General features: G+C 68.4%; 98 protein-coding genes, 1 pseudogene and 1 other annotated feature (1 of these 100 running past the window's edge). Of the genes and pseudogenes, 47 read left to right on the top strand and 52 right to left on the bottom strand.

Annotated elements, in window-relative coordinates:
• Together BLO63_RS05520 and BLO63_RS05515 are read right to left on the bottom strand one after the other, a co-directional pair.
• On the bottom strand, window positions 1–237 hold the start of the coding sequence (locus BLO63_RS05520) for a manganese/iron ABC transporter ATP-binding protein (RefSeq protein WP_091437521.1). Its footprint begins 651 nt before the window's first position; 237 of the gene's 888 nt are visible here — the first part of the coding sequence; the start codon lies at window positions 235–237; its stop codon lies off the left edge, out of view.
• A complete protein-coding gene (locus BLO63_RS05515) occupies window positions 234–1178 on the bottom strand; it encodes a metal ABC transporter substrate-binding protein (protein WP_091437519.1) in 945 nt (314 codons plus the stop codon). The genes BLO63_RS05520 and BLO63_RS05515 overlap by 4 nt, the downstream gene beginning before the upstream one ends.
• 291 nt (window positions 1179–1469) lie before the next feature.
• On the opposite strand from BLO63_RS05515, the gene BLO63_RS05510 reads away from it, so the two are divergent.
• Window positions 1470–2414 (top strand): hypothetical protein, encoded by a 945-nt coding sequence (locus BLO63_RS05510; protein WP_244517654.1) that lies wholly within the window; start codon window positions 1470–1472, stop codon window positions 2412–2414.
• 107 nt (window positions 2415–2521) lie between these two features.
• Window positions 2522–2776: a DUF2188 domain-containing protein gene (locus BLO63_RS05505; protein WP_091437517.1), complete on the top strand. Its 255-nt coding sequence runs from the start codon at window positions 2522–2524 to the stop codon at window positions 2774–2776.
• Window positions 2777–2818: 42 nt separating this feature from the next.
• Here BLO63_RS05505 and BLO63_RS05500 read toward each other — a convergent pair whose 3' ends face one another.
• A complete protein-coding gene (locus tag BLO63_RS05500) occupies window positions 2819–3733 on the bottom strand; it encodes a LysR substrate-binding domain-containing protein (RefSeq protein ID WP_091437515.1) in 915 nt (304 codons plus the stop codon).
• A gap of 113 nt (window positions 3734–3846) precedes the next feature.
• Here BLO63_RS05500 and BLO63_RS05495 point away from each other — a divergent pair, with 113 nt between their 5' ends.
• From BLO63_RS05495 to BLO63_RS05480, 4 genes are read left to right on the top strand one after another with little or no spacing between them, the layout of a single operon-like run.
• Window positions 3847–4806 carry an extracellular solute-binding protein gene (locus BLO63_RS05495; protein WP_091437513.1) on the top strand — a complete coding sequence of 320 codons (960 nt, stop codon included), beginning with the start codon at window positions 3847–3849 and terminating at the stop codon, window positions 4804–4806.
• The gene (locus BLO63_RS05490) at window positions 4803–5903 is read left to right on the top strand and encodes an ABC transporter ATP-binding protein (protein ID WP_091437510.1); all 1101 of its coding nucleotides are present in this window, start codon (window positions 4803–4805) and stop codon (window positions 5901–5903) included. Before BLO63_RS05495 ends, BLO63_RS05490 begins: the two co-directional genes overlap by 4 nt.
• A complete protein-coding gene (locus BLO63_RS05485; protein WP_091437507.1) occupies window positions 5900–8008 on the top strand; it encodes an ABC transporter permease in 2109 nt (702 codons plus the stop codon). The genes BLO63_RS05490 and BLO63_RS05485 overlap by 4 nt, the downstream gene beginning before the upstream one ends.
• Window positions 8005–9243, top strand: coding sequence for an aminotransferase class III-fold pyridoxal phosphate-dependent enzyme (locus tag BLO63_RS05480; RefSeq protein WP_091437506.1), 1239 nt, complete (start codon window positions 8005–8007; stop codon window positions 9241–9243). The genes BLO63_RS05485 and BLO63_RS05480 overlap by 4 nt, the downstream gene beginning before the upstream one ends.
• Before the next feature lie 20 nt (window positions 9244–9263).
• On the opposite strand, the gene BLO63_RS05475 is transcribed toward BLO63_RS05480, so the two are convergent.
• A complete protein-coding gene (locus BLO63_RS05475; RefSeq protein ID WP_091437503.1) occupies window positions 9264–10745 on the bottom strand; it encodes a SulP family inorganic anion transporter in 1482 nt (493 codons plus the stop codon).
• A 64-nt stretch (window positions 10746–10809) separates the two neighbouring features.
• Window positions 10810–10865 (bottom strand) — a sequence feature (sul1 is cis-regulatory element that is thought to sense ions involved in sulfur or methionine metabolism; They are found in Alphaproteobacteria).
• A 168-nt stretch (window positions 10866–11033) separates the two neighbouring features.
• Between BLO63_RS05475 and BLO63_RS05470 the strand changes: the two genes are divergently transcribed.
• Together BLO63_RS05470 and mdoH are read left to right on the top strand one after the other, a co-directional pair.
• A complete protein-coding gene (locus BLO63_RS05470; protein ID WP_205409269.1) occupies window positions 11034–12563 on the top strand; it encodes an OpgD/OpgG family glucan biosynthesis protein in 1530 nt (509 codons plus the stop codon).
• Complete coding sequence (mdoH, locus tag BLO63_RS05465; RefSeq protein ID WP_244517652.1) at window positions 12560–14746, top strand: glucans biosynthesis glucosyltransferase MdoH; 2187 nt, start codon at window positions 12560–12562, stop codon at window positions 14744–14746. The genes BLO63_RS05470 and mdoH overlap by 4 nt, the downstream gene beginning before the upstream one ends.
• 21 nt (window positions 14747–14767) lie before the next feature.
• Here the strand turns inward: mdoH and BLO63_RS21075 are convergent, their stop codons facing one another.
• From BLO63_RS21075 to BLO63_RS05455, 3 genes are all read right to left on the bottom strand, one after another.
• Window positions 14768–14905, bottom strand: a complete 138-nt coding sequence (locus BLO63_RS21075) for a hypothetical protein (RefSeq protein ID WP_162841768.1) — start codon at window positions 14903–14905, stop codon at window positions 14768–14770.
• A 116-nt stretch (window positions 14906–15021) separates the two neighbouring features.
• Window positions 15022–15258 carry a hypothetical protein gene (locus tag BLO63_RS05460; RefSeq protein WP_091438732.1) on the bottom strand — a complete coding sequence of 79 codons (237 nt, stop codon included), beginning with the start codon at window positions 15256–15258 and terminating at the stop codon, window positions 15022–15024.
• 26 nt (window positions 15259–15284) lie between these two features.
• Window positions 15285–16142, bottom strand: coding sequence for a glucose 1-dehydrogenase (locus tag BLO63_RS05455; protein ID WP_091437496.1), 858 nt, complete (start codon window positions 16140–16142; stop codon window positions 15285–15287).
• Window positions 16143–16432: 290 nt separating this feature from the next.
• Between BLO63_RS05455 and BLO63_RS05450 the strand changes: the two genes are divergently transcribed.
• The 5 genes from BLO63_RS05450 to BLO63_RS05430 all read left to right on the top strand — a co-directional run bounded on the left by BLO63_RS05450 (window position 16433) and on the right by BLO63_RS05430 (window position 22662).
• Window positions 16433–17830 (top strand): PQQ-dependent sugar dehydrogenase, encoded by a 1398-nt coding sequence (locus BLO63_RS05450; protein ID WP_091437493.1) that lies wholly within the window; start codon window positions 16433–16435, stop codon window positions 17828–17830.
• Between the two features lie 114 nt (window positions 17831–17944).
• Window positions 17945–18508 carry a type 1 glutamine amidotransferase domain-containing protein gene (locus BLO63_RS05445; RefSeq protein WP_091437490.1) on the top strand — a complete coding sequence of 188 codons (564 nt, stop codon included), beginning with the start codon at window positions 17945–17947 and terminating at the stop codon, window positions 18506–18508.
• A 142-nt stretch (window positions 18509–18650) separates the two neighbouring features.
• The gene (gene ku / locus BLO63_RS05440; protein ID WP_091437487.1) at window positions 18651–19562 is read left to right on the top strand and encodes a non-homologous end joining protein Ku; all 912 of its coding nucleotides are present in this window, start codon (window positions 18651–18653) and stop codon (window positions 19560–19562) included.
• 5 nt (window positions 19563–19567) lie between these two features.
• Entirely contained in the window at window positions 19568–22138 is a 2571-nt protein-coding gene (ligD, locus tag BLO63_RS05435) for a DNA ligase D (protein ID WP_091437485.1), read from the top strand.
• Complete coding sequence (locus tag BLO63_RS05430; RefSeq protein WP_091437483.1) at window positions 22138–22662, top strand: MgtC/SapB family protein; 525 nt, start codon at window positions 22138–22140, stop codon at window positions 22660–22662. The genes ligD and BLO63_RS05430 overlap by 1 nt, the downstream gene beginning before the upstream one ends.
• Before the next feature lie 12 nt (window positions 22663–22674).
• Here the strand turns inward: BLO63_RS05430 and ku (BLO63_RS05425) are convergent, their stop codons facing one another.
• Entirely contained in the window at window positions 22675–23496 is an 822-nt protein-coding gene (gene ku, locus BLO63_RS05425; protein WP_091437480.1) for a non-homologous end joining protein Ku, read from the bottom strand.
• A 139-nt stretch (window positions 23497–23635) separates the two neighbouring features.
• On the opposite strand from ku (BLO63_RS05425), the gene BLO63_RS05420 reads away from it, so the two are divergent.
• From BLO63_RS05420 to BLO63_RS05395, 6 genes are all read left to right on the top strand, one after another.
• Window positions 23636–23950, top strand: a complete 315-nt coding sequence (locus BLO63_RS05420; protein WP_091437477.1) for a hypothetical protein — start codon at window positions 23636–23638, stop codon at window positions 23948–23950.
• A 154-nt stretch (window positions 23951–24104) separates the two neighbouring features.
• Window positions 24105–26237, top strand: coding sequence for a VTT domain-containing protein (locus BLO63_RS05415; protein WP_091437475.1), 2133 nt, complete (start codon window positions 24105–24107; stop codon window positions 26235–26237).
• Window positions 26234–27019 carry an endonuclease/exonuclease/phosphatase family protein gene (locus tag BLO63_RS05410; protein ID WP_244517650.1) on the top strand — a complete coding sequence of 262 codons (786 nt, stop codon included), beginning with the start codon at window positions 26234–26236 and terminating at the stop codon, window positions 27017–27019. Before BLO63_RS05415 ends, BLO63_RS05410 begins: the two co-directional genes overlap by 4 nt.
• Entirely contained in the window at window positions 27016–27465 is a 450-nt protein-coding gene (locus BLO63_RS05405) for a DUF2934 domain-containing protein (RefSeq protein WP_091437472.1), read from the top strand. The genes BLO63_RS05410 and BLO63_RS05405 overlap by 4 nt, the downstream gene beginning before the upstream one ends.
• Before the next feature lie 161 nt (window positions 27466–27626).
• On the top strand, window positions 27627–27812 hold the full coding sequence (locus BLO63_RS05400; protein ID WP_091437469.1) for a hypothetical protein: 186 nt from the start codon (window positions 27627–27629) through the stop codon (window positions 27810–27812).
• Between the two features lie 89 nt (window positions 27813–27901).
• Window positions 27902–29266 carry an APC family permease gene (locus BLO63_RS05395; protein WP_091437466.1) on the top strand — a complete coding sequence of 455 codons (1365 nt, stop codon included), beginning with the start codon at window positions 27902–27904 and terminating at the stop codon, window positions 29264–29266.
• Between the two features lie 25 nt (window positions 29267–29291).
• Here the strand turns inward: BLO63_RS05395 and BLO63_RS05390 are convergent, their stop codons facing one another.
• Window positions 29292–30110 (bottom strand): alpha/beta hydrolase, encoded by an 819-nt coding sequence (locus BLO63_RS05390; protein WP_091437465.1) that lies wholly within the window; start codon window positions 30108–30110, stop codon window positions 29292–29294.
• Window positions 30111–30339: 229 nt separating this feature from the next.
• On the opposite strand from BLO63_RS05390, the gene BLO63_RS05385 reads away from it, so the two are divergent.
• Window positions 30340–31266 (top strand): glutaminase, encoded by a 927-nt coding sequence (locus BLO63_RS05385; RefSeq protein ID WP_091437462.1) that lies wholly within the window; start codon window positions 30340–30342, stop codon window positions 31264–31266.
• Between the two features lie 136 nt (window positions 31267–31402).
• Here BLO63_RS05385 and BLO63_RS05380 read toward each other — a convergent pair whose 3' ends face one another.
• Window positions 31403–31588 carry a DUF2735 domain-containing protein gene (locus tag BLO63_RS05380; protein ID WP_091437459.1) on the bottom strand — a complete coding sequence of 62 codons (186 nt, stop codon included), beginning with the start codon at window positions 31586–31588 and terminating at the stop codon, window positions 31403–31405.
• 443 nt (window positions 31589–32031) lie between these two features.
• Here BLO63_RS05380 and BLO63_RS05375 point away from each other — a divergent pair, with 443 nt between their 5' ends.
• On the top strand, window positions 32032–33066 hold the full coding sequence (locus BLO63_RS05375) for a glutamine synthetase beta-grasp domain-containing protein (RefSeq protein ID WP_091437456.1): 1035 nt from the start codon (window positions 32032–32034) through the stop codon (window positions 33064–33066).
• 276 nt (window positions 33067–33342) lie between these two features.
• On the opposite strand, the gene BLO63_RS05370 is transcribed toward BLO63_RS05375, so the two are convergent.
• The 3 genes from BLO63_RS05370 to BLO63_RS05360 form a co-directional block, all read right to left on the bottom strand.
• Complete coding sequence (locus BLO63_RS05370; protein WP_205409268.1) at window positions 33343–34776, bottom strand: phospholipase D-like domain-containing protein; 1434 nt, start codon at window positions 34774–34776, stop codon at window positions 33343–33345.
• Between the two features lie 128 nt (window positions 34777–34904).
• Window positions 34905–37343, bottom strand: coding sequence for an endopeptidase La (gene lon, locus BLO63_RS05365; protein WP_091437450.1), 2439 nt, complete (start codon window positions 37341–37343; stop codon window positions 34905–34907).
• Window positions 37344–37357: 14 nt separating this feature from the next.
• A complete protein-coding gene (locus tag BLO63_RS05360) occupies window positions 37358–37777 on the bottom strand; it encodes an Hsp20/alpha crystallin family protein (protein ID WP_091437447.1) in 420 nt (139 codons plus the stop codon).
• Between the two features lie 199 nt (window positions 37778–37976).
• Between BLO63_RS05360 and BLO63_RS05355 the strand changes: the two genes are divergently transcribed.
• A complete protein-coding gene (locus BLO63_RS05355; RefSeq protein WP_091437444.1) occupies window positions 37977–38885 on the top strand; it encodes an AEC family transporter in 909 nt (302 codons plus the stop codon).
• 13 nt (window positions 38886–38898) lie between these two features.
• Here BLO63_RS05355 and BLO63_RS05350 read toward each other — a convergent pair whose 3' ends face one another.
• Window positions 38899–40698, bottom strand: a complete 1800-nt coding sequence (locus BLO63_RS05350; protein WP_244517734.1) for a heavy metal translocating P-type ATPase — start codon at window positions 40696–40698, stop codon at window positions 38899–38901.
• Between the two features lie 517 nt (window positions 40699–41215).
• On the opposite strand from BLO63_RS05350, the gene BLO63_RS05345 reads away from it, so the two are divergent.
• Window positions 41216–42172, top strand: coding sequence for a DUF2778 domain-containing protein (locus BLO63_RS05345; RefSeq protein ID WP_244517648.1), 957 nt, complete (start codon window positions 41216–41218; stop codon window positions 42170–42172).
• Between the two features lie 242 nt (window positions 42173–42414).
• Here the strand turns inward: BLO63_RS05345 and hisD are convergent, their stop codons facing one another.
• Entirely contained in the window at window positions 42415–43695 is a 1281-nt protein-coding gene (gene hisD / locus BLO63_RS05340; protein WP_091437440.1) for a histidinol dehydrogenase, read from the bottom strand.
• A 126-nt stretch (window positions 43696–43821) separates the two neighbouring features.
• On the opposite strand from hisD, the gene BLO63_RS05335 reads away from it, so the two are divergent.
• From BLO63_RS05335 to BLO63_RS05315, 5 genes are all read left to right on the top strand, one after another.
• Window positions 43822–44370: a cupin domain-containing protein gene (locus BLO63_RS05335; protein ID WP_018389594.1), complete on the top strand. Its 549-nt coding sequence runs from the start codon at window positions 43822–43824 to the stop codon at window positions 44368–44370.
• A 192-nt stretch (window positions 44371–44562) separates the two neighbouring features.
• Window positions 44563–45561 (top strand): ABC transporter substrate-binding protein, encoded by a 999-nt coding sequence (locus BLO63_RS05330; RefSeq protein ID WP_244517732.1) that lies wholly within the window; start codon window positions 44563–44565, stop codon window positions 45559–45561.
• A gap of 224 nt (window positions 45562–45785) precedes the next feature.
• Window positions 45786–46874 carry an ABC transporter ATP-binding protein gene (locus tag BLO63_RS05325; protein WP_091437435.1) on the top strand — a complete coding sequence of 363 codons (1089 nt, stop codon included), beginning with the start codon at window positions 45786–45788 and terminating at the stop codon, window positions 46872–46874.
• Entirely contained in the window at window positions 46871–48049 is a 1179-nt protein-coding gene (locus BLO63_RS05320; RefSeq protein WP_091437433.1) for an ABC transporter permease, read from the top strand. The genes BLO63_RS05325 and BLO63_RS05320 overlap by 4 nt, the downstream gene beginning before the upstream one ends.
• 1 nt (window position 48050) lies before the next feature.
• A complete protein-coding gene (locus BLO63_RS05315) occupies window positions 48051–48872 on the top strand; it encodes an ABC transporter permease (RefSeq protein ID WP_091437430.1) in 822 nt (273 codons plus the stop codon).
• Window positions 48873–48897: 25 nt separating this feature from the next.
• Here BLO63_RS05315 and BLO63_RS05310 read toward each other — a convergent pair whose 3' ends face one another.
• Entirely contained in the window at window positions 48898–49881 is a 984-nt protein-coding gene (locus BLO63_RS05310) for a LysR family transcriptional regulator (RefSeq protein WP_091437428.1), read from the bottom strand.
• A 181-nt stretch (window positions 49882–50062) separates the two neighbouring features.
• Here BLO63_RS05310 and BLO63_RS05305 point away from each other — a divergent pair, with 181 nt between their 5' ends.
• From BLO63_RS05305 to rpe, 8 genes are all read left to right on the top strand, one after another.
• Window positions 50063–51088, top strand: coding sequence for a class 1 fructose-bisphosphatase (locus BLO63_RS05305; protein WP_091437425.1), 1026 nt, complete (start codon window positions 50063–50065; stop codon window positions 51086–51088).
• Between the two features lie 13 nt (window positions 51089–51101).
• The gene (locus BLO63_RS05300) at window positions 51102–51977 is read left to right on the top strand and encodes a phosphoribulokinase (RefSeq protein ID WP_091437421.1); all 876 of its coding nucleotides are present in this window, start codon (window positions 51102–51104) and stop codon (window positions 51975–51977) included.
• 14 nt (window positions 51978–51991) lie between these two features.
• On the top strand, window positions 51992–54013 hold the full coding sequence (tkt, locus tag BLO63_RS05295; RefSeq protein WP_091437417.1) for a transketolase: 2022 nt from the start codon (window positions 51992–51994) through the stop codon (window positions 54011–54013).
• A gap of 16 nt (window positions 54014–54029) precedes the next feature.
• Window positions 54030–55115, top strand: coding sequence for a class II fructose-bisphosphate aldolase (fba, locus tag BLO63_RS05290; protein WP_091437414.1), 1086 nt, complete (start codon window positions 54030–54032; stop codon window positions 55113–55115).
• 90 nt (window positions 55116–55205) lie between these two features.
• Complete coding sequence (locus tag BLO63_RS05285; RefSeq protein ID WP_091437412.1) at window positions 55206–56675, top strand: form I ribulose bisphosphate carboxylase large subunit; 1470 nt, start codon at window positions 55206–55208, stop codon at window positions 56673–56675.
• A gap of 185 nt (window positions 56676–56860) precedes the next feature.
• Window positions 56861–57280 (top strand): ribulose bisphosphate carboxylase small subunit, encoded by a 420-nt coding sequence (locus BLO63_RS05280; protein WP_091437409.1) that lies wholly within the window; start codon window positions 56861–56863, stop codon window positions 57278–57280.
• A 256-nt stretch (window positions 57281–57536) separates the two neighbouring features.
• Window positions 57537–58481: a CbbX protein gene (gene cbbX, locus BLO63_RS05275; protein ID WP_091438727.1), complete on the top strand. Its 945-nt coding sequence runs from the start codon at window positions 57537–57539 to the stop codon at window positions 58479–58481.
• Window positions 58482–58587: 106 nt separating this feature from the next.
• Window positions 58588–59268, top strand: coding sequence for a ribulose-phosphate 3-epimerase (gene rpe / locus BLO63_RS05270; RefSeq protein ID WP_091437407.1), 681 nt, complete (start codon window positions 58588–58590; stop codon window positions 59266–59268).
• Window positions 59269–59295: 27 nt separating this feature from the next.
• Here the strand turns inward: rpe and BLO63_RS05265 are convergent, their stop codons facing one another.
• Entirely contained in the window at window positions 59296–60219 is a 924-nt protein-coding gene (locus BLO63_RS05265; RefSeq protein WP_091437405.1) for a hypothetical protein, read from the bottom strand.
• 163 nt (window positions 60220–60382) lie between these two features.
• On the bottom strand, window positions 60383–61051 hold the full coding sequence (locus BLO63_RS05260; RefSeq protein ID WP_091437403.1) for a DedA family protein: 669 nt from the start codon (window positions 61049–61051) through the stop codon (window positions 60383–60385).
• A 223-nt stretch (window positions 61052–61274) separates the two neighbouring features.
• Here BLO63_RS05260 and BLO63_RS05255 point away from each other — a divergent pair, with 223 nt between their 5' ends.
• The 3 genes from BLO63_RS05255 (at window position 61275) to BLO63_RS05245 (ending at window position 65916) form a co-directional block, all read left to right on the top strand.
• On the top strand, window positions 61275–63647 hold the full coding sequence (locus BLO63_RS05255) for a mechanosensitive ion channel family protein (protein ID WP_091437400.1): 2373 nt from the start codon (window positions 61275–61277) through the stop codon (window positions 63645–63647).
• 260 nt (window positions 63648–63907) lie between these two features.
• The gene (locus BLO63_RS05250; RefSeq protein WP_091437399.1) at window positions 63908–64888 is read left to right on the top strand and encodes an HlyD family secretion protein; all 981 of its coding nucleotides are present in this window, start codon (window positions 63908–63910) and stop codon (window positions 64886–64888) included.
• Between the two features lie 2 nt (window positions 64889–64890).
• Window positions 64891–65916, top strand: a complete 1026-nt coding sequence (locus BLO63_RS05245) for an FUSC family protein (RefSeq protein ID WP_091437396.1) — start codon at window positions 64891–64893, stop codon at window positions 65914–65916.
• On the opposite strand, the gene BLO63_RS05240 is transcribed toward BLO63_RS05245, so the two are convergent.
• The 4 genes from BLO63_RS05240 to BLO63_RS05225 all read right to left on the bottom strand — a co-directional run bounded on the left by BLO63_RS05240 (window position 65917) and on the right by BLO63_RS05225 (window position 71787).
• The gene (locus BLO63_RS05240) at window positions 65917–66252 is read right to left on the bottom strand and encodes a hypothetical protein (RefSeq protein ID WP_091437395.1); all 336 of its coding nucleotides are present in this window, start codon (window positions 66250–66252) and stop codon (window positions 65917–65919) included.
• Between the two features lie 149 nt (window positions 66253–66401).
• Window positions 66402–69581 (bottom strand): efflux RND transporter permease subunit, encoded by a 3180-nt coding sequence (locus BLO63_RS05235; RefSeq protein WP_091437392.1) that lies wholly within the window; start codon window positions 69579–69581, stop codon window positions 66402–66404.
• Window positions 69582–69619: 38 nt separating this feature from the next.
• Window positions 69620–70804: an efflux RND transporter periplasmic adaptor subunit gene (locus BLO63_RS05230; protein WP_425284323.1), complete on the bottom strand. Its 1185-nt coding sequence runs from the start codon at window positions 70802–70804 to the stop codon at window positions 69620–69622.
• Window positions 70805–70962: 158 nt separating this feature from the next.
• A complete protein-coding gene (locus BLO63_RS05225; protein ID WP_205409267.1) occupies window positions 70963–71787 on the bottom strand; it encodes an alpha/beta hydrolase in 825 nt (274 codons plus the stop codon).
• Between the two features lie 153 nt (window positions 71788–71940).
• Here BLO63_RS05225 and BLO63_RS05220 point away from each other — a divergent pair, with 153 nt between their 5' ends.
• Window positions 71941–72891, top strand: a complete 951-nt coding sequence (locus BLO63_RS05220) for a LysR family transcriptional regulator (RefSeq protein ID WP_091437387.1) — start codon at window positions 71941–71943, stop codon at window positions 72889–72891.
• Window position 72892: 1 nt separating this feature from the next.
• On the opposite strand, the gene BLO63_RS05215 is transcribed toward BLO63_RS05220, so the two are convergent.
• From BLO63_RS05215 to BLO63_RS05170, 10 genes are all read right to left on the bottom strand, one after another.
• Window positions 72893–73621 (bottom strand): amino acid ABC transporter ATP-binding protein, encoded by a 729-nt coding sequence (locus BLO63_RS05215; protein WP_091437384.1) that lies wholly within the window; start codon window positions 73619–73621, stop codon window positions 72893–72895.
• Window positions 73599–74258, bottom strand: coding sequence for an amino acid ABC transporter permease (locus BLO63_RS05210; protein WP_091437383.1), 660 nt, complete (start codon window positions 74256–74258; stop codon window positions 73599–73601). The genes BLO63_RS05215 and BLO63_RS05210 overlap by 23 nt, the downstream gene beginning before the upstream one ends.
• A 10-nt stretch (window positions 74259–74268) precedes the next feature.
• The gene (locus BLO63_RS05205) at window positions 74269–74940 is read right to left on the bottom strand and encodes an amino acid ABC transporter permease (protein WP_091437380.1); all 672 of its coding nucleotides are present in this window, start codon (window positions 74938–74940) and stop codon (window positions 74269–74271) included.
• 213 nt (window positions 74941–75153) lie between these two features.
• Window positions 75154–75942: a transporter substrate-binding domain-containing protein gene (locus BLO63_RS05200; RefSeq protein WP_091437378.1), complete on the bottom strand. Its 789-nt coding sequence runs from the start codon at window positions 75940–75942 to the stop codon at window positions 75154–75156.
• A gap of 4 nt (window positions 75943–75946) precedes the next feature.
• Window positions 75947–76714: a GntR family transcriptional regulator gene (locus BLO63_RS05195; protein ID WP_091437375.1), complete on the bottom strand. Its 768-nt coding sequence runs from the start codon at window positions 76712–76714 to the stop codon at window positions 75947–75949.
• A gap of 310 nt (window positions 76715–77024) precedes the next feature.
• Window positions 77025–79181 carry a methylmalonyl-CoA mutase gene (gene scpA / locus BLO63_RS05190; RefSeq protein ID WP_091437372.1) on the bottom strand — a complete coding sequence of 719 codons (2157 nt, stop codon included), beginning with the start codon at window positions 79179–79181 and terminating at the stop codon, window positions 77025–77027.
• A gap of 31 nt (window positions 79182–79212) precedes the next feature.
• Window positions 79213–79602 carry a hypothetical protein gene (locus tag BLO63_RS05185; RefSeq protein ID WP_091437371.1) on the bottom strand — a complete coding sequence of 130 codons (390 nt, stop codon included), beginning with the start codon at window positions 79600–79602 and terminating at the stop codon, window positions 79213–79215.
• A gap of 60 nt (window positions 79603–79662) precedes the next feature.
• On the bottom strand, window positions 79663–81522 hold the full coding sequence (locus tag BLO63_RS05180; RefSeq protein WP_091437368.1) for a methylmalonyl-CoA mutase family protein: 1860 nt from the start codon (window positions 81520–81522) through the stop codon (window positions 79663–79665).
• A 9-nt stretch (window positions 81523–81531) separates the two neighbouring features.
• Window positions 81532–83547 (bottom strand): acetyl-CoA carboxylase biotin carboxylase subunit, encoded by a 2016-nt coding sequence (locus BLO63_RS05175; protein WP_091437367.1) that lies wholly within the window; start codon window positions 83545–83547, stop codon window positions 81532–81534.
• Between the two features lie 157 nt (window positions 83548–83704).
• Complete coding sequence (locus BLO63_RS05170; protein WP_091437364.1) at window positions 83705–85240, bottom strand: acyl-CoA carboxylase subunit beta; 1536 nt, start codon at window positions 85238–85240, stop codon at window positions 83705–83707.
• Window positions 85241–85482: 242 nt separating this feature from the next.
• Between BLO63_RS05170 and BLO63_RS05165 the strand changes: the two genes are divergently transcribed.
• Window positions 85483–86931, top strand: coding sequence for a helix-turn-helix domain-containing protein (locus BLO63_RS05165; RefSeq protein ID WP_091438721.1), 1449 nt, complete (start codon window positions 85483–85485; stop codon window positions 86929–86931).
• 317 nt (window positions 86932–87248) lie between these two features.
• Window positions 87249–87407 (top strand): hypothetical protein, encoded by a 159-nt coding sequence (locus tag BLO63_RS21070; RefSeq protein ID WP_162841767.1) that lies wholly within the window; start codon window positions 87249–87251, stop codon window positions 87405–87407.
• A gap of 497 nt (window positions 87408–87904) precedes the next feature.
• Here the strand turns inward: BLO63_RS21070 and BLO63_RS05160 are convergent, their stop codons facing one another.
• The 7 genes from BLO63_RS05160 to BLO63_RS05135 all read right to left on the bottom strand — a co-directional run bounded on the left by BLO63_RS05160 (window position 87905) and on the right by BLO63_RS05135 (window position 94608).
• The gene (locus BLO63_RS05160; RefSeq protein WP_091437359.1) at window positions 87905–88519 is read right to left on the bottom strand and encodes a hypothetical protein; all 615 of its coding nucleotides are present in this window, start codon (window positions 88517–88519) and stop codon (window positions 87905–87907) included.
• A gap of 125 nt (window positions 88520–88644) precedes the next feature.
• Window positions 88645–88806: a hypothetical protein gene (locus tag BLO63_RS21065; protein ID WP_162841766.1), complete on the bottom strand. Its 162-nt coding sequence runs from the start codon at window positions 88804–88806 to the stop codon at window positions 88645–88647.
• A gap of 573 nt (window positions 88807–89379) precedes the next feature.
• Window positions 89380–90684, bottom strand: coding sequence for a type III glutamate--ammonia ligase (gene glnT / locus BLO63_RS05155; protein WP_091437355.1), 1305 nt, complete (start codon window positions 90682–90684; stop codon window positions 89380–89382).
• A gap of 90 nt (window positions 90685–90774) precedes the next feature.
• Complete coding sequence (locus tag BLO63_RS05150) at window positions 90775–92112, bottom strand: FMN-binding glutamate synthase family protein (protein WP_091437353.1); 1338 nt, start codon at window positions 92110–92112, stop codon at window positions 90775–90777.
• Window positions 92113–92119: 7 nt separating this feature from the next.
• Window positions 92120–92845 (bottom strand): GltB/FmdC/FwdC-like GXGXG domain-containing protein, encoded by a 726-nt coding sequence (locus BLO63_RS05145; protein WP_091437349.1) that lies wholly within the window; start codon window positions 92843–92845, stop codon window positions 92120–92122.
• Window positions 92842–93723: a class II glutamine amidotransferase gene (locus BLO63_RS05140; RefSeq protein WP_091437346.1), complete on the bottom strand. Its 882-nt coding sequence runs from the start codon at window positions 93721–93723 to the stop codon at window positions 92842–92844. The genes BLO63_RS05145 and BLO63_RS05140 overlap by 4 nt, the downstream gene beginning before the upstream one ends.
• A gap of 216 nt (window positions 93724–93939) precedes the next feature.
• Window positions 93940–94608 carry a helix-turn-helix domain-containing protein gene (locus BLO63_RS05135; protein WP_091437343.1) on the bottom strand — a complete coding sequence of 223 codons (669 nt, stop codon included), beginning with the start codon at window positions 94606–94608 and terminating at the stop codon, window positions 93940–93942.
• Window positions 94609–94790: 182 nt separating this feature from the next.
• On the opposite strand from BLO63_RS05135, the gene sthA reads away from it, so the two are divergent.
• Entirely contained in the window at window positions 94791–96185 is a 1395-nt protein-coding gene (gene sthA, locus BLO63_RS05130; RefSeq protein WP_091437341.1) for a Si-specific NAD(P)(+) transhydrogenase, read from the top strand.
• An 8-nt stretch (window positions 96186–96193) separates the two neighbouring features.
• Here sthA and BLO63_RS05125 read toward each other — a convergent pair whose 3' ends face one another.
• From BLO63_RS05125 to BLO63_RS05095, 8 genes are all read right to left on the bottom strand, one after another.
• A complete protein-coding gene (locus BLO63_RS05125) occupies window positions 96194–96589 on the bottom strand; it encodes a type II toxin-antitoxin system death-on-curing family toxin (RefSeq protein WP_143007052.1) in 396 nt (131 codons plus the stop codon).
• On the bottom strand, window positions 96586–96894 hold the full coding sequence (locus tag BLO63_RS20905; protein WP_143007051.1) for a hypothetical protein: 309 nt from the start codon (window positions 96892–96894) through the stop codon (window positions 96586–96588). The genes BLO63_RS05125 and BLO63_RS20905 overlap by 4 nt, the downstream gene beginning before the upstream one ends.
• A gap of 49 nt (window positions 96895–96943) precedes the next feature.
• Window positions 96944–97813: a bifunctional methylenetetrahydrofolate dehydrogenase/methenyltetrahydrofolate cyclohydrolase FolD gene (folD, locus tag BLO63_RS05120; RefSeq protein ID WP_091437339.1), complete on the bottom strand. Its 870-nt coding sequence runs from the start codon at window positions 97811–97813 to the stop codon at window positions 96944–96946.
• Between the two features lie 10 nt (window positions 97814–97823).
• Entirely contained in the window at window positions 97824–98693 is an 870-nt protein-coding gene (gene purU, locus BLO63_RS05115) for a formyltetrahydrofolate deformylase (RefSeq protein ID WP_091437337.1), read from the bottom strand.
• A 93-nt stretch (window positions 98694–98786) separates the two neighbouring features.
• Window positions 98787–99410, bottom strand: coding sequence for a sarcosine oxidase subunit gamma (locus tag BLO63_RS05110; protein WP_091437334.1), 624 nt, complete (start codon window positions 99408–99410; stop codon window positions 98787–98789).
• Window positions 99403–102375, bottom strand: coding sequence for a sarcosine oxidase subunit alpha family protein (locus tag BLO63_RS05105; protein ID WP_091437332.1), 2973 nt, complete (start codon window positions 102373–102375; stop codon window positions 99403–99405). The genes BLO63_RS05110 and BLO63_RS05105 overlap by 8 nt, the downstream gene beginning before the upstream one ends.
• Window positions 102372–102644, bottom strand: a complete 273-nt coding sequence (locus BLO63_RS05100) for a sarcosine oxidase subunit delta (RefSeq protein WP_091437330.1) — start codon at window positions 102642–102644, stop codon at window positions 102372–102374. The genes BLO63_RS05105 and BLO63_RS05100 overlap by 4 nt, the downstream gene beginning before the upstream one ends.
• 205 nt (window positions 102645–102849) lie before the next feature.
• Window positions 102850–104100 carry a sarcosine oxidase subunit beta family protein gene (locus tag BLO63_RS05095; protein ID WP_091437328.1) on the bottom strand — a complete coding sequence of 417 codons (1251 nt, stop codon included), beginning with the start codon at window positions 104098–104100 and terminating at the stop codon, window positions 102850–102852.
• Between the two features lie 239 nt (window positions 104101–104339).
• Here BLO63_RS05095 and BLO63_RS05090 point away from each other — a divergent pair, with 239 nt between their 5' ends.
• On the top strand, window positions 104340–105311 hold the full coding sequence (locus tag BLO63_RS05090) for a LysR family transcriptional regulator (RefSeq protein ID WP_091437325.1): 972 nt from the start codon (window positions 104340–104342) through the stop codon (window positions 105309–105311).
• 325 nt (window positions 105312–105636) lie between these two features.
• Here BLO63_RS05090 and BLO63_RS05085 read toward each other — a convergent pair whose 3' ends face one another.
• From BLO63_RS05085 to BLO63_RS05065, 5 genes are all read right to left on the bottom strand, one after another.
• Complete coding sequence (locus BLO63_RS05085; RefSeq protein ID WP_091437322.1) at window positions 105637–106848, bottom strand: beta-ketoacyl-[acyl-carrier-protein] synthase family protein; 1212 nt, start codon at window positions 106846–106848, stop codon at window positions 105637–105639.
• A gap of 14 nt (window positions 106849–106862) precedes the next feature.
• Entirely contained in the window at window positions 106863–107132 is a 270-nt protein-coding gene (locus BLO63_RS05080; RefSeq protein WP_091437319.1) for an acyl carrier protein, read from the bottom strand.
• Between the two features lie 133 nt (window positions 107133–107265).
• Window positions 107266–108717 carry a GH1 family beta-glucosidase gene (locus BLO63_RS05075; RefSeq protein ID WP_091437317.1) on the bottom strand — a complete coding sequence of 484 codons (1452 nt, stop codon included), beginning with the start codon at window positions 108715–108717 and terminating at the stop codon, window positions 107266–107268.
• 29 nt (window positions 108718–108746) lie between these two features.
• On the bottom strand, window positions 108747–110084 hold the full coding sequence (locus BLO63_RS05070) for a GntP family permease (RefSeq protein WP_091437315.1): 1338 nt from the start codon (window positions 110082–110084) through the stop codon (window positions 108747–108749).
• Between the two features lie 167 nt (window positions 110085–110251).
• Window positions 110252–111343: an Acg family FMN-binding oxidoreductase gene (locus BLO63_RS05065; protein WP_091437313.1), complete on the bottom strand. Its 1092-nt coding sequence runs from the start codon at window positions 111341–111343 to the stop codon at window positions 110252–110254.
• Between the two features lie 146 nt (window positions 111344–111489).
• Here BLO63_RS05065 and BLO63_RS05060 point away from each other — a divergent pair, with 146 nt between their 5' ends.
• The 3 genes and pseudogenes from BLO63_RS05060 to BLO63_RS05050 all read left to right on the top strand — a co-directional run.
• Window positions 111490–112887 carry a glycoside hydrolase family 5 protein gene (locus tag BLO63_RS05060; protein ID WP_091437308.1) on the top strand — a complete coding sequence of 466 codons (1398 nt, stop codon included), beginning with the start codon at window positions 111490–111492 and terminating at the stop codon, window positions 112885–112887.
• A 10-nt stretch (window positions 112888–112897) separates the two neighbouring features.
• On the top strand, window positions 112898–113398 hold the full coding sequence (locus BLO63_RS05055; protein ID WP_091437305.1) for an AMP-binding protein: 501 nt from the start codon (window positions 112898–112900) through the stop codon (window positions 113396–113398).
• 42 nt (window positions 113399–113440) lie between these two features.
• A pseudogene (locus tag BLO63_RS05050) lies at window positions 113441–113701 on the top strand (transposase); the annotation flags it as partial.
• Between the last annotated feature and the right edge of the window lie 16 nt (window positions 113702–113717).

Here is a 113717-nt window from a genome sequence, read left to right as displayed (position 1 = left end):
CTCGCCCACGGTGCCACCGAGAATGCTGATCTCACCCGCCGCCGGGCGCACGAAACCCATAATGGCCTTGAACAGGGTGGACTTGCCCGAGCCATTCACCCCGACGAGCGCCGTGATGGTGCCCAGCGGAATGGCGAAGCTGGCATCGCGCAGCGCGGTGTGACCGTTGCGATAGGTCACGGTGAGGCCGGTGACCGAAAGCCCGGTCGCCGACAGGACGGGCGAGGGCGCGTTCATTGCGACAGCCCCTGCGACAGGCCCTTTTCCACCGTGGCGGTGGTCACGCGGAGCAGGTCGATATAGGTCGGCACCGGGCCGTCAGCCTCGCTGAGCGAATCCACATAGAGCACGCCGCCATAGGCCGCGCCGGTCTCCCGCGCGACCTGCCGCGCCGGCTTGTCGGAGACGGTGCTTTCGCTGAACACGGCGGGAACGCTGTTCTTGCGCACCGCGTCGATGACCTTGCGCACCTGCTGCGGCGTGCCCTGCTGGTCGGCATTGATCGGCCAGAGATAGAGTTCCTTCAGGCCATAATCGCGGGCGAGATAGGAGAAGGCGCCTTCGCTCGTCACCAGCCAGCGCTTGTCGGCGGGGATGGCGTCCAGTTCAGCGCGGATCGGCGCCACCGCCGCTTCCAGCTTGGCCTTGTAGGCGCTCGCATTGGCCTCGTAGGTCGCGGCATTGGCGGGGTCGTATTTCACGAAGGCGTCGCGGATGTTGTCGACATAAATCAGCGCATTGGCCGGCGACATCCAGGCATGCGGGTTCGGCTTGCCGCGATAAGGGCCGTCGGCAATGCTCATCGGGGTGATGCCCTCGGTCACGACGACGCTGGGAACATCCTTGAGGTTCTGGAAGAACTTCTCGAACCAGAGTTCAAGGTTCAAGCCGTTCCAGAGGATCAGCTGCGCCCCCTGTGCGCGCTGTATGTCGCCCGGGGTCGGCGCGTAATTGTGGATTTCCGCGCCGGGCTTGGTGATCGATTCCACCACCGCCGCGTCGCCGGCCACGTTGCGCGCCATGTCGGCGATGACGGTGAACGTCGTCACCGCCTTGAATTTCGGCGGCTTGTCCGGCGCCGCGCCCTCCTGCGCCAGGGCGCCGGGCGCCCCGGCGAACCCGGCCAGGCCGACGGCCAGAAGGCCGGTCAGGATTACGCGCCTCGATTGTCTCCACATGCCGGCCCCCTTTTGCGAATGAGTTGCAGAAGCATTCTACGCCAAGCCGATGCTTGTGCAACTGCAAACGAGTTGCATCAAGAAAAGGTCATCAGCGGCACGGGATGCCGCCCGGCGCGTGTGCGCGCATGGCAATGGACGAAAGGCCGACTGGCGGCTTACATCCATCGGGCGTTGCGCTCCGCCGCACCTCTCGTGGAAGGGGCGCTGCGGCGCGCGTCGCAGCCATGCCCGCTGGCGGCTCCGGGTGCCCCGGCCGTTGAATGTCGGTTCAGTGGCGGGGAGGCGCCTGTGGACGGAAGCGAGAAAGAAGACATCAGCGCAAGGCTGGCGTGGGAGGGCGTTCCTCAATCGGTCATCGAGCATGTCTCGAAATACAGCCGTGTCGGATCGCTCGACATGGCTATTATGATTGTGTTTATAATTATATCAATTTTTCTATTGACGAATTTTATTTTATTATCGAGGCGTTTCGAGGATATAACACGCCCTAATGTCTGTATTTTTGCCGACAGAATGGGTGGCGTTTTATATGAATATGGACTGTTATATCATGTAGTTGTTGGTATTATCGGTATTTTACTTATTTCTCTTGCGCTGTCGATATTTTCGACTCTCTCACTCAGCAACTGGCAGGCTGCCGGTTTTGCCGTGTTTGTCACTTCGCCAGCGAGGAAGCGGTTCACGCGGCAGCTACAGCGGCTGATCATGGCGCGGCTCGCGAATGAGGCCGACCCTGCGCGCTATGTGCGCCGGTTCGTTCTCATGCCGGCCTGGTTTCTCGCAGGCGCGGGCGTTCTCGTTCTCGCAATCAGCGTCCCATTGGCGTTTTGCGAGGTCCGGGCGTTCGAGGTGTTCACGGCTGAAGACTACTACGTATCGCCCCTGCTCCCCTGGGAGACGCCTCGCTTCCGGCCCTGGGCCTCTGCGGTCTCTGTTGAGATTGGATGCAACCACTATCAGGCCAAGGGCGGGCCAGTTAACAGGATGATCTACGCCGTCACTTTCCGCGACGGAACGGTGGCAAGTCCCGCCTACGCCCCGCCTGTCGGTGGCTCCTGGCTCGACGGAATGGAGATCATTGACGCGACACTTCGCTCTGCTGGTGTGCGGTTCGTACCCCAGGCGGTGATGTCAGTGCATGCCTACCATCCACGCTGCATAGCGGCGCTAAGGCACGACTTTTCGAACGACGACTTCAGACGCCTGCAGCGTGTGCTCCGCCTGCCCGAGTGATGGCCCGTGCTTACGCCGTGGCAATCGGCAAGACGCTGGCGTGTTCCGGGGCTAGGGATGCGGAACCGCTATGCCGGCTGCACGGTTAGCCAGCGGGAGGAACCATCATGAGCCATATTCGCTACGAGATCGTCGAGCATGACGGGGGCTGGGCCTACAAGCTCGGCGACGTGTTCTCGGAAACCCATCCCACCCATGAATCGGCGCTCGCCGCCGCCCGCGACGCGGCGGCGCGGCAGTCGCTTTCCGGCGAGACCCGGCCCATCGCCTATCAGGACAAGAGCGGGCGGTGGCATGAGGAGGTGGCGCAGGGCGTCGACCGGCCGGATGTCGAGATCGATGACCCCGCAAAGGGCAGCTGACGCGGAACTCGGTCGGCTCTAGCCGTCGGCGACGCCGGAGGGCTACGACGTGCCAGCACTGGTCGATGTATCGGTCGGGACGTTGCCCTGCGTGGTGAACACCGTGCGCGCCACAGCGGCGAAAGCCGCGACGGCGCCGAGCGGACGGTTCTCCCGACGGGTGACGAGATACTCGTCAGCCCGCGCCGGCGCGCCTTCGATCGCCACCGCATGCAGGCGAGGGTCGCAGCCCAGTTCGCGATTCAGCACGATACCGAGGCCGATCTTCGCCGCCACCGCCTCCTTCACCGCCTCGCGGCTGCCGAGCATTAGGTGCGGCGCGAGGGTGACGCCGTGCTTCGCCAGCGCCGCCTCGAACAAATGCCGCGTCATCGAGCCGGGCTCGCGCAGCACAATGCGCTGGTCTTTCAGTTCGGCAACCGCGACCGTGCCTCGTCCCCACCAGGGATGACCCTCATGCACCAGCACCATCACCTCCTGGGCGAGCAGGCGGTCGCAGGCGAAGTCCGGGTGCGGGGCTTCCAGCGTGGCGATGGCGACATCCACACGGTTCTGGGCCACGAGATCGAGCAGGAAGCTGGAATTCTCCAGCCGCACATCGAGCCTGATCCCGGGATGCAGCGCGGTGAAACGCTGCAGGATCGGCATCGCCACATAGGGCGCGCATAGGCCCAGCGCGAGGTAGCCGGCATTCAGCGTGCGGCCCTCCTCCATGCGCGCGCCGATATCGTCGAGCATCAGCATCACCTGCCGCACCCGGGGTAGCAGGTCGCGGGCATCGGGGGAGAGCTCGATGCCCGCCCCGGTGCGCAGGAACAGCCGCGCGCCGACCGCTTCCTCCAGCGCCTTCACATGCTGGGTGATGGCCGGCTGGCTCACCCCCAGTGCCTGCGCCGCCGCGGAAAAAGTGCGGTGGGTGGCGATGGCCTGGAAGGCGCGGAGCTGGGCGAAATTCATGGTGATCGGTCTCGGCAAGGGGACTCAGGACATAAGTGCAGCTTCATTCAGCCGTCACACACTTTAACGACACTTATATCACGGCCTCATTTCCCCTGCCTGCGGAGACCCCGATGTTCTTCGATACGCTGAAAGCCCTCGGCCTTGCCGCCGCCCTCGCCACGCTCGGCGCGGCCCCCTCCCTTGCCCGGGAAGTCGTGCTCTACAACGCCTCCGACAGCGTCAACACCGCGCTGGTTGCCGCTTTCAAGAAGGCACACCCGGAGATCGAGGTGAAATTCGTCTCCGGCTCGACCGGGCCGATCACCGAGCGCGCGATTGCCGAGAAGGGCAAGCCGCAGGCGGATGTGGTCTATCTCGTCAACAATGTCGCGCTGGAACAGCTGAAGCAGGCGGGCGTGTTCGAGCCCTACGCGCCCAAGGACAGCAAGATCGCCCCTGCCTTCCGCGACCCCGACGATTTCTACAGCAAGTACTTCGCCACCACGATGTGCATGGTGGTGAACAAGGACCGGTTGGCGCAGAAGAAGCTGCCGATGCCGACCACCTGGGAAGACCTGATCAAGCCGGTCTACGCGAAGGAAATCGCGCTGCCCTCGCCGCTGAAATCCGGCACGGGCGGGGCGATCCTCACCACCTTCGTCGACGCCTTCGGCTGGCCCTTCGTCGAGAACCTGAACGAGAACGTCTACCAGTATTCCGATGGCGGCTCGGGCGGCGCTGCGCTGGCGGGCGCGGGCGAGGTCGCCATCGGCCTCACCTTCGACACCACCTGCTTTGAGACCAAGTCGTCCGGCAAGCCGGTCGACATCGTCTATGGCCGCATCACCCCGAACGTCTCGGAAGGCGGCGGTCTTGTCGCCGGCGGGCCGAACCCGGCGGAAGGAAAGACCTTCCTCGACTTCATGGCGAGCGAAGAGGCGGCGCAGGTTCTCGGCAAGGTCGTCGGTGCCACCGCCGTTCCCGGCCATGGCCTGGTCGACCTTAACGAGATCACCCTGTGGCAGATGCGCCGCCCGGTCGATATCGCGGCCTTCCGCCGCGAGTTCGCCCGCCGCATCCTGAAGCAGTGAACGACGCCTCCTTCACGCGCGCCCCGGCGCGGCCGGCTCCGCAGGTGAGCCGGCCGCATCTGGCCGTGCGGGCGGTAAGCAAGGACTATGAGGGCCATCGCGCGGTGGACGCGGTGTCCTTCGACCTCGCCAAGGGCGAGTTCGTCACCCTGCTGGGCGATTCCGGCTGCGGCAAAACCACACTGCTGCGGATCATTGCCGGCTTTGCCCGCCCCGATGCCGGCCAGGTGCTGCGCGAGGGCGAGGATGTCACCCACATGGCCCCGGCCCGGCGCCGCATGGGCTTCGTGTTCCAGTCCTACGCGCTGTTTCCGACCAAGACGGTGGCGCAGAATATCGGCTTCGCGCTCTCCGGCCCCCGCGCTGTCCGCGCCCGCCGCATCGAGGAGCTGGCGCGCCTTGTCGAGATCGACGCGCTCTTGGAACGCTTTCCGCATGAGCTTTCCGGTGGCCAGCAGCAGCGTGTCGCGCTGGCGCGGGCGCTGGCCTCGGACCCCGAGGTGCTGCTGCTCGACGAGCCGATGTCGGCGCTCGACGCCCGTATCCGCGTGAAGCTGCGCGGGGAACTGCGCGCGCTGGTCGACCGGCTCGGCATCACTACCCTCTATGTGACGCATGACCAGGAGGAGGCGCTGGCACTCTCCGACCGGGTGGCGGTGATGCGCCACGGCCGGATCGAGCAGATCGGCAGCCCGGCCGATGTCTATCATCGCCCGGCCACGCGCTTCGTCGCCGCGTTCGTCGGCATCTCCAACCTGATCGAGGGTCGGGCGGTGGCAGGAGGGATCGAGTCCGAGGGCGTGGTCTGGCCGCTGGCGCTGCCGGCCGGGCTCGCGCCGGGCGCGCCGCTTACCGCGGTCTACCGGCCCGAGCATATCGGGCTTGCCAGCGAGGGCGGCGGCATTCCCGCGACGGTGGAAAGCGCCACCTTTCTCGGCGCGCATGTGCGGCTGAGCCTCCGCCTCGCCTCCGGACGTGCCGTCATCGCCGACCGCCCCTCCTTCGAGGCCGGTGGGCCGTGGCGGCGTGGAGCGGTGGCATGGCTGCGGCCCGACCCGCTGCGCGCCGCCCTCATCGGCAATGGGCGCGCGGAATGACTCTGTCGCTGCGCTCTCTGCCGGGCCTGCTGCTCAGCGCTGCCGTGGCGCTGGTGCTGGCGCTGTTCATCGCCTACCCGATCGGCGCGGTGCTGGTGGAGAGCTTCGTCATTTCCGGCCCGATGCCGCCGGCCAAGCTGAAGGCCGTGACATCCGCCGCGCTCGACGCCGTGCCGGCCGGCGAACGCGACGCGCTAGTGCAGCGCTGGACGGCCAGCGCCACTGAGGCCGAGATGGTGGAAGCCACCGCCGCCGCTTTCACGCTGGCCGGAGCGCCGATGGGCTGGGACCGCAAGGCCGCCTATTCCGATCAGAGCGCGGCGATGGCGGCGGCGCTCAGGGCGCTGCCCGAGGCCGAGCGCGCGGCGGTGGAGGACAATTTCGCCGTCGCCCATATCATGCTGCACAAGCGCACGGCGCTGGCGTTCAAGGTGCGGGAGGCGCTCGGGCCCGAGGGCTTCGACGCGCTGCGCAACGGCACTGATGATCGCTGGGGCCTCGACCATTATCTCAAAGTGTTCGAGGAGCCCTATCTGCGCAGGGCGGCGCTCAACAGTCTCCTGCTGGCGGCGCTCTCGGTGGCGTTCACCGTGACGCTGGCTTTCGCGCTGGCCTATGGCATCAATGCCCGCGCCATCCCTTGGCCATCGCTCACCCGCGTGGTGCTGCTGATGCCGCTGGTGGCGCCGCCGGTGCTGATCGCCACCGCCACCATCATGCTGTTCGGCCGGCGCGGATTGGTGACGCACACATTGCTCGACGATTGGCTCGGCCTGATCGATGCCGACCAGACCAATCTCTACGGCCTGTTCGGGGTGGTGCTGGCGCAGACGCTCTCCTTCGTACCTGCGGCGCTGATCGTGTTCGACAACAGCCTGCGCCGGCAGGATGGCCGCATTGACGAGGCCGCGGCCGGGCTCGGCGCCGGACCCTTGCGCAGCTTCCTGCAGGTGACGCTGCCCATGGCTTGGCCGGGCATCAAGCGCGCCGTGGTGCTGGTGTTCATCCTGAGCCTGACCGATTTCGGCAACCCGATGGTGCTCGGCCGCGATACGCCGGTGCTGGCGGGCGTGGTCTATGACGAGATCACCGCCTATCGCAACACGCCGTTGGCGGCGGCGTTGTGCATGTGGCTGCTGATTCCCTCGCTGCTGCTGTATCTCGCGCTGGAAGCGTTCGGCCGGCGCAAATCCTATGCCGGCACCGCCGGTGCGCGCGCCGAGCTTCCGGTGCCAGCGGTCGTCCGCGCCGGGCTCACCCTGACGGCGGGCGTCGTGGCGGCGCTGATCTTCGCGGTCTATGGCACCATGGCCCTGGGCGCCGTCACCCGCGTCTGGGGCGTCGACTGGAGCCTGACGCTGGGCTATTTCACCGGCGCCGGCGTCGATGTCGGCCTTGCCGGTTCCGGCTATGGCTCGTCCGAGCGCTGGCTCGGGCTGGTGTGGGACAGCGTGCGTGTGGCCGGCATTGCCGGGCCGATCGGCGGGCTGTTCGCTGTGATCATCGCCTATGTGGTAGAGCGCCTGCGTCCGCCCGGCGCCCATCTCATCATGTTCCTGGCGCTGGTACCGGCGATCCTGCCCGGCATCGTCTTCGGCATCGGCTATATCGTCGCCTTCAATGTGCCGTTCGGCATCCCGGCGCTCTCGCTGACCGGGACCTCGGCGATCCTGGTCATCAACATATTGTTCTCCAACCTGTTCGTCGGCGTGCTCGCCGCCCGAGCGGCGCTGCAGCGGCTCGACCGTTCGATGGACGAGGCGGCGGAGAGCCTCGGCGCCGGGCTGGTCGCCCGCTTCTTCCGGGTGACACTGCCCATGCTGCGGCCGGCGCTGCTGCTGGGCATGCTGTATGTGTTCATCGACGGGCTGACCACTTTGTCCTCGGTGATCTTCCTCGTCTCCGGCAATCACAAGCTGGCCTCCGTGGCGATCTTCAACCACGCCACGTCAGGCGATTATGGCTACGCGGCTGCCAAGAGCCTGGCCCTGCTCGGGTTCGCGCTTGCCGCCATGGGGCTGGTCTGGCTCATTGAGAACCGCACGCCCGCCCTTCGCGCTTCGCCGCGTGTCCGACCGACCGCCCCCGCCTTGGTGACGCCATGACCGATCCCGACGCCCTCGTTGCCCGCGATGCGGCGGCCTTTTTCCACCAGCAGGGCTCCAGCCCCTGCATCGGCGCCTTGCGTGCCGCCCAAGGCATCTGGCTGGAAGACGGAACCGGCCGCCGCTGCATCGATCTGCACGGCAACACCGTGCACCATCTTGGCCATGGTCATCCGGAGATCGTGGCGGCACTGAAGCGGCAGCTCGACGAACTGGCCTTCACGCCGCGCCGCTTCACCAATGAGCCGGCCGTCGCACTGGCGGAAGCGTTGCTGGCGCGCTGGCCGGGGGCGCCGGCGCGGGTGCTGTTCGCCACTGGCGGCTCCGACGCCATCGAGATCGCGCTCAAGCTGGCCCGGGTCGCCACCGGGCGGGATGAGACGGTTTCATTGGAAGGCTGCTATCACGGCCATGGCTTCGGCGCCTTCGGCCTGTCGGCGGCGACGCCGGACGCACGCCTCGGCCGCTTTCTGCCCGGGCGCCATCACGTCACCCCCTATTGGGCGGGCGAGCAGGGGCCGGCGCGGATGCTGGAGGAGGTGGCCGGCCTCCTCGCCACCCGACGCATCGCGGCCGTCATCGCCGAGCCTATGCGCTCGAACTGCCATGTGCCCCCGGCCGATCTGTGGCCACGCATCCGTGCCTTGTGCGACGCCTATGGCGTCAAGCTGATCTTCGACGAAATTCCCTCCGGGCTCGGCAAGACCGGGCGTTTCTTCGCCTTCGAGCATTTCGGCGCGCTGCCGGATGCGGTGGTGCTCGGCAAGGCGCTGGGCGGCGGCATGGTGCCGATCGCTGCGGTGGTCGCCGACGCCCGGCTCAACACCGCGCCGGAGCTGGAGCTGGGTCACTACACCCACGAGAAGAACCCGCTCACCACCCGCGCGGCGCTGACGGCGCTGCAGATTATTGCCCGCGACGATCTGGTCGCCCGCGCCGACGAACTGGGCCGGACGCTCAAAGATGGCGTGGCCGCCATCGCTGCCCGCGTGCCTTGCGTGAGAGGCGCGCGCGGGCTGGGACTGCTGCTGGCGATTGAATTCGACGCCGCACGCTGCGGGCGCCGACCGGGGCCGGATTTTGCCGCGCATCTGGTGGCGAGCGCCTTCGCGCAGGGGCTTTCCACCACCGCCAAGGGTGACGGTGCCATCGGCCTGTCGCTGCCGCTCACCGTGACGGATGCGGAAATCGCCGAGGTGCTGGTCCGGGTCGAGGCGATGGGGCAGGGGCTTTAGCCGGCCGCCCCATCGGCCCATCAATGCAGGCTGGCGACGGCCGGCTCGTCCTTGTGGTGCGTGCCGAAGCGATCGACCATGGTGGCGCTGGCCTCGTTGAGCCCGATCACTTCGACGCTGGCCCCCGCCTTGCGGAACTTCAGCACCGCCTTGTCCAGCGCGCCGATCGACGTGATGTCCCAGAAATGCGCGTGGGTGAGGTCGATCACCACCTCGCGCGCCGGGTTGTCGAAGTCGAAGCCGGCGAGGAACACCTCGGAGGATGCGAAGAAGATCTGGCCCTCGACAACGAAGGTGATCCGACCGGCCGCCTCGTCGATGATCTCGCCGACCGCCACCAGTTGCGACACCTTGCCGGCGAAGAACACGCCCGAGAGCAGCACGCCGACCAGCACGCCGATGGCGAGGTCGTGCGTCGTCACCACGGTGAAAACGGTGGCCAGCATCACCAGCGAGGAGGAGCGCGGATTGGTGCGAAGGTCGAGGATCGAGCGCCAGGAGAAGGTGCCGATCGACACCATGATCATGACCGCCACCAGCGCCGCCATCGGAATGATGCGGACAATGTCGTCGAGCACCAGGATCAGGAACAGCAGGAAGGCGCCGGCGACAAAGGTGGAAAGCCGCCCGCGTCCGCCCGAGCTAACGTTGATGACCGACTGGCCGATCATGGCGCAGCCGCCCATGCCGCCGATCAGCGCCGAGGCGATATTGCTGGTGCCCTGGCCGATGCATTCCTGGCTCTTGTTGCTCATCGTGTCGGTCATGTCGTCGACGATCTGCGCCGTGAGCAGCGACTCCAGCAGGCCGACAGCCGCCAAAGTGAGCGAATAGGGCAGGATAATCTGCAGCGTCTCCAGCGTGAGCGGTACGTTGGGCAGCGTCAGCATCGGCAGGCCCGAGGGCAGTTCGCCGAGATCGCCGACGGTGCGCAGGTCCATCCCGCTCCACCACGCGAACAGGGTGAGCGCGGCAATGGCGACCAGCGGCGAGGGCACCGCCCGGGTCAGGCGGGGAAACAGATAGATGATGGCGAGGCCGACCGCGATCATCGGGTAGGTCTCGATCGGCACGCCGATCAGTTCCGGCAATTGCGCCATGAAGATGAGGATGGCCAGCGCATTGACGAAGCCGGTGATGACCGAGCGCGAGACGAAGCGCATCACCCGCCCCAGCTTCAGTGCGCCGGCGAGGAGCTGGATCAGCCCCATCAGGATGGTGGCCGCGAACAGATAGTCGAGCCCGTGGTCGCGCACGAGGGAAACCATCACCACCGCTGTGGCGGCGGTGGCGGCCGAGATCATGCCCGGGCGCCCGCCGACGACGGCGGAGACGCAGGCGATGGCGAAGGAGGCGAACAGCCCGACTTTCGGGTCGACGCCGGCGATGATGGAGAAGCCGATCGCTTCGGGAATGAGGGCAAGGGCGACGACGATTCCGGCAAGGATGTCGCCCCGAATATTGGAGGTCCAGTCGCGGAAATAGCGTGAGGTCAATGTCATGAGGAGCAATCTTCGCAAAGAGCGGGCGTCCGCGGACAAGGCGGCGGAACAGGCGCTGACTGTGCGTGGTCCGGCGGATCGGCGGCCGGAAGAGCCACCCGGGCTTTCACCGGGTCCTGACGGGTGGTAGTTGCTTAGAACAGATCGCGCTGCAGTGCAACGCCGGCCGCGCACGCAGGCGGGAGCCCCGCGTAAATATGCCGCGCCGCACAATTCTCGGAACCCAGGGCGCTTTCGGCACTTGTTTCGGGCGTAGGGCGTGCCGCCCTGAAACGCGCGAGGTCAGGCATGCATCGACGTCATCTGTTGCTGGGTTTGGGTCTCCTGGCGATGGCGCCGGTGCCGTTGTCGCGTCTTGGCATCAGCGAGGCGTGGTCGGAAGAAGAGGAGCAGGCTGTTCCCTTTGACGCCCAGACCGTGCGCCAGCTTGCGCGCGAACTGGCGGCCAAGCCGTATAAGGGCCCGGCCAGCGACCTGCCCGGCGCCTTCGACAAGCTCAGCTATGACGACTATCGCAATGTGCGCTTCAATGGCGATCACGCCCTCTGGCGGGAGGCCAATACCGGTTTTCAGGCGCAGATGCTGCATCGCGGCTTTCTGTTCCGGGACCGCGTCGATATCTACCAGGTCGCGGACGGCCAGGCCCGTAAGCTCGCCTATGACCCGGCGATGTTCCGCTTCGAGCACGGCGTCGCCCAGCCGCCGCCGAAAGCCGATATCGGCTTTTCCGGCTTTCGCCTGCACGGTCCGATCAACCGGCCGGACTATTTCGACGAGATCGCCGTGTTCCAGGGCGCCAGCTATTTCCGTGGCGTCGGCAAGGGGCAGGTCTATGGCTCGTCCGCCCGCGGGCTGGCGGTGAAGACAGGCGATGCCGGCGGCGAGGAATTCCCCGCTTTCCGCGCCTTCTGGCTCGAACAGCCTCGTCCGGGGGTGGATTCGGTGGTCGTTCACGCGCTTCTCGACAGCCCGAGCGCGTCGGCGGCGCATCGCTTCACCATCCGCCCCGGCACCGAGACGGTGATGTCGGTTGAGATGACCGTCTATCCCAGGGTCGACATCGACCAGGTCGGCATCGGCGCGCTGACCAGCATGTTCATGTTCGGGCCTAATGATCGCGACGGCATCGACGATTTCCGTCCCATGGTGTGCGACGCCAATGGCCTCGCCATCGTTACCGGAACCGGCGAGCGGCTGTGGCGGCCGCTGGCCAACCCGCAGCGGCTGCAGATTTCCTCCTTCGCCGTCTCGGACCTGCGAGGCTTCGGCCTGATGCAGCGCCAGCGTTCGTTCTTCGACTATCAGGACCTTGAGGCGCGCTATGAACGACGGCCCAGCGTCTGGGTCGAGCCGATCGGCGATTGGGGCGACGGCTCGGTGGTGCTGGTCGAAATACCGACGCCGGAAGAGATCCACGACAACATCGTCGCCTTCTGGCGCCCGCGCGAGCCGCTGCGCAAGGGACGCGAATACAGCAACACCTACCGCCTGCACTGGGGCTGGTCCGGGCCGGATGTCACGGATGCGGGTCGCTTTACCGCTACCCGTGTCGGCGGCAATGCCGAGCGCCGTCTGTTCGTGCTCGATATTGTCGGCGACAGGGTGAAGGACCTGCCCCCGGAAAGCCTGGTGGCGCGGGTGACGGCCGATGCCGGCGAGGTCAGGGATATCGTCCTGCAACCGAACCCGGAGATCGGCGGTTGGCGCGTCTCGTTTGCGCTGGAGCCGCGCGGGGCCGGACTGGTCGAACTGCGTGCCGACCTGCTGCGGGGTGAGGAGCGCATGGCCGAAAGCTGGGTCTATCGGTGGACGCCATGAGGCGGTCAGACGACACCGACCCCGGCCTCCTTGGCAGGGGTGACGCTGGGCCCGCGCTGCCGCCGCAAGCGCCCTTGGCCATGCCCGTGCAGTCGCTCGGCAGGGTGCCGCCAGCTCCCGCGCCGGGTCCGCGCCCGGTGAGCCTTTTCTTTCGCCGCGCCTTCGTGCTTGGCGGCGCGGGGGCGCTCACCGTTCTCGCCGCCCATGAAATGTATCTCGTGCTCGATGTCGGCGGGGTCACGCTGCTCGAATATCTGGTGCTGTGCCTTTTCGTCGTCCTTTTCGCCTGGATCAGCTTTGCCTTCACCAATGCGCTGGTCGGCCTGCCGAGCCTCCTGCGCCGGACGGCGGGGCAGCTCGGCATCGCGCCGGCCGGGGCCCTGCCGAGCCTGACCGCACGCACCGCCCTCCTGCTGCCGGTCTACAATGAAGAGCCGGCGCGGGTGCTGGCCGGGCTGGAGGCGACCTGCGAGTCGCTCGACGCCACCGGCGCCGGGGCCCATTTCGACGTGTTCATCCTCAGCGACACCACCGATCCCGACGTGTGGATCGCCGAGGAGGCGGGCTTTCTCGATCTGCGGGCCCGGCGCGGCGACCCGGGCCAGCTGTTCTACCGGCGGCGGCCACGCAACACCGGCCGCAAGGCCGGCAACATCGCCGAATGGGTGACGCGCTTCGGCGGGGCCTATGAGAGCTTCCTCATTCTCGACGCCGACAGCGTGATGACGGGCGCCTGCATCGTGCGTCTCGCCGCCGCCATGGAAGCCAATCCGACCGCCGGGCTGATCCAGACCCTGCCGGTCATCGTCGGCGGCCGCACCCTGTTCGCCCGGCTGCAGCAATTCGCCGGCCGGCTCTATGGCCCGCTCATCGCTCATGGTCTCGCCAGCTGGAGCGGACCGGAGAGCAATTACTGGGGCCACAACGCCATGATCCGCACCCGCGCCTTCGCCGAGGGCGCGGGGCTGCCGGAGCTGAAGGGACCCAGGCCGTTTGGCGGCCACATCCTCAGCCATGATTTCATCGAGGCGGCGCTGATGCGCCGGCGCGGCTGGGGCATGCATATGGTGCCTTGGCTGGAGGGCTCCTATGAGGAAGGCCCGCCGACACTGGCGGACCTCGCCGTGCGGGACCGGCGCTGGTGCCAGGGCAATCTGCAGCATATGGCCGTCCTGCCGGCGCGCGGGCTGCACCCGGTCAGCCGGCTGCATCTTCTCACCGGCATCGGCTCCTACCTGACCGCGCCGCTCTGGCTGGTGATGCTGCTGGCCGGGCTCGCCACCGCGCTCCAGGCCCGCTTCGTGCCGCCAGACTATTTCCCTTCCGGCTTCGCGCTGTTTCCCAGCTGGCCGGCCCAGGACCCGGTGCGCGCCGTGTGGGTCTTCGTCGGCACCATGGCGGTGCTGCTGCTACCCAAGCTGTTCGCCTTCGCGGCGCTGCTGGCGTCCCGCGCCGGCCGCCAGCGCTTCGGCGGCGGCGTGCGGGCGCTTTTCGGCATGCTGGCAGAGACGCTGATCTCCGGCCTGCTCGCCCCGGTGACGATGTTTACCCAGTCGGCGGCGGTGGTCAGCATCTTGGCCGGACGCGATGGCGGCTGGCAGCCGCAGCGGCGCGACGACGACCGCATCGATGCCGCCTCGATCCTGCGCTTCTTCCTGCCCCATACGGTGGCGGGATGGCTGTTGGGGGGCGCCGCGCTCAGCATCTCCCTGCCGCTCTTCCTCTGGATGACGCCGGTGGTGCTCGGCCTCGCGCTGGCGATCCCGCTTGTGATGTGGACGGGTGCCGCGCGTGCCTCCCTGCCGGCGCTGTTCCGCACCCCCGAGGAACAGGAGCCGCCCGAGGTCCTGCTGCGGGCGCGTCAGCTGCGGAAGGCGAACCCGGCGCCGGCTCCCTCCGAGGCGGTCGCCCATCTCGCCGTCGCGCCGGACCTCGCCGCCTTCCATCGTGCCCAGCTTGTCGATGGCGAACGCCGGCCCGGCGATTATGCGCCGGATAGGCTGATTGCAGTGGCGAAAATCGAGGATGCGCCGAACCTTGAAGCGGCGCTAGGCGTGCTTAACCCGCGCGAAAAGGCTGCCGCCTTGGGCGATTTCCACGCCCTCGATTTGCTTCTGGCGCTGGCAAGCCGAAAGGTCGAACCGCTCACGCGCGTCGCCGCGCTGGAGAGCACCGGCGCATAGGACCGCAGGGCGACGCAGGACCTAGTGCGGGCTCTTACGGTCGACCTTCTCGTCCGGAAGCTCGATGTCCTTCGCCCGGCGGCGTTTTTTCGACTGGTGCATGGCGTAGGCGAGAGCCGCGACAAGCAGCAGGACGCCGAGCCCATAGAGCATCTCCATCGTGTTCTCCTTCCTTCGCATGGCTTCGTGCCGCCCGCGCGGAATCGCCGGGTGACAACAGCGGCCGGTAGCCGTCCTCCCGGCGGCGCCGGCCGTGCGCGCGATGCGGCCGCTCTCTATGTGCGGTGCCCCGTGTCCTCGACACCGAGCATGGTTTCTCCGGCGCCGGGCACGGTGATGGTGACGTCGTAGCCGTCGCGGATGGCGTTGGAGGCGGCGGCGACGGCGGCCTCGAAAGCGGCCTCCTTGCTGGCATAGGCCATGCCGGCCTCGCCATCGCCCTCGACCCGCCACTGCCCCGCGCTGCCGCGCAGGCGGTAATGGGCCGAACGGCTGGATGCTTGATTCTGCATGATCTTCTCCTCTTCCACGGCCGATCTCAGATCATCGGAGCGCCGCCGGTGACGGCGATGGTGGCGCCCGAGACGTAGCTCGACAGCGGGTCGGCCAGCATCACATAGGCGGTGGCGAGCTCGGCCGGCTGACCCGGCCGCTTCATCGGAACCTGCTCGCCGAAATGGGCCACCTTCTCCGCCGGCATGGTGGCGGGGATCAGCGGGGTCCAGATCGGCCCCGGTGCCACCGCATTGGCGCGGATGCCCTTTTCGGCGAGAAGCTGCGCCAGCCCGGCGGTGAAGTTCTGGATCGCCCCCTTGGTCGTCGCATAGGCGAGGAGGCTGGGGTTCGGCTTGTCGGAATTGATCGAGGCGGTGTTGATGATGGCGCTGCCGGGCTTCATGTGCGGCACGGCCGCCTTGGTCAGGCAGAACATGGCGTGGATGTTCACCCTGAAGGTCAGCTCCCATTCCTCGTCGGGAATGTCGGCGATGTCGCCGAAGGTCTTCTGGTGAGCGGCGTTGTTGACCAGAAGGTCGATGCGCCCGAAAGTTTCCACCGCCTTCTCCACCAGAGCGCGGCAATGGGCGGCGTACTGGATGTCGCCGGGCACCAGCACCGCCTGCCGGCCCGCCTCGCGCACCAAGGCAGCGGTGGCCTCGGCGTCCTCATGTTCGTCGAGATAGGAGATCAGCACGTCCGCGCCCTCGCGGGCATAGGCCAGCGCCACGGCGCGGCCGATACCGCTGTCGCCGCCGGTGATCAGCGCCTTGAGCCCCTGCAGCCGGCCCGATCCCTTGTAGCTCTCTTCGCCATGGTCGGGACGCGGCGACATCGCCTCCGTCCGACCGGGAATCGGCTGCTGCTGCTCCTGAAAAGGCGGGCGCGGGTGGTCGAGCATGGACGGCTCCTGTCGCTGTCATCGGTGAAAGGTGGTTGCACGGCCAACGAAGGGCGGGCGCGTTGGTTCCGGGGTGGTCGGCGGAACCGACGCGGGGCGAAGGGCTTGGCAGACATCGCCCCGGTCAGCCCTTTACGAGGCACCGGAGCTGGCATGACGGCGCAGTCCATGGTGGCGCGCAGGCCGAACCATCGCGCCGCCCCGGCGTTGCCCCTCCGATCACGCCGTTCATGGCCCGCCGCGTCACCTGTCGAACGCGACGGAACGCGCCGTCTTCGAGAGGAATACTGATGTCCGCACGTTCTGCCCGCCACACCCTCGCACGCCGCGCGCTGGCCGTGCCCTGCCTGCTGGTCCTCGCCGTCGGCGTCGCCGCGTGCGACCGGGCGCCCCCGACCCTGCCGGAAAGCGCCGGCTACGGGCCCGATCCGCAGCTGCCCGAGCCGGTTACGTCGACGCTCCCGACCATCAAGGTGGCGGAGGCCATCGGCTGGCAGAATGGCGCGCAGCCGACCCCGACGGCAGGGATGCAGGTCACAGCCTTCGCTTCCGGCCTTGCCCATCCGCGCTGGCTCTACGAATTGCCCAATGGCGATGTGCTGGTGGCGGAATCGGACGCGCCGCCGAAGCCCGAGGACAAGTCAGGCGGCTTGCGCGGCTGGGTGCAGGGCCTGTTCATGAAGAAGGCCGGCTCGCAGACACCGAGCGCCGACCGCATCTCGCTGCTGCGCGACGCCGATGGCGATGGCACGGCCGAGGTGAAGACGGTGTTTCTTGAAAACCTGACCTCGCCCTTCGGCATGGCGCTGGTTGGCGAGCGGTTCTATGTCGCCAATGCCGACGCCATCGTCAGCTTCCCCTATCAGGAGGGCGCGACGGCGATCACCGCGCCGGCCGAGAAGCTCACCGACCTGCCGGCCGGGCGCAACCATCACTGGACCAAGAGCCTGCTGGCGAGCCCGGACGGCTCAAAGCTCTATGTCGGCGTCGGCTCCAATTCCAATGTCGGCGAGAACGGCATGGAAGAGGAGGAGAACCGCGCCGCCGTGCTGGAGGTGGATGTCGCCACCGGCGCCTCGCGCGTCTTCGCCTCCGGCCTGCGCAATCCCGTCGGCATCGACTGGAACCCGGCCAATGGCGAATTGTGGGTGGCGGTGAACGAGCGCGATGAGATCGGCGACGATCTCGTGCCCGACTACATGACCTCGGTGAAGGAGGGCGGCTTTTATGGCTGGCCCTATTCCTATTACGGCCAGCATGTCGATGAACGCATCGAGCCGGCGCGGCCCGACCTCGTCGCCAAGGCGATCAAGCCGGATTACGCGCTGGGCGCCCACACCGCCTCGCTCGGCTTCACCTTCGCCAATGGCCCGGCACTGGCGGATCGCTATTCCTCGGGCGCCTTCATCGGCCAGCACGGTTCGTGGAACCGCAGCGAGCCGGCCGGCTACCGGGTGATCTTCGTGCCCTTCGCCGAGGGCCGGGCTTCCGGCGCGCCGCAGGAGATCCTCACCGGCTTCCTCGATGGCGAAGGCAATGCGCAGGGCCGTCCCGTCGGCGTTCTCGTCGATACGCGCGGTGGCCTGCTGGTCGCCGACGATGTCGGCAATACGGTGTGGCGGGTGTCGCCGGTCGCCTCCGAAGCGCCGGCCCCCGCCGCAGGCGCGGCGCCTGAACAGGCAATGTGAGCCGAAGGGACGGTATCGGCGCCCGGCCAGATCCCTTTCTGGGAACATCGGCCGGGCGCGGACGTTCGCTTCACAAGGGGCATGGGGGCTCAACGACATTCAAGGAGACAACCCATGGCGAAGATCGCCGATTCACGCATTCTCATCATTTCCGCCAACGGCTTCGAGCAGTCCGAGCTGATGGTGCCGCGCGACGAGCTGCGCGCCGCCGGCGCCCGCGTCGACGTGGCGAGCCCGGACGGCAAGGCCATTCGCGGCTGGAAGGGCGAGGACTGGGGCGAGAGCGCCGACGCCGACACCTCGCTCGGCGCCGTTAAGCCGGAAGACTACGACGCGCTGGTCATTCCCGGCGGGCAGATCAACCCGGACCTGCTGCGCGTCAACAAGGAGGCGATGGCGATCGTCCGCGCCTTCCTCGACAGCGGCAAGGTGGTGGCCGCCATCTGCCACGGCCCGTGGCTGCTGGTGGAAGCCGATGCCGTGCGCGGGCGCACCGTGACCTCCTATGCCTCGATCCGCACCGACGTGAAGAACGCCGGCGGCAACTGGGTCGACCGCGAGGTGGCGGTGGACAAGGGCATCATCACCAGCCGTTCGCCGGCCGACCTCAAGGCTTTTGTCGGCAAGATCGTCGAGGAGATCGGCGAGGGCCGGCACGAGCGCCGCAAGGTGGCGTGAGCGTTTTACCCCCATGACGACAGGCGGGCGCTGCGGCGCCCGTTCTGCTGCGGGCCACCGTCGGTCGTGGAACGCGCCACTGGCCGGCGCGTTAACGGCGAGGCATCCCGGCACCCCCGGGCCGGCATAAAGGCAGGCAGGCATGGCGGCGCGCGCGACATGGAAGGGCTTTCTCCGGCTGGGCGAGCTGGTCTGTGCCGTCGGCCTCTACACCGCCGTCAGTGCCAGCGATCGCGTCAGCCTGCACATGGTCAATCGCAAGACCGGCAACCGCCTGCAGCGGCGCTTCGTCGATGCGGAAACCGGCAAGGTGGTCGAGCGCGACGAGCAGGTTAAGGGTTTTGAGGTCGATTCCGGCGACTTCATCGTGCTGGAGCCGGAAGAGATCGCCGAGGTGACGCCAAAGGGCGACAAGGCGCTGACAATCGACAGCTTTCTGCCCTGCGCCGAGGTCGACGATCTCTATTTCGATCGTCCCTATTATCTGCGCCCGGCCGATGAGAGTTCGCAGGCGAGCTTCGCCGTCATCCGCGAAGGGTTGCGCCGGCAGAAGGTGGCGGCGGTGGCGAGCGCCGTCCTGTTCCGCCGGCCGCGCAGCCTGCTGATCCGCGCCTATGATGACGGCCTCATCGCCACCACGCTGAACCATGACTATGAGGTGCGCTCGGCGCAGGAGGCCTTCGAGGACATCGCCGAGGTGAAGATGGAGCCGGAAATGCTCGATCTCGCCCGCCATATCATCGAGACCAAGGCCGGGCGCTTTCAGCCCGAAGCCTTCGACGACCGCTATGACGACGCCCTCGCCGAACTGGTGCGGGCGAAGATGGAAGGCCGCAAGATTGCCCCGCCAAAGAAGAGCGCGGCCAAGGTGGTGAGCCTGATGGACGCGCTGCGCGAGAGCGCGGGTCTGGCAGGCGGTGGCGACAAGAAGGCATCGGCCGCGCAGGCGCCTGCCAAGAAGGGCACTGACAAGAAGGCTGCGGGCAAGAAGGCTGCCGCCAGGAAGCCGGCGGCGCGCAAGCCCTCGCGCGCGCCCACGCGCAAGGCGGGCTGATCGCCATGGCGCTCGATGTCTACCGTCGCAAGCGCGACTTCACCCGCACACAGGAGCCGCAGGGAGGCGAGAGCGCCGCCGCGGGCCATGCCTATCTGATCCAGAAGCATGCGGCGCGGCGGCTGCATTACGACCTGCGGCTTGAAATGGATGGCGTGCTGAAGAGCTGGGCTGTCACCAAGGGCCCGAGCCTGGTGGCGGGCGAGAAGCGGCTCGCCGTGCATGTCGAGGACCATCCGCTCGACTATGGCAGCTTCGAGGGCACCATTCCCAAGGGCGAATATGGCGGCGGCACCGTCCTGCTGTGGGACACCGGGAGCTGGGCGCCGGTGGGCGATGCGGCGAAGGGATACAAAAAGGGCCATCTCGAATTCGAGCTGCACGGCGAGAAGCTCACCGGGCGCTGGCATCTGGTGCGGATGGCGCCGCGCAAAGGCGAGAAGGCCGACAACTGGCTGCTGATCAAGGCCGAGGACGATGCCGCCCGGCCGGAAGGGGCGCCGGACATTCTCGACGAGAGCCCGGATTCGGTGAAGACCGGCCGCACGCTCGACGCCATCGCCAAAGGCGAGCAGCCGGCCGATCCGCCCGGCGCTGCCGAGCCGAAGACGACAACGCGAAACCCCTCCCGCGCCCCCACCGCGTCCAAGCCCAAGGCCGCGCCGCAGCCAAAGGTCTCCGCCCCTGCGGCCGGCGAGGGCCCGCTGCCCGCTTTCGTCGAGCCGCAGCTGGCCACGCTGGTGGCCAAGGCGCCGAGCGGAAAGGCGTGGATTCACGAGATCAAATACGATGGCTACCGACTGCAGGCCCGGATCGACGCCACCTCCAAAGGCAAGAGCCGGGTAAAGCTGCTCACCCGCTCCGGGCTCGACTGGACCCCCCGCTTCGGGCCGGGGCTGGTGGCGGCTTTGGAGGCGCTGCCGGCGCGGGACGCGCTGATCGACGGCGAACTGGTGGTGGAGACCGGCGCCGGCGTATCGAATTTCAGCCTGCTGCAACAAGATCTCAGCGAAGGGCGGCACGACCGCTTCGTCTATTACGCCTTCGACCTGCTCCATCTCGACGGGCGGGATCTGACCGGCGAGCCGCTCAAGCTGCGAAAGCAGAGGCTGGAACTGCTGCTTCGCCAAGCTGCGGACGGGCTGCGCTACAGCGAACATCTGGCGGAGGATGGCGGTGACATGCTGCGCCATGCCTGCCGTCTCAGTCTCGAAGGGCTGGTGTCGAAGCGGGCGGACGTGCCCTATCGCTCGGGGCGCAGCAAGGACTGGGTGAAGTCGAAATGCGCCTTCCGGCAGGAATTCGTCATTGGCGGTTTCACGCCCTCCACCGCCGCCAAGAACGCGATCGGGTCGTTGGTGCTCGGTGTGCACGAGGCGGGCAAGCTGGTGGCCGTCGGCCGGGTCGGCACCGGCTTCTCGCAGAGCGTGGCGTGCGATCTTCACGCCCGGCTCTCCAGCCTTGCCCGCACCCGCAGCCCGTTTGCCGGCACGCTGACGGCGCAGGAGCGGCGTGGCGTAACCTTCGTGGCGCCCGATCTGGTGGCGGAAGTGGAGTTTCGCGGCTGGACCGGCGACCAGCATTTGCGCCACGCTGCCTTTCGCGGTCTGCGCGAGGACAAGCCGGCGCGCGAGATCGTGCGCGAGACGCCGGCGGAGGGGAAGGACATGGCTCCCGCAGGCAGCGCCGCCCGCTCGAAGGTCAAACTGACCCATCCCGACCGCGTCTACTGGCCGGAGGAGGGCATCACCAAGCAGGGTCTCGCCGACTATTATGCCGAGGTCTGGCGCCACATCCTGCCCTTCGTCGTCGCCCGGCCGCTGGCGCTGCTGCGCTGCCCGGACGGTATCGCCAGCCAGTGCTTCTTCCAGAAGCATTCCTGGCGCGGGATGAACAAGGCGATCAAGGTCGCGAAGGACAGGGACGGCGAGGAACTGCTCTTTATCGAGGACCTCGACGGGCTGATCGCGCTGGTGCAGTCGGGCGCGCTGGAAATTCACCCCTGGGGCGCGCCGCTGGCCGATATTGAGCGCCCGGACATGCTGATCTTCGACCTCGACCCCGGCGAGGGCGTCGGTTGGGAGGGGGTGGTGGCCGGCGCGCGCGACATCCGCACCCGGCTGGAAGCGCATGGCCTGGCGGCCTTCGTCAAGACGTCTGGCGGCAAGGGGCTGCATGTGGTGGCGCCGCTGAAGCCGCAGGCGAGCTGGGAGGCGGCCAAGGCCTTCACCAAGGCGCTGGCGGATTCCCTGGCGGCCGACGACCCCGACCGCTTCATCGCCGTGGCCACCAAGGCGCGGCGCAAGGGGCGCATCTTCGTCGATTATCTCCGCAACGGGCGCGGCGCCACGGCAGTGTCGGCCTATTGCCCGCGCGCCCGTGCCGGGGCGGGCGTTTCCATGCCGGTGGCATGGGACGAGCTCGATCAGCTGGCCGGTGCGGCGCAGTTCACCCTGACCGATGCGCCCGCCCGGCTCGCGCATCTCGCCGCCGATCCCTGGGACGGTTTCCGCGCCGCCGCCGTACCGCTGCCCAAGACCGCAGGCGGGCGCCGGCGGGGCGCCAAGGAGAGATGATGGACTGGCTTCCGCAGGATTGGTGGCTCACTCCCGACGAGATGGAAAACCTGCTCCGGATGCTCGCGGCGGCCGGTTGCGGCATGATCATCGGCATCAACCGCGACCTCAAGGGCAAGCCGACCGGCATGCGCACGCTCGGGCTGGTCGGGCTGGGGGCGGCGCTGATCTCGCTGTCGGCGATCAATGTCGGGGGTATCGAGGGCCACCCGGATGCCACCAGCCGCGTGGTGCAGGGCATCGTGCAGGGCGTGATGACCGGCATCGGCTTTCTCGGCGCCGGCGTGGTGCTGCGCGATGGCGACCGGCTGGAGGTGCACGGGCTGACGACGGCGGCCACGGTGTGGGTCACGGCGGCGCTCGGCGTCGCCTGCGCCATCGCCTCCTGGCACCTCGTTTTCCTGGCCCTGGTGACGACGTTCGTTCTGCTGGCGGCGATGGTGCCGATGGAGAAGGCGCTGGAGGCGGACGCCGAGCCGCCGGCCCGGCGCGATGCAGGCCCCTCCGACCTCGCCGACCATTGATCGCCGCGTGCTCTAACGGCTGCGGCCGCCGGGCTTGCGTTCGGCCGCGAGGCTCTTCTTCAGCGCATCCATGATGTTGACGACGTTGGTCGGCGCCTCGTCCTCCTCGCTGGCTCGGGCGGCGCGGCGCCTGGCGGGCCGCTTATTCTTCTTCTTCTTGGCGGCGATGAGTTGCTTGAGATTGGCCTGCAACGGATCGCGCACCAAAGTGGGGTCCCACTTGCCGGTCCGCTTGTTGATCAGCTTGCCGACCAACGTCACCAGATCGGCCTCGGCGGGTGCGTCAATGTCCTCGAAATAGCCCTCAGGCCGGCGCAGCTCGTCGGAGTAATGCAGCGTCCACAAGACGATGCCCCGCCCGCGCGGCTCCAGCATCACGAGCCGTTCGCGCCGGTGCAGTACCACCCGGGACAGCCCGACCTTGCCGGTCGCCACCATCGCCTCGCGGATGACGGCGAAGGCTTCCTCGCCCACCGGGTCGTCCGGTATCAGGAAATGCGGGGTGTCGTACCAGATCCATTCCACCGTATCGGCCGGCACGAAGCTCTCTATGTCGATGGTGCGGTTGCTCTCCAGCGCCACCGACGCCAGATCCTCGTCGTCAAGGATCACATAGGTGTCCGGCTCGCGCTCATAGCCGCGCGCCTGGTCGTCGGCATCGACGGTCTCCTCGGTCTGCGCATCGACATAAATGCCCTCGACCCGGTTGCCGGTCGCCCGGTTGAGGGTGTGGAAGCGGATCTTTTCCGACGCGCTCGTGGCGGGTGCCAGGACGACCGGGCATGTGACCAGCGAGAGCTTGAGATAGCCTTTCCAGAGCCCGCGCGGCGCCATCTGACATCCCCTCGTTGAACCTTGCTCCGGTAACAATCTCCGGCGCGACAACAGGTTCCCCCCGGCTGAACCGATCCCGGCGCTCGGGAGTTGATAGCGAGCTCGGGTGCGACCTCGCCCCGATGCGAGGAGGGGCCCTATGTCCGAAACTGAACGCTTGCGCGGCGATATCGACGCTGGCCGAACCGGTGACAAGGTGCCGTTCTCCGATCCCGCCGCCGCACCCCTGGGAACGGACGACGAGGCCGCCGGCCATCCCGCCGGGGTGGAGCGCCGCGCGGCGACGGCAGGTCCAGTTGGCACGTCGAGCGCTGGTGGCGGCACGGATGAGCGCGGCCGCCCCTATGACGACAAGGGCGCCACGGTGCCCGGCGTGTCCTTCGCAACCGCCGTGGTCGGGCTGCTGGTGGTAGTGATCGGCGCCGGGGCGCTGGTCGCGGCGCTGATGAGCTGACCCCGACGGCAGCGCTGGCGAACCCGCTATCCGCCCTTCGCATACCTCCCTCCCGGGAACCGCTTCGGCGGGTGCGCCGTTAGCGCAGGCTTGTTGTCTCCTCCTCCAGCCATGCGAAGCGATGTCCGTTAGCCAAGATCTGATCGAAAGTGCCATGGCCGTCCGGCCTGCCCCGGAAGGTCCCAACCCGCCCGAGCGGCAGGAGGATGGCCCGGTGCTGAATCCCGGACGCAATGTGTGGCGGGTGGCCGGCGCCGCGCGGGCGCGGGTGCTGGTGGACGGCGCGGCCTATTTTGGCGCGCTGCGGGTGGCGATGCTGGAGGCCCGCGAGACCATCCACATCGCCGGCTGGGACCTCGACAGCCGGATGAAGCTGGTGGGCGAGAGCGGCGCCGCCGAGGACGGGCTGCCCGAGACGCTGGCGGCGTTTCTCTCGGCGCTGGTGGCCCGCAATCCGCGCCTGCGCATCCGGCTGCTGCTCTGGGACTATTCGGTGATGTTCGCTCTGGAGCGCGAACTGACGCCGATCTTCTCCTTCCTCTGGGCAACGCCGAAGCAGATCGAGCTATGCCTCGATGACGCGCTGCCGATCGGCGCCTCGCACCACCAGAAGATTGTAGTGATCGACGATTCGCTGGCCTTTTCCGGCGGGCTCGACCTTACCGGCCATCGCTGGGACACCCCTCATCACACGCCCGGCGACCCGCTGCGCCGCGACCCGCAGGGTGCCCTCTATGAGCCGTTCCACGACGTGCAGATGGCGGTCGATAGCGAGGCCGCCGACGCGCTCGGCGCGCTGTTCCGCGACCGCTGGAAGCGCGCCGCGTCCGAGCGTCTGGCGCCGGCGCGGGTGCGGGGCAACCGCTGGCCCGAGGCGCTGCCGACCGATTTCACCGATGTCGAGATCGGCATTGCCCGCACCCTGCCGGTCTATGATGGCGCGCCCGGCGCGCGCGAGGTCGAGACCCTGCTGTTCGACATGATCGAGAGCGCGGAGCGCACGATCTATGTCGAGAACCAGTTCATCACCTGTGAGCGTTTCACCGAGCGGCTGGTGGCGCGGATGAAGGAGCGGCCCGCGCTTGAAGCGCTGATGGTGACGCCGAACATCTACCGCTCCTGGATCGAGCAGCAGGTGATGGGCGTGCCGCGCGAGCGGCTGAGGGCGCGGCTGGAGCAGGAAGGGCTCGCGGACCGCGCGCGGCTCGTTTTCCCGCAAGTCACCGTCGCGGATGCCACGGTCGAGGTCTTCATCCACGCCAAGATCCTCATCGTCGATGACCGGATGATGCGCGTCGGCTCGGCCAATATCTGCAACCGCTCCATGGGCTTCGACAGCGAGTGCGACCTCGTCATCGAGGCCCGCAGCGAGCAGGAGCGGGCAGGGATCGCGGCCATTCGGTACCGGCTGCTCGGCGAGCATGTCGGCCACGCCCCCGAGGAGGTCGCGGCCCTCGTTGCCGAGCGCGGCCTCATCGCCGCCGCAGGCGAAAGCCGGGAGGGCCGGCGCCTTGTCAACCTGCCCCCCGTCGCCACCGATCTCTCGCTGCCGCAGATCGGCGCCCTTGCCGATCCACAGGAGCCGCTCTATGACGAGCGCGCCTCGTCGGGGAACGGCAAGCGGCGCAAATGGCCGATCGCCGCCGCGCTGGTGGGCCTCGCCGTGCTGGCGGCGCTGGTGATCGCCTGGGCCAATTCGCCTTTCTCCGAGCCGGACCGGATCATCGCCGCCCTGGACAACATGGCCGAGCGCCCCTGGGGCGCTGCAGCGGTGGTCGGCATCTATGTACTGGGCGGGCTGGTGGTGTTTCCGGTTTCGGTGCTGATCATCGCCACGGTGGCGGTCTATGGCGGCTGGGCCGGGGCGCTGCTGGCGGGGCTGGGAGCGCTGGCAAGTGCGGTGGTGACGTTCTTCATCGGCCGCCATCTCGGCGCCGGGGTGGTGCGCCGCTTCATCGGCCCGCGTATCAACCGCATTCGCCGCGGGCTCGCCAATCAGGGCATTCTAACGGTGGCTACCATGCGGATGGTGCCGGCGGCGCCATTCACCTTCATCAATCTGGTGGCCGGCGCGGCCGGGCTGCGGCTGGTGGATTTCGTGCTCGGCACCGCCCTCGGGCTGCTGCCGGGGCTGGTGGTGCTGAGCGCGCTCGGCCACCAGATCGTCGAGGTGATTTCCAATCCGACGCTGGGCCGGGTGCTGCTGCTCATCGGCTTTGTCGGGCTGTGGATCGCCTGCTCGCTCGGCCTGCAATTCCTCGTCGCCCGCTTGCGGAGGTCGGCGTGAACGTTGCGCCGCCGCCGTTCCTGCGGCTGATGACTTGGAACATCCATGGCGGCGTCGGGCCCGACAGGCGCTTTGACCTCGACCGTATCGCCGCCCTCATCGCCCGCCACCAGCCGGACATTCTCGCCTTGCAGGAGGTGGATACGCGCGGACGCGGGGTGGCGTGCCTGGCGCCGCTCAAAGGGCTGGGCATTGGCCATCTCGCCGAGGCGCGGACCATCGCCGTGCCCGACGGCCATTACGGCCATGTGCTGTATTCGCGCTGGCCGACGCGCGATACCGTGCTGCATGACCTCTCCGTGCGCCGCCGCGAGCCGCGCATGGCGATCGATACCCATATTGACACCCCGCAGGGTCCGCTGCGGGTGGTGGCGGTCCATCTCGGCCTCGCTTTGCTGGAGCGGCGACGGCAGACCGCCATGCTCGCCCGGATGGCCCGCGCCGGCAGCGGCGCGCCGACCGTGATGATGGGCGATTTCAACGACTGGTTCTCCTTCCGCCCGGTGCGGCGGGCACTGGCGCGGGCCCTGCCCGAAAGCACGGATGTGCGCAGTTTTCCCGCCTGCTGGCCACTGCTGCGGCTCGACCGGCTCTATTGCAGCCGGCGCGGGATGATGGCGCGCAGCTTTACCGACGCCGCCGCGCGGCATGCCTCCGATCACCTGCCTGTTATCGCCGACATCCAGCTGCAGCCGTCCCTTTCGCCGCCGCCCGCGCTCGGCCTGCCGGAACAGGCGTCGCAGCCGGGCGTTGATCTGGTGGAACAGGGAGAACGTCCATGAGCATGAATGAGGAAGCCATCCGCCAGCGCGCCCACGAATTGTGGGAGGCCGAGGGTCGCCCGGAGGGGCAATCCGAGGACCACTGGCGCCGCGCCAGCGAGATGCTGATTGCGGAAGGCAACGCCTCCGGCCACGGTTCCGGTGCCTTCCGCCCGGTCGATGCGGCCGAGGTGCCGCCCGAGGCGGCGGGAAGCCCCGCTGCCGGCCCCGGCTTTCGCGCGCCCTCGGAGGACGGAGGCATCGAGGCCGCTGAGCGCCCTCCGCAGGACCGGTTGATCGAGCCGCAGGTGCGAACCGATGCGGGGCAGGACAACGAGCCGGTCACCGAGATCGAGACCATCCACCGGACGCTGGAAATACCGAAGAGCCGGCGCGGCCGCACCTCGCCGGCGGACGACCGGATCGGCGCCATGAGCGGCGCGGCCGGCAGCCGCAAGCGTTCGTGAGCGGCACCATGGGCAACTGGGTCGTCCAGCTTCTGGTGGAACTGGGCCTGCGCCGTCCGCGTGCGGAGGACGGGGCCCGTGCGGAGCACCCGCACGATGTTCCTCCGCCCAAAGGCGACATTCGTCCCCGCGACTGAACCGCACGCACAAAGGAGACTTCCATGATCATCGCCGACCAGCACGACAAGAACCCCGCCAAGCCGGGGGATCGCCGCGTCGAGAAGAAGGACCGCGCGCCTGAGGAGGCCGGCCACGCCCGCAGCGCCAACCCGCAGCAGGACGACAAGGCCGGCGAGCGCGACCAGAAGCCGGAAGGCCGCGACGCGGGTTATGAGCCCGCGAAGTAGGCGGTAACCACGCCGCCATTAGAAGCAAATTTCGCCATTGTCTCGCCCTTCCCCTTGCCGGATGACTGTACCCGCGCAAGGGGGACGGCATGGCAAAGACGGGCGGCGAAGTTCTCAAGGGCACTCTGGGGCCGGTGGAGGCCGTCGGGCTTTCTCTGTCGGTCATCGCCCCGACCATGGGCATGGCGCTCAATGTCACCCTTGCCGTCGGCGCGGCCGGCGTCGCGGCCCCGCTTGGCTTCGCCGTAGGCACCTTTGTGGTGGGCCTTGTCGGCCTGTCCTTCGTCTTCTTCGCCAGCCGCGTCACCAGTGCCGGCTCAGGCTATGCCTATATCGGCCAGACTTTCGGCCCGCGTGCCGGCTTCATCGCCGGCTGGTGCATGGTGCTGCTCTACATCGCCGGCGGTTCGGGCAGCGCGGCGCTGGTCGGGGATTTTCTCAGCGCGGCACTCGATGACCATGGCGTGCATCTCGGCGCCTGGTGGCTGCCTGTCGCGGTTGCCGCCCTTGTCGGCGGCACGCTGCTCGCCTGGCGGGACGTGCGCCTGGCCACGCGGGTCATGCTCGTGCTGGAGCTCTCCTCCATCGCCGTCATCATCTATCTCGGCATCCGCATCCTGATCGCGGTCGAGGCCCAGGGCGGGCTGAGCCTGGCGCCGTTCCACCCCGATCCGACCATCGGCTGGTGGGGCATCGGCTATGCGGTGGTGTTCGCGGTGCTGTCCTTCGCCGGCTTTGAGGCGGCGGCCACGCTGGCCGAGGAAGCCGGGCAGCCCGGCCGCACCATTCCCATCGCGCTGGTCGGCTCGGTGGTGGTGGCCGGCCTGTTCTTCGTCTTCGCTTCCTATATCCAGGTGATCGGCTTCGGGCTCGACAACATGAAGGCGCTGGCGGCCAGCGATGCGCCCCTCAACACGCTGGCGCTGAAATACGGCAACATCCACATCGCCACCGCGCTCGACCTCGCGGCATCCGTTTCCGCCGTCTCCTGCGTGCTGGGCACGCTCTCGGCCGGCGCGCGCATGCTGTTCGTGCTTGGCCGTGGCGGGTTGTCCGACAGGCTGGCGCGGGTGCATCCGCGCTATGGCACGCCCGTCGTCGCGGTGGGCGTGGTGAGCCTGTCGATGCTGGTGGGGCTGCTGGCCTGGGCACCCTTCATCGGGCCGGCGAGCTATTACGACAATGTCGGCACCATCGGCGTGCTGGCGCTGATCGTCGCCTATCTCGGCGTGACCGCCGCCGCCGCAGTGCACGCGGTGCGGGCTGGCAGCCGGCTGTGGCTGGTGCTGGGCGCTCTCGGCACGCTGGCGATGCTGTGGCCGCTCTATAACTCGATTTATCCGGTGCCAGCCTTCCCGGACAATCTGTGGCCCTACATCGTCGCCTTCTGGATCACCCTCGGCGGGGCGCTGGTGCTGCTGAAGCCGGCGATCGGGCGCCGGAAGGTGGGCTGATCGCGGCCTGCCGCCCGCCGCCGGCTCAGTTCAGCCCGCCGCCCAGCGTGCGCGCGGCCCTTTCGATGACGGCGGCGACCTCGCGCGGATGGGATTCGTAGACCGAATGGCTGGCGCCGGGAATGGTGGTGATCGGCGCCCCCGCCCGCTCGTAGTAGAACCGCTCCAACTCCGGATTGATGATCTGGTCATCGCCCGCGACGATGCCCCAGCTCGGCTTCGACTGCCAGGCGGCGGCGGTGAGCGGGGTGCTGAACACGCTGGCGGCGGCGAGCACCTGGGCGCGAGCCTCGAAGGTCGCCCGCGCCACCGGCAGGTCCGGGGCGAACAGCCTGGGGAACAGCGCGGGGTTCAGATAGGTGTAGCCATCCGCAGTCTTCTCGACGGCGCCAGGGGTCTTCGCCAGCACGCTCGGCATGGTCGCGCCCAGCGCGGCCTCGTCCTCGCCGACATCGGGAGCGTGGGCGGCGACATAGACGAGGCCCGCCACCTTCGCATGCATGCCGGCTTCGGTGATGATCGAGCCGCCATAGGAATGGCCGACCAGCAGCGTCGGGCCATCCTGCAGATCGAGCACCCGCTTGGTGGCGGCGACATCGTCGGCGAAGGAGGTTTCCGGCTCCTGCACCATCGTGACATGGAAACCGTCCGCCACCAGATGGTCGTAGACCGCTTTCCAGCCGGAGCCATCGACCCAGGCGCCGTGCACCAGCACGATGTTGCGCAGGGGCGCGGCGGCCGGCGCCGTCTGCGCCATGGCGGGCAAGGCGAGCGGTAAGGCGAGCGGCAGGGCGAGACAGAGGGCACTGGCGAGCGCCAGCGCGGCGCGGGGGCGGCAGGGCATCGGCTTTACTCCCGTCTTGGCGCCGGCGCGCGATCGGCGACTGGCTGATGGCTCACCCTAGGCCCGACGGAAGGGCGGTTCTTTCGCGAATGCCGCGCCATCTGTGCAAGCCATGGGTGGCGCCGGCGGGCCGGCCCGCGAGCGGCACCCGCCTTGCACGGTGCTGGCCTTCCACCGCATCGCTGCGTTACAGGCGATGGAGCCCCAGCCAAGAAGGTGACCGATCGCCGTGCCCGAGCTTGAGACCGTCGTCCGCGAGATTGCCGAAGAGATGCGCGCCCGTCCCGACCGGGGCGAGGTGGCCAGCTACATTCCCGAACTGGCGCGGGCCGACGCCAATGCCTTCGGCATCGCGGTGGTTGACCGCGAGGGCCGTGTGGTGGTGGGTGGCGATGCCGAGGCGGCGTTCTCGATCCAGAGCATTTCCAAGGTCTTCACCCTGACGCTGGCGCTGGGCAAGATCGGCGATCGGCTGTGGCGCCGGGTAGGGCGCGAGCCTTCCGGCAGCCCGTTCAATTCCATCGTTCAGCTGGAGAACGAGCACGGGATTCCGCGCAACCCCTTCATCAATGCCGGCGCCATTGCCGTCACCGACGTCATTCTCTCCGGCCACCAGCCGCGCGACACGCTGGGCGAGATCCTGCGCTTCCTGCAGTTCCTCGCCGAGGACCCGGCGATCGGCATTGACGAGGCGGTGGCGGCGTCCGAGCAGCGCACCGGTTTTCGCAACCGGGCGCTGGCGAACTACATGAAGTCGTTCAACGTGCTGGAAAACCCGGTCGACTTCACGCTCGGCGTGTATTTCCACCATTGCGCCATCGCCATGAGCTGCCGCCAGCTCGCCATGGCGGGTCGCTTCCTCGCCCATAATGGGCGCAACCCGGCCACCGGCTTCAGCGTGGTGTCGCCGGAACGGGCGCGGCGCATCAACGCCATCATGCTGACCTGCGGCCATTATGACGGCTCGGGCGAGTTCGCCTATCGCGTCGGCTTGCCGGGCAAGAGCGGGGTGGGGGGCGGCATTCTGGCAGTGGCGCCAGGCAAGGCTTCGATCGCCGTGTGGTCGCCGGGACTGGACGCCAGCGGCAATTCGCATCTCGGCCGCATTGCCCTGGAAAGGCTGACCCAGCGCATGGGCTGGTCGATCTTCGGCTAGTCCGATCGTCGGCTGATCGAAGTGGTCCAGATACAACAAGAGGGCCGGACGGTCAGTCGCGGCCCTCTTGGGCGGTGGTGGGTAGCTGGGGGGCACGAGGCACTGAGGTCATCCGCAAGACAGGCACGGATGCGGCTCAGTTGGTGCGCCCGCCATCTTCCTTGATGGCCTCTTCATGGTACCAGCTCCCGATCATGACGCGGGGCGATACCTTGAGGGCCTCGGAAGACAGCAGATCCGGACGACGCGCGGCAAGGCCGGCACGGCCCCCGACGGGGAAGGGGACGATCTGCGCGCTCTCGCGCTGGGTGTGAGCGTTCATGGCACGTTTCTCCTTTCTGGGCTGCGCGTTCCTGCGCCAGCCCTTGGTTTACCTATAACATCTTTTGCATGGCGTTTGCGCAAGATGCACATTTTGCAATCACAATGAGCATAGAATATGTGCACCGCCACACGCTTCTGCAAGTCCTGCGGGGGTAACGGCGTTCGCCCCCCGAGGGTTGCATCGGCTGTTGCAGCGCAGCAGGCGCTCGGCAGGTGCTGGGGGGCCGCAAACGCCGCAGGATCAACGCGAATCAACCTGTTCTCCGCCGGTGGACCGGACGTCTCCGTCGCCGTCGCCTCCCGCCGACGGGGCGCCTTCGAGCCCGGCGCCGACCATTTGGCACAGCATATGCTTGTGTGAGGCTAGCCGTTGGCGGTCGCACGGCCGGCACAACGACCAGGGCTGTTCGGCACCCGGTCTTAAGTGATGAGAGACACGCAATGACGAAGTACAAACTCGAGTACATCTGGCTCGACGGTTACAAGCCGACCCCGAGCCTGCGCGGCAAGACCCAGATCAAGGAATTCGACCACTTCCCCTCGCTGGAAGAGCTCCCCCTGTGGGGCTTCGACGGTTCGTCCACGGAGCAGGCCGAGGGCCGCAGCTCCGACTGCGTGCTGAAGCCCGTCGCGCTGTATCCCGATCCGGCCCGCAAGAACGGCGTGCTCGTGATGTGCGAAGTGATGATGCCCGACGGCGTCACCCCGCATGCCACCAATGCCCGCGCCACCATTCTTGACGACGAAGGCGCCTGGTTCGGCTTCGAGCAGGAATACTTCTTCTACAAGGACGGCCGTCCGCTCGGCTTCCCCGAGCATGGCTATCCCGCGCCGCAGGGCCCCTATTACACCGGCGTCGGCTACAAGAATGTCGGCGACGTGGCCCGCGAGATCGTGGAAGAGCATCTCGAGCTCTGCCTCGAAGCCGGCATCAACCATGAAGGCATCAACGCGGAAGTCGCCAAGGGCCAGTGGGAATTCCAGATCTTCGGCAAGGGCTCCAAACGCGCTGCTGACGAAGTGTGGATGGCCCGCTACCTGCTGCTCCGTCTGACCGAAAAGTATGGCGTGGACATCGAGTTCCACTGCAAGCCGCTCGGCGATACCGACTGGAACGGCTCGGGCATGCACTGCAACTTCTCCACCAAGTATCTGCGCGAAGTGGGTGGCAAGGAGTATTTCGAGGCGCTGATGGCCGCCTTCGAGAAGAACCTTGACGATCACATCGCGGTCTATGGTCCGGACAACCATCTGCGCCTGACCGGCAAGCACGAGACGGCGCCGTGGAACAAGTTCTCCTACGGCGTGGCGGATCGTGGCGCCTCCATCCGCGTGCCGCACTCCTTCATCCGCAACGACTACAAGGGCTACCTTGAGGATCGCCGCCCGAATTCCCAGGGCGACCCCTACAAGATCGCTTCCCAGGTCCTCAAGACGATCTCGCAAGTCGAAATCAAGGCCGTTGCCGCCGCGTGAGGTGCGAAGCGGCGGGACACCCCGCCGCCGGCACTCTCCCGAGACCCATCTCCCGAGTCGGGTCCCCGTCTCGCTCAAGCCAGCCCCTCGCGGGGCTGGCTTTTGTTTTGGTGCGGGCGTCGACCCTCCCGATAGCCGCCACCCACCTCTGAAGCGTCACTTTCAGGCACGGCGCGGCCATCCCGTCTTTCGGCCTTGCTCGACGGCCGATACGCGGCTGCGCCCGTCGTGGAGCCCCGGTCATGCCCGGCTGTGACGGGGCCGTCGCCCCGCGCCTCACAGATAGGGCGAGGCCAGCCAGATGGCGCGGTTGCGCAGTTTCTTCAGGAAAGGCCGGGCTTTGAGGGTCGCCGCCGTCTCCTGCTGCCCATCCGCCACCATGGCGGCGATCCGCGCCTCGATCTCCCCGGCGATGGTGGGGTCGTAGAGTTCGAGATCGAGCTCGAAATTCAGCCGCAGGCTGCGCGGGTCGAGATTGGACGAGCCGACATAGGCCCAGCTGCCATCCACCGCCATCAGCTTGGAATGGTCGAACATGCCGCCCGCCCGCCACACGCGGCAGTCACCCGCCAGCACCTGGTCGAGCTGCGCGGTCATGGCGTAGTCGACCAGCTTGAGGTTGTTGGCGGAGGGAATGACCACATCCACCTCCACTCCGCGGCGCCCGGCGACCGAGAGCGCGCCGATCAGCTGCTGGTCGGGCAGGAAATAGGGCGAGCACAGGCTCACCCGGCTCTGCGCCATGGTGAGCGCGCCCATGATCATGGAATGGGCGCAGGCGAGGTTGCGGTCGGGGCCTGAGGGCACCACCCGCACCGCCACCGGGCCGCGCGGCGTGGTGTGGTCGCCCTCCGCCCAGGCCGGTCCTTCGAGATGCTCGTCGGTGGTGAAGGCCCAGTCCTGCGCGAACACGGTGAGCAATTGCTCCACCGCCGGTCCCTCGACGCGGAAATGCGTGTCGCGCGCCGGGCTGTCGCCGGCATGGGCGCGGGTGAACTGGGCGCGGATGTTCATGCCGCCGGTAAAGGCCAGCGTGCCGTCGACGATCAGTATCTTCCGGTGGCTGCGCAGATTGGCATAGGGCAGGCGCAGGCCGATCAGATTCCCCATGAACAGGTCGGTCACCACGCCGCCGGCCTGCAAGAGCCCGACGATGGAGGGGCGCGAATAGCGCGCGCCGATGGCGTCGATCAGCACCCGCACCGCCACGCCGCGCTTGCGCGCCGCGATCAGCGCCTCGGCGAACTGAATGCCGACGGGGTCATTGTCAAAGATATAGGAGGAGAGGGCGACATGCCGTTGCGCCCCGGCAATGGCGGCGAGCATGGCGGGATAGGCTTCATCACCGCTGTCCAGCATCGCCACCGCATTGCCTGTTGTCAGCGGAAAGGCGGAAACCCGGTCGCCGAGCCGCTTCATCGCCGAGAGGCTGGGCGAGAGCGCGATGGCGGCGGGCGGCCGCTCATGCCGGCGGTGGCGGTCCTGGCTGGCGCGCCGGCGCCCGGCCGCGCTCTGGCGGATACGGTTGATGCCGGCGACGAGATAGAGGAAGGCCCCGATCAGCGGCGACAGCAGGATGACGCCGACCCAGCCAATGGCGGCGCGCACGTCGTCCTTGGTCATCGCGGCGTGGATGGCGGCGACAAGGCCCACCGTACCACTCGTGACGAGCACGATGTGCGGCCAGTAGGTCGACCAGAAACTCTCCATGGCACCCATTGATCGGTTAAGGCAGGGCGTCTCTAGCCCGTTTCCCGCCCAGCGTCATCTGCGGCCAGGGCGGCAGAAGAAAGGCCGCCCCGGCATTGTTCCGGGACGGCCCGTTTGCTGCGGCCGGTTCAGCTCGCCGCCTTGAAGGCCGGCGCCTCGCTTCCCGCCTCGCCCGGCTCCAGCGCGGCGGCGATGGCGTCGTCCACCCGCTCCAGCCAGACGAATTCCAGCCGGTCCCGCGCGTCCTGAGGGATATCCTCATAGTCGCGCCGGTTACGGGCCGGCAGCATCACGCGGGTGAGGCCCGCCCGCGCTGCCGCCACCACCTTCTCCTTGATGCCGCCGACCGGCAGCACCAGCCCGCGCAGGGAGATTTCGCCGGTCATTGCCGTGTCCTTGCGCACCGTGCGACCGGTGAGCAGCGAGACGAGGGCGGTGAACATCGCCACCCCCGCGCTCGGCCCGTCCTTGGGCGTCGCCCCCGCCGGCACATGCACATGCACGTCGCTGGTGGCGAAGATCCCCGGGTCGATGCCGAGCTCGACGGCGCGGCTCTTCACCAGGCTCCAGGCCGCCTGCGCGCTCTCCTTCATCACCTCGCCGAGCTGGCCGGTGAGGATCAGCCCGCCGCGCCCGGGGATGCGGGTCGCCTCGATGAACAGGATGTCGCCGCCCACCGGCGTCCAGGCGAGGCCGGTGGCGACGCCGGGCACGCTGACGCGCAGCGCCACCTCATCCTCGAAGATCGGCGGCCCCAGCAGCTCCGGCAGCGTCTCGGCGCCGATGCGCACATGGGTCGCGCTGCCCTCGGCGATGTCGACCGCGACATGGCGGACGGCGCGGCCGACCTCGCGCTCCAGATTGCGCACGCCGGCCTCGCGCGTATAGGCGCGGATCAGCGCCTTCAGCGCCTCGTCGTCGATCTCCACCTGCTCGGGCGTGACGCCATTGGCCTCCAGCTGGCGACGGACCAGATAGCGCCGGGCGATCTGCAGCTTCTCGCTGTCGGTGTAGCCGGTCAGCTGGATGATCTCCATGCGGTCGCGCAGCGGGCCGGGGATCGTATCGAGCATGTTGGCGGTGGCGATGAACACCACGCGCGACAGATCGAACGGCACGCCGAGATAATTGTCGCGGAAGGTGCCGTTCTGCTCGGGGTCGAGCACTTCCAGCATCGCCGCCGACGGGTCGCCCTGAATGCCGGAGCCCATCTTGTCGATCTCGTCCAGCATCATCACGCAGTCGCGGGTGCCGACCTTGCGGATGCCCTGGATGATGTTGCCGGGCAGCGCGCCGACATAGGTGCGCCGGTGGCCGCGAATCTCCGCCTCGTCATGCACGCCGCCGAGCGAGACGCGGACGAATTTGCGGCCCATGGCGCGGGCGATGGACTGGCCGAGCGAGGTCTTGCCGACGCCGGGCGGACCGGCGAAGCACAGGATCGGCGCCTTGCCGTTCGGTGCCAGCTTGCGCACGGCGAGATATTCGACGATGCGGCGCTTGATCTTGTCGAGGCCGAAATGGTCCTCATCAAGCACACGCCGGGCCTCCACGATGTCGATCGGCGCGGTCTCCGGCAGCTTCCACGGCAGGGCGATCAGCCAGTCGAGATAGGTGCGGATCATGCCGTATTCGGCGCTGGAATCCTGCATGCGGCGCAGCCGGCCCAGCTCCTTGCGGGCCATCTGCTCCACATCCTCCGGCATGCCGGCCTCGATGATGGCAGCATCGAGATCGGCGATTTCCTGGCTGTTGCCGCCATCCTCACCGAGCTGCTTCTGGATCGCCGCCATCTGCTCGCGCAGCAGCACCTCGCGCTGGCGTTCGTCCAGCGACGCCTTCGTCTGCTTGCCGATTTCCTGCGACAGCCGCAGCACCTCGATGCGGTGGGCGAGCAGGCGCGAGATCTTCGCCATGCGGGCGCTGATATCGACCGTCTCCAGCAGTTCCTGCTTTTCGTCCGGCGAGATGTCGGCATAGGCGGCGACGAGATCGGCAAGCCCGGCCGGCGAATTGGCACCGCGCACGGCGGCGACCAGCTCGGCCGGCACCTGCGGCAGCAGTTCCATCACCTCGTTCGCCTGGCTCTGCAGGTGAACGAAGCGGGCCTCGATCTCGGAGCTGCGTTCCTCGCTCTCCTCGATCCGCGTCACGCGGGCGGTGAGGAACGGCTTTTCGCGCACGAAGTCTTCGACATGGAAGCGCTGCTCGCCCTGGCAGACCAGGTGATGCGTCCCGTCGGGGGCGGTGACATAGCGCAGGATGTTGGCGATCACGCCCATGCGGTGCAGGTCGGTCGGGCCCGGCTCCTCCACCGCCGGGTCGCGCTGCATGAGGATGCCGACGGGCCGCCCCTCGCGCACCGCCTGCTGGGCGGCGGCGATGGAGGCCGGGCGCGCCACCGCCACCGGCATCACCACGCCGGGGAACAGCACGAGATTGCGCACCGGCAGCAGGATCATCTGGTCATCCGGCACATTGCCATTGGTGGCGCCGCCGTTTCCGGCATTGCCGCCGGAATCGGCCATGCGGAGCGGGGAATATCTGTCGAAATCGGGATGTGTCATCGGTTCAATCCCCCTCAAACCTTGCGCAGCACGATGGCGAGGCAGCCATTGACCACGCGCGGGCGGTTCACCTCGTAGCGGCCGGGCGGCAGAGCGAGCTGGCGCTCGAACCGGCCCTGCGGCAGCTCCATGCGGTGGATGGTGGCGCGGTGCAGCTCTGGCGGCAGCACGCGGGCGCCGGCGATGGTGAGCACGCCGTTCTGGATCGACACCGTCATGCGGTCGGGGTCGACGCCGGGCAGGGCGGCGAGCACCAGCAATTCGTGGTCGGTCTCCAGCATGTCGACCGGCGGCTCCCAGCACGGGGCACGGTGACGCGCCGGCGCCTCGGGTCGCGCTACCGGCTGGAACATCTGCCGGTGCAGGCGGTCGGCGCGGTTGAGCATCTCGACCGCGTCCGACCACATCCACAGGCGGGGATCAGTCTTGTTCATGGGCTTCTCCTGGCAGGCCCAAATTCCCCTGGGGGGTGGAGGCCCACGCAGGCTCATATAGTGATGCCGATCGGCAACACCAGTGAGTGGCACCGGTGCAGTGCGGCGATCTGGAAAACCGCCCGCGTGACGTCCGGCGGGATTTCCGGCAATCCTGAACCGACTACCGCCGGAACGGCGGACGCGGAGATCGCTGGCAATGTCGGAAATACTGCTGATCGTGCTGTGCCTCGCCATCGGCGTGCTGCTGCGGCTGTCCGGCCGGCTGCCGGAGAGCGCCACCAAGGTGCTGGGCGGCTGGGTGATCAATGTCGCGCTGCCGGCGGCGGCGCTGCACAGCGTGCAGGGCGTGACCCTTCGCCCCGACTGGTGGCTGGCGGCAGCAACGCCCTGGCTCGGCGTCCTCGTCTCCATCGCGCTGCTGGTGCCGCTCTGCCGCTGGCTCGGCTGGTCGCGCCAGCGCACCGGCGCCATCCTGCTGGTGGCCGGCTGGGGCAACACGTCTTTTGTCGGCCTGCCGATGATCGCCGCCTTCGCCGGCAGCCAGTGGCTGGGGCTCGGCATCGTCATCGACCTGTTCGGCACCTATCTCGCCGTGTCGACGCTGGGTCTCGCGGTCGCCACGGTGGCGATTTCAGGCCGGCTCGACCTCGCCGTGGTGGCGAAGCGCATCGCCACCTTCCCGCCCTTCTATGCGGTGCTGATCGCCTTCGCGACCAATGATCTGGCCCGGCCCGACTGGCTGCAGCAGCTGATCGAAATCCTCGCCAACACGCTGACCCCGATCGCGCTGGCGGCGGTGGGCTTCGCGCTGCGGCTCGACCGGCTGGCGGGTCGCGCCGGGCCGGTGGCGCTGGGCCTGTTCCACCGGCTCATTCTCGCGCCGGCATTGCTCATCGGCTTCTATCTCGCGCTCGGACAGGCCGGCGATCCCGTTGCCAAGGTAGCGATGCTGGAAATGGCGATGCCGCCCATGCTGGGCGCCAGCATCATCGCCATGGAACACGAGCTGGAGCCCGACCTCGTGGCGCTGCTGATCGGCCTCGGCGTGCCACTGTCTCTGCTCACCGCCTGGGGCTGGTGGTCGATCATCGCGCCGCTGGGGTGAGGCGGGCCGCCGCTCAGCCCTTTGCCTCGGCCCGCGGCGCGCGCAACGCCCGCAGCGCGTTGAGGATCACCGCCACGTCGATCAGCTCCTGCAAAAGCGCGCCTTCCACCGGCGCCAGCAGGCCGAAGGCGGCGGCGATCATGCCGAGGGTGGAGAGGCCGATGCCGGCGACGACGCTCTGCACCGCAATGGCGCGGGAGCGGCGGGCGATCGCCATCGCGTCGATCAGCCGGTCGAGCTTGTCGACCAGGACGACAATGCTGGCGGCCTCCGACGCGGCGGCCGAGCCCCGTCCGCCCATCGCGACGCCGATATCGGCCGCGGCCAGCGCCGGGGCATCGTTGACCCCGTCGCCGATCATCATGACAGGGCCGCCGGCGCGCTCGGCGGCCACGGCGGCCGCCTTGTCCTGCGGCGTCATGTTGCTCAGCACGGCGTCGAAGCCGAGGCCGGCGGCGATCGCCTCGGCCCGCCCGGTCTCGTCGCCGGTGGCGAGGATGAGGCGGGCGACGCCCATTTCGCGCAGGGCGCCGAGCACCGCCTGCGCCTCCTCGCGCACCGCGTCGGCAAGCAGCAGCGCGCCGGCCAGAGCGCCATCCACCGCCACGGCGACCACCACCGTGCCCGGCCTTCCGGCCCACGCCGCCCGCCCGGCCACGACCTGCGGGTCCAGGGCGCTCGCCGCCAGCCGGGCGGCGACGAAGCCCCAGCCGCCCACCGCCACCTCATGGCCCTCGACGCGGCCGGTGAGGCCGGCGCCGGGTTCCTCGTTGATGTCGTCGGGCGAGGCGAGGGTGAGGCCGCGCGCGCCCGCCGCTTCCACCAGCGCGCTCGCGACCACATGGGCGGAGGCCTGGTCGAGCGAGGCCGCCAAGCGCAGCACCTCGTCCGGCGCAAGCCCGCCACCCACCGTGATGGCGACCAGCTTGGGGCGCCCGCCGGTGAGGGTGCCGGTCTTGTCGATGAGCACGGTACGGAGATTCGCCAGCCGCTCCAGCGCCCCGCCATCCTTCACCAGCACGCCGCGCCGGGCGCAGCGCGAAATGCCTGAAATGATCGCCACCGGCACGGCGAGGATGAGCGGGCAGGGGGTGGCGATCACCAGCACCGCCAGCAGGCGGATGGGGTCGCCGCTGAACGCCCAGGCGGCGCCGGCAATGACCAGCGTCAGCGCGAGAAAGCCCAGCGCGTAGCGATCGGCGAGGCGCACCATCGGCGCCTTCGACTGCTGGGCGGCGGCCACCAGCCGGACGATGCCGGCATAGGTGCTGTCCGCCGCCGCGTGGCTGGCGACGAGATCGAAGGCGTCGCCGGCATTGGTCGCCCCGCTCATGACCTCTTCGCCCCGCGCCCGGCGCACAGGCAGCGCCTCGCCGGTCAGCGCCGACTGGTCGAGCGCGGCAAGGGCGCTGTCGAGCGTGCCATCCACCGGCACAACCTCGCCCCGCCGCACCAGCAGGCGGTCGCCGGGGCGCAGCGCGTCGAGCGGGATGTCCGCCAGCCGGCCGTTCTCATAGCGCGCGGCGGTGCGCGGCACCCGGGCCAGCAGGGCGCTCATCTCCCGCGCCGCCCGGCGCTGGGCAAAGGCCTCCAGCGCCTCGCCGCCGGTGAACATCAGCGCGACGATGGCCCCGGCCAGATTCTCGCCGAAGACGAGGGCGGTCGCCATGGCCAGGGCGGCGATGAGATCGAGGCCGAACTCGCCGCGTCGCAGGCTGGAGAGGATGTGGAGGACGAGCAGGCCCAGCACCAGCGCCGTCGCCCCGGCCCAGATGCGCTCGGCGAGCAGGCCCCGCCCGGCGGCCCACGCCATTCCACCGGCCGCCAGCGCCAGCAGCAGCGCGGGCAGCAGCAGGTTCCGAAGTTCCGGCGCGCGTCGTCGCACGGGTTTCGGTTCCGGGTGCGGCGCAAGGTCGGCGACAGCAGGAGGGGTCACGAAGACACCGTCGGTTCGCCGGGCAGATGACCTGCCGGCATTCCTGTCTTTAGTAATTCCAAACTAGAGTGATTGCTATCGCCCGGACCACTGATTTCAGGCCAAAGGACGGCGTGCCGCGGAGCGAGGGGGCCGCCGGTGCACAGGCGGCGCGTTGGTGCCAGAGCCGGGTTGTCGGCACGGCATTAATGAAATATTACCTAAAATTGGCTAGGAACGATTTGGCTTGGGGGCCACCGGCGGACAATGGCTTGGGCGCCGGTGCCGTGTGCAACCGAAGGCTGACGCCGGGCGTGGACGATCTGCGGGTCGTGCGCGAACGTCCGTCATCTGTATAGAGATGCCTATGCGGCTAGTTGGCTCGTTCCTTATCGGCTCGGCGGGATTTGTTGGCGTGGCGGTTGCCGTCGCGTGGATTTCCAACACCGCGATTCCGACCCCCGCCGATGCCGCGCGCGTCGATCCCCCGCTCATGTCGGCACCTCCCGCGCCGGCCGTCGCCAGCGTGGTGGTGGACGAGCCTTCGCCGCCGCCGACCTATTCGGTCATGGACATCCGCAATTTCCAGACGGCCGGCGCCTTTGCGCCGCCGCGCGACTGGCTGTTCAATCCCGACCCGATGGTGGCGCGTCCGGCCGCCGTTGCCGCGGCCCCGGACGCGACCGTGCCGCCGATGGAGACGGTGAGCACCGTGCCGCTGCCGATGGCCAACCCGCTCTTTGCCGGGCGCGTGATGCCGGGGGACGAGCCGGAGGACGTGCTGACGCTGGCCCCGCGCCCGCCGCGCAAGCCCGATATGGAAGCGCAGATCGCCGCCCTTCCTCCGCCGATGGAGGAAGACGAGCCGGCCGAGCCGGAGGCGCCGCCCGCCGCCACCGAGGCGCCGAAGGACGAGCTGCGCTACCCCACGAGCGAAGACAAGTTCGCCATTTACGACATTCGCGCCAAGAAGCTCTATCTGCCCAACGGCAAGAAGCTGGAGGCGCATTCCGGCTATGGCGACAAGTTCGACGATCCCCGCTACGTGCATGTGAAGATGCTCGGCCCCACCCCGCCGAACCGCTACAAGTTGCGCATGCGCGAGGCCCTGTTCCACGGCACCGAGGCGGTGCGCATGACCCCGGTCGGCGACGGCAAGATGTATGGCCGCAACGGTTTCCTGCTCCACCCCTATCTTCTGGGGCCGCGCGGCGATTCCAATGGCTGCATCTCGCTGGCCGATTACGACGCCTTCCTGGTCGCCTTCAAGAAGGGGCATGTCGAGGAAGTCATCGTGGTCGAGGCGATGCCGAAATCGGCCGAGCCGGCCAACCCGCTGCTCTCCTGGCTGACCGGCGGCAAGAGAGACTGAGCACGCGGGACTGAGCAGGCGGGACTGAACAGGCGGGTGCGACCGCGCCTTTCCATTGAGGCGGCGGGCCAGCTGCAATCCCGAGCGTGCCTACCTCAATTGGGCCTCCAAATGTCGAAAGCCCCCAGAGCCGGCGAGGGCCGGTTCTGGGGGCTTTTTGTTGTCGAGACGTCAAGGAAGCGAGACGCGCCCCCGTCCGTACCAGGGCTCGGGGGACAGGGGCGCGCTCGACGTGCCGCCGCTCACCCCTGGACGCGGTAGGCGGCGGCGCGGCGGTGGCCTTCGAGCCCTTCGCTGGCGCTCTGGCGGATGGCCGGCGGGGCGACGGCGGCGACGCCGCGCGCGTCCAGCCATTGATGGGTGCAGATCTTGACGAAGGAGCCGACCCAGAGCCCGCCGGTGTAGCGGCCGGCACCCATGGTCGGGAGCGTGTGGTTGGTGCCGCAGCATTTGTCGGAATAGACGACGCTGGCCAGCGTACCGATGAACAGCGAGCCGTAATTGCGCAGCTTCGCCGCCATGGCGTGCGGGTCGGCGGTGTGCACCTGCAGGTGCTCGGCGGCGATGTGGTCGGAATAGGCGATCATCGCCTCTTCGCTGTCGCACACGACGATCTCGCCGAAATCCGCCCAGGCCTTGCCGGCCACCGGCGCGGTGGAGAGCGTGGCGAGCTGCTTCTCCACTTCCACCAGCGTGGCCTCGGCGAGCGCGCGGCTGGTGGTGATGAGGCCGACCCGGGTGCGGATGTCGTGCTCGGCCTGGGCCAGCAGATCGGTGGCGATCATCTCCGCGTCGCCGGTCTCGTCGGCGACGATGAAGATCTCGCTCGGCCCGGCGAGCTGGTCGATGCCGACGGGGCCGAACACCTGCCGCTTGGCCTCGTTGACATAGGCATTGCCGGGGCCGACCACCTTGTCGACGGCGGGAATGGTTTCAGTGCCGAACGCCATCGCCGCGATCGCCTGGGCGCCACCGACGCGGAAGATGCGATCGGCGCCGGAGAGGTGGCAGCCGGCGATCATCGCGGGGTGGGCGGTCGGCGGAAGGCAGGCGATCACCTCGTCGCAGCCCGCCACCTTGGCCGGCACGATGGTCATGATCGGCGCGGACAGCAGCGGGTAGCGCCCGCCGGGCACATAGGCGCCGACGCGCTGGATCGGGATCACCCGATGGCCGAGATGCAGGCCGGGCAGCGCCTCGATGTCCAGCGGCAGGATGGTGGCAAGCTGCGCCTGCGCGAAGGCCCGCACCCGCTCGATGGCGAATTCGGTATCGGTGCGGGTCTGCGGGTCGAGAGCGGCCAGCGCGCTTGCGCGCTCCTCGGCCGTCACCTCAATGGAGGCGACATCGCTCTTGTCGAACAGCTTGGAATAATTGCGCACCGCCGCGTCGCCACCGGCCCGTACGGCGTCCAGCACCTCCTTGACGGTCGCCGCGATCTGGTTGGTGTCGCTGCCATCGTCCGGGCGCGGCGCCTTGACGGGGTGGATCTGGTCGGCAAGGGCGGGGCTGAGCGCGGGCATGGCGGTTTCCTGTGAGGATCGGCCGATGGTGAGGCCGCCCGTCCATGCCGGCAATTGGCGACGAAGCGACTGTCTATTATATTCTCCACCCTGCCCGGAATTCGCGCCACGCAGACGAGGCCCCGCATGCCGCATATCGGACCCGGAATTCGCGAGCTGCGCCGCCGCCGCAATCTCGGCATCCGCCGGCTGGCGCTGCGCTCCGGCGTCTCGCATTCCTCGATCTCGCTGATCGAGCGCGACCGCATCAGCCCGTCCATCGACACGCTCGCCGCCATATTGGAGGCCTTGGGAACGACGCTGGTCGGCTTTTTCTCCGAGCTTCAGCAGATGTCGTCCTACTCGCCCTTCTATGAAGCCTCGGAACTGCCGGAAGTGGGCAGTGGCGAGGCGATTTCCTACCGGGTGATCGGCATCAACCACCCCAACCGGCAGATTCTTGTCCTGCACGAAACCTATGCTGTCGGTGCCGATACCGGGGAGGCCTTCTCGCACACCGCGCAGGAGGCCGGCATGGTGATCCGCGGCGCGGTGGAGGTGACGGTGGAGAACAATTCCAAGATCCTGCATGCTGGCGACGCCTATTATTTCGACAGCAAGCTGCCGCACCGCTTCCGCAATGTGGCGGAGGAGCCGAGCGAGATTGTCAGCGCCATCAATCCGCCCACCTATTAGGCGCCGCGCCGCTCGAAAATCGGGCAGAATCGGTTAGTATATTCACCATACCCCCCGGCCGGGTCCCCGCCGTTCTGTCGCCCATGCCGGGGGCGTGCTTTGCTGCGGGGACAAGCGACAACAGGGGGAAATTCCATGAAGGCGACATCGACTCTTCTGCGGATCGGCGGCGCAGGCCTCGCCCTTGGCCTGATGGTGGCCGGCGGCACGGCCTCGGCCCGCGACCTCACCGTCGTGTCCTGGGGCGGTAACTACCAGGACGCCCAGAAGAAAATCTATTTCGAGCCCTTCTCCAAGGAGATCGGCAAGCCGGTGCTGGACGAGAGCTGGGATGGCGGCATCGGCGTCATCGCCGCCAAGGTGAAGGCCGGCGTGCCGAACTGGGACGTGGTGCAGGTCGAGACCGAGGAACTGGAACTCGGCTGCGCCGACGGTTTCTATGAGAAGATCGACTGGGCCACGCTCGGCGGCAAGGACAAGTTCCTCCCCGCGGCGGTCAGCGATTGCGGCGTCGGCGCCATCGTCTGGTCGACCATGCTGAGCTACGACGCCGACCGGCTCAAGACGCCCCCGACCTCCTGGGCGGATTTCTGGGATACCACCAAGTTCCCCGGCAAGCGCGGCTTCCGTCGCGGCCCGAAATATTCGCTCGAATTCGCCCTGATGGCCGACGGCGTGAAGCCGGAGGAGGTCTACAAGGTTCTCGGCACGCCGGAAGGCGTCGACCGCGCGTTCAAGAAGCTGGACGAGCTCAAGCCGAACATCGTGTGGTGGGAAGCCGGCGCGCAGCCGCTCTCGCTGCTGGCCTCGGGCGAAGTGGTGATGTCGACCGCCTATAATGGTCGCCTCGCCGGCATCAACAAGACCGAAGGCAAGAACTTCCAGGGCGTCTGGCCGGGCAGCATCTATGCCATCGACAGCTGGGTCATCCTCAAGGACAGCCCGAATGCCAAGGAAGCGATGGACTTCATCGCCTTCGCCAGCGCGCCGGCCAACCAGTCGAAGCTGCCGGACTACATCGCCTACGGCCTGCCCAACAAGGAAGCCGCCGCGATGGTGCCCCCCGCCCTGCAGAAGGACCTGCCGACCACCCAGGCCAACCTCACCGGCGCCATCGCGCTGGACGGCGCGTTCTGGGTCGACAATGTCGAGGAACTGACCAAGCGCTTCAACGCCTGGCTGGCGAAGTAAGGCGCCCCACGCGGGCCGTGCGCGTGCCGGCCCGCCGACGACTCCACATTTCCGGGCCGCGCCTTTCGAGGGCGCGGCCCGGCCTCTAATCCGCCCCCTTGTGCGGGCGAAGGCGGGACCGGCGCCCGCAACTGCCGAAAGGCGGGGACGGGAGCGGCCGGCGCTTGGTGCGGGCTGCCCGCCCGGGTAACGTCAGGGCCAAGCCCATCACTCGGAGATTGCGGTTGGCGCCCTTCATCCATTTCGATCAGGTCACGAAGTCCTTTGGCCCGCTGCGTGTGGTCGACAATCTCGATCTCCAGGTCGCCAAGGGCGAGTTCGTCAGCCTGCTCGGTCCGTCCGGCTCGGGCAAGACCACCATCCTGATGATGCTGGCGGGTTTCGAGCACCCCTCGCACGGGGCCATCTGGCTCGACGGTACCCGGATCGAGAACCTGCCCTCGCACAAGCGCAATATGGGCGTGGTGTTCCAGAACTACGCGCTGTTTCCCCACATGACCGTGGCCGAGAACGTCGCCTTCCCGCTCGTCATGCGCGGCGTGGGCAAGGGCGAAGCCGGCGAGCGCGTGGCGCGGGCGCTGGACATGGTGCGCCTCGCCCATCTGAAGGACCGCCGCCCGGCCCAGCTCTCCGGCGGCCAGCAGCAGCGCGTGGCGCTCACCCGCGCGCTGGTGTTCGAACCCACCGTGGTGCTGATGGACGAACCGCTCGGCGCGCTCGACAAGCAATTGCGCGAGCATATGCAGCTCGAACTGCGCGACCTGCACCGCAAGCTCGGCCTGACGGTGATCTTCGTCACCCATGACCAGTCCGAAGCGCTGACCATGTCGGACCGCATCGCCGTGTTCAATCGCGGACGCATCGAGCAGCTCGACACGCCGGAAGGCATCTATGACCGCCCGCGCACCCGCTTCGTCGCCGAATTCATCGGCGAGACCAACCTGTTCGAGGGGGTGGTGAAGCAGGTGGAAGACGGCATCGCCGAGGTCGCACTCACCAGCGGCGTCGTCGTGCGCGCCGCGCTGCTCGGCCCGGTGGAGATCGGCGCGCCGATCCTCGCCTCGGTGCGGCCGGAGCGGCTGCACCTCCAGGACGGGCCGGGAACGGGCAATGTGATCCCGGTCACCGTCACCGATAATGTCTATCAGGGCGACCATCTGCGCACCCATCTCGTCGGTCCGGGGATAGAACTCGTCGGCAAGGTGCAGCGGCGCGTGCCGGTGGGTCCGGTCGGCAGCACCGCCTTCGCCTGCTTCGAGCCGTCTGAATGCACGTTGATCGCGCCTGATAACGCGCCGGGAAGCGCTTCATGAGCGGGTCCCCGGCACGCGCCCGCGTCTCGGCGCTTCTCCTGGTGGCGCCGCTGTTCCTGTTTCTGGCGGCGTTCTTCGTCTGGCCGCTCGTCATGATGATCACCGTCTCCGTCACCGACGGTACGGTGCGGCAGGTGATGCCGGAAACCGCGAGCTCGATCCGTGCCTGGGACGGCTCCGGCCTGCCGCCGCAAGAGGTGCAGGACGCGCTCATTGCCGATCTGCGCGCGCCGAGCGAGCAGATGGCGTTCGGCGATGCCGTGCGCCGGCTCAACAGCGAAGTGTCGGGCTTCCGCACCCTGCTCAGCCGCACCGCCAGCGCGGTACGCGACGCGCCGGCTGGCCAGCCCATCCACCTCGCGGCGATCGACCCGCGCTGGGGCGAGGGGCGCTACTGGCAGGCGCTGCAACGGGCCATGCCGAACTACACCGACCGCAACCTGCTCGCCGCCGTCGATCTCAAGCGCGACACCGAGGGCAGCATCACCGCCGACGTCTCGGCCAACCGCGTCATCATGGTCCGGACCTTCACCATCGCCGCGCTGGTGACGCTGCTGTGCGCCCTCATCGGCCTGCCCTATGCGATGATCGCCGCCGCCAGCACGGGCTGGGTGCGCAATGGGATGCTGCTCGCCGTGCTGCTGCCGCTGTGGACCTCGCTGCTGGTGCGCACCGCCTCCTGGGTGATCCTGCTGCAGAATGAGGGGCTGATAAACAAGGCGCTCCTCGCCATCGGCATCGTCGACCAGCCGCTGCAGCTGATCTTCAACCGCACCGGCGTCATCATCGCCATGACCCATGTGCTGCTGCCCTTCATGGTGCTGCCGATCTATTCCGTGCTGCTCGGCATTCCACGCAACCTGATGCCGGCGGCTTCTTCGCTCGGGGCCAGCCGGCTGCGGGCCTTTTGGCATGTGCTGCTGCCGATGGCGCTGCCCGGCGTTGCCTCCGGCTCACTGCTCGTGTTCATGGTGGCGCTGGGCTATTACATCACCCCGGCGCTGGTCGGCGGGGCGGAGGACCAGATGATCTCCTCCGTCATCGCCTTCTTCGCCACCGGCACGGCGAACTGGGGCATGGCCGGCGCGCTCGGCCTGATCCTCCTGGTCGCGACGACAGCGCTCTATCTCGTCTATGGCCGCCTGTCGCGTTCGCCCAACATGGTGGGAGCCTGAGATGGCGGCGCATTCCCCCGCCTTCCGCACCGGCCAGATCGTCTTCGGTGCCGCGGTGGTGTTCTTTCTGGTGGCGCCCGTGATCGCCATCCTGCCGCTGGCGTTCAATTCCAGCGTGTTCCTGAACTACCCGATCGAGAGCTTCTCCTCGCGCTGGTTCGTCGAGTTGCAGACCAGCGAGACCTGGCGGCGGTCCATCATCAACAGCCTGATCATCGGCTGCGGCGCCACCGTGCTGTCGACCGTCATCGGCACGCTGGCGGCGCTCGGCCTGCGCAATGCCCGCCTGCCTTTCGCCAGCCTGCTGCGGGTGATGTTCCTGCTGCCCATGGTGGTGCCGGCGGTGGTGCTGGGCGTCGGCATGCAGATTCTCTACACGCGGCTCGGCCTTGCCAGCACCCATCTCGGCGTCATCGTCGCCCATTCGGTGCTGTGCGTGCCCTTCGTCATTGTCAGCGTCTCGGCCTCGCTCGGAGGCATTGACGGGTCGATCGAGCGGGCGGCGAGCAGCCTGGGCGCCAATCCCGCCACGGTGTTCCGGCGCATCACCCTGCCGCTCGCCTTGCCGGGGGTGATCTCGGGCGCGGTGTTCGCCTTCGCCACCTCGCTGGACGAGGTGGTCATCACCCTGTTCGTCGCCGGCCCGAACCAGCGCACGCTCGCCCGGCAGATGTTTTCGAGCATCCGTGAGAATGTGAGCCCGACCGTGGCGGCCGCCGCCTTCCTGCTCATCATCGGCACGCTGTGCCTCGCGGGCCTCGCCGGGCTGCTGCGCTGGCGCCAGAGCCGGCTGGCCAAGGCGACGGCGTCAGAGGCGGCGTAACGCCCGGGCATAGGCGCGTGGAGAGCTACGGCTTCTCCCGCGCTTCCGCTGCCCGTCGCTCCGCCTCCCGCGCGGCCCTTGCCTCGGCTACGCCGGGCAAATGCAGTGTGTCGGGCAGGAATTCCGGTCCGCGCCGGGCGAGAAATTCGGTCAGCGCCGCCGCCGGGGGCGTGAGGCGCTTGGCCGAGCGCTTCACCACGAACCATTGCCGCACCTCCGGCAGCCCCTCGACATCGAGCACGGCGAGGCGCCCATCCGCCACCTCAGCCGCGATGGTGTGGGCGGAGATGAAGGCGAGGCCCAGCCCCGCCATGACAGCCTGCTTGATGGTCTCGTTGGAATCGATCTCCATGCCGATGCGCGGCTCGATGCCGGATTGCTGGAAGAACCGCTCCATCAGCCCGCGCGTGCCCGAGCCCGGCTCGCGCGACATGAAGGTGGAACTGGCCAGCACCGTCGGAAGAATGCGCCGGCCGAGCAGGGGATGATCGGCCGGGGCGATCAGCACATGCGGATGGTCGCCGATCAGCGTCTTGTCGACCTCGATGTCGAGCGGCGGCCGGCCCATGACGGCGACATCGATGGCGTCCGAGCGCAGGCCGGCGATGATCGCCTCGCGATTGCCGACCGAGATCACCACGTCGATGCCGGGATGGGCGCGGGTGAAGGCGCCGAGCGCCGCCGGCACGAAATATTTCGCCGTCGACACCAGCCCCACCGAGACCCGACCCGAGCGAAGCCCCTTCATTGAATCGAGCGCCGCGCCGCAATCGGCCAATGCGTGCTCGATGCGGGCGGTGGCGGCGAGGATCTCGCGGCCGGCGGCGCTGGGCTGGAAGCGGTCTCCGGCGCGGTCGAGCAGCGGCAGCCCCAGATGCTGTTCGAGCAATTGCACCTGCATCGTCACCGCCGGCGGGGTGACGTTCAGCTTCTTGGCGGCGCCGGTGACGCTGCCCGTCTCGACGATGGCGGCGACGGCCCGCAGCTGCTTGAGCGTGGCATTACGCATGGAACATTACATTTCAGCTAAATTGAAGCGATAGGTTAGATTATTCGAATTTCCTTACGCCGGCAATTCAGGCAGTCTGCGATCAACAAAAGGCGTCCGCCGCTTCGGGTCCCCGCTCGAAGGCACACGGAAACGACACGCCAAAGGGCTCAAGCCCACAAGAACATAACTGGGGAACGCCATGACACGCCCGACATTGCAGGACCACCTTGAGGGGTGGTCACAGGCCGACGCCCTGCGTCGCGACGTCGCCGACGCCGTGCTCGCTCTGGCCGGCGCCGGCATGAAGATCGCCGAGCTCCTTGCCGCCGGCCCGCTGGCCGGCCCGCTCGCCACCGTGCGCGGCTATCACGCCGATGGTGATAGCCAGAAGGAACTCGACCTGATCGCCGACGATCTGGTCCGCGACGCGCTGGCGGGCGCGCCGGTCGCCCTTTTCGGCTCCGAGGAAGCCGATGAGGCGGTGCTGCTGGACGCCGCCGGCACGCTGGCGGTGGCGGTCGATCCGCTGGACGGCTCGTCCAATATCGACAGCAACGCCACGGTCGGGACGATCTTCTCGATCCTGCCCTATGTCGGCGCCGATTCGCTGCTGCAGCCGGGACGGGCGCAGCTCGCCGCCGGCTTCCTGCTCTACGGCCCGCAGACCGCGCTGGTGCTGACGGTGGGCATCGGCACGCAGATTTTCATTCTCGACCGTGCCAGCGGTGCCTTCCTGCTCGCCGAGGAGCGGGCGCTGGTGCTGCCGGAAACGGCCGAATACGCCATCAACGCTTCCAATCTGCGCCATTGGGACGTGGCGATCCGCTGCTATGTCGAGGATTGCCTGGCCGGGGCCGACGGGCCGAGGGGCAAGGATTTCAACACCCGCTGGGTCGCGTCCATGGTGGCGGATGTGTTCCGCATCCTGGTGCGCGGCGGGGTCTATCTCTATCCCGGCGACGCCCGCCGCGGCTACGGCCAGGGCCGCCTGCGGCTGGTCTACGAGGCCAACCCCGTCGCCTTCCTGATGGAACAGGCGCAGGGCGGCGCCACCGACGGACGCCTGCCGATCCTCGATCTGGTTCCGTTGAGCCTGCACCAGCGCGTGCCGCTGGTGTTCGGCTCGCGCGCCGAGGTCGAACGCATTGCCCGCTACCACTGCGACGCCGCCGCCATGCCGGAGCGCTCGCCCCTGTTCGGCCGCCGCGGCCTGCTGCGCGCCTGAGGGAAGAGGACCCATGTCGATCCATCATCCCATCATCTCCGTCACCGGCTCGTCCGGCGCTGGCACCACCTCTGTGCGGCGCATCTTCGAGCAGATCTTCCGCCGCGAGGACGTGCTCGCCGCCTATATCGAGGGCGACGCCTATCACCGCTATGACCGCGCCGAGATGAAGCGCGTCATGTCGGAGGAAGCCTCGCGCGGCAACCATCACTACAGCCACTTCGGGCCGGATTCGAACCTGTTCGAGGAGCTGGAGGAGACGTTCCGCTCCTATTCGCAGACCGGCACCGGCAAGTACCGCCACTATGTCCATGACGACAAGGAAGCGGCCGAATATGGCGGCGCGCCCGGCACCTTCACGCCTTGGGAGCCGATCCCGACCCCGACCGACCTGCTGTTCTACGAAGGACTGCACGGGGCGGTGGCGAGCGGCAATATCGACGTCGCCCGCTATGCCGACCTCAAGATCGGCGTGGTGCCGGTCATTAACCTCGAATGGATCCAGAAGATCCACCGCGACCGTTCCCATCGCGGCTATTCGACCGAGGCGGTGACCGACACCATCCTGCGCCGCATGCCGGACTACGTGAACTACATCTGCCCGCAGTTCACCCACACCGACATCAACTTCCAGCGCGTGCCGACGGTGGACACCTCGAACCCGTTCATCGCCCGGTGGATCCCCACGGCGGACGAATCGATCGTCGTCATCCGGTTCAAGAGCCCGCGCGGCATCGATTTCCCCTACCTGCTCTCGATGATCCAGGGCTCCTGGATGAGCCGCGCCAATTCCATCGTGATCCCCGGCGGCAAGCTCGACATCGCGATGCAGCTCATCCTGACGCCGATGATCCTCAACCTCGTCGAGAAGAAGCGGCGCGCCGCGTGAAACGGGAGGACAGCATGTTGACCAGCCACTCTGCGGCGCTGCGTCCCCACCGGGACCCTGCCGACATCCCTCATGACGACATGGCGAACGCCCTGCGGGCGCTGGCGATGGACGCGGTGGAACAGGCCAAGTCAGGCCATCCCGGCATGCCGATGGGCATGGCCGATGTCGCCACTGCCCTGTTCTCGCGCTTCATGAAGATCGACCCGCGCCGCCCCGACTGGCCGGACCGCGACCGCTTCATTCTCTCCGCCGGCCACGGCTCGATGCTGCTCTATGCCATCAACCATCTGCTCGGCTATGCCGACATGGGCACCGACCAGCTCAGGAACTTCCGCCAGCTCGGCGCCATCACCGCCGGCCATCCCGAGCACGGCCACACGCTCGGCGTCGAAACCACTACCGGCCCGCTGGGGCAGGGGTTGACCACGGCGGTCGGCCTGGCGCTGGCCGAGCGGATGCTGAACGCCCGCTTCGGCGACGAGCTGGTCGACCACCACACCTATGTCATCGCCGGCGATGGCTGCCTGATGGAGGGCATCAGCCACGAGGCGATCGATCTCGCCGGGCACCTCAAGCTCGCCAAGCTGATCGTGCTGTGGGACGACAACGGCATCTCCATCGACGGCAAGACCTCGCTCTCCACCTCCACCGACCAGCTCGCCCGCTTCGCCGCCTCGGGCTGGAAGGTGATGCGGGTCGACGGCCACGCCCATCACGCTCTGATCGACGCGCTCAGTGAGGCGCGCAGCAGCGACAAGCCGGTGCTGATCGCCTGCCGCACCACCATCGGCTACGGCGCCCCGACCAAGGCCGGCACGGAAGCCGTGCACGGCGCCCCGCTCGGCGCCACCGAGATCGAAGGCGCGCGGGCGGCGCTCGGCTGGAACCATCCGCCCTTCGAGGTGCCGGACAGCGTGCGGACGGCCTGGGCGGATATCGCCGAGGCCGGCGCCAAGGCCCGCGACGCCTGGGAGAAGCGGCTTTCCGCCTCCGGCCGCCGCGCCGATTTCGAAGCGGCGATGGAGGGCGACCTTCCGGCCGACTTCGACGAGAAGCTCACCGCCTACAAGCGCGAGCTGTCGCTGACCGCGCCGAAGGTGGCGACCCGCAAGGCCTCGGAAATGGCGCTCGGCGTCATCAACCGGGCGACCGACCTCACGGTGGGCGGCTCGGCGGACCTCACCCATTCCAACCTCACCCTCACCAAGGGCATGGAGTCGGTCACGCCGGGCAATTATGCCGGCCGCTACATCCATTACGGCATCCGCGAGCACGCCATGGCGGCTGTCATGAACGGCCTCGCGCTGCATCGCGGCTCGATCCCCTATGGCGGCACCTTCATGGTGTTCTCGGACTATGCCCGAGGCGGCATGCGGCTCTCGGCGCTGATGGGCCAGCGCGTCGTCTATGTGCTGACGCACGATTCCATCGGCCTCGGAGAGGATGGGCCGACGCATCAGCCGGTCGAACATCTCGCCATGCTGCGGGCGACGCCGAACCTCTATGTGTTCCGCCCGGCCGACGCGGTGGAGACGCTGGAAGCCTGGCAGCTCGCTTTGCATGCGGAGGGCACGCCCTCGGTGCTGGCGCTTTCGCGGCAGAACCTGCCGACCTTCCGCACCGAGCACAGTGAGGAGAACCTCACCGGCTACGGCGCCTATGTCGCTCGCAAGCCCAAGCGCCGGCGCGACGTGACGCTGCTCGCCACCGGCTCGGAAGTTGAGATCGCCTTCAAGGGGGCGGATCTGCTGGCCGAGCGCGGTGTCGATGCCGCCGTCGTCTCCATGCCGTGCTGGGAGCTTTTCGAGCGCCAGAGCCATGAGTACCGCCGCGCCGTGCTCGGCACCGCCCCGCGCGTCGCCATCGAGGCCGCCGCCCGGCTTGGCTGGGACCGCTGGATCGGCGAGCGCGGACGCTTTGTCGGCATGGAGGGCTTCGGCGCCTCCGGCCCGGCGGGCGAGCTCTACCGCCACTTCAACATCACCCCGGAGGCAGTGGTCGACGCGACCTGCGACCTCCTGACCTGCGCCTGAGCCAGAGGAAGAGCCAATGGCCCGCATCACCCTTCGACAGCTTCTCGACCACGCCGCCGAGCACAATTACGGCGTGCCGGCCTTCAACATCAACAATATGGAGCAGGGCATCGCGATCATGGAGGCGGCGCAGGCCGTCGACGCGCCTGTGATCATGCAGGCCAGCCGCGGCGCCCGCTCCTATGCCGGCGACATCATGCTCTCGCGCATGATCGACGCGCTGACCGAGATGTATCCGGCGATCCCGATCTGCATGCACCAGGACCACGGCAACAACGAAGCCACCTGCCTCTCCGCCATCCAGCACGGCTTCACCTCCGTCATGATGGATGGCTCGCTGAGGGAGGACGCCAAGACCCCGGCGGATTACGACTACAACGTCGCCATCACCCGCCGCGTGGTCGATGCCGCCCACTGGGTTGGCGCTTCGGTGGAAGGCGAGCTGGGCGTGCTCGGCTCGCTGGAAAGCGGGGCCGGCGAGCAGGAAGACGGCCATGGCGCCGAAGGGCAGCTCAGCCACGACCAGCTGCTGACCGACCCCGACCAGGCGGTGGACTTCGTCGCCCGTACCAAGGTCGACGCGCTCGCCATCGCCATGGGCACGTCGCACGGCGCCTACAAGTTCTCGCGCCAGCCGGATGGCGACATCCTCGCCATGAACATCATCGAGGAGATCCACCGCCGGCTGCCCAACGTGCATCTGGTGATGCACGGCTCCTCCTCGGTGCCGCAGGCGCTGCAGGATCTGTTCAACGCCTCGGGCGGGCAGATGCCGCAGACCTGGGGCGTGCCGGTGGAGGAGATCGTGCGCGGCATCCGGCACGGGGTGCGCAAGGTCAATATCGACACCGATTGCCGCCTCGCCATGACCGCGCAGTTCCGCAAGGTGGGGCAGGGCAACCTGTCCGAATTCGACCCGCGCAAATTCCTGAAACCCGCCATGGACGCGATGCGCGACCTCTGCCGCGAGCGCTTCGAACAGTTCGGCACGGCCGGCCACGCCGCGCAGATCAAGGTCCTGCCGCTGGCCGCCATGGCCAAGCGCTACGCCTCCGGCAGCCTCGATCCGGTGATCGGCGGCGCCCGGGCAGCGGCGGAGTAATCGCCTCCCCGCCATGGGGAGCCATCCAACGAGATTTTCGGGCGCGCGCTGCAGGCGCGGCGCCGATCGGAACGCACAGGGAGAAGATCGATGAACGCGATCGACAAGACCAAGCCCACCGAGGAGAAGCGCAGCCGCTACAGCGCCGGCGTGATGGAATACCGCAAGATGGGCTACTGGCAGCCCGATTACGAGCCCAAGGACACGGACGTGATTGCTGTGTTCCGCATCACCCCGCAGGACGGCGTCGACGAGATCGAGGCCGCGGCGGCGGTGGCCGGCGAAAGCTCGACCGCCACCTGGACCGTGGTGTGGACCGATCGCCTGACCGCCTGCGACAAGTACCGCGCCAAGTGCTACCGGGTCGACCCGGTGCCGAACGGGCCGGGCTCGTGGTTCGCCTATATCGCCTATGATCTCGACCTGTTCGAGAACGGCTCGATCGCCAACCTCTCGGCCTCGATCATCGGCAACGTGTTCGGCTTCAAGCCGCTCAAGGCGCTGCGCCTCGAGGACATGCGCCTGCCGGTCGCCTACATCAAGACCTTCGACGGCCCGGCCACCGGCATCGTGGTGGAGCGCGAGCGGCTCGACAAGTTCGGCCGCCCGCTGCTGGGCGCGACGGTGAAGCCCAAGCTCGGCCTGTCCGGCCGCAACTACGGCCGCGTGGTCTATGAGGCGCTGAAGGGCGGGCTCGACTTCACCAAGGACGACGAGAACATCAATTCGCAGCAGTTCATGCACTGGCGCGACCGCTTCCTCTACTGCATGGAGGCGGTGAACAAGGCGCAGGCGGCCTCCGGCGAGATCAAGGGCACCTACCTCAACGTCACCGCCGGTACGATGGAGGAGATGTATGAGCGCGCCGAATTCGCCAAGAATCTCGGCTCCTCCATCATCATGATCGACCTGATCATCGGCTACACCGCGATCCAGTCGATGGCCAAGTGGTGCCGCCGCAACGACATGATCCTGCATCTGCACCGCGCCGGCCACTCGACCTATACGCGGCAGAAGAACCATGGCGTTTCGTTCCGCGTCATCACCAAGTGGATGCGCCTGGCCGGTGTCGACCACATCCATGCCGGCACGGTGGTCGGCAAGCTGGAGGGCGACCCCCACACCACCAAGGGCTATTACGACCTCTGCCGCGAGGATTTCGTGCCGCAGAACCTCGCCCATGGCATCTTCTTCGACCAGCCCTGGGCCTCGACCCGCAAGCTGATGCCGGTCGCCTCGGGCGGCATCCATGCCGGCCAGATGCACCAGCTGATCGATCTGCTCGGCGAGGACGTGGTGCTGCAGTTCGGCGGCGGCACCATCGGCCACCCCATGGGCATCCAGGCTGGCGCGACCGCCAACCGCGTGGCGCTGGAGGCGATGATCCTCGCCCGCAACGAGGGCCGCGACCTGCTCGGCGAGGGGCCGGAAATCCTGAAGGAGGCCGCCCGCCACTGCATGCCGCTGAAGCAGGCGCTGGAGACGTGGAAGGACGTGACCTTCAACTACACCTCCACCGACACGCCCGACTTCGTGCCGCAGGCCACCGCGGCGGAGTGACGAGGCCGTGTCCCGGACGCCTGAAGCGCGAGCGGAAGGCGATCCGGGACCCCGCGCCAGAACCTGCCGAAGGCACCACCGCTTCCGGCTGAAAGCCTTTGACGCTTCGCGAATTTTCTCCTGGGCCCCGGATCGGCACGGCGCCGCGCGCCGCTTGTCCGGGGCATGCAAACGAGGACACCACCATGCGCCTGACCCAGGGAGCCTTCTCCTTCCTGCCGGACCTGACGGACGAGCAGATCGCCAAGCAGGTCCAGTACTGCATCGACAAGGGCTGGGCGGTGAACATCGAGTTCACCGACGACCCCCACCCGCGCAACACCTATTGGGAGCTGTGGGGCCATCCGATGTTCGACGTGCCGGACGCCGCCGGCGTGATGTTCGAGCTGAACGAGTGCCGCAAGGCCTATAAGGGCCGGCACTACATCCGCGTCAGCGCCTTCGACGCCACCCATACCTGGGAATCGCTGCGCCTCTCCTTCCTCACCGACCGTCCCGCTGACGAACCCGGCTTCGTGCTGGAACGTCAGGAGATTGACGGCCGCTCGATCCGCTACACGACGCGCGCCTATGCGGCCAACCGCCCCGAGGGCGCGCGCTACTGATCCGTCGGTCTCCCACTACTCCCCCGACGGAGAACCGCGGTCGTCCGGTTTCCTCCCCGGCCGCGAGGGACCGATGTCGGAATGCCGCGCCCGGCATCGGTCCCCTTTTTTCTTTCTCTGCCTCAGGCCGTCATACCGGCCGAAGCGACACGCAGAACCGGGATCGCGATCAAGCGTCCTGCCGCGCTTCCTGCGCCCGATCTTGGAGAGCGGCTGCGCCGCTGCCGGGATGACGAAAACTCCAATGGAGGCCTCCATGGACGCCGTGATCGACGACCCCGTTCTCGCCACCGAGGCCACGCCGACGGTGCCCCATTCCATCGACCTCCGCGCCGAGTTTGCGGCCAGCGGGCTGGCCGAGGTGTTCGACCAGCTCGACCGCGAGCTTGTGGGGCTGGTGCCGGTGAAGCGCCGCCTGCGCGAGATCGGCGCGCTGCTGCTGGTTGACACCGCCCGCCGCCGCTTCGGCCTGGAGGCGACCAGTCCGACCCTGCATATGAGCTTCACCGGCAATCCCGGCACCGGCAAGACGACGGTGGCGCTGCGGATGGCGGAGATTCTGAAGAAGCTCGGCTATGTCCGCAAGGGCCACCTCGTCACTGTGACGCGCGACGATCTGGTGGGCCAGTATATCGGCCACACCGCGCCGAAGACGAAGGAAATCCTCAAGAAGGCGATGGGCGGCGTGCTGTTCATCGACGAGGCCTATTACCTCTATCGCCCCGAGAATGAACGCGACTACGGCCAGGAGGCGATCGAGATCCTGCTGCAGGTGATGGAAAACCAGCGCGACGATCTCGTCGTCATCCTCGCCGGCTATGCCGACCGCATGGAGCGCTTCTTCACCGCCAATCCGGGCTTTCGCTCGCGCGTCGCCCATCATGTCGACTTCCCCGACTATTCCGCCGGCGAGCTCGACGCCATCGGCGCGCGCATCCTCGACACGATGAACTACCGCATGAGCCGTGAGGCGGAAGAAGCGTTCCGCCGCTATATCGACCTGCGCATGCTGCAGCCGCATTTTGCCAATGGCCGCTCGATCCGCAACGCGCTCGACCGCGCCCGGCTGCGCCAGGCCAACCGACTGTTCAATTCCGACCGGCCGGTGACGGCGGACGATCTGGTGACGATCACCGCCGAGGACATCCTTGCCAGCCGTGTCTTCTCCGGCGGCATCGACAGCTACCCGCCGCTCAAGTGACCGTCATCCCGGCCGAAGCGCAGCGTAGAGCCGGGATCGCACCCCACACTTCATGACGATCCCGGCTCTACGCTGCGCTTCGGCCGGGATGACGGGAGACATAGATATGGTTCTCATCGCCCCCTCCATGCTCGCCTCCGACTTCTCGCGCTTCGGCGAGGAGGTGCGCGATGTCGCGGCCGCCGGCGCCGACTGGATTCATCTCGACGTGATGGACGGGCATTTCGTGCCCAACATCACCTTCGGGCCGGATGTCATCAAGGCCATGCGCCCGCACACCGACAAGGTCTTCGACGTGCATCTGATGATCGAGCCGGTGGAGCCCTTCATCGAGGCCTTCGCCAAGGCCGGGGCCGACATCATCACCGTGCAAGCCGAGGCGACGCACCATCTCGACCGCTGCCTGCAGCTCATCCGCTCCTTCGGCAAGAAGGCCGGCGTGGCGCTGAACCCGGCGACGCATGAGAGCGCGCTGGCCTATGTGCTTGATAAGGTGGACCTGATCCTGCCGATGACGGTCAATCCCGGCTTTGGTGGTCAGGCCTTCATCGCCGACGTGCTGCCGAAGATCTATCGCCTGCGGGCGATGATCGGCGAGCGGCCGATCCATCTGGAGGTCGATGGCGGGGTAACGCCCGAGACCGCTTCGCTCTGCGCTGCCGCCGGGGCCAATGTGCTGGTCGCCGGCTCGGCCGTATTCAAGGGCGGCAGGGACGCCTATGGCGCCAACATCGCCGCTATCCGCGAGGCCGGCCGCACCGCAAGGCGCGGACGCGCCGCCGCCTGAGGCTGGCGCGCCTCAGCTCGGAAAGCCTCAGCTGAAGGCGTCTTCTGTCAGGTTGAGGATCAGCACCTGCCGGGCGCTCTCGGGAATGGAGGGCGAGGCCCGCAGCTCGACCCCGAGCGCCGGCCGCCGTTTCTGGATGATCTCCGCGACCTCATTGGCCATGTCGGCGCTCCCGGCATGGAAGGACAGCGTGTTGCTGGTCGTCTGCACCACCCCGGTATCGGAGACCACGACATCGAAGCCGGCCGCCTTCAGCGGTGCGGTGAAGGCGTCGACCCGTGCCTTGGCCACGGTGTTGATCGGCGCGAAGATGCGAACCGTATAGCCCGCGCCCGGCAGGGCCGGGGCGGCGGGAGCCGTCTCGGCGGGCGCCGGCATTGGCGTGGTGCCAGCGAGCGGCACCAGCGCATCCGCCGGGGAGGGGCCGGAGAGCGCCGGCGCGGGCGGGGCGGGAGCGGGATCGGCGGGACCTGCATCCGTGGGCGCCATCGCGGTCGCTGCCGGCGCAGCGGCTTCCGGGGCCGCCGCCTGCGGTGCGGGGGGCGGCGTTTCCAGCGACTGCAGGCGCTCTTCCAGTGAGCTCTGGGCGCTGCGCAGCGCGGCGACATCCTCCCGCAGGCTCAGTACCTGGGCGGCGAGGAAGGCGACCAGCGCCACCAGGATCACCAGCACCAGGCCATACAGCACCGGCAGGGCGGGGTGGACGGCGCGGGATGCGGGCGCCTCGGCCCGCTTGTTCTCCAGCTCCAGCCGGCGCATCTGCACCTTGAGCTGCTCGATGCCGAGCCAGCGCTGGAACGCCACCGGGTCCTGCGGCGGCCCCTTGGCGCGGGCGGCGGCGGAGGGCGCGGCGCCCGGGGAGGGTGTCGCCGGGACGCGCGGAGCGCCGCCGTTTTCCTCGCCGGCACGCGCACGCAGGGGGTCGATGGAGGGCTCAAGCTTGTTGATCATCGCGCGTTCCCGTCCGCCCATGGCCAGGCCTGTCGCTCACCGATGGCCGCGCCAGGGGCGTGGCCGTCAATGGGCCTACTCGGCGCCATAATATCGCAAGCCGCCGGGCAGGCGGGTGATTCCTTACGAAATGGTTAAGACCGGCGCAGAAGGGCGGCGCGGATCAGGCGATCGGCGCCCCGGCCGGCCGGCGGCGGCCACGCGGCCGCTTGGAAATGCGGCCCTTGATCACCCGCAGCACGACAAAGGTCGCGATCAGCATCACGAGGGTGATGCCCACCATCAGCACCAGCCATTCGCCCTGGCTGTGGGCGCCCATTTCGCTGGCGCTCTTGCCGGCCAGCCAGCCGGGAGCGAGCATGACAGGGGCCCAGACGACGGCCGAGGAAACATTGGCGAATTGGAAACGGCGCTGGTCCATCCGCATCATGCCGGCGACCAGCGGCATGGTGGCGCGCACCGGGCCAAAGAAGCGGCCAACGAACACCGAGGCGAAGCCGAAGCGGCGGAAGAACAGCCGCGCCTGCGCCACCTGCTCGCGGTAGCGCAGCAGCGGCGGGCGGTGCACCACGCGCGGCCCGAGCCAGCGCCCCAGCCAGTAGGAGACGATATCGCCGAGGATGGCACCGACAACGGCGCTGGCAATGACCGGCACCGGCGAGACGATGCCCGTGCCCACCAGCCCGCCAATGGCGAGCATCAGCGCGGTTGCCGGAATGAGCAGGCCGACGATGACAAGCGATTCGCCAAACGCGATCAGGCCGATGACGAGCGGAATCAGATAGTCGTGGCCGCTCAGGAACGCGACCACTTCGGCGGATAAAGCTTCCATGTCCTCACACTGCCGGAACTTGATCGCCCCAATGTGTCGATGAAGGTGACGGGAGCAAGGCCGTAGCGACATCGCGACGCTGCACCCCGAGCGATTTGCTCATCTGCGAGGGAACCAATCGCCACGTCCTGCGTTGCAAAAGCCGCACCCGCCATTCCGGCTCCCTCACCTCAGCGTCCTCGTGGCTTCACCGCCGAAAGGGCCGCGAACGACGGAAGGCCTCATGCCGCTGCGTGCCCTCAGCCGCCTCCTTCTCGCCCTTTCCCTCCTCGCCGCGCCGCTTTTAGCGGGCCCCGCTGCCGCACAGCTCACACCTCCGCCCGCCGCAGCGGCCGCGCCATCTCCGGCCGAGGCCCCTCCGGGCGCTTCCGCCAGCGACCTGCGCGCCCTGCTCGACACGCTGAGCGACGAGGCGGCGCGGGCCCGTTTCCTCGCGCAGCTGCGGGCGCTCGTCGACAGCGAGGCGAGCACGGCCGCACAGCCGGCGGCGGAGAGCCCGGCGCAAGGCCGGGAGGACTGGCTGTCCGGCGCCACCCAGTCGCTCGGCGCCTTTTCCGGCTCGGTGCTGTCGCTGGTCGGCGAGATCGAGCAATTGCCGGCCCAGGCCGGGCAATTGCTCGATGACCTCTCCGATCCGCTGGTGCTGGAGCGCGTCGGCTGGGCGGTGACGATGGTCATCGCCGTGCTCGCCGCCGCTATGCTGGCCGAATACATCGCCAAGGCGGTGCTGGCGCGGCTGCGGCGGGCGATCGAGGCGCGGCCGGGGCGCGGCTTCTTCATGCGCGCGCTGCTTCTGGCCCTGCGCACGCTGATCGACATCGTGCCGATCGCCGCCTTCGCGGCCGCCGCCTTCGGCGTGCTGGCGCTGGTGGAGCTGAACTTCATCGTGCGGCTGGCCGTCGTCACCGTCATCAATGCCAATGTGCTGGCGCGGCTCATCCTCGCCGGCGCCCGCGCGGTGCTGACGCCCGACGCGCCGCAGATGCGCCTGTTCCCGCTCGACCATGAGGGCGCGGCCTATGGCTATCTCTGGGTCCGCCGCTTCACCTACACCCTTGTCTACGGTCATTTCCTGCTGCGCGCCGCCTGGGTGCTCGGGCTGGCCCTGCCGACCTACCGATTCCTGGGCAATGTGCTCGCCTTGTTCGTCGCCGGCATGTGCATCGTGTTCATCCTGCAGGTGCGCGGCGCGGTGGCGGGGCGGCTGCGGCGCCTCGGCGCCCGCGAGGGAAGGGTGGCGCGGCTGCGCGACGCGGTGGCCGATTTCTGGCACGTCCTCGCCATCGCCTATGTGATCGCCGGCCTGCTGGTCTGGACCCTCGACGTCGATGGCGGCTTCGCCTTCCTCGCCCGGGCGACGCTGTTGTCCATACTGGCGCTGGGGCTGGCCACGCTGGTGACGGCGCTGATGCATCGCGCCTTCGAGCGGGTATTCCGGCTCAATGGCGAGATGAGCACCCGCTATCCGCTGCTGGAGGCGCGCGCCAACCGCTATCTGCCGGCGCTGCGCAGCGCCATGCAGGGGCTGGTGGTGTTGGTCACGGCGCTGGTGCTGCTGGAGATCTGGGGCGCCCAGCCCTTCGAGCGGCTGGCCTCCGAGGCCGGGCGGCTGGCGGTCGGGCGGCTCATTTCCATCGGCGTGGTGGTGTTTATCGGCCTCGTCGCCTGGGAAATCTCCACCGCCTTCGCCGATCGCCTGCGGGCGGGCAATCCCAATTCCACCCGGCTGAAGACGCTGCTGCCCTTCCTGCAGAACGCCTTCCGCGTGGTGCTGCTTACCCTTGGCGGGCTGATCCTGCTCTCGGAGATCGGGATCAACATCGCCCCGCTGCTGGCCGGTGCCGGCGTGCTCGGCCTTGCCATCGGCTTCGGCGCCCAGACGCTGGTGAAGGATGTGATCACCGGCGTGTTCATCCTGATGGAGGACACGATCTCGGTGGGCGATGTGGTGGAGGTCGGCGCCCATGCCGGGCTGGTGGAAAAGATCACCATCCGCACCGTCCACATGCGCGATTTCGACGGCAATGTGCATTCCATCCCGTTCGGCGAGGTGCAGACGGTGAAGAACATGTCGAAGGACTTCGCCTATGCCGTGGTCGATGTCCGCATCGCCTATCGAGAGAGCATCGACGAGGCGCTGGCGCTGATGGCGGAAGTCGCGGCCGACATGGTGGCGAAAGGGCCGCTGGCGGAGACCATCACCGAACCGTTCGAGGTGGTGGGCGTCGAGGCGCTGGACCCCTCGCACATCCAGCTGCGCGGGCGCTTCAAGACCCGGCCGCTCGGTCAGTGGAACGTGCGGCGCGAATTCTATCGACGCATCAAGGCGGCCTTCGATGCGCGCGGCATCGAGATGCCCTATCCGCACCAGACGGTCTATCTTGGCAGCGACAAGAAGGGCATGGCCCCGCCGTTGCGGGTGGTGAACCAGAGCGCGGAGGAGCTTGCCGCGCCCGCCCGCGCCCGCCGCACCGCGGCCGCCCGCGCCGCCGCCAGCACGCCGGGCCCGATGATCGAGGAGCATCCCGGCGCGCGCGAGCGCAGCGAGGACGACGAGGAGCCGATGCTTCCCGCCATCGAGGAGCAGCGGCACTGAGCGAGGTCTCTGGCGTTCGTCATCCGGGCCGCAGCCGAAGGCGGAGAGCCAGGGGCGTCTGCGGCACCTCGTCGCGATCCCGTAGAGGACCTGCGGTCCTTCCGGGATGACCGGGCTGGAGAGAGCGCCGCTAACCATGTTGGCGCGACCCCGCCCCGTCACCCGCTGCGGGTATCCTGGGAGGATTGAGCACGCGCGACAAAGCCGCGATGATGGTCCGCGTGCCGGCTCCAGCCGGGTCTCATGGAGCCGCGCCTTTCATGCTCAGCCGTCTTATCCGCCATCCGGTATCGTTGATCCTCGGCGTGGTCGTCGGGCTTTTCGCCCTTTACGAGACCAGCGTTCGGTTCTTCGCCTATACGGGCGACGCCTATGTGATGAGCGACATCGTCGTCCTGTCGGCGCAGATCGAGGGGCCCGTCGCGAGGCTGGCGGTGCAGAACAACCAGAGGGTGGCGGAAAACCAGCTGCTGTTCGAGATCGAGCGCACGCCTTACGCGCTAAAGCTCCAGGAAACGCAGGCGGCATTGGCCACCGCCCGCGCCGATCTCGCTCTCGCCCAGGACGAGGTGACGGCCGCCAAGGCCAGCGTCACCGCCGCGCAGGCGGTGCAGACCAATGCGCAGGACCAGCTTGGTCGTGTGAAGACGCTGGAGGGGGAGGGTTTTTCGCCCGAGGCGACGCTCGATGTCGCCACCCGCGATGTCGCCACCGCCGGGGCCAATGTCATGGCCGCGCAGGCGCAGCTGGAGGTGACGCTGCGCCGGGTCGCGGTGGCGCAGGCGGCGATCGCCGCCGCCGAGGCCGCAGTGGCGAAGGCGCAGTACGACCTCTCCAAGACCGTGGTGACGGCGCCCGATGCCGGCCGCGTGGCGCCCTTCGTCACCCGGGTAGGCGATTATCTGCGCCCGGGCTCGGAAGTGCTCGCCATCGTCACCGAGCGCCGCCGCCGGGTGGTGGCGAATGTGAGCGAGCGCCATCTCGCCCGGATCGCGCTCGGCCAGCGCGTGCTGCTGACGCTGGGCTCCGACCCCTGGGTGCTGCATGAGGGAACGGTGAGCGGCATTGCCGGCGGCGTCGCCCGCTCGCCGGACAACCCGCAGGTCATCCCCTATGTCGAGCCGACCACGGACTGGGTGCGGCTGCCCCGGCGCTTCCCGGTCGAGGTGACGCTGGACGCGTGGCCCGAGCGCCTCGGCCTGTTCAACGGCGCCGATGCCCGCGTCCTGATCTGGTTCTGATCATGGCGGAGGAAGCCCGTCCCGAACGCCTCAGCGATGTCGACCGGCAGGCCTTCGCCACCGCCACCGGCGTGCTGGCGGCGGTCTATATCGCGCTGTCCATGGGGCTGGACCAGCCCTATTGGGCGGCGCTAAGCGTGATGATGATCGCCAATACCGACCGCGACGCGCTGGTGACGAAGGGCATTCTGCGCGTCCTCAGCACCCTGGTCGGGGTGAGCGTCGGCTTCATCGTCGCGCAATGGATGGAGGGGCTGCCGATCCAGCAGGCGCTGCTGGTGGGTGCTTCGGCGGCGATCGGCACCTATGGCAAGCAGCGCAGCGCCTACAGCTATGCCTGGTTCTATGGCGGCCTCACCTTCATGCTGGTGATGCTGTTCTCGATGGTCCAGCCGCAGGACCTCTACAGCTTCGCGCATTACCGGTGCTACGAGATCGTCATCGGCGTGGTCTGCGGCATGCTGGCGAGCTGGGCGCTGGGGCCCAATGCCGGCGAGCTCCATGCCCGGCTGAAGGCGCAGACCGTCGAGGTCTCGCCGGAGAATGCCCTGCGCCAGGCCTTGATCGCCGGCTTCGGTGCGATCGTCATCGTGATCGTCTGGTCGCAGTTCACCCTGCCGCAACTGCCGCAGGTGCTGATTTCCAGCCTCATCGTCGTCGACACCGACCCCAACGCCACGCGCCACAAGGGCTGGCAGCGCATCATCGGCTGCGGCGTCGGCGGCGTGGCGGGGCTGCTTGTTATCGGGCTCGATGCGACCGATCAGATCTGGTGGGCGACGATGCTGTTTGTTGGCATCTTCTCCTTCGCGCGGGTGCATCTGTCGAAGACGCCCAATGCCTATATCGGCACGCAGTCGGCGATCGCCTTCATCATCACGCTGGTCGATCCCGGGCCGCCGACCTCGCTCTTTCCGCCGCTGGACCGGCTGGTCGGCATCATCATCGGGGTGAGCATCATGACCGCGCTGGTCTGGGCGCTGAACCCGCCCGCCAAGGCGGACATGGCGGCGGGCAATCCGGCCTGATCAGTCCTCGCCTGGTGTCGGGGCGATCTCGCCCAGCAGCGCGTCGAGATCGGCGCCGCGCGGCACGCTGAGCCAGCGTCCGGGCGCGCCGGCGGGAATGACGATGACGGCGTTCTTCGGGCAGATGTCGAGGCAGGGCACCTCGATGACCGCGACCCGCGCGCCCTTGCGGCGCGGCTTCTTCATCGGCTTGCCGCCCTCGCGCCGGGCGATCGCGGCGCGCAGCGCCTTTGGCAGTGGCTGATCGGCCTCGGGGCCGAAGCCGCCATCGAGCTTCCCGGCGCATTTGCGGCAGACCAGCACCACGTCGGTCCAGTCGGCTTTGATCGGCTTCATGCGCTGCGCGTTCCTGTCGACATGACGGCCCCCGTATGTGTCACCGGGGGTCGGCCTTGTCGAATTAAACCGGCCGGGAGGCTGGGCTCAGGCGCGTCGAGGGGGCAACCAACGCACCAGAAATTGGCCTCCCGGCCGGGCAGCAGGGCTCACTCGGCCGCAAGCGGCGCGATATGGGCCTCGCCGTGCTGCCGCAACGGGCGGTTGCCCGCCAGACGCCGCAGCAGCACGTAGAAGACGGGCGTGAGGAACAGCCCGAAGAAGGTGACGCCGATCATGCCGGCGAACACGGCGATGCCCATCGCATGGCGCATCTCGGCGCCGGCGCCGGTGGAGAGCACCAGCGGCAGCACGCCCATGATGAAGGCGAAGGACGTCATCAGGATCGGCCGCAGGCGCAGGCGGCTGGCCTCGATCGCCGCCTCCACCGGGTTGCGACCCATGAATTCGAGCTCCCGGGCGAATTCCACGATCAGGATCGCGTTCTTCGCCGACAGGCCGACCAGGACGACGAGGCCGATCTGGGTGAAGATGTTGTTGTCACCCCCGCCCAGCCAGACGCCATACAGCGCCGCCCCCAGGCCCATCGGCACGATCAGGATGATCGCGATCGGCAGCGTCAGGCTCTCATACTGGGCGGCCAGCACCAGGAAGACGAGCAGCAGCGCCAGCGGGAAGACGAGGTACGAGGAATCGCCGGCCAGGATTTCCTGATAGGTGAGGTCGGTCCATTCATAGTCGAAGCCCGGCGGCAGCACCTCGGCGGCGATGCGCGCCGCCGCTTCCTGCGCCTGGCCCGAGGAATAGCCGGGCGCCGGCGAGGCGTTGAAATCGGCGGTGAGGAAGCCGTTATAGCGCTGGGCGCGCTCCGGCCCCGCCGTGGTCTCCACCCGCAGCAGCGCCGAGAGCGGGATCATCTCGCCGCTATTGGAGCGCACCTTCAGCTTGCCAATGTCTTCCGGTCGGGCGCGGAACGGCGCATCGGCTTGCGCCCGCACCGAGTAGGTACGTCCGAACTTGTTGAAATCGTTGACATAGAGCGAGCCGAGATAGACCTGCAGCGTCTCGAACACCGAGTTGATCGGCACGCCGAGCTGGCGGGCCTTGGTGCGGTCCACATCGGTGAAGATCTGCGGCACGTTGATCTGGTAGGTGGTGAACTGGCCGGTGAGTTCCGGCGCCGCCATGGCCTTGGCCATGAAGGCGTTGGTCACGTCGTTCAGCGCCTCGTAGCCCTGTCCCGAACGGTCTTCCAGCTGCAGCTTGAAGCCGCCGACCACGCCGAGGCCCTGCACCGGCGGCGGCGGGAACATGGCGATGAAGGCGCCCTTGATCACCCCGTATTTCTGGTTCAGCGCCCCGGCGATGGCGCCGGCGGAAAGCTCGGGGCTCTGGCGGTCCTCGAACGGGTCGAGCACCGAGAACACGATGCCGGCATTGGACGAGTTGGAGAAGCCGGCGATCGAGAGCCCGGGGAAGGCTACGGCGCTGGAGACGCCGGGCTGGGCCAGGGTGATCTCGGTCATCTGGCGGATCACCTCTTCCGTGCGGTCGAGGGTGGCGCCGTCAGGCAACTGGGCGAAGCCGACGAGATACTGCTTGTCCTGCGCCGGCACGAAGCCGGGCGGCACCGCCTGGAACAGCCACCAGGTTGCGCCCAGCATCACGGCGTAGAACAGCATGACGACGCTCTTCACCTTCAGCGTGCCGCGCACGCCGCTGCCATAGCCGCGCGAGCCGCGCGCGAACACCCAGTTGAAACCGCGGAAGAACCAGCCGAACAGGAAGTTGATGACGCGCTGGAGGGCATCCGGCGGCGTGTCGTGGCCACGCAGCAGCAGCGCCGCCAGCGCCGGCGACAGCGTGAGCGAGTTGATCGCCGAGATGACGGTGGAGATGGCGACGGTGAGGGCGAACTGCCGGTAGAACTGGCCCGACAGGCCGGAGATGAAGGCCAGCGGCACGAACACCGCCACCAGCACCAGGGCGATGGCGATGATCGGGCCGGACACCTCGCTCATCGCCTGATAGGCCGCGGCGCGCGGGGTCAGCCCGTTCTCGATATTGCGCTCGACATTTTCCACCACCACGATGGCGTCGTCGACGACGATGCCGATGGCGAGCACCAGGCCGAACAGGCTCAGCGCGTTGATCGAGAAGCCGAAGATGTACATCACCGCGAAGGTGCCGACGATCGAGACCGGCACGGCGAGCAGCGGGATGATCGAGGCCCGCCAGGTCTGCAGGAACACCACGACCACGATGACGACGAGGGCCACTGCCTCGAACAGCGTGTGAATGACGGCGTCGATCGAGGCGTCGACGAAGCGCGTCGTGTCGTAGACGATGTCGAAGTCGACGCCTTCCGGCATCGTCTTCTTCACTTCGGCCATGGTGGCGCGGACATTCTCGGCGATTTCCAGCGCGTTGGAGCCGGGCGCCTGGAACACGCCGAGGCCGACCGCCTGCTTGTTGTCGAGCAGCGAGCGCAGCGCGTAGTCGGCGGCGCCGAGTTCGAGCCGGGCGACGTCGCGCAGGCGGACGATCTGGCCGGTCTCGCCTGTTTTCACGACGATGTCGCCGAATTCCTCCTCGGTCTCCAGCCGGCCCCGCGCATTGATGGTGAGCTGGAGGTCGACACCGGCTTGCGAGGGCGAGGCGCCGACAATGCCGGCGGCGGCCTGCACGTTCTGCGCCCGGATCTCGGCCACCACATCGCCGGCGGAAAGCCCGTGCTCGGCGATCTTCTGCGGGTCCAGCCAGACGCGCATGGAATAGTCGCCGCCGCCGAAGATCTCGATCTGGCCGACGCCGCCGATGCGGGCCAGCCGGTCCTTGACGTTCAGCACCGCGTAATTGCGGAGATAGGTGATGTCGTAGCGGTCATTGGGCGAGATGAGGTGCACGACCATCAGGAAGGTGGGCGAGCTCTTGGCCGTGGTGATGCCGAGCGCGCGCACTTCTTCCGGCAGGCGGGGCTCCGCCTGGCCGACGCGGTTCTGCACCAGCTGCGTCGCCTTGTCGGGGTCGGTGCCGAGCTTGAAGGTGACGGTCAGCGTCATCACGCCGTCGGTCGTCGCCTGTGAGGACATGTAGAGCATGTCTTCGACGCCGTTGATGGCTTCCTCGATGGGCGTGGCAACCGTCGCGGCGATGACCTTCGGGCTGGCGCCGGGATAGGTGGCGCGGACGATGACCTGCGGCGGCACGACTTCCGGATATTCCGAAATCGGCATCACCCGCAGGGCCAGCAGCCCCGCGAGGAAGATCAGCACGGAGAGGACGCCGGCGAAAATCGGCCGGTCGATGAAGAATTTGGACAGATTCATAGCGTCCTCCCCCAAGGAGGCAGAGCGTCGGGCTGCGATCAGCGCGCGGCGACGGAGGTGGTCGGGTCCGTCGCGGACGCGGCGGATGCGGTTTCCATGGGCACGACCTCAGGCGCGACGACGGCGCCGGGACGCACGCGCTGCAGGCCGTTGACGACGATGCGCTCGCCTTCCTTCAGCCCGTCGGTGATGACGCGCAGCCCGTCGGCCGGCGGGCCGAGCGTGACCTTGCGCCAGACCGCCTTGTTGTCGTCGCCGACCACAAAGACGAACTTCTTGTCCTGGTCGGTGCCGATGGCGCGCTCGTTCACCGCCAGCGCCGGCTCGGTCTTGGCGCGGCCCATCTTCACCCGGGCGAACTGGCCGGGCACGAGACGCCCGTCCTCATTGTCGAACACGGCGCGCAGGCGGAAGGTGCCGGTGGCGGCGTCGACCTGGTTGTCGACCAGCTGGAGATGGCCGCGCACCGTGCGACCGGCCGTGGTGGCGGTGGTGATCTCGACCGGGATCTGGTCGATCTCGGTCAGCGCCAGATCGTGCTCGCCCACCGAGGCCAGCGCCTCGGCGACGGCGTTCTCGTCGGCGTCGAAGCTGACATAGATCGGGTTGACCGAGACGAGGCTGGTCAGCACCGGCGAGGAGGCGCCGGCCGCCACCAGATTGCCGACCGTCACCTCGATGCGGCCGACCCGGCCGTCCACCGGCGCGCGGACCTCGGTGTAGCCGAGATCGAGCTTGGCGGTCTGCACGGCGGCATCCGCCGCCCGCAGATTGGCCTCTGCCTCGCGGAAAGCATTGGTGCGCTGGTCGAGATCGCGCACCGAGACGGTGCGGTTGTCGACCAGCTGCTTGCCGCGCTCCAGTTCGCTGCGGGTCAGCTCGACGCGGGCGGCGGCGGCCTCGCTCAGCGATTCCGCACGGGTCAGCGCCGCCTGGAACGGGGCGGGATCGATGGTGACGAGCAGGTCGCCCTGCTTCACCAGCGCGCCTTCGCGGAAGTGGATCTTTTCAACCGCGCCGGCCACGCGCGAGCGGACCTCCACCTCCTCGACCGCGCGCAGGCGGCCGGAGAACTCGTCCCATTTCATGGTGTCGCGCACCTTCAGCACCGCGACCTCCACCGGCATGGCCGGCGGGGCGGCGGCTTCCGCCGGCGCGGGGTCGGTGGCGAGCGCCGTGGAGCTGGGCCAGGAAACGAACACCGCCCCGGCCGTCGCCAGCATGGCAAGCGTCAGGGCAAGCCCGGCCTCGCGCCAGCCACGCGCCTTCTTCAAGCGGGGCGCGCGGGGCGCTGCATCGTGGGCGACGGCGGCGTGCACGATGTTTGTCGGGGCGGCATCAGTGCCGAAGTGGTTGTCACTCATGACGGATCTCCCGGCCCTCAGGCCCGAACGGTGCGAACAGATGCGGCGGAATTTTCCGCCAGGAATGTGCTGAACAGGTCCCGCAGGACGCCTTCCCACAGCGGGGCGGCCTCGATGGCTTCGTCCATGCTCCGGTTCGAGCAGTTCGTGCCTTCGAGCAGGTGGCATTCGACGGTGACGCCGCCTTCGCGCAGGCGCTTGCCATAGGCGAAGCTCTCGTCGCGGATCGGGCAGTCATCGGCAGTGACGATGAGGGCGGGGGCGACCCCGCCAAGCCGACGCGAACCGAGGGGCGCCGCATAGGGATGGGCGGCCCGGTCGGCGCTGCCGAGATAAAGCTGCCAGCCATCGGCCCATTTGCATCCCGCCGCCCCGGCGGCGGCGGCGTGGATGGAGCCCGAGCACAGGCTGGGATCGACCATGGGCGAGAGCAGGATCTGCCCGGCAAGCGGCGGCGCCTGCTGGTCGCGGGCCATCAGGCTGAGGGCGGTGGCGAGATTGGCGCCGGCTTCCTCGCCGGCCACGAACAGCCGCGCACCGCGCCCGGCCCATTTCGCCCGCTCGTCATAAAGCCGGCCGAGCGCTTTGAACGACTCGTTCAGCGCCGCCGGAAAGGGATGTTCGGGCGCCAGCGGGTAGTCGATCGACACCACCACCGCGCCGGCCTCGGCCATGATCTGGCAGATCTTGGCGCTGCAATCGAGGTCGCCATCGGTGAAGCAGCCACCATGCAGATGCAGCACCAGCGGGGTCGGGCGCAGGGGCATGGCGGGGCGATAGATCCGCGCCGGCAGCGCGGTTCCCTCAATCTCCAGCCGGTCCTCGGTCCATGATGCTGTCATGACGCCCACCATCGGGTTGCCGGCGCTGCCCGCCACCCGATTCCGCCGATGTGTTGTGTTGCAGTGCGGCGGAAGCTAATCCCCTTCGGCTCTCGAAAAAACAGGGAATATGGGATAACATTATTCACATATGGAAATAATCGGACGGTAGCGATGGACCAGATTGCCGCGATGCGGGCCTTTGCCCGCGTGGTCGAGGCCGGCAGCTTCAGCCGCGCCGCCGATCTTCTCGACACGCCCAAGCCCACCGTCACCAAGCTGATCCAGCAATTGGAGGCGCATCTGCGCACCAAGCTGCTCAACCGCTCGACCCGCCGGGTGGCGGTCACGCCGGACGGCGCCGCCTATTACGAGCGCGCGGTGGCTCTGCTGACCGATCTCGACGAACTGGACGGCTCGATGGCGCATTCGCAGGCGACGCCTTCGGGGCGGCTGCGGGTCGATGTGCCGTCCTCGCTGGCGCTCTATGCCCTCATCCCGGCGCTGCCGGATTTCTTCGCCCGCCACCCCGATATCCAGCTCGATCTCGGCGTCACCGACCGCACCGTCGATCTGCTGGCGGAGAATGTCGACTGCGCCATTCGCGGCGGCGATCTCTCCGACCCGACCCTCATCGCCCGCCGCATCGGCGAGGTGCGGCTGATGCACTACGCCGCGCCCGCCTATCTCAAGCGCCACGGCATGCCCGAGCATCCGCGCGACCTGTACCAGGGCCACCGCGTCATCGGCTATTTCAACGCCCGGACCGGCCGGCCGGCGGCGTTCGACATGGTGCGCGGCGAGGAGAGCTATGAGCTTCACCTGCCCTATGCGGTGGCGACCAACGATTCCACCGCCTATCTCGCCGCCGGTCTCGCGGGGCTCGGCATCACCCAGACCATCGAGCCGATGGTGGGGCCCTATCTGGAATCGGGCGCGCTGGTGCGGGTGCTGCCCGAATGGCACGCCGGCCCCATCGTGCTGCATGTCGTCTACGCCCCGAACCGGCATCTGAGCAGCCGGCTGCGGGTCTTTGTCGACTGGGTGGCCGAGCTGTTCGGCTCCGGCGGCGCCTACCGCCACGCCGCCGCCTCGCTCATGCTGGCCGCCGGCCCGCGCGGCTGATCTAGTGCGTGACGCCGAGGAACTGCTGCAGTTCCGGTGTCTTCGGGTTGGCGAACACGTCCTCCGGCTTGCCGATCTCGTGCACCCGGCCCTGATGCATGAACACGACGCGCGAGCAGACGTCGCGGGCAAAGCGCATCTCATGCGTCACCATCAGCAGCGTCATGCCCTCGCCGGCGAGTTCCTTCACCACCGCCAGCACCTCGCTCACCAGCTCGGGGTCGAGCGCGGAGGTGATCTCGTCGCACAGAAGCGCGATGGGCTGCATGGCCAGCGCGCGGGCGATGGCGACGCGCTGCTGCTGGCCGCCGGAGAGCTGGTCGGGATAGGCGTCGAACTTGTGGCCGAGCCCGACCCGCTCCAGCATCGCCTTCGCCATCGCCTCGGCCTCGGCCTTCGGCGTCTTCTTCACCACCATCTGCGAGAGCATGACGTTGCGTCCCGCCGTAAGGTGGGGAAACAGGTTGAACTGCTGGAAGATCATCCCGACCTTCAGCCGCAGCGCCTTCAGGTGCAGCTCGTCCGGCAGCAATTGCGCCCCGGCGACCGAGATCGAACCCTCGTCGATGCTCTCCAGCCCGTTGATGCAGCGCAGCAGGGTGGATTTGCCCGAGCCCGAGCGGCCGATGATGGCGATCACCTCGCCGGGGGCGACGTCGATATTGATGCCCTTCAGCACTTCGTTGTCGCCGAAGCGCTTCTTCACCTCAGTGATTTCGATGAGCGACATTGAGCTTCCTCTCAAGGATCTGGGAAGACTTGGACAGCGGCCAGCACAGGCAGAAATAGATCAGCGCGACGAGCCCATAGACGGTGAACGGCTCGAAGGTGGCGTTGGTGACGATGGTGCCGGCCTTGGAGAGCTCGACGAAGCCGATGATCGAGGTCAGCGCCGTGCCCTTCACCACCTGTACCGAGAAGCCGACCGTCGGCGGCACGGCGATACGCAGCGCCTGCGGCAGGATGACGTGGCGCATCTGCTGGAGGTAGCCCATGCCGAGGCTGGAGGAGGCTTCCCATTGCCCGCGCGCGATGGATTCGACGCAGCCGCGCCAGATCTCGGTGAGAAAGGCCGCCGACCACAGGATCAGCGCCACCCCCGCCGCCAGCCAGGCTGGCACGTCGATGCCGAACAGGCCGAGGCCGAAAAAGGCGAGGAACAGCTGCATCAGCAGCGGCGTGCCCTGGAACAGCTCGACATAGGCCTTGACGAAGCTGGGGCCGATCCGCCCGCTGCCGATGCGGGCGAACAGCAGGGCGGCGCCGACCAGTCCGCCGCCGATGAAGGAAACGAGCGAGAGCAGCACGGTCCAGCGCGCCGCCAGCAGCAGGTTGCGCAGGATATCCCAGGTGGTGAATTCATCCATGATCGCCTCCTCACCGCGCGCTGCGTCGGGGAAACAGGGTCCAGCCGAGCCCGCGCAGCGCCTGGCGCAGCCCGATGGCGAGTGCGAGATAGATCAGCGTGGCGACGAAATAGGCCTCGAAGGCGCGGAAGGTGCGCGACTGGATGAAGTTGGCCGCGAAGGTCAAATCCTCCGCCGCGATCTGCGACACCGCCGCCGAGCCCAGCATGACGATGACGATCTGCGAGGACAGCGCCGGCCAGATGCGCTGCAGCGCCGGGATCAGCACCACATGCCGGAAGGTCTGGATCCGGCTCATGCCGAGCGAGGCGCCGGCCTCGAACTGCCCGCTGGGCGTCGCCTGGATGCCGGCGCGGATGATCTCGCAGCCATAGGCGCCGAGATTGATCACCATGGCGAGGTTGGCCGCCTCCAATTCGCCCATCCGCACGCCCAGCGCCGGCAGGCCGAAGAAGATGAAGAACAGCTGGATCAGGAACGGCGTGTTGCGGATCAACTCGACATAGGCGGCCACGAAGGGCCGCAGCCCGCGCGGCCCCAGCGCCCGCGCCCAGGCGCAGCCGATGCCCAGCATCACGCCCAGCACCCCGCCGACCAGCGTGAGCTCGACGGTGATGCCGATGCCCTTCACGAGAACCGGCCAGTATTGCAGCAGCCAGCCATAATCGAACGTGTAGTTCATGCCCGTGAACTCCCGCTGGTGAGGGGGAAGGGAAGAGACTGTCAGAGGCACGGCGGGGTGCGGGGCCTGCGTGCTTCGCGACGCGGGGCGAACCCCGCTCCTCAGCATGACGGCGGTTGAGCGCGTCTCACACCGTCGTCATCCTGAGGTGCCCGGCACCGCCGGGCCTCGACCGACGCAGGCGGTGGCTGTCACCGCCCGCAAGCCTCGCCCTCACAGATCCTTAGGCAGGCCGGCGCCGAGCCACTTCTGCGAGATGGCGTCGAGCGCGCCGTCCTTGTTCGCGCCGGCGATGATCTCATTCACCTTGGCGAGCAGCGCCGGCTCGTTCTTGTTGAGGCCGATGTAGCAGGGCGAGTTCTTGATCAGGAACTTGATCTCCGGCTTCTTCGGCGGGTTGCGGGCGAGGATGGCGGCGGCCACCACATTGCCGGTGGCGATCAGTTCCACCTGGCCGGACAGGAAGGCCGAGATGGTGCCGTTATTGTCTTCGTAGCGCTTGATGGTGAGGTCGGCCGGGGCGATCTTGGTCAGCTCCAGGTCTTCCACCGCGCCGCGGGTGACGCCCACCGTCTTGCCGGCGAGGCCGGCCGCGTCCGTCACCGCGATATCGGCCGGGCCGAACACGCCGTTGAAGAACGGGGCATAGGCGGTGGTGAAGTCGATCACCTTCTCGCGCTCGGCATTCTTGCCCAGCGAGGAGATGACGAGGTCGACCTTGTTGGTCTGGAGATAGGGGATGCGGTTGGCGCTGGTGACGGGCACCAGCTCCAGCTTCACGCCGAGCTTGCCGGCGATCAGCTTGGCCATGTCGACATCATAGCCCTTGGGCTCCATGTCGGCGCCGACCGTGCCGAAGGGCGGAAAGTCCTGCGGCACGGCGATGCGGATCACCTTGTCCTTCTCGATGGTGGCGAGCGCATCGGCGGATGCCGGCAGCGGCATCTGGGTGGCGGCCAGCAGGGCGCCGGCGGCGAGGGCGATGAGGTGGCGGCGGTTCATGCGGTCAATCCTCCTTGGTGGCCGGATGGCCGTGGGAATGGGAATGCGAATGGTCCTGCGGATGGACGTGGGTATGCGGGACGGAAGGGGCGTTGCCGGCGAAAGCCGCCGGGGAGAGCAGGGCGCGCAGCCCGGCCAGCGGGTCCGGCTTGGCGGTCAGGTCCAGCCCGGCCTCGACCTTGCCGATATGCTCGTCCATCAGCCGGGCGGCGCCGGCGAGGTCGCCCGCCTCCATGGCGGCGACGATGTCCTCATGGTCGTGGCTGGATTCTTCGGCCTTCTCGGTCGGCTGATAGAGCATCGAGATCAGCGTGGTGCGGGCGGTGAGGTCGCGGATGATCTCGGTCAGCATCCGGTTGCCGAGCGCGTCGGCGAGATGGATGTGGAAATCGCCGAGCAGGCAGGCGCGGGAATGGACATCGCCGGCGCCGATCGCGTCGCGCTCCATGGCGACGTGCTCTTTCAGGCTTTTCAGCACGTCGGGGGGCACCTCGCGCAGGGAATGCAGCAGGCCGGTTTCGATAATGCGGCGGGTCTGGAATGCCTCGCGCGCCTCTTCCGCCGAGGGCTCGACCACATACCAGCCGCGCCGGGCGCTCACCTGCACCACGCCGCGCGTCTCCAGCCGCATCATCGCCTCGCGCACCCGGGTACGGGAGACGCCGAACAGGTCGGCCAGCTTCTGCTCGCCGAGCCGCGTGCCCGGGTTGATGCGGCCGGCGAGGATGGCGGAAAGGATCGCTTCCTCGATATTGGCGGTGGCTGGGTTCATCAGGCTGGGCCCGCACGCTTGGCGACAATCTTGTATACAAGCCTGTAAGCAATCAGCGTGCCAACGGCGCGCGGCTCGACAGACATGCCCGGCGCGGTACGGGCGGGTCGGCGCGGCGGTGCAAAGAGGGATGGCAGGGGTGCCCCCGCCCACCGCCCTTATCCCCGGGCTTGACCCGGGGACCCAGAGGCGCGGCCGCAAGGGCTGGGTGGCCGGGTCAGGCCGGGCCATGACGGAGGTTGGACGCCTTCCCCACCCGTTCTGCCGCTTCCGCAGTCAGTGTGCCGCCGCAATGGGCGGCAGGGCGCCGCTATTCCGCCGCATCCCTTGCATGGCCCAGCCGGGCGGCGAGGGTGTCGACCAGTTGTTCGGCCGCGTCGGCGATCACCGTGCCGGGCGGGTAGATCGCCTCGGCACCGGCGGCGCGCACTGCGTCATAGTCCTGCGGTGGCACCACGCCGCCCACCACCACCATGATGTCCGGCCGCCCCTGCGCCGCCAGCGCCGCCTTCACCTGCGGCACCAGCGTGAGGTGCCCGGCGGCCAGCGAGGAGATGCCGATGACGTGCACGTCGTTCTCCACCGCCTGCCGGGCGGCCTCCTCTGGCGTGGCGAAGAGCGGGCCGATATCGACATCGAAGCCGAGATCGGCGAAAGCGGAGGCGATCACCTTCTGCCCCCGGTCATGCCCGTCCTGTCCCACCTTGGCGACCAGCAGGCGCGGGCGCCGGCCTTCTTCCTGCGCGAAGGCCTCGACGCGGGCGCGCACGCGGTCCACCTTGTCGGCCATCGCTCCCGCCTCCCGCCGATAAATACCCGAGACCGCGCGTATATCCGCCCGGTGCCGGCCGAAGACGCGCTCCAGCGCGTCGGAAATCTCGCCCACCGTCGCCTTGGCCCGGGCCGCATCGATGGCGAGCGCCAGCAGATTGGTATTTTCCCGCGCGCCGGCCTCCAGCGCGGCGAGCGCAGCGGCCACCGCCTGCGGGTCGCGCTCGGCCTTCAGCCGCGCCAGCTTGTCGAGCTGGGCGGCGCGCACCGCCGAGTTGTCGACGCGCAGCACATCGAGCGGCGTCTCCCGGTCGGGGCGGTACTTGTTGACGCCCACCACGGTCTGCGCGCCGGAATCGATCCGCGCCTGGGTGGTGGCGGCGGCTTCCTCGATGCGGAGCTTGGGGATTCCGGCTTCGATCGCCTTGGCCATGCCGCCCAGCGCTTCCACCTCGGCGATATGGCCGAGCGCCTTGGCGGCGAGGTCGGCAGTCAGCTTTTCCACGAAGAACGAGCCGCCCCACGGGTCGATGGCGCGGGTGGTGCCGCTTTCCTGCTGCAGCACCAGCTGGGTGTTGCGGGCGATGCGGGCGGAAAAATCGGTGGGCAGCGCCAGCGCCTCGTCCAGCGCATTGGTGTGCAGCGACTGGGTGTGGCCCTGGGTGGCGGCCATCGCCTCCACCATGGTCCGCATCACATTGTTGAACGGGTCCTGCGCCGTCAGGCTCCAGCCGGAGGTTTGCGAATGCGTGCGCAACGGCAGCGACTTCGGGTTCCGGGCGCCGAGATCCTTCATCAGCTTGGCCCAGATCAGCCGGGCGGCGCGCAGCTTGGCCACCTCCATGAAGAAGTTCATGCCGATCGCCCAGAAGAACGACAGGCGCGGCGCGAACGTGTCGATCGGCAGCCCCGCCGCCGCGCCGGCGCGCACATAGTCGACGCCGTCCGCCAGCGTATAGGCAAGTTCCAGGTCCTGCGTCGCCCCGGCTTCCTGCATGTGGTAGCCGGAAATCGAGATCGAGTTGAAGCGCGGCATATGCGCGGAGGTGAAGGCGAAGATGTCGGAGATGATCCGCATCGAGGGCGTCGGCGGGTAGATATAGGTGTTGCGGACCATGAACTCCTTGAGGATGTCGTTCTGGATCGTCCCGGAGAGCTTTTCCGGCGCAACGCCCTGTTCTTCCGCCGCCACCACATAGAGCGCGAGGATCGGCAGCACCGCCCCGTTCATCGTCATCGACACGCTCATCTGGTCCAGCGGAATGCCGGAGAACAGCGTGCGCATGTCGTAGATCGAGTCGATCGCCACCCCGGCCATGCCGACATCGCCGGCGACGCGCGGATGGTCGCTGTCATAGCCGCGATGGGTGGCGAGATCGAAGGCGACGGAGAGCCCCTTCTGCCCGGCCGCGAGGTTGCGGCGGTAGAAGGCGTTGGAATCCTCGGCCGTGGAGAAGCCGGCATATTGCCGGATGGTCCAGGGCTGGGTGGCGTACATGGTGGGGTAGGGCCCGCGCAGATAAGGCGCGATGCCGGGAAAGCTGTCGACAAAGCCAAGCCCGGCCAAATCCTCCGGCCCAAAGGCTGGCTTGACCAGAATGCCTTCCGGCGTGGTCCAGCTCTCCGCCCCGGCGGCCGGCAGCGGTGCGCGCGGCGTCTGCCACTCCCGCGCGGCGAAATCAGGAATGGCGGTCATCGCCGGGCCTCCCCCACATGACGGGCGAGACTTACGCCCGGCGCGCCACGAAGGAGCCAGTGCAGTTCTTGACAGGCGATTCCCATCTGCCGGTCGCCACATCGCCGCGCACCACGCCCTTGGCAGACAGCGTCTCGTTGCCGCGCACCACGCGGATGGTGATGGCGCCGAGCGGGCTCACCGAGCCGCTGGCATCCACCGGCCAGGCGCCGGCATAGCTGATCCGGCCGTCCTCGACCGCCAGCTTGAACTCCAGCCGCTTGTCGCAGGGCCCGGAGATCGGCTGCGTCGACACCTCCCAGATGCCGTCGTGCAGGCTCAGTGCGGCCAGTTCCTGCGCCGTTGCCGGCGGTATCAGCAGCGCCCCCCAAAGCGCCGCGCCGCAGGTGGCGGTCTTCCACCCGTGATTCAGCGTTTTCATGGTCTGTCCCTAGGTTGATGGCAGCCTGAGAGCTACCCCTGGGGCAACGGATGGCCGGGCTCATGGTTCCACCCTTAGGGCAATGCCGAGCGCCGCCTGCGCCGCCTCGAGGAAGGCGACGAGATCCACGCCGGCGAAGAGATAGGCGTCAATGCCGGCAGCGCGCTGGGCCGGCTCATCCTCGCCTGCCTTGCCGGCGAGGTACACCCTCAACGCGCCTGCCGCCTTCAGCGCCGTGGCGACCTCGATGGCGGAGGCGGCATAAAGCGCATCGGACGAGCACAGGCAGGCGAGCCGGGCGCCGGAGGCGCGGAACGCCTCGACCAGCGCGGCCGTATCGGTGAAGCCGTCATTGCCCGGAGCGGCCAGCCCACCGGCCTCGAAGGCGGCGCGGGCGAAGCCGGCGCGGGCGGTGAAATCCGCCGCCGTGCCGAGCGCGGCGAGGAACACAGTCGGTGCCGTCGACGCCGCCGCCGCGCGCAGGCGCTCGAACGGTTCGGCGAGGCGGGCGCCGCGCAGGGGCTCGCACATCAGCGCGCCCTCGGCAGCGGGCCGGGGCACGCGGGGGCGGGCGGGGGCCAGAACAGCGGGCGCGGCCTCGCCGAGAAGCGGAAATTCCGAGGTGCCGGTGAGCGGCAGCCGCCGGGTGGCGATGTCCTTGGCCCGCAGCGCCCGCGCCGCGTCGAGCCGCGCCTGCCAGCTGCCGGCTTCAAGGGCTTCCACCATGCCGCCCTCGCGCTCGATCTGGCGGAACAGTTCCCAGGCGGCGGCCGCCAGCTTTTCCGTCCGCTCCTCGATGGCGCCGGCCCCGGCGCCGGGGTCGGCGACGCGGTGCAGGTTCGATTCCTCCATCAGAATGAGCTGGGTGTTGCGGGCAAGGCGCCGCGCTTGCGCGTCGGGCAGGCCGAGTGCCTGGGTGAACGGCAGCACGCTCACGCTGTCCGCCCCGCCCACCCCGGCGGCGAAGGCGGCGATTGTGCCGCGCAACAGGTTCACATGCGCGTCGTGCCGGGTCAGCGAGCGCCAGGCGGTTTCCATGTGGAGCGCGACCGGGGAAGGGTCGAGCCCGCAGGCTTCCAGCACGTTCTGCCAGAGCAGCCGGAAGGCGCGCGGCTTGGCCTGGGTGCCGAACTGGTCGACATCGGCGGTCAGCGTCACCTCGATGGTGCGCGCCGCCTCATCGAGCGGCAGGCCGGCGGCCTCCAGCGCCCGCAGATACGCCAGCGCGGTGGCGAGCACGGCGGCGAGTTCCTGCGCGTCGGTGGCGCCAGCGCCATGGTGCAGCCGCCCGTCCGCCCGCACCATCGGCGCGGTGAGCCCGCGCCCGCGTAGCGCCGTCACCGTCTGGCCGAGCCGGGCGGACAGCGTGCCCCAGTCGATCGGCGCGGCGCCGCGCGCGGCGAAATCGCCGATCGGATCGAGGCCGAAGCGCAGGTCGAGCGCGGCGGGGTCCACCTTTTCGAACAGCCGGGCCAGCGCAAGGGCGATGTCGCGGCCCTGGAAGCCGCCGACCTCGACCCGCAGCGTCGCCATCTCGGGCATCAGCCCGTCCAGCGTTGCCGCCAGTTCCTCGAACCGCGCCGGCAGGCCGAAGCCGCCGGCATAGGGCGAGGAGGCGAAGACCAGCGACACCCCCTCGGCGCCGCCGTTCAGGTCTTCCAGCATCTGCGCGTTGGCGCGCGCGGGGTCGTCATGGTCGAGGCGGGCGATCACCTTCCACGGTGCCCCCGCCGCGCGCCCGGCAATCGGCGCGGCGTCGCGCCGCCGCTCGGGCAGGGCGTCGAGGCTGAAACCATCCGGCGTGCGCGTCAGCATGCGCCTGTCATAGGGCGCGCCCTTCAGCACGCCTTCCACCAGCGCCAGCCAGTCCGCGCGCGTGGCGGGCGGAAAACTGTCGAGATCGAGCGCCGGCTGGTCCATGTCCCCTCCTCAGGCGAAATCGAGGATGACGGCGTCGACGGCGAGGCTGTCGCCGGCCTTGGCGTGGACGCGGGCGATGGTGGCGTCGCGCTCGGCGCGCAGCACATTCTCCATCTTCATCGCCTCGACCACGGCCAGCGTCTCGCCCGCCTTCACCTCCTGCCCCTCGCTGACCGCGACGGAGACGACGAGGCCTGGCATCGGGCAGAGCAGGTGCTTGCCGCTGCCGGCCTGTTCCTTCACCGGCATCAGCGCGGCGAGTTCCGCCTCGCGCCTGGTATAGACGATGGCCTCCACCGCGATGCCGCGATGGGCCAGCGCCACGCCATTGAGGCGCGGGCGCACCTGCACGGCAAGCGCCTCCTCGTCGAACACGCCGCTCCACACCGGCTCGCCCGGCTGCCAGCCCGAGCGCAGCTCATGGGTGGAGAGCGGGCGCCCGGCCTCATCAAGGAAGCTGACGATGAAGCCGCCCGCCGCGCGATCGACCTCGCAGGCGAGCGATAGCCCGCCGAGCTGCACCACGCGCTGATGCTCGAACACGACCGGCCGCCCGGCCAGCTGGCCGGAAATCTTGCGCTTGCGGGCATTGCCGACATTGTCGATCACCGCCGCCACGCCCGCCAGCGTGCGGGCGAGCTTTGCGCTCGGCGCGGTGGCGTGGAAGCCGTCCGGGTACTCTTCCGCGATGAAGCCGGTGGAGAGCTTTCCCGCCCGCCAGCGCTCATGCGTCATCAGCGCCGACAGGAAGGGGATATTGTGCTGGATGCCGTCAATGGCGAAGGCGTCGAGCGCGTCCGCCTGCGCCTCGATCGCCGCCGCCCGCGTCGGCGCATGGGTGATCAGCTTGGCGATCATCGGGTCGTAATAGAGCGAGATTTCCCCGCCCTCGAACACGCCGGTGTCGTTGCGCACGGTGACGCCGTCGCTCACCCCCTCCGCCGGGGGGCGATAGCGGGTGAGGCGGCCGATGGAGGGCAGGAAGCCGCGATAGGGGTCTTCGGCATAGACGCGGCTCTCCACCGCCCAGCCGTTCAGCTTGACGTCTTCCTGCCGAAGCGTCAGCGCCTCGCCCGCCGCCACCCGGATCATCTGCTCGACCAGGTCGATGCCGGTGATGAGTTCGGTGACGGGATGCTCCACCTGCAGGCGGGTGTTCATCTCAAGGAAATAGAACGACTTGTCCTGCCCGGCGACGAATTCCACCGTGCCGGCGCTGTCATAGTTCACCGCCTTGGCCAGCGCGACCGCCTGCGCGCCCATCAGGGCGCGGGTCTCGGCATCGAGCAGCGGCGAGGGGGCTTCCTCGACCACCTTCTGGTTGCGGCGCTGGATCGAGCATTCGCGCTCGCCCAGATGAATGACATTGCCGTGCTTGTCGCCCAGCACCTGGATCTCGATATGGCGCGGCTGGACGATGAACTTCTCGACGAACACCCGGTCGTCGCCGAAGGAGGACTTCGCCTCCGAGCGGGCGCGGTCGAACCCTTCCTGCACCTCGTCGCGGGAATGGGCGATCCGCATGCCCTTGCCGCCGCCGCCGGCCGAGGCCTTGATCATGACGGGGTAGCCGATCTCGTCGGCGATGCGGGCGGCGTGGCCGGCATTCTCGATCACGCCGAGATAGCCCGGCACGGTGGAGACATTGGCCGCCGCCGCCGCCTTCTTCGATTCGATCTTGTCGCCCATCGCCTCGATCGCGCCGGGGTTCGGGCCGATGAAGACCAGCCCGGCCTCTTTCAGCGCCTGCGCAAAGCTCGCCCGCTCGGACAGGAAGCCATAGCCGGGATGGATCGCCTGCGCCCCGGTCTGCTTGGCGGCGGCGATGATCTTCTCCGCATCGAGATAGGACTGTGCGGCGGGGGCGGGGCCGATAGGCACGGCCTCATCCGCCATCTCCACATGCAGCGCGTCCCGGTCGGCGTCGGAATAGACCGCGACGGTGGCAATGCCCATGCGCCGGGCGGTCTTGATGACCCGGCAGGCGATCTCGCCACGGTTGGCGATGAGGATCTTGGAGAACATGGGCGTTCCTGACCGTTCGCTTCTTGGCTGTCGTCATCCTGAGGTGCCCGGCGCAGCCGGGCCTAGAAGGATGGTTCGTCTCGTGCTCCCGTTCGGCATCCTTCGAGGCTCGCTCATCGCTCGCACCTCAGGATGACGGCGCTCCGGCGGGAAGCGCCTACAACGGCAGATTATCGTGCTTCTTCAGCGGCGCCTCGACCTTCTTCGAGGCCAGCATCGCCAGCGCCCGCGCGATGCGCTTTCGCGTCGAGCGCGGGGTGATCACCTCGTCGATATAGCCGCGCTCGGCCGCGACGAAGGGCGAGAGGAAGCGCTGCTCATATTCGCTCGTGCGCGCCGCGATCTTCTCGGGGTCGTCGATATCGGCGCGGAAGATGATCTCCACCGCCCCCTTGGCGCCCATCACGGCGATCTGCGCGGTGGGCCAGGCATAGTTCACGTCGCCGCCAATGTGTTTGGAGGCCATCACGTCATAGGCGCCGCCGAAGGCCTTGCGGGTGATGACGGTGACCAGCGGCACGGTCGCCTGCGAATAAGCGAACAGCAGCTTGGCGCCGTGCTTGATCAGCCCGCCATATTCCTGCGCCGTGCCGGGCAAAAATCCGGGCACGTCGACAAAGGTGACGATCGGGATCTCGAACGCATCGCAGAAGCGCACAAACCTTGCGGCTTTTCTCGATGCATCTGCATCGAGGACTCCCGCCAGCACCATCGGCTGGTTGGCGACGAAGCCGACCGTGCGCCCCTCCACCCGGCCGAAGCCCGTGAGGATGTTGCGGGCGAAGGCGCCCTGAATCTCGAAGAAATCGCCCTCGTCCGCGACCTTGGCGATCAGCTCCTTCATATCATAGGGCTTGTTCGGGTGTTCCGGCACCAGCGTGTCGAGCGAGGGGTCGAGCCGCTCGCCATCGTCGAAGCTCGGCCACGCCGGCACGCCGGACTGGTTGCAGGCGGGCAGGAAGTCGATCAGCCGGCGCATCTGCAACAGGCATTCGACATCGTTCTCGAAGGCGCCATCGGCCACCGAGGACTTGGTCGTGTGCACCTTGGCGCCGCCGAGTTCCTCCGCCGTCACGCTCTCATTGGTGACGGTCTTCACCACCTCCGGGCCGGTGACGAACATGTAGCTCGTGTCGCGCACCATGAAGATGAAGTCGGTCATGGCGGGGGAATAGACATCGCCGCCGGCGCAGGGGCCCATGATGACGGAAATCTGCGGGATGACGCCGGACGCCAGCACGTTGCGCTTGAACACCTCGCCATAGCCGCCCAGCGCCGCCACGCCTTCCTGGATGCGCGCGCCGCCGGCATCGAACAGGCCGATGATCGGCGCCCGCACCTTCAGCGCCATGTCCTGGATCTTGGTGATCTTGGCCGCGTGCGCTTCCGAGAGCGAGCCGCCGAACACGGTGAAGTCCTTGGCGAAGACGAACACCTTGCGCCCGTTCACCGTGCCCCAGCCGGTGACGACGCCGTCGCCGGGGATCTTCTCGGCCTTGTCCATGCCGAAATCGGTGCAGCGGTGCTGCACGAAGGTGTCGAATTCCTCGAAGGAGCCGGTGTCGAGCAGAAGCTCCAGCCGCTCGCGCGCGGTGAGCTTGCCGCGTGTATGCTGGGCCGCGATGCGCTTTTCGCCGCCACCGAGCCGGGCGCCGGCGCGGCGCTGTTCGAGCTCGTCGAGAATAGGCTTCATGGCGCTCCCCCAGCCTTTATGCGGACCGTTGCAACCGTTCTAGGCGCTTGCAGCGGAAAACATAAGCTGTGAAAATGCGGATCGTGAAGTTGTAAAATTTTCACAAAAATGACGGGGGGCGCTCCACCCGCCCGCCGTCATCCTCAATCGGTCCGCAGGCGCAACGTCATCCTGAGGTGCTTGGCGGCACGCCGGGCCTCGAAGGGTGGTTCTCGCAAGCGGGCGGCAAGGAAGACGCGATCATGTCCAAGAAAGTCTTCGCCGGCCATGCGGTGCGCCATGTGCGCGAGCGGCTGGGGCTGACCCAGATGGATTTCGCCCGGCGGCTGGCGCTCTCCCCGAGCTACATCAACCAGATCGAGAGCAACCAGCGCCCGGTCACCGCCGCCGTGCTGCTCGCCATCAGTCGCGTCTTCGATCTCGACATCACCCGCTTCGGCGCCGACGATCTCGACCGCATCGTCGCCGATCTGCGCGAGGCGCTGGCCGATCCGGTGTTTCGCGGTATCGAGCCCAGCCTGCAGGATTTGAAGAACGCCACCACCCACGCCCCCGCCTTCGCCCATGCCTTCCTGCGCCTGCACGGGGCGCTGCGCCGGCTGGAGGAGCGGCGCGCCGCCCAGGACGACGCGGTGGTGTCGGTGGCGCGCGAGGTGGACGGCGCCGCGCCGCCCGACGAGGCGCGCAACCTCGCGCCCTATGAGGAGGTGCGCGACCATTTCCACTACATCGACAATTACGTCGACGGCCTCGACCGGGCCGGCGAGGAACGCAACGCCGCGCTCGACCTGTTCGGCCGCGACGACGCGGTGGCGGTGCTGGTGGAACATCTGCGCCAGAGCCACGCCATCGCGGTGGAGATGACGGCTTCCGCCCAGCTCGACGCGCCGCTGCTGGCCTATGACCGCCACCGCCGGGTGGCGACACTGGCGCGCACGCTCGATCCCGCCAGCCGCGCCTTCCGCCTCGCCGCGCTCCTCGCCCGCTTCGAGCAGAGCGAGCTGATCGACCACCATGTGCTGGAGGCGGGCCTGCGCAGCACCACGGCGCGCGAGGTCTGCCGGCTGTCGCTGCAGAACTATTATGCCGGCGCGCTGCTGCTGCCCTATCGCCGCTTCGCCCGGCTGGCGCGCGAAACGCGGCACGATCTCGACCGGCTGGCCGCCATGACCGGGGCGAGCCTGGAACAGGTCTGCCACCGCCTGTCCACCCTGCAGCGGCCGGGCGAGAAGGGGGTGCCGTTCTATTTCCTGAAAGTCGACCGCGCCGGCAACGTCATCAAGCGCCACAGCGCCACCCGCTTCCAGTTCGCCCGCTATGGCGGCGCCTGCCCGGTGTGGAACGTGCACGAGGCGTTCGAGCAGCCGGCCCGCACGCTGGTGCAACTCGGCGAGATGCCGGACGGGGCGCGCTATCTCTGCCTGGCGCGCGGCACGTCAAAGCCGGCGCTGCGCCACGGCGCGCGCGAGCGCCGCTTCGCGCTCGGCATTGGCTGCGAGATTTCCTATGCCGGCGAGCTGGTCCATGCCGACGGGCTGGACCTGAAGGCGGCCGCCGTGGCGCCGCTCGGGGTCAACTGCCGCATCTGCCCGCGCACCGCCTGCCCGGAACGCGCCTTCCCCCCGCTCGACCGCGAAATCCTGCTCGATCCTGACCGCCGCGACGTGGTGCCGTTCGCGGTGCGGGAGTGAGGGGGCAGGCGCCTCGCACATGTGCGGTCGCCGCCAAGGGTGTCGGGAGAGCCGGCGGCCTTTCCGGCCGGCCGGCGAAAGGCTTCAGGACGTCACGGTTATGCCGTCGCTGAGGGGGCCGGCATCCCCCCGTGTCGCCAGCGGCAGGGACACGGGGCGGATCATCGGCCCGCGCCACGCGGGCTTTGTCGTGCCGCCCGTATCCTGGCTCGGGAGGGCGGGATGCGGCTTCAGGACATGGGTCATCAAAGTCGCTCCACACCGGGGATAATGGATAGCCGTCCATCGTTCGGGCGCGCGCGTCAAGAGGTGTTTGGATGATCGCCTTTCATCGGCAGGCCCGCGAATCGGCATTGCTCAGGTTTCTTGTGCGGTCTCCGTTCCGGCGGGGGAGGCTGAATCACGGCACGCTCGACGGCTCGATCGCACTGGACCCTGACCGTCGCGACGTGGTGCCGTTCGCGGTGCGGGAGTGAAGGGCGTTCGGCGCGGGATCGGGCGCACCGTCATGGCCGGGCCTGGCCCGGCCCTCCACGACGTCGGGAAGGCGCAAGACGTCGATCCGCTTCCCTCGCCCGGGGAGGACGGTGGTCGCGGGCGATGGAATAAACCTTGTCATGCCGAGGTGGCGCCTATAGCGGCCCCGAAGCACGCAGCTCCGCCTGGCTCCTATCGGCGGGAGCGATCAGGAACTCGTAATAGAATCATCGTTGCCGACCACGGAAACCTGCGTCGATGCCGGCAGCGGCACCGGCCGGCAGACCGGCATGCGCCAGGCGGGTTTTTTCGTGTCGCGGCTGTTCCGGTCGGTGCCCGCAGTAGCGGGCGATGGCGGAGATGTCGTCATTGGGCTGTCCGGTGGATGTGACCCGGATTTTATCTGCCGGCAGCGACCCGGCGTCAATATGATACCAGTAGCGCGCCGTGGTGGTGATCGCGGTCAGGGAGTGAACGCGGCGCCGGCGCCATGCCGTCAGCGGGCGCCGGTGCTGTCCTCGGCGCCGAACCGATGCACCCATTCCGGGCGCACGGTGCGCGCGAACACCTCGCGGAAGATCGCCGGGTCCGGCATGTCCAGCCCCTCGGCGAGCTTGGCGCGGAGATAATCGGGATCTTCGGTCAGTCGCGGGTACCAGATGAAGGTCATGCCGATGTCGAACCGCACCAGCTGTTCGACCAGCCGGGTGAACTGGCGGCGCAGCAGCGCGGCCTGGTCGGCGCCCTTCTCCACATGCCACAGCCCGCCGGCGACGGGCTGGAGCATGTCCTCGCTGCCGGTATTGGCCTTCTGCACATGAACGCGGCTGGCGGCGGCGGCCTCGATGTTCCGCACCGGGATGAACACATGGTCGATGTGGAGCGAGCTGTCGGTCAGCACCTCCTCGACCGTGTCGCAGATCCACGGGTTCTTGCAGATATAGGGCGCGGCGGGGTCGCGCGGGTCAGCTTCGAGGCCGGCATGGGCGATCGGGTCGAGCGGAAATTCCCCCGGCGTGTAGCCGGTATCAAGGCCGAGATTGCTGAGCAATTGCACCAGGAACGACGTGCCGGCGCGGCCCGTGCCGGTAATGAGGACGTGATGCTTCAACCGCAGGCTCCCCGCGCCAGCGCTTAAGCGCTGCTCGAATTGCGCAGCCTACCGTCTCGGTGGCGTAATCGGAAGGATCATGACACCGGCCGAGTCTTTCGCCGGCACGCCATCGGCCCGAGAAATCAGGACACCTCGAGAAGATCGTCGGTGATACTCCCGTCAATGCGCGTCGACGCTGGCAGCGGCACCAGCCGGCAGACCGGCGTGCGCCATGTAGGCTTGTTGGTGTCGCGCGTGTCCGTGGCCCGGACGATGGCGGGGCGCTGGGTCGCAGAAAGAGTCATCAAGCTCGGTCCGCGTCAGAGGTAATTTCGTAAGTGTTCTATTGCCTTGGCGCGGCGTCAAGCCGAAACGCAGCGAGTGAGGCGCAGCCATCGCCGCCCGCCGAGGCCGGCGAATCGCGCCGCTGGGATCTCCCGCCTGTTGGCGAGCTCCCACGGGGTAGGTGGCGAAATGGAGAAGGGGCGACCGGCCGCGCGAAACGCCGCTTGCGCGGAGCGGCCCGGCCGCGCGGCGCGGGTCGTCCTGTCGTGAATCAGGACTGGAGCATACTATCGCCGTTGGAACTCAAATCGAACTGCGTCGACGCCGGCAGCGGCACCAGCCGGCAGACCGGTGTGCGCCACGCGGGCTTCGGTGCGTCGCGCCTGTTCCGGTCCGGAACGAGGGTAGGGTGTTGGCTCGAATAAAGGGTCATCAAGCGTCCTCCTCGCTGGAGGTAACTTGATTTGCCGTCCATCAACCTTGACGCGCATCAAGCCGAAACACAGCGCTCTTTCGGCCAGGCCGCAGGCCAAGCCGACATGCGGCAGGCGGGAATGCTGCATCCCCGCCTTTGGCGCCGCCCGCCCGCCCGCTCAGATATCCAGCGTGTTGTCGCGCTCCCACTGGGTGAGGTGGCGGGAATAGGCGTTCCATTCCTCGTGCTTCAGCTTGGTGTAGCCCTCGACCAGCGGCGCGCCCAGCGCGCTGCGCAGCACGGTGTTCTTCTCCAGCGCGCGGATGGCATCGAGCAGGTTCAGCGGCAGCTTCTTGGCGCCCTTCACCTTGTGGCCGTCCGTATACATGTTGATGTCGAGCCGCTTGCCCGGGTCGCGCTGGTTCTGGATGCCGTCGAGCCCGGCGGCCAGCATGGCGGCGGGGGCGAGATAGGGGTTGGCGGCGCCGTCCGGCAGGCGCAGCTCCAGCCGGCCCGCATCGGGGATGCGGATCATGTGGGTGCGGTTATTGCCGGTATAGGTCACTGTGTTGGGGGCCCAGGTGGCGCCGGAGACGGTGCGCGGGGCGTTGATGCGCTTGTAGGAATTCACCGTCGGGTTGGTGAAGGCGCACAGCGCGTCGGCCGAATGGATCAGCCCGCCGATGAAATTGTAGCCGAGCGCGGAAAGCCCCAGCTCGCCCGTCTCGTCCTCGAACAGGTTGGCGCCGTCCGGCCCCCAGAGCGAGGTGTGCATGTGGCAGCCCGAGCCGGTGAGGTCGATGAAGGGCTTGGGCATGAAGGTGGCGCGCAGCCCGTGCTTCTCGGCGATGGAGCGGGCCATGAACTTGAAGAACACATGCCGGTCGGCGGTCACAAGCGCGTCGGCGAAGTCCCAGTTCATCTCGAACTGGCCGTTGGCGTCCTCATGGTCGTTCTGGTAGGGGCCCCAGCCCAGGGTCAGCATGCAGTCGCAGATTTCCTTGATCACCTCGTAGCGGCGCATCAGGGCGGACTGGTCGTAGCAGGGCTTGGTGGCGTTGTCGGCGGCATCCGAGATTTTGGTGCCGTCGGCATTGGTGAGGAAGAACTCGCACTCGACGCCGGTCTTCATCTGGTAGCCGAGGCTGTCGGCGCCCAGCATGGTGGCTTTCAGCACATTGCGCGGCGCCTGCGCCACCAGCTCGTTGTTCATCACCAGGTCGGAAGCGAGCCAGCCGACGTCCGGCTTCCAGGGCAGTTGGATCAGGCTGGAGGCGTCGGGGACGGCGAACAGGTCGGCATCGGCCGGGCTCATGTCGAGCCAGGTGGCGAAGCCGGCAAAGCCCGCCCCGGAGCGCTGCATGCCTGAGATGGCGGAGGCCGGGGCCAGCTTGGCCCTCAGCGCACCGAACAGGTCGACATAGGAGATCAGGAAATACTTGATGCCGAGTTCTTTGGCGGCGTGAGCGAGATCATTGGCCATGGTGCAATCCGGTTTCGCTGTTCCCCGGCCCGTTCGGGCTCGTTGGTCGTCGTGACGTGCAAACCCCGCGCCGAGGCGCGGGGTTGATGATCAGAATCCGCCGTTCCGCCCCGGAATCCAGTCGGTGCCGGCCAGCGGCACATTGGCCATGGCGGCGGCCTCGATGGTCAGCGCCACCAGGTCTTCCGGCTCCAGATTGTGCACATGGCTCTTGCCGCAGGCGCGGGCGATGGTCTGGCACTCCAGCGTCAGCACGGCGAGGTAATTGGCGAGACGCCTTCCGGCGGCGATCGGGTCGAGCCGGGCCATCAGCGCCGGGTCCTGGGTGGTGATGCCGGCGGGGTCGCGGCCCTCATGCCAGTCGTCATAGGCGCCGGGACGGGTGCCGAGCGCTTCATATTCGGCGGCGTAATGCGGGTCGTTGTCGCCCAGCGCCACCAGCGCGGCGGTGCCGATCGCCACCGCATCGGCGCCGAGCGCCAGCGCCTTGGCCACATCCGCCCCGTTGCGGATGCCACCGGAGACGATCAGCTGCACCTTGCGGTGCATGCCGAGGTCCTGCAGCGCCTTCACCGCCTGGCGCACGGCGGCGAGCGTCGGAATGCCGACATGCTCGATGAAGATTTCCTGCGTCGCGGCGGTGCCGCCCTGCATGCCGTCGACGACAACCACATCGGCGCCGGACTTCACCGCCAGCGCCGTGTCGTAATAGGGGCGGGCGGCGCCGACCTTCACATAGATCGGCTTCTCCCAGTCGGTGATCTCGCGCAGTTCCTCGATCTTGATTTCAAGATCGTCCGGCCCGGTCCAGTCCGGGTGGCGGCAGGCCGAGCGCTGGTCGATGCCGACAGGCAGGGTGCGCATGCCGGCCACCCGCTCGGTGATCTTCTGGCCGAGCAGCATGCCGCCGCCGCCCGGCTTGGCGCCCTGGCCGACCACCACCTCGATGGCGTCGGCGCGCTTGAGGTCGTCCGGGTTCATGCCGTAGCGCGAGGGCAGGTACTGGTAGACGAGCTGGGTGGAGTGCCCGCGCTCCTCATTGGTCATGCCGCCATCGCCCGTGGTGGTCGAGGTGCCCATGGCCGAGGCGCCGCGCCCGAGCGCTTCCTTGGCATTGGCCGAGAGCGAGCCGAAGCTCATGCCGGCAATGGTGATCGGGATCTTCAGCTCGAGCGGCTTCTTGGCGAAGCGGGTGCCGAGCACGACCTCGGTGGAGCACTTCTCGCGGTAGCCTTCCAGCGGGTAGCGCGACATCGAGGCGCCGAGGAACAGCAGGTCGTCGAAGTGGGGCACCCGGCGCTTGGCGCCGCCGCCGCGAATATCATAGATGCCGGTCGCCGCCGCGCGGCGGATTTCCGAGAGCGTGTAGTCGTCGAAGGTGGCGGAAGAGCGCGGTGTCGTGCGCGGGGTGTTGCTGTGGTCGGTCATCGCGCCCTCAATAGCTCGACACGTTGTCGACGTGGAAATGGTAGAGCGTGCGGGCTGAGCCGTAGCGGCGGAACTCGGAGATATCGACCTCGCCGAGGATGCCGGCCGCTTCCAGCTTGGCGGCGAGCATCGCCTTGTGCTCCTCGCGCATCTCCTTCTCGATGCAGTCGGCCCCTAGGCTGGCGACCGAGCCGCGCACGAACAGCTTCGCCTCATAGAGGCTGTCGCCCAGCGCCTCGCCGGCATCGCCCAGCACGGTGAGGGTGCCGGCCTGCGCCATGAAGGCGCTCATATGGCCGATCGAGCCCTTCACCACGATGTCGATGCCCTTCATCGAGATGCCGCAGCGGGCCGAGGCGTTGCCGTCGATGATCAGCAGCCCGCCATGGGCGGTGGCGCCGGCGGCCTGGCTGGCATCGCCCTTCACATGAATGAGCCCGCTCATCATGTTCTCGCCGACGCCGACGCCGGCATTGCCATGCACGATGACGCGCGCCTGCTTGTTCATGCCGGCGCAGTAATAGCCGACCGGCCCGTCGATCTCGACGGTGATCGGCGCGTCCAGCCCGGCGGCGATGGCGTGGCGGCCGGCCGGGTTGGCGATCTTCCACAGCGTCTGGTTGGTGTCGGGCGCCAGCTTGTGCAGGGCGCCGTTCAGCTCGCGCAGGGGGGTGGTGGCGAGGTCGACGAAGGTTTCGCCCTCGGCGGTGGCAGGCTTCAGCGAGAGGTTCATGCGGCACGATCCCAGAAATAGACCTTTGCCGGCTCCGGCTCGAACACCCGCGCGGTCTCGATGCCGGGCAGGCCGGCGAGCGCGCGGTATTCGGAGGCGAAGGCGACGTAATCGTCGGTTTCGGCCATGACGGCCGGCTTGCAGGCGATCGGGTCGCGCAGCACGCCGAAGCCACTCTCTGTGCCGACGACGAAGGTGTAGAAGCCGTCGAGGTCGCCCAGCGAATGCTCCAGCGCCTCGCCCAGGCTGTCGCCGCCGCGCATGCGGTAGGTGAGGTAGGCGGCGGCCACCTCGCTGTCGTTCTCGGTCGTCACCTCCAGCCCCTCGCGGGCGAGCAGGCGGCGCACGCCGGCATGGTTGGAGAGCGAGCCATTATGCACCAGGCACTGGTCCGGCCCGGTGGAGAAGGGGTGGGCGCCGTCCGTGGTCACGGCGCTCTCGGTCGCCATGCGGGTGTGGCCGATGGCGTGGGTGCCGCTCATCGTCTCCAGCTTGAAGCGCTTGGCGACATCGGCGGGCAGACCGACTTCCTTGTAGAGTTCCATGCGGGCGCCGGCGCCGACCACCTTCACCGCCGGGGCGAGGCGGGCGAGCGCGGCGCGGACCGTGGCTTCCTCAGCCACCGGCACGCTCAGCACGCCATGGGTGTCGCGGGCGATCACCGGGTGGCCGATCTCCGCGCCCAGCGCGGCGAAATCGGTGCCGGCGGGGCCGCGAAGGGTGAGCTTCACGAAGCCGGGGGTGCCGGCGCCATAGACGGCGAAGCCGGCCGAATCCGGCCCGCGGTCGCACATGATGTCGAGCATCTGCGAAAGCAGGGCGCCGAGTTCGGGCTCCAGCTTCGGCTGCTTCAGGAACAGGCCGACAATGCCGCACATGGCGGAATACTCCTGCAGGCAAAAGAGAGGGCAGAGGGCGCAAAGGCCTTGCCCAGTCTTTTAGGAGCCGCCCGCGCGGGCGTCAATAATCCAGGAATAATATTTTCTTTAGAAGAAAACCGCCGTGCCCTCGCTCGGCTCACTCCATCACGTCGTCATCCCGGCGCGGCCTGCGGCCGTCCGGGATGACGGTGGCGGACACGGCGCAGGTTGCGCTCAGCGCTCGCTCTCGCGGGGATAGATGATGATCGAGAGATAGCTCATCGGCCGCACCAGCAGCTCTTCCGGCCCATGGGTGGCGGCGCTGTCGAACAGCAGGGAATCGCCGGGCCGGAGGTGATAGGTGCGCTCGCCATGGCGGTAGATCACCTCGCCGGAGAGCATGTGGATGAACTCCACCCCGGCATGGCGGAAGCCGGTATAGGGCACCGCTTCCTCGCTGAGCGTGATCAGATAGGGCTCGACCGCCACCTCGCCGCCCACCGCATGGCCGAGCAGCTCATAGAGGTGCCCGACCTTGGTGCCGCGCCGCTCGATCCGCACCCCGCCGCCGGCGGGCACATAGGAGCAGTCGCGTTTCTCCTCGAAGGTGGTGAACAGGGTGGAGATCGGCACGTTGAGCACGCCGGCAATCGCCTGCAGCGTGCTGAGCGAGGGCGAGATCAGCCCGTTCTCGATCTTCGACAGCATCCCCACCGAGATTCCGGCGGCGCTGGCGAGATCGGAGACGGTCAGGTCGAGATCGTGCCGTATCGCCCGCACATGCTGGCCCAGCGCCTGTTCCAGCGTGCGCTCGCGCACCACAGGCGCGCCCGAGCCGGTCGTCAGGTCCTCGGCCGGCTCCTCCACCGTCCCGCCCGCTTTGCGCCGCCCGCCATTCACCACGTCCGTTCCCTCCGCTCGCCCCGGCGATGGGACCCGTTCCGCCAGCAAAAGCAAGCCCCGAGCCAGCGTGCGCCGGCACGATGCCTTCCGCACGGCTGGCGTCCCTGTCATGGAGGCTTGGCATTCATCGTGCATCGATGAGCGGTAATTTCCTGCCGCCCGCAGAATGGTCCCGCGCTTCCATGTACGATTTCGACATGATTGTCATCGGCAGCGGCCCTTCCGGTCGCCGCGCCGCCGTCCAGTCCGCCAAGATCGGCAAGTCGGTGCTGGTGGTGGAGAAGGGCCGCCGCGTCGGCGGGGTCTCGGTCCACACCGGCACCATCCCGTCGAAAACCCTGCGCGAGACGGTGCTCAACCTCTCCGGCTGGCGCGAGCGCGGCTTCTACGGCCGCTCCTACCGGGTGAAGCAGGATATCGGCGCCGCCGATCTGATGGCGCGGCTGCACAAGACGCTCGACCATGAGGTCGAGGTTCTGGAACACCAGTTCGCCCGCAACGCGGTGAAGACCGCGCGCGGCGAGGCCCGCTTCCTCGACCCGCACACCATCGAGATCACCGGCGAGGGGGGCGAGATCGACAAGGTCACCGGCGCCCATGTGCTGATCGCGGTCGGCACCCGCCCGTTCCGGCCCGATTATGTGCCGTTCAACGGCATGAGCGTGTTCGACAGCGACGAGATCGTCGACCTTCCCCGCCTGCCGCGCAGCCTCGCCGTCATCGGCGCCGGCGTCATCGGCGTCGAATATGCCTCGATCTTCAGCGCGCTTGATGTGTCGGTTACGCTGATCGAGCCGCGCTCGACCTTTCTCGATTTCATCGACAAGGAGCTGATCGAGGAATTCGTCCATGAGCTGCGTGACCGCAACGTCGCCCTGCGCTTCGGTTCCGCCGTCACCTCGATCACGCTGGACGCGCGCGAGCGGCCGGTGTGCAAGCTGGCGGATGGGCGCACCGTGCAGTCCGACATGCTGCTGTTCGCCGCCGGCCGCGTCGGCGCCACCGACCGGCTGAACCTCGAAGCCGCCGGCCTCGCCGTCGACCATCGCGGCCGCATCGGCGTCGAGCCGAAGACGCTGCAGACCGCCGTGCCGCACATTTATGCGGCGGGCGATGTCATCGGCTTCCCCAGCCTCGCCTCCACCTCGATGGAGCAGGGCCGCGTCGCCGCCTGTCACGCCTTCGGACTGGAGCCGCCGCCCCCGCCGGAATTCTTCCCCTATGGCATCTATTCGGTGCCTGAGATGTCCACCGTGGGCATGAGCGAGGAAGAGGTGCGCAAGCGCGAGATCCCGTATGAATGCGGCATCGCCCGCTTCCGCGAGACCTCGCGCGGCCACATCATGGGGCTGAACAACGGGATGATGAAGATGATCTTCTCGGTGAAGACCCGCCGCCTGCTCGGCGTCCACATCGTCGGCGAGGGCGCGACCGAGCTGATCCACATCGGCCAGGCGGTGCTGAACCTGCGCGGCACGATCGACTATTTCATCGAGAACACGTTCAACTACCCCACCCTGGCGGAGGCCTACAAGATCGCCGGCCTCGACGCCTGGAACCGCATGACGCGGGTGTGAGGGGGCTTTCAGTCCAAAGCGACGACGGTCATCGCGGCAAGCAGATCCTCAGGAGATTTGGCGCCAGTGATGACCTCGACGAAGAGATCGGCAAGGGATGGGTCATCCTCATTGTGCAGCGCCAGTCCATTGCAGGCGAAGAAGGCCAACATTGAGAACCACGCCGCCCGCTTATTGCCCTGCTCGAACGGATGATTGCGCTCAATGGCTACCGCCGTGCCGAGGCCCAGCTCCGCCAAGTCTTCTTCGCCCTCGCAGTGCCAACGGTTGCGCGCAGCCATAACGGCCGATTCAAGCAATCCGCCGTCTCTTATGAGGAAGGGTTCGCCGGTTTCCTCAACGACGGCGCGCGCAACATCCTCCGCCTCCGCCACGGTAATCCAGCGAGGCTCGTTGAGCGTCATTCGGCAAGCCGAGAAGCAACCTTCCTCCAGCGCTTAAGCGCGGCGGTGGTGAAAACCTTCGCATCGAAGGCGCCGCCGGCCGGCACCTGATAGTCGATGCCGCCTTCACGCAACGCAGCGTTCGTGCGTTGCGTTGTTTCATCGACATTGGTCATCTCTGCGGACACGCCAGTCGCAGCTGTCGTGCCCATGGTGTGGCCAACGTCTTTCAACGACTTATCCGCTTGGGACAAGGTCGACCCGGAAAGCGATTTTGCCCCGCTTTGGAAGCCTCCGCGCATAATGTTCGGCCGCTTCGCGCTCATGACATCAATGTAGTCCTGAGTGGGCCCATCTTCAATGTTGCGGCGAATTCTACCCCACCTGCCGCCGTGCCGCCGTCAGCGTGTTGGCGAGCAGGCAGGCGATGGTCATCGGGCCGACGCCGCCGGGCACCGGGGTGATGGCGCCGGCAATGCCCTGCGCCTCATTGAATGCCACATCGCCGACCAGCCGGTTCTTGCCATCGGCGCCCGCCACCCGGTTGATGCCGACATCGATCACCGTGGCGCCCGGCTTGATCCAGTCGCCGCGGATCATCTCCGGCCGGCCGACCGCGCCGATCAGAATATCCGCCCGTCGGCACACGCCCGGCAGGTCGCGGGTGCGCGAATGGGCGATGGTGACGGTGCAGTCCTCGCGCAGCAGCAGCTGGGCGAGCGGCTTGCCGACGATGTTGGAGCGCCCGACCACCACCGCTTCCAGCCCGGCGAGGCTGCCGAGCGTGTCCTTGAGCAGCATCACGCAGCCGAGCGGCGTGCAGGGCGCCAGCGCGTCCAACCCCACGGCGAGCCGGCCGGCATTCACCACATGGAAGCCGTCGACATCCTTGGCCGGGTCGATGGTGGCGAGCACCGCCTGCGCGTCGATGTGGGCGGGCAAGGGAAGCTGCACGAGAATGCCATGCACGGCCGGGTCGGCGTTCAGCGCCCGCACCAGCGCCAGCACGTCGTCCTGCGCGGTGTCGGCCGGCAGCTTGTGCTCGATCGAGGTCATGCCGGCCTCCGCCGTCTGCTTGCCCTTGTTGCGGACATAGACCGCGCTGGCGGGGTCCTCGCCCACCAGCACCACGGCGAGGCCCGGCGTCACGCCGGTCGCGGCGACAAAGGCCGCCACCTCGTCCTTGAGGCGGGCGCGCATCGTCTCGGCAAACGCCTTGCCGTCGATCAGGCGGGTCTCGACCATGATGGCCTCCTCAGTCGCGGAACACCACGGTGCGATGGCCGTTCAACAGCACCCGGTCGTCGAGGTGCCAGGCCAGCGCCCGGGCGAGCACGCGGCGCTCGATGTCGCGGCCCTTGCGCACCAGGTCCTCGGCGGTGTCCTGATGGCTGATGCGCTCCACATCCTGCTCGATGATCGGGCCTTCGTCGAGGTCGGAGGTGACGTAATGGGCGGTGGCGCCGATCAGCTTCACCCCGCGCTCATGCGCCTGGTGATAGGGCTTGGCGCCCTTGAAGCCGGGCAGGAAGGAATGGTGGATGTTGATGCAGCGGCCCGAGAGCTTGGCCGACAGCCCGTCCGACAGCACCTGCATGTAGCGCGCCAGCACCGCCACTTCGGCACCGCTGGACTGGAACAGCTCCCACAGCTGGGCTTCCTGCTCCATCTTGGTCGCCTTGGTGATCGGCAGGTAGTGGAAGGGCAGGCCGTCGAAGTCGAGATGGGCGTAGGTCTCGCGCGGGTAATTGGCGGCGATGGCGACGATCTCCATCGGAATCTCGCCGATGCGCCAGCGATAGAGCAGATCGGCGAGGCAATGGTCGAATTTCGACACCAGCAGCATCACCCGGCGCTTCTGGCTGCGCGGGCGCAGGCGCCAGTCGAAAGCAAACTTTTTCGCGACCGCCTCGAAATCCGCCTTGAGCGCCTCCAGCGGGCCGGAGCCGGCGGCGCGGTCGAACATCACCCGCATGAAGAAGCGCCCGCTCTCGGTGGCGTCGAACTGCTGCGCCTCCAGAATGTTGCCGCCATGCTCGAACAGGAAGGTGGCCACGGCGGCGACGATGCCCGGCCGGTCCGGGCAGGAAAGGGTGAGGATGCAGGGTTCGGTGCTGTCGGTCATGGGTCTGTCTCGTCGAAACGCCGGTGCGCCGCGAAGGCGCCGGGCCGTTCTAGGGGAGATGGGCGACGGGGGAAAGCGCGCGGCGCGCCGCCGTCAACCTCGTCCCGCCGTCCCATTCTCCAGACGCAGGCCGAACTCGGCGCCGCTGGCGACGAGGAATCGCGTGAAGCTGGCCTCATAGCTGCGCGCCACCAAGAGGCGCCAGCCGCTCTCATGCACCCGCCACAGCGTCACGCCGACATGGGCGATCACGGTGGTGGCGGCGTGGCCGGGCAGGAACACGCGCGGATCGAGGTCGATCAGCGCGCCCTTGGCGAGGAGATCGGGCACCTTGTCGCCGGCGAGATCGAAGGTGACAAAGGCGTCGTCCTGTTCGGTGATCGCCGCCTCCGCCCCCAGCAGCGCCCGCAGCGTGCCGGCAAGGTCCGGCTCGGTCTTCGACAGCACGAGGAAGCGTCCCGGCCCGGTGCCGACCACGGTGGAGGCCGCGCCCATCGCCGCGCCGGCCCGGTCGGCGATCTCCAGCCCGAAGGCCCGCCCCAGCCGGCCCGCGACACTGGCGGCAAAGCCGTTGCGGGCGACGACGAGGGCGATGAACGGCGTCTCAACGGTGGAAACGGTGACGCTCGCCTCCCCCGCCGCGCCATAGGCACCGGACGGGGGCACAAGGTCGAACGGGATGCCCGCGAGGGGATCGTGAGACGAATGGTCAGCCACGAAGGCGCACTCCTTCCGGGTCGATGAAGCCGGGCGCGCAGATTTCTACCTCGATTTCCTCGCCGCGCACCGGGTCATAGGCGCGCACCCGCTCGCCCAGGCGCTCCGGCCCGCGCTTGATCAGGCCGAGGCCGATCCAGTGGCGCAGATGCGGGGAATAGGCGACCGAGGTCATGTAGCCCTGGTCGTTCGCCATATCAGGCGTCGCGCCGAGGTTAAGGAAATGCGCGCCCGCCCGCAGCCGGCGCGAGGGGTCCACCGGCTTGAAGCCGACGAAGCACGGCCGCTCCGGGTCGGTCAGCCCCGGCCGGGCGGCCATCACGCGGCCGATATAGTCCTTCTTGGTCGAGGCCATGCGGCCGAAGCCGAGATCGCCGGCGGTGGTCTGGCCGGACAATTCGTTGCCGGAGACATGGCCCTTCTCGATCCGCATCACCCCCAGCGCCTCGATGCCATAGGGGGTGATGCCGAACTCCTCGCCCGCCTGCATCAGCGCGCTGGCGAGCGCCGCGCCCTGGCGGGCCGGCACCGCGATCTCATAGCCGAGCTCGCCGGAGAAGGAGAGGCGGAACAGCCGCGCCTTCACCCCGCCCATGACCGTGCCCTCGATCGCGCCCATGAAGGGCAGCGCGGCGTTCGACACATCGCCATCGGCCACCCGGGCCAGGACGTCGCGGGCGCGGGGGCCGGCGATGGCGATCTGCGCCCATTGCTCGGAGACGGAAGACAGCGCCACGTCGAGCTCCGGCCACAGCACCTGCAGGCAGAACTCCAGATGCTGAAACACCTTGGCCGCATTGGCGGTGGTGGTGGTCATCACGTAATGCTCGGGCGCCAGCCGCGCGGTGGTGCCGTCATCCATCACCATGCCGTCCTCGCGCAGCATGACGCCATAGCGCGCCTTGCCCACCGCGAGCGCGGCGAAGCCGTTGATGTAGACCCGGTCGAGGAAGGCGCCGACATCCGCCCCCTGCAAGTCGATCTTGCCGAAGGTCGAGACGTCGATCAGTCCGACGGAAGAACGCACCGCCGTCACCTCGCGCGAGACGGTCTCCAGCCAGTCGGTCTCGCCCTTGCGGGGGAAATACTGCGCCCGCAGCCACGCCCCGGTCTCGATGAACACCGCGCCCTGCGCGCGCGCCCATTCATGGGTCGGGGTGAGGCGGACGGGGCGGAAATCCTTCCCCCTGTGGTGCCCGGCCAGCGCGCCGAGCGAGACCGGCGTGTAGGGCGGGCGGAAGATGGTGGTGCCGGTCTCGGGGATCGAGGCGCCGGTGAGGCTCGCCATGATGGCGAGGCCGGTGACGTTGGAAGTCCGCCCCTGGTCGGTCGCCATGCCCAGCGTAGTATAGCGCTTGAGCAGTTCGACCGAGCGGAAGCCTTCCTTGTGGGCAATGCCGACATCCTTGGCGGTGACGTCGTTCTGCAGATCGACAAAGGCCGCGCCCTTCGAGCCCTCGACATGCCAGAACGGCGCGAGGGCGAAGGGGGCGTCCGCCACTTCAGGCACATCAAGCGCCGGAACAGCGAAGCCGAGCGCCCCAGCGGCTTCCGCGCCGATCGCCGCGCCGTCCTTCAGGCAGGCGCCGAGGCCGAAAATCCCCTTTGCCGCACCGGCCACGGTGAGCCCCGGCGGGCAGGTGCCGGGCACGAAGGCGGCGATCGCCTCGTCCCATCTGGGCTTGCCGCCATGGTGGCAGGTGAGGTGCAGGGCCGGCGACCAGCCGCCGGAGACGGCCAGCGTGTCGGCGGCGATCCGCTCGGTGCCCGACGCGGTGGCGACGGTGAACCCGGTGAGCGTCTTGCCCTGTGTGGCGATCACCTGCGCCCCGGTGAGCACGCGAATGCCCTCGGCCCGCGCCGCCGCGACCAGGTCAGGCGCCACCTCGGCGCGCACATCGAGGATGGTCTCCACCGACGCCCCGGCGGCGTGGGCGGCGAGCATGTCCCGCCAGGCGCCGTCATTATTGGCGAACAGCGCGATCTTTTGCCCCGGCAGCGCGGCGTGGCGCTGCACATAGCTGCCGACCGCCCCGGCCAGCATCACCCCCGGTCGGTCATTGCCGCCGAACACGATCGGCCGCTCGGTGGCCCCCGCCGCCAGCACGGCGCGCCGGGCGATCAGCCGCCACAGCCGCTGGCGCGGCTGGAACGGGGCGGGGACGGGCAGATGATCGCTCACCCGCTCCAGCGCCCCATAGGTGCCGCTGTCATAGACGCCGAACACGCTGGTGCGGCGCATCACCCGCACATTGGGCAGGTTCATCAGTTCCGCGGCGATCGCGGCGGCGAAGGCCGGTGCCGGCTGGCGGCCAATATCGCCGGCCTCGGCATTCAGCCCGCCGCCGGGCAGGAAATCCTCGTCGGCGAGGATCACCCGCGCCCCTGAACGCGCCGCCGCCAGCGCCGCCATCAGCCCGGCCGGGCCGGCGCCGATGACCAGCAGGTCGCAGAAGGCGGTGGCCTTCTCGTAATGGTCGGGGTCCGCCTCCTCCGCCGCCCGGCCGAGCCCGGCGGCGCGGCGGATGATCGGCTCGTACAGCTTCTCCCAGAAGGCGGCGGGCCACATGAAGGTCTTGTAGTAGAAGCCGGCGCCGAGAAAGGGTGACAGGAAGCGGTTGACGCTGAGCGCGTCGACGGCGAGCGAGGGCCAGCGGTTCTGGCTGGTCGCCTCCAGTCCGTCATACAGCTCGGTGACGGTGGCGCGGCTGTTGGGCTCGCGCCGCGCGCCGGTGCGCAGTTCCACCAGCGCGTTCGGCTCCTCCGCCCCGGCTGCGACGATGCCGCGCGGGCGGTGATATTTGAACGAGCGGCCGACCAGCCGCACGCCATTGGCCAGCAGCGCCGAGGCGAGCGTGTCGCCCTCATAGCCGCGATAGGCGGTGCCGTCGAAGCGGAAGCCGAGCGGCTTTTCCCGGTCGATCAGGCCGCCGCTGGTGAGCCGGTTGCGGTTGGGCGCGCTCATGCCGGCTCTCCGGAAACGCGGGCGGACGTGGCCGCCGCGATGGCGTGGGTGCGGGTGTCGCGGGCGACGCGCAGCCACTGCCGGCAGCCATTGGCGTGGTACCACCACTCCTGATGCGCCCCGGCCGGGTTGTCGCGCAGATAGACATAATCGTGGAATGCCTGTGCGGCGTCCGCCGCCGCCGGGTCCGGGCGGGTCACGGTAGCGTCGCCGAGATAGGCGAATTCATGGGCGTCGCGTTCGCCGCAATAGGGGCAGGGAATACGCATCAGGCGGCACCTTCGGGAGAGGCGACAGGGATGAGGACGCTGCGCGGGTCTGTACGCTGGGTCCCGGATCGGCGCTCCGGCTGCGCCTGCGCTTGTCCGGGACACGAAGCTCCTGTTTCCCGGACAAGCTGCGCAACGCGCAGCGCCGATCCGGGACCCGGGAGAAACACCGCCACCGGCGGCTTCATTTCAACAAACCCCATCCTCAATGCAGGTTCGGCTGGGCGCCGACTCCCTTTTCGTCGATGAGGTGGCCGGTGCGGAAGCGGTCGAGCCGGAAGGCGCCGGCGGTCTCGTGCGGCGCGCCCGTCGCCAGCAGATGGGCGAAGCACCAGCCCGAGGCCGGCGTCGCCTTGAAGCCGCCATAGCACCAGCCGGCATTGAGATAGAGCCCCGGCACCGGCGTGCGGTCGATGATCGGCGAGCCGTCCATCGACATGTCCATGATACCGCCCCAGTGGCGCAGCAGCCGCAGCCGGCCGAGGCGCGGCATCAAGGCCATGCCGCCCTCGCACACATCCTCGATCACGGGGAGGTTGCCGCGCTGGGCGTAGGAATTGTAGCCGTCAATATCGCCGCCAAAGACGAGCCCGCCCTTGTCGGACTGCGAGATGTAGAAATGCCCGGCGCCGAAGGTGATGACGCCGTCGACCAGCGGCTTCAACCCCTCGGAGACGAAGGCCTGCAGCACATGGCTCTCGATCGGCAGCCGCAGCCCGGCCATGCCGGCGACGCGCGATGACGAACCCGCCACCGCCACCGCCACCTTGCCGGCCCGCACCGGCCCGCGCGTGGTCTCCACCCCGACAATGGCGTCGCCCTCGCGGATGAACCCGGTCACCTCGCAATTCTGCACGATGTCGACGCCGAGCCGGTCGGCGGCGCGGGCATAGCCCCACACCACGGCGTCATGGCGGGCGGTGCCGGCGCGGGCCTGCAGCAGCCCGCCCTGGATGGGAAAGCGCGCATTGTCGAAATCGAGGAACGGGTACATCGCCTTGACCCGGGCCTTGTCCAGCAGCTCGGAATCGACTCCGGCGAGCCGCATCGCGTTGCCGCGCCTTGCATAGGCGTCGCGCTGGGCGTCGGAATGGAACAGGTTGAGAATGCCGCGCTGGCTCACCATCGCGTTGTAGTTCAGCTCCTGCTCCAGCCCTTCCCAGAGCTTCATCGACCATTCGTAGAACGGCTCATTGCCCGGCAGCAGGTAGTTGGAGCGGATGATGGTGGTGTTGCGCCCGGCATTGCCGGAGCCGATCACGCCCTTTTCCAGCACCGCCACATTGCGGATGCCATGCACCTTGGCGAGGTAATAGGCGGTGGCCAGCCCATGCCCGCCGCCGCCGACGATGATCACGTCATAGGCGGGCTTGGGCGCCGCGTCGCGCCAGGCCGGGGCCCAGCCCTTCTGGCCGGAGAGCCCGTTGGCGAGGATGCTGAGGAAGGAATAGCGCATGAGGGCTCGCTGGGGACAATCGCTGCCGGACACGGTGAAAACCTATAGATCAACGCCGATCCGGTGATAATATAAGTTTTAGTTATAGGCGGGGCCTGGAGGATGCGGTCATCCTGAGGCGAGAGGAAAACGAGCCTCGAAGGATAGCGTTCCGGACGCTCCGCGAGCATCCCTCAACGCCCGGCTGGCGCCCGGGCACCTCAGGATGACGGCCGGCGGGATGTAAGGAGACACGAGCCATGCCCCCCGCCGACACGCTGCCCTTCGACCTCCGGGCGCTGGAAATCTTCCTCGCGGTCTGCGACGCCGGCACCATGGCGCAGGCGGCGCGCCGGCTCGGCCTGACCCAGCCGGCCATCTCGCAGGCGGTGGCCGATCTCGAGCGCCGCATCGGCATCGGCCTGTTCGACCGCAGCGCCCGCCCGCTCGGCCTCACCGCTGCCGGCGGCGCGCTGCGCCAGCGCGCCAGCGCCCTGCTCTCGGAAGCGCGGCAGATCGCGCCGCTGCTGCGCGAGGCCGAGCACGCTCGCCTGCCGCTGCTGCGCGCGGGGCTGGTGGATTCGCTCTCGCGGGCATTGATGGCGCCGCTCGCCCGGGCGCTGGGCGAGAAGGCGGAGCAGGTCTCGCTGCTGTCCGGCCTCACCGCCTCGCATGCCGGGGCGCTGCTCACCCGCCAGCTCGATTTGCTGGTCGGCGCCGACGATCTCGACGAGATCGAGGGGCTGGAGCGCTGGCCGCTGCTCACCGAGCCCTATGTGCTGCTGATCCCCGCCGCGTGCGAGGCTCCCGCTTCGGCCGCCGCGCTGGAGGAACTGGCGCGCGCGCGGCCGCTGGTGCGCTTTTCCGCCCGTTCCAAGACCGGCATGGAGGTGGAGCGGCATCTGCGCCGGCTGCGGCTCGATCTGCCGCGCCCGCTGGAATTCGACACGCCCTTCGGCGTCACCGCCGCAGTGGTGGAAGGGGCGGGCTTCGCCGTCACCACCCCGCTCTGCCTGCTGGAGGCTGGCCTGCCGCTCGATGGCCTCGCCTGCCACGCATTACCAGGGCCGGGGCTGACGCGGCACCTCACCCTCATCGCCCGCCGGCAGGAACTGGGGCGCCTGCCACGCGAGATCGCCGCCTTCTGCCGGGCGAGGCTGGCCGCGCAGCGCGGCGCGGTGGCGGCGCTGGTGGGCGAAAGGCTGGCGGGGGAATTCACCGTGGAGGGGTGAGGCGGATCTGCTTTGGTTGCTCCCTCATGGCCGGGCTTGACCCGGCCACCCAGACTTAAACCGCCCTAAGCGGCACGGCGGGGTCCCCGGGTCACGCCGGGGATGAGGGCGGCGTGGCTGACGGCGAGGTTCCGTGTCCCGGCCCAGCGCAGGCGCAGCCGGAGCGCCGCGCCGGGACCCAGCGGACAACTCTTCCTGCCATGTGATTGCAAGGGGCCGGGAGACGCGCGCACCCGCCCCCCCTGGGCCCCGGATCGGCGCCGCGCAGGCGCGGCTTGTCCGGGGAACGGTGGTAGAGCGGCGCGGCTGGTCCGGAAGGCGCCGCTCAGCCGAACCGCTTCACCGCCAGCACGGCGTTGAGCCCGCCAAAAGCGAAGGATGAGGAAATCGCCGCCTCGATCGACGCGTCCCGCGCCGCGTTCGGCACGCAGTCGAGGGCGCAGTCCGGGTCTGCCTCGCGAAAGCCCATGGTCGGCGGCAGGAAGCCTTCGCGCAGGGCCAGCACCGTGGTCACGAAGTCCAGCGCGCCGGAGGCGTTCATGGTGTGGCCGTACTGCGACTTGGACGACGACACCGGCAGCCGGGCGAGATGATCGCCGAACACCAGCCGCAGCGCGCCGGCCTCGGTCTTGTCGTTCAGCACCGTGGCGGTGCCATGGGCGCTGACATAGTCGATCTGTTCCGGCGCCAGCCCGGCATCCTCCAGCGCGAAGCGCATCGCGGCGGCCGCGCTCGCCATGTCGGGGGCGGTGATGTCCATGCCGTCGGCGCTCATGCCGAAGCCGACCAGTTCGGCATGGATGGTGGCGCCGCGGGCAAGCGCGCGGTCCATGTTCTCCAGCACCACGGCGCCTGCGCCCTCGCCGATGACGAGGCCGGCGCGGTCCTTGGAGAAGGGGCGGCAGCCATCGGGGGACAGCACGCGCAGCGCCTCCCAGCTCTTCAGCATGCCATAGGTGAGCTGCGATTCCGCCCCGCCTGATACGGCGACATCCAGCATGCCGGACCGCACCATGTGGAAGGCCGTGCCGATGGCATGCGCCGCCGAGGAACAGGCCGAGGCGATGGCGAAGGCGGGGCCGTGAATGCCGAGATCCATCGTCACATGGCTCACCTGCCCGCTCGGCATGGCGCGCGGCACGGTGAAGGGGTGCGGGCGCGCCGCGCCCTCGGCATAGAGCTTGCGGTAGCTGTCATCCACCGCGTGCGAGCCGACCGAGGCGGCGAAGATGGCGCCGACGCGATGGCGCGCCACGCCCTCGAAGGCCGGGCTGGCGTCAAGCAGCGCCTGACGGGCGGCGACGACGGCGAATTGCGCGGTGCGGTCGAGCAGGCCGAGTTGGCGCGGCTCGAAATGCTCTTCCGGCACGAAGCCGCGTACCTCGGCGGAAATCTTGGTCTTCATCGAGGAGACGTCGACGCCGCGCGTCTCGCCAATGCCCACCGTGCCGGCGCGCAGGCCGGCGAGATGGGCGGAGACGTCATTGCCCAGCGCCGAAAGCGAGCCCAGCCCGGTGACGGCGACGCGCGAACTCATGCGGCGATCCGGCATCAGGCGGTCTTGCCCTTCTGCGCCGCCAGCAGCTCGGCGACATGGTCGACCAGCGTGCCCACCGTCACGTCATTGCCGCTGAGCGGGCCGTCATTGGGAATCTCGATGCCGAAACGGCCTTCCAGCTTGAAGATGGTCTCGATCAGGTCGAGCGAGGAGATGCCCAGCTCCGCCACCGGCGTCTCCGGGGTCAGGAGGCTCTTGTCGACCCCGACTTCGCCGGAGATGAAGTCGACGATTTCGGCGACGGCGGGATCGTCTGTCTGCATGCTGGCTGCTCTGTCTCGTGTCTCGGCCCGTGGGCCGGTGCGTTAGGTATCACATAGAAAGGGCCGCTGGGGCACCCGCCGTCAAATGACCGACATATGTGTCCGGCGCATGTCACTTCCCTAAAGGGCTACCTCACGGCGCCGCGCCGGCGCGCGCGGCCTTCATCAGCTGGGAAAGATACAGGCCGGAGGCTTTCGGCGTGCGCTGCTGGCTGGCGAAATCCACCCGCACCACGCCGAAGCGCCGCCGCTCGCCCTCGGCCCATTCGAAATTATCGAGCAGCGACCAGACATAATAGCCCTTCAGCGCGCAACCCTGCGCGATCGCCTGGCCCGCCGCCACCAGATGGGCGCGGATATACTCGGTGCGCGCGGGGTCCTGCACCACACCGTCCACCGGGGCGGGGTCCTCATAGCAGGCGCCGTTCTCGGTGATGAAGACCGGCGGGTTGCCATAGGCGTCGCGCAGCCGCGCCAGCACGTCGACCATGCCCTGCGCGCTGATCGGCCAGCCCAGCAGCGTCTGCGGCGTATTGGGCGGCAGCGCGCCCCAGCTCGCTTGGCCGAGAAAGGCGTTGGGGTCGTGCTTGATGTAGGACGGGCCATAATAGTTCACCCCGAGGAAGTCGATCGGGGCGCGGATCGTCTCCAGGTCGCCGGGCTTCACCAGCGGCGCGAAATCCTCCGCGAACAGGTCGGGGTAGCGGCCATGGAACAGCGGGTCGAGGTTGATCGTGTTCCAGCAGGCATCGAAGCGCGCGGCCGCGGCGATGTCGGCCGGGTCCTGGGAGGCCGGAAAGATCGGCTGCAGCGACAGCACCGTGCCGAGCTTCAGGTCGGCGCGCAGCGCGCGGGCGGCGGCGATGCCGGTGCCCTGCGCCAGGTTGAGATGGTGCTGCGCCTTCACATAGCTGTCCCAGCCGGTCAGCCCCGGCGCGTGATTGCCGAAGCCATGGCCGAAAATGGCGTGCACCGAGGGCTCGTTCAGCATCGCCCACGGCTTCACCCGGTCGCCGAGCCGGCCGATGGCGGCGGTCGCATAGTCGGCGAACCAATGGGCGATGTCGCGATTGCGCCAGCCGCCGCGTTCCTGCAGCGCCTGCGGCAAATCCCAATGGTAGAGGCAGGCCATGGGCTGGATGCCGCGCGCCAGCAGCGAATCCACCAGCCGGTCGTAGAAATCGAGCCCGGCCGCGTTTACCGGGCCGGTGCCCTCGGGCATCACCCGCGGCCAGGCGAGCGAGAAGCGGTAGGCCTGGAAGCCGAGATCGCCCATCAGCGCCACGTCGTCGGCGTAGCGGTGATAGTGGTCGCAGGCGACGTCGCCCGTGGTGCCGTCGGCGATGCGGCCGGGCGTGTGGGCGAACACGTCCCAGATCGAGGGCTTGCGCCCGCCCTCCGTCACCGCGCCCTCGATCTGATAGGCGGAGGTGGAGGCGCCCCAGACGAAATCCGCCGGCAGGCGCGGCGTGCCGGCCGGCAGCAGCGGCGCGGCGGCGGCGGTTTGCGCGCGCGTCGGCAGGGGCAAAGCGGGCAGGCTGGCGGCGGCAAGGGCGGAGAGCAGCAGGTCACGGCGGCGCAGCATCGGCGCGGATTCCTCGAGCAGACAATTCCTCAGGCGGTGGCGGCGCGCAGGGCGACGAGGCCGGCGAGGATCACCCCGCTCTGCAGCAGCACGCCACCCGAGAGCCGCGCCAGCGCCGCCGGCGGGGTGAAGCGCCCGGCCCGCGTCACCAGCCAGAACAGTCCGTCATTGATCTGCGGCACGGTCATGGCACCGGCGCTCACCGCCAGTGCGGCCAGAACGCGCCCCATCGGGTCGCCCAGCCCGAGTGGGGCGGCCAGTTCCATCATCATCCCGGCGGCCGTGATGGCGGCGACCAGAGAGGAGCCCTGCAGCGTCTTGATCACGGCGGCCAGCGCGAAGGGCAACACCAGCACCAGCGCGCCGGAGGCCGGGGCGAGGGGAATGAGATATTCGGCGGTCATGTCAGCCATGCCGACATCCTGCGCCACCTTGGCGAGGCCGCCGGCGGCGCCGAGGATGAGCAGCAGCGGCGCCACCTTGGTCAGCGCCCGCCCGGCCCAGCCGGCCTCGGAGAGGCCGCCCTTTTCCCAGCTCCAGCTCAGCAGCAGCAGCAGGCCGACGCCCACCACCAGCAGCAGCACCGGATTGCCCAGCGCCAGGATGAAATGCCGGTCATTGCCGCCGCCGAAGGGTTCGGAAGCGATGTCGCCCAGCGCCTGCACGATCAGCATCGCCACCAGCACGAGGCTGACGATGAGCAGCGCCAGCGCCCCGCGACGCGGCGCGTGCATCGTTGCGCCCGCGATTCCGACCGTGGTGTCGAGCGGGTTCGGCGCGCCGCTGGCGCAGCCACGGGCGAACAGCGCACCGAAGGCGCCGGCGATCAGCGCCAGCGGCAGGCCGACGGCGACCGCCAGCCCCCAATCGGCGCGCAATATGGTGAGGCTCGCCAGCACGGTGGGGGCGGGAATGAGGAGAGCGTGCCCGGCCGAGAGCGCGAGGCCCAGCGTCAGTGCCGAGCGCGGGCTGTCGCCGCCAATGCCGCGCCGCAGCGGGTTCAGTACCGCGAACGCCGCCGCCGGGGTCGAGGCCATGCCGCCGATCAGCCCGAGCAGCGCGAGCGGGCCGGAGCGGGTGCGCCAGCCGCGCGCCATCTGCTGCAGCCGCGCCGTGGCACCTGTCCCGTCGGCGATCTCCGCCAGCAGCGCCCCCGTCACCACCACGACGCCGAGCGCCGCCAGCGTCTGGCCGAAGCCGACCGAGAACGACTTGACCACGAAGCTCAGCGACCAGCCCACCCCCTGGTTGAAGGCGAACGCCGCCAGCACCAGAGCGATGAACGGATGCACCCGCCCGCGCGCCGTGATCAGCGCGAACAAGGCGACGACGGCGACGAGGATGGCGGCGTAGATGAGATAGGACATGGGGCGGGGAACACGGGACCGGAGGGAAGCGGCAGCGGCGGCGGGTCTCACGCTTAGCCCGCCCGGCGGGCGCTGTCACCGTGGCGAGACGGATGATCGCGCCGACGTGGCGAAGCTTCACCACGTTACCCCCGGCCCGGGTGCGGCTCTCCCCCCGCCCGCGCGCCTCACGCCAGCACCTCAGCCACCGGGCGGCGGGGCGCGAAGGGCAGGGTCGGGCCATAGCCGAAGCGCATCACCATGTCCGGCCGCAGGCCCGGTTCGCCGGCGAGCGCGGCGAGTTCCGGCCGCAGCCGCGCCACTTCCACCGCCTGGTTGAGGCAGGCCAGCTTCAGCCCCTGCGCGGTGGCGGCGAGGGCGAAGCGCTGGCAGGCGCGGCCAACCTCGATCCAATGGGCGCGGTCGGCCTGATCGGCGAAGAAGATCGCGATTCCGGGCGAAGAATCGATCTGCCGGGCATATTTCTCGTTCTCGGCGGCGGGGGTGACGAACAGGTCGAAGGCGCGCGGCCCGAGCCAGTCCGGCAGCGGCGGGCTGTCGTTTGCGGCCGCATAGAGCCCGTCGCCATGGCGCATGGCGCTGGCCGGGTTGAAGCGCAACCAGTGCTTCAGCTCAGCCAGAAAAGCGGGGTCGCGCATCTGCGCCTCGTTGCCCGCGAGCGTCAGGTCGCGCAGCTGGTCGAGGCGGGGGCGCTCGGTCAGCAGCACGCAGCGCACGCCCTCCCGCGTGCCCGCCTGTTGCAGGCGCGCCAGCGCCTCATTCGGGACGGGGCGCCCGTCATAGAGCGTGCGCGTGCTCTGGCGCCGGGCGATGGCGGCGAACAGCGGGTCCGGTCGTGGCGGCGCGGGGGCGAAGCTGTAGCGCAGGCTGCCCTCCGGCGCGGTGCTGAACTCGCCCGGCCGGCCAGTTGCAGCCCCGGCAATGGCCAGCGTCTCGGCGGCGCAGCCCAGACTGACGAACAGATGGTGGTCGACGGGATCGACCACCGGCGTCGCCCGGGTGAGATCCGGCAGCAGCTCGATCGTGCCCGGCGTGAGCCGGAATCGCCAGGGCTGGGTGTTGTGGCCGCTGGCGGCGAGGGTGGCGGTGCGGACGAGGTCGAGAACCGGCGGGTCGTTGGGCAGCGGCGCCCGCAGTTCCGCGCTGTAGCGCTCATAGGCCCCCGTGCTGCCGACGGTATGGCGCCATGCCAGTCCGCCGCCGGCGGCGACCGCCGCCACGCCGCCGGCCCCGGCGATGAGCAAGTGCCGTCTGTTCATGCTGATCTTCCCTTGGCCCGCAGCCTAGGCGCAGGCGGGCGGGGCATGCTTGATCGGCCTCAACGGCGCGCGAAAATCGGCCGGCGTGGCCCGCCGCGCGTGTTCCAGCGATTGCCGCCGCGCGCGGGCTTTACTAGGTTGCCCCCATGATCCGCTGCGCCCTTCCCCTCGCCACCGCCCTCCTCCTCGCCGCCGCGCCCGCGCTGGCGCTGACCGAGCCGCCGGCCGCACCGGCGGCGCCTTCGGTCACGCCCGGTGCCGCGGCCCTGCCGGCCGCGCCCGGCTTCATCCGGGCGGAGGGCACGCGCTTCGTCAATCCGGACGGATCGACCTTTCACATCAAGGGCATGAGCTTCGGCAACTGGCTGCTGCCGGAAGGCTATATGTTCAAGTTCACGGTCCAGCGCTCGCCGCAGGATATCGAGGACGTGATCGAGTATCTCGCCGGGCCGGAAGAGGCGGCGCGCTTCTGGAAGGATTTCCGCGAGGCCTATATCCAGGAAGACGACGTCGCCTTCCTCGCCGCCTCCGGCTTCACCACGGTCCGGGTGCCGCTGCACTGGAAGTTCTTCCTCGATCCGGCCAACCCCGACCAGGTGGACCCGGATGGCGAGGGCTGGGCGCGCATCGACCGGCTGGTCGGCTGGGCCAAGGCGCACGGCATCAAGCTCATCCTCGACATCCACGCCGCCCCCGGCGGGCAGACCGGCGTGAACCATGATGACGGGGTGGGCTACCCGCTCACCTTCTATGTCCCGGAATACCGTCGCCGCACGCTCACCATGTGGCGCGCCATCGCCGAGCGCTACAAGGACGAGACGGCGGTGCTGGGCTACGATCTGCTCAACGAGCCGATCACCCCCTATCACGACACGGATTTCCTGAATTCGCGGCTGGAGCCGTTCTATCGCGAGCTGGTGGAGGCGATCCGCGCGGTCGATCCCAACCACCCGATCATGCTGGCGGGCGCGCAGTGGAGCACCAATTTCGACGTGTTCGGCCCGCCCTTCGCCGATAATCTCGGCTACACCTACCATATGTTCTGGGCCGGTCCGCAGCGCAGCTCGATCCAGAAATACGTCAACTTCGCCAATCGCTGGCAGGTGCCGATCTTCATCGGCGAGACCGGCGAGCTGAACGATGACTGGAACGAGAAGTTCCGCACGCTCAATGAGCGCTTCGGCCTCGGCTGGAGCTTCTGGACCTACAAGAACCTCGACACGCCCTCCACCGTCTCCTCGATCACCCGCCCGCAGGGCTGGGACGCCATCGCCCTGTTCGGCAGCGTGCCGAAGAGCCAGTGGGAGGGGATGGAAAAGCCCTCGCGCGAAGCGGTGGCGGCCACCTTGCGCGACTACATCGCCAAGGCCCGCTTCGCCAACACGACGATCCGCGCCTCCTATGTCGCCTCGCTTGGCCTGACGGCGACCTGCCCCCGGCTCGCTTCCGCCGAAACGGGCGCGGCGGCACAGGTGCCATCCACCACGCTCGCGGCGGCAACGCCGGGCGCCGGCGTGGGCGGGCCGATCACCTCGTGCCCGTGACGGCCAACCCATGCCCAATCACCTGATCGACACGCTGCGGGCCGGCGCCACCGACCCCGCCCGCCCTTTCGCCGAGACGGCGGACGGCACGATCCTCACCTATGCCGCGCTTGAGCGGCGCACCGCGCAGTATGCCAACGCGCTGCTGGCGCTGGGGCTGAAGCCCGGCGACCGGGTGGCGCTGCAGGCGGAGAAGAGCCTGGAGGCGGTGTTCGCCTATCTCGGCACGGTGCGGGCCGGCGGCGTGTTCCTGCCGCTCAACACCGGCTACACCCCGCCCGAGGTCGACTATTTCCTCGGTGACGCCGAACCGGCGATCTTCGTCTGCGATCCGGCCACGGAGGCGGCGCTGGCGCCGATCGCCCGCGCCCGGGGCGTGGCGCAGATCGTCACGCTCGATGCGGCCGGCCAGGGCACGCTGCGCGCGGCGGCGGATGCCTGCCGCACCAGCTTCGAGAACGTGCCGCGCGGGCCGGATGACCTCGCCGCTGACGTTGCCCCTCCTGTCTAATCCAGATTGAAGTTCGTTCTGGCCCATTTAGAGGACCAGGACATGAGGCGCAGCCGCTTCACGGAAGAGCAGATCATCGGCATCCTGAAGGAGCACGAGGCTGGGGTGCCGGTCTCGGACCTGTGCCGGAAGCACGGGGTCAGTGACGCCAGCATCTACAAGTGGAAGGCCCGTTTCGGCGGGATGGATGTGTCGGAGGCCAAACGGCTGCGGGCGCTCGAGGATGAGAACGCCAAGCTGAAGCGCATGCTCGCCGACGCCATGTTGGACAACGTCGCGCTGAAGGATCTGCTGGGAAAGAAGTGGTGACGTCCGCTGC

Origin of the sequence: Ancylobacter rudongensis (assembly GCF_900100155.1) — a bacterium.
Lineage (GTDB): Bacteria > Pseudomonadota > Alphaproteobacteria > Rhizobiales > Xanthobacteraceae > Ancylobacter > Ancylobacter rudongensis.
This window is presented reverse-complemented; position numbering and strand designations above follow the sequence as displayed.

Bases quoted from the DNA above. Each gene is read 5' to 3' on its own strand.
- BLO63_RS05515 (WP_091437519.1), bottom strand. From the start codon at position 1,178: ATGTGGAGACAATCGAGGCGCGTAATCCTGACCGGCCTTCTGGCCGTC.
- BLO63_RS05505 (WP_091437517.1), top strand. From the start codon at position 2,522: ATGAGCCATATTCGCTACGAGATCGTCGAGCATGACGGGGGCTGGGCC.
- BLO63_RS05500 (WP_091437515.1), bottom strand. From the start codon at position 3,733: ATGAATTTCGCCCAGCTCCGCGCCTTCCAGGCCATCGCCACCCACCGC.
- BLO63_RS05495 (WP_091437513.1), top strand. From the start codon at position 3,847: ATGTTCTTCGATACGCTGAAAGCCCTCGGCCTTGCCGCCGCCCTCGCC.
- BLO63_RS05485 (WP_091437507.1), top strand. From the start codon at position 5,900: ATGACTCTGTCGCTGCGCTCTCTGCCGGGCCTGCTGCTCAGCGCTGCC.
- BLO63_RS05480 (WP_091437506.1), top strand. From the start codon at position 8,005: ATGACCGATCCCGACGCCCTCGTTGCCCGCGATGCGGCGGCCTTTTTC.
- BLO63_RS05475 (WP_091437503.1), bottom strand. From the start codon at position 10,745: ATGACATTGACCTCACGCTATTTCCGCGACTGGACCTCCAATATTCGG.
- BLO63_RS05470 (WP_205409269.1), top strand. From the start codon at position 11,034: ATGCATCGACGTCATCTGTTGCTGGGTTTGGGTCTCCTGGCGATGGCG.
- mdoH (WP_244517652.1), top strand. From the start codon at position 12,560: ATGAGGCGGTCAGACGACACCGACCCCGGCCTCCTTGGCAGGGGTGAC.
- BLO63_RS21075 (WP_162841768.1), bottom strand. From the start codon at position 14,905: ATGGAGATGCTCTATGGGCTCGGCGTCCTGCTGCTTGTCGCGGCTCTC.
- BLO63_RS05460 (WP_091438732.1), bottom strand. From the start codon at position 15,258: ATGCAGAATCAAGCATCCAGCCGTTCGGCCCATTACCGCCTGCGCGGC.
- BLO63_RS05455 (WP_091437496.1), bottom strand. From the start codon at position 16,142: ATGCTCGACCACCCGCGCCCGCCTTTTCAGGAGCAGCAGCAGCCGATT.
- BLO63_RS05450 (WP_091437493.1), top strand. From the start codon at position 16,433: ATGTCCGCACGTTCTGCCCGCCACACCCTCGCACGCCGCGCGCTGGCC.
- BLO63_RS05445 (WP_091437490.1), top strand. From the start codon at position 17,945: ATGGCGAAGATCGCCGATTCACGCATTCTCATCATTTCCGCCAACGGC.
- ku (WP_091437487.1), top strand. From the start codon at position 18,651: ATGGCGGCGCGCGCGACATGGAAGGGCTTTCTCCGGCTGGGCGAGCTG.
- ligD (WP_091437485.1), top strand. From the start codon at position 19,568: ATGGCGCTCGATGTCTACCGTCGCAAGCGCGACTTCACCCGCACACAG.
- BLO63_RS05430 (WP_091437483.1), top strand. From the start codon at position 22,138: ATGGACTGGCTTCCGCAGGATTGGTGGCTCACTCCCGACGAGATGGAA.
- ku (WP_091437480.1), bottom strand. From the start codon at position 23,496: ATGGCGCCGCGCGGGCTCTGGAAAGGCTATCTCAAGCTCTCGCTGGTC.
- BLO63_RS05420 (WP_091437477.1), top strand. From the start codon at position 23,636: ATGTCCGAAACTGAACGCTTGCGCGGCGATATCGACGCTGGCCGAACC.
- BLO63_RS05415 (WP_091437475.1), top strand. From the start codon at position 24,105: ATGGCCGTCCGGCCTGCCCCGGAAGGTCCCAACCCGCCCGAGCGGCAG.
- BLO63_RS05405 (WP_091437472.1), top strand. From the start codon at position 27,016: ATGAGCATGAATGAGGAAGCCATCCGCCAGCGCGCCCACGAATTGTGG.
- BLO63_RS05400 (WP_091437469.1), top strand. From the start codon at position 27,627: ATGATCATCGCCGACCAGCACGACAAGAACCCCGCCAAGCCGGGGGAT.
- BLO63_RS05395 (WP_091437466.1), top strand. From the start codon at position 27,902: ATGGCAAAGACGGGCGGCGAAGTTCTCAAGGGCACTCTGGGGCCGGTG.
- BLO63_RS05390 (WP_091437465.1), bottom strand. From the start codon at position 30,110: ATGCCCTGCCGCCCCCGCGCCGCGCTGGCGCTCGCCAGTGCCCTCTGT.
- BLO63_RS05380 (WP_091437459.1), bottom strand. From the start codon at position 31,588: ATGAACGCTCACACCCAGCGCGAGAGCGCGCAGATCGTCCCCTTCCCC.
- BLO63_RS05375 (WP_091437456.1), top strand. From the start codon at position 32,032: ATGACGAAGTACAAACTCGAGTACATCTGGCTCGACGGTTACAAGCCG.
- BLO63_RS05370 (WP_205409268.1), bottom strand. From the start codon at position 34,776: ATGGAGAGTTTCTGGTCGACCTACTGGCCGCACATCGTGCTCGTCACG.
- lon (WP_091437450.1), bottom strand. From the start codon at position 37,343: ATGACACATCCCGATTTCGACAGATATTCCCCGCTCCGCATGGCCGAT.
- BLO63_RS05360 (WP_091437447.1), bottom strand. From the start codon at position 37,777: ATGAACAAGACTGATCCCCGCCTGTGGATGTGGTCGGACGCGGTCGAG.
- BLO63_RS05355 (WP_091437444.1), top strand. From the start codon at position 37,977: ATGTCGGAAATACTGCTGATCGTGCTGTGCCTCGCCATCGGCGTGCTG.
- BLO63_RS05350 (WP_244517734.1), bottom strand. From the start codon at position 40,698: ATGGCGTGGGCCGCCGGGCGGGGCCTGCTCGCCGAGCGCATCTGGGCC.
- hisD (WP_091437440.1), bottom strand. From the start codon at position 43,695: ATGCCCGCGCTCAGCCCCGCCCTTGCCGACCAGATCCACCCCGTCAAG.
- BLO63_RS05335 (WP_018389594.1), top strand. From the start codon at position 43,822: ATGCCGCATATCGGACCCGGAATTCGCGAGCTGCGCCGCCGCCGCAAT.
- BLO63_RS05330 (WP_244517732.1), top strand. From the start codon at position 44,563: ATGGTGGCCGGCGGCACGGCCTCGGCCCGCGACCTCACCGTCGTGTCC.
- BLO63_RS05320 (WP_091437433.1), top strand. From the start codon at position 46,871: ATGAGCGGGTCCCCGGCACGCGCCCGCGTCTCGGCGCTTCTCCTGGTG.
- BLO63_RS05315 (WP_091437430.1), top strand. From the start codon at position 48,051: ATGGCGGCGCATTCCCCCGCCTTCCGCACCGGCCAGATCGTCTTCGGT.
- BLO63_RS05310 (WP_091437428.1), bottom strand. From the start codon at position 49,881: ATGCGTAATGCCACGCTCAAGCAGCTGCGGGCCGTCGCCGCCATCGTC.
- BLO63_RS05305 (WP_091437425.1), top strand. From the start codon at position 50,063: ATGACACGCCCGACATTGCAGGACCACCTTGAGGGGTGGTCACAGGCC.
- BLO63_RS05300 (WP_091437421.1), top strand. From the start codon at position 51,102: ATGTCGATCCATCATCCCATCATCTCCGTCACCGGCTCGTCCGGCGCT.
- tkt (WP_091437417.1), top strand. From the start codon at position 51,992: ATGTTGACCAGCCACTCTGCGGCGCTGCGTCCCCACCGGGACCCTGCC.
- fba (WP_091437414.1), top strand. From the start codon at position 54,030: ATGGCCCGCATCACCCTTCGACAGCTTCTCGACCACGCCGCCGAGCAC.
- BLO63_RS05285 (WP_091437412.1), top strand. From the start codon at position 55,206: ATGAACGCGATCGACAAGACCAAGCCCACCGAGGAGAAGCGCAGCCGC.
- BLO63_RS05280 (WP_091437409.1), top strand. From the start codon at position 56,861: ATGCGCCTGACCCAGGGAGCCTTCTCCTTCCTGCCGGACCTGACGGAC.
- cbbX (WP_091438727.1), top strand. From the start codon at position 57,537: ATGGACGCCGTGATCGACGACCCCGTTCTCGCCACCGAGGCCACGCCG.
- rpe (WP_091437407.1), top strand. From the start codon at position 58,588: ATGGTTCTCATCGCCCCCTCCATGCTCGCCTCCGACTTCTCGCGCTTC.
- BLO63_RS05265 (WP_091437405.1), bottom strand. From the start codon at position 60,219: ATGATCAACAAGCTTGAGCCCTCCATCGACCCCCTGCGTGCGCGTGCC.
- BLO63_RS05260 (WP_091437403.1), bottom strand. From the start codon at position 61,051: ATGGAAGCTTTATCCGCCGAAGTGGTCGCGTTCCTGAGCGGCCACGAC.
- BLO63_RS05255 (WP_091437400.1), top strand. From the start codon at position 61,275: ATGCCGCTGCGTGCCCTCAGCCGCCTCCTTCTCGCCCTTTCCCTCCTC.
- BLO63_RS05250 (WP_091437399.1), top strand. From the start codon at position 63,908: ATGCTCAGCCGTCTTATCCGCCATCCGGTATCGTTGATCCTCGGCGTG.
- BLO63_RS05245 (WP_091437396.1), top strand. From the start codon at position 64,891: ATGGCGGAGGAAGCCCGTCCCGAACGCCTCAGCGATGTCGACCGGCAG.
- BLO63_RS05240 (WP_091437395.1), bottom strand. From the start codon at position 66,252: ATGAAGCCGATCAAAGCCGACTGGACCGACGTGGTGCTGGTCTGCCGC.
- BLO63_RS05235 (WP_091437392.1), bottom strand. From the start codon at position 69,581: ATGAATCTGTCCAAATTCTTCATCGACCGGCCGATTTTCGCCGGCGTC.
- BLO63_RS05230 (WP_425284323.1), bottom strand. From the start codon at position 70,804: ATGCTGGCGACGGCCGGGGCGGTGTTCGTTTCCTGGCCCAGCTCCACG.
- BLO63_RS05225 (WP_205409267.1), bottom strand. From the start codon at position 71,787: ATGACAGCATCATGGACCGAGGACCGGCTGGAGATTGAGGGAACCGCG.
- BLO63_RS05220 (WP_091437387.1), top strand. From the start codon at position 71,941: ATGGACCAGATTGCCGCGATGCGGGCCTTTGCCCGCGTGGTCGAGGCC.
- BLO63_RS05215 (WP_091437384.1), bottom strand. From the start codon at position 73,621: ATGTCGCTCATCGAAATCACTGAGGTGAAGAAGCGCTTCGGCGACAAC.
- BLO63_RS05210 (WP_091437383.1), bottom strand. From the start codon at position 74,258: ATGGATGAATTCACCACCTGGGATATCCTGCGCAACCTGCTGCTGGCG.
- BLO63_RS05205 (WP_091437380.1), bottom strand. From the start codon at position 74,940: ATGAACTACACGTTCGATTATGGCTGGCTGCTGCAATACTGGCCGGTT.
- BLO63_RS05200 (WP_091437378.1), bottom strand. From the start codon at position 75,942: ATGAACCGCCGCCACCTCATCGCCCTCGCCGCCGGCGCCCTGCTGGCC.
- BLO63_RS05195 (WP_091437375.1), bottom strand. From the start codon at position 76,714: ATGAACCCAGCCACCGCCAATATCGAGGAAGCGATCCTTTCCGCCATC.
- scpA (WP_091437372.1), bottom strand. From the start codon at position 79,181: ATGACCGCCATTCCTGATTTCGCCGCGCGGGAGTGGCAGACGCCGCGC.
- BLO63_RS05185 (WP_091437371.1), bottom strand. From the start codon at position 79,602: ATGAAAACGCTGAATCACGGGTGGAAGACCGCCACCTGCGGCGCGGCG.
- BLO63_RS05180 (WP_091437368.1), bottom strand. From the start codon at position 81,522: ATGGACCAGCCGGCGCTCGATCTCGACAGTTTTCCGCCCGCCACGCGC.
- BLO63_RS05175 (WP_091437367.1), bottom strand. From the start codon at position 83,547: ATGTTCTCCAAGATCCTCATCGCCAACCGTGGCGAGATCGCCTGCCGG.
- BLO63_RS05170 (WP_091437364.1), bottom strand. From the start codon at position 85,240: ATGAAGCCTATTCTCGACGAGCTCGAACAGCGCCGCGCCGGCGCCCGG.
- BLO63_RS05165 (WP_091438721.1), top strand. From the start codon at position 85,483: ATGTCCAAGAAAGTCTTCGCCGGCCATGCGGTGCGCCATGTGCGCGAG.
- BLO63_RS21070 (WP_162841767.1), top strand. From the start codon at position 87,249: ATGATCGCCTTTCATCGGCAGGCCCGCGAATCGGCATTGCTCAGGTTT.
- BLO63_RS21065 (WP_162841766.1), bottom strand. From the start codon at position 88,806: ATGACTCTTTCTGCGACCCAGCGCCCCGCCATCGTCCGGGCCACGGAC.
- glnT (WP_091437355.1), bottom strand. From the start codon at position 90,684: ATGGCCAATGATCTCGCTCACGCCGCCAAAGAACTCGGCATCAAGTAT.
- BLO63_RS05150 (WP_091437353.1), bottom strand. From the start codon at position 92,112: ATGACCGACCACAGCAACACCCCGCGCACGACACCGCGCTCTTCCGCC.
- BLO63_RS05145 (WP_091437349.1), bottom strand. From the start codon at position 92,845: ATGAACCTCTCGCTGAAGCCTGCCACCGCCGAGGGCGAAACCTTCGTC.
- BLO63_RS05140 (WP_091437346.1), bottom strand. From the start codon at position 93,723: ATGTGCGGCATTGTCGGCCTGTTCCTGAAGCAGCCGAAGCTGGAGCCC.
- sthA (WP_091437341.1), top strand. From the start codon at position 94,791: ATGTACGATTTCGACATGATTGTCATCGGCAGCGGCCCTTCCGGTCGC.
- BLO63_RS05125 (WP_143007052.1), bottom strand. From the start codon at position 96,589: ATGACGCTCAACGAGCCTCGCTGGATTACCGTGGCGGAGGCGGAGGAT.
- BLO63_RS20905 (WP_143007051.1), bottom strand. From the start codon at position 96,894: ATGAGCGCGAAGCGGCCGAACATTATGCGCGGAGGCTTCCAAAGCGGG.
- folD (WP_091437339.1), bottom strand. From the start codon at position 97,813: ATGGTCGAGACCCGCCTGATCGACGGCAAGGCGTTTGCCGAGACGATG.
- purU (WP_091437337.1), bottom strand. From the start codon at position 98,693: ATGACCGACAGCACCGAACCCTGCATCCTCACCCTTTCCTGCCCGGAC.
- BLO63_RS05105 (WP_091437332.1), bottom strand. From the start codon at position 102,375: ATGAGCGCGCCCAACCGCAACCGGCTCACCAGCGGCGGCCTGATCGAC.
- BLO63_RS05100 (WP_091437330.1), bottom strand. From the start codon at position 102,644: ATGCGTATTCCCTGCCCCTATTGCGGCGAACGCGACGCCCATGAATTC.
- BLO63_RS05095 (WP_091437328.1), bottom strand. From the start codon at position 104,100: ATGCGCTATTCCTTCCTCAGCATCCTCGCCAACGGGCTCTCCGGCCAG.
- BLO63_RS05090 (WP_091437325.1), top strand. From the start codon at position 104,340: ATGCCCCCCGCCGACACGCTGCCCTTCGACCTCCGGGCGCTGGAAATC.
- BLO63_RS05085 (WP_091437322.1), bottom strand. From the start codon at position 106,848: ATGAGTTCGCGCGTCGCCGTCACCGGGCTGGGCTCGCTTTCGGCGCTG.
- BLO63_RS05080 (WP_091437319.1), bottom strand. From the start codon at position 107,132: ATGCAGACAGACGATCCCGCCGTCGCCGAAATCGTCGACTTCATCTCC.
- BLO63_RS05075 (WP_091437317.1), bottom strand. From the start codon at position 108,717: ATGCTGCGCCGCCGTGACCTGCTGCTCTCCGCCCTTGCCGCCGCCAGC.
- BLO63_RS05070 (WP_091437315.1), bottom strand. From the start codon at position 110,084: ATGTCCTATCTCATCTACGCCGCCATCCTCGTCGCCGTCGTCGCCTTG.
- BLO63_RS05065 (WP_091437313.1), bottom strand. From the start codon at position 111,343: ATGAACAGACGGCACTTGCTCATCGCCGGGGCCGGCGGCGTGGCGGCG.
- BLO63_RS05060 (WP_091437308.1), top strand. From the start codon at position 111,490: ATGATCCGCTGCGCCCTTCCCCTCGCCACCGCCCTCCTCCTCGCCGCC.
- BLO63_RS05055 (WP_091437305.1), top strand. From the start codon at position 112,898: ATGCCCAATCACCTGATCGACACGCTGCGGGCCGGCGCCACCGACCCC.